Raw genomic sequence first — 110400 nt, 5'->3', positions numbered from 1 at the left:
TTCTTCTCGTCGGCGAACGGGAACTCCGCGAAGCCGCCGACGTTCTTCCACGCCTGCACGTTGCCGTCGCGCACCGTCATGATCTCGGCGCGGCCGTCGTTGTCGAGGTCGGCGAAGAACAGGTTGTTCTTGGCGAAACCGGTCGCGATCTTGTGCGACGCGTCCCACGGGCGCTCTTCGGCGAACCCGGTCGCGTTGCGCCACGCCAGCACGTCACCGTTGGGCTGCACCGCGATGATCTCGGCCTTGCGGTCACCGTTGAGGTCGGCGAAGAAGATGTTGTCGCGGGTGAAGCCGTCGGCGATCAGCTTGTCGCCGTCGTACATCTCGGCCGCCGGTGCCAGGCCCTTGGCGTTGCGCCAGGCCTTCACCGTGCCGTCGGGCAGCACCGAGATCGTGTCCTTGTCGCCGTCACCGTCGACGTCGGCGAACTGCAGGGCGTCGGCCTCGAAGCCCGTGCCGATCGTGGCGGACTCGCCCCACGGCCGATCGCCGCCCAGGCCGTTGACGTTGCGCCACGCCAGCACGTCACCGTTGGGCTGCACGGCCGCGATGTCGGTCTTGCCGTCACCGGTGAGCGACGACCCGGACTGGGCGGGCACTCCCGAGTTGAAGCGGTAGAGGTCGTTGTTGCGCATGACCTTGATGACCTTGGGACCGTAGGTGCCGTCGGTCGCGTAGACCTTGCCGATCTCCGTGACGAACCGGTCGGGGTCGTTGGTGAACTGGAACGCGGGCCGGTAGGCGGCGACCGTGGTGAGGATCCGGCCGTAGTCGCGGAACGAGTCCTCCATCGAGCGGTAGACGCGGAACCACCTCTTGACCGTCTGGCAGGTCGGCTCGCACTCGATGGTGCTGTACTCGTGGCAGCCGATGGCGATCGGGCCCTTGGCGTCCGGGCTGGTGCACTTGACGCCGAAGTAGTTCTTGTCGTTGCGGGCCGAGTTGCTGGTGCCCCACGCGGACTCGTGGATCGCCTGCCCCATCGCGACGCTCGTCGGGATCTGGTGCTGCGCCTGCTGTGCCTGGGCGTAGGGCAGGATCGTGTTGATGAAGTCGGGGTTCGCCTCGGCGGTGCCGGTGACGCTCGCGGCCAGGGCCAGGCCGAGCAGACCGGTGGTGATGAGCTTCTTCATGTCACTGTCCTTTCTGGATCGCCGGTCTGCTACAGGAAGAAGATGTTGTCGTTGCCGAAGCCGTCACCGATGACCTTGTGGTCGCCGAACGGGTTCTCGGCGAAGCCGCGGGTGTTCTGCCAGGCCCAGACCTGACCGTCAGGCTGCACCGTGATGATCTCGGCGCGGGCGTCGCCGTTGATGTCGCCGAAGTGCAGGTTCTCCTTGGTGAAGCCGACACCGATCTTCTTCTCGTCGGCGAACGGGAACTCCGCGAAGCCGCCGACGTTCTTCCACGCCTGCACGTTGCCGTCGCGCACCGTCATGATCTCGGCGCGGCCGTCACCGTCCAGGTCGGCGAAGGACAGGTTGTCCTTCGAGAAACCGGTCGCGATCTTGTGCGACGCGTCCCACGGGCGTTCCCCTGCGAACCCGCTCGCGTTGCGCCACGCCAGCACGTCACCGTTGGGCTGCACGGCCATGATCTCGGCCTTGCGGTCGCCGTTGAGGTCGGCGAAGAAGATGTTGTCGTTGCTGAAGCCGTCGGCGATCAGCTTGTCGCCGTCGTAGAGATCAGCGGTGGGAGCCCAGCCCTTGGCGTTGCGCCACGCCTGCACGGTCCCGTTGTCCTGCACCGCGATCGTGTCCTTGTCGCCGTCACCGTCGACGTCGGCGAACTGCAGCTTCTCCTTGGTGAACCCGGCGGCGATGACGACGCTGGCGTCCCACGGGCGCTCACCGGACAGGCCGTTGGCGTTGCGCCACGCCATGACCTCGCCGTTGGCCTGCACGACCGCGATCTCGGCCTTGGTGTCGCCGGTCAGCGACGAACCGACCTGCGTGGGCGAGTCGTCGACGATGTGGTCGTAGCGGATCGGCTGGTAGCTGCGGGTCTCGGTGGCGTTCCACGTGGTGCGGTGCGCGGGGCCGGGCCCGCCGTGGTTGAGCACGACCGCGCTGGTCTTGGCGGCGTCCGCCCAGCGCTCGAAGATCGCGACGTGCTGGCCGGGCCGGTTCAGCGCGTCACCCGGCTTGAGCTCGGCGAACGAGATGTTGTGCGAGATCAGGTGGATGTCGCTGGTGGTGTACGAGCGGCGGGCGTTCCACGACATCGAGGCATGCCCGGAGCAGTCCATCCGGTACTCGCCGAGCGAGTTGGTGTAGCAACGCCCCTGGTTGTAGCCGACCTTCTCGTTGATCCAGGTCTGCGCCCTGGCGAGCACCTGGCTGCGGGTCACCTGCTCGTTCTGGCCGTTGTCGGCGCAGGTCAGCATGATGTTGAAGTCGTCGGCCGCCGCGGTGGCGATGCCGGGAGCACCCAGCACTCCGGCACATGCGATGGCGATGGCGATTGCGCTGCGAATCTTCATCAGAGTTCCCCAGTCCCTCTTGGTCTTCCCCCAGTACGAGGCTTTCGGCCTCGATGGACAAAGACTCGCGGACCGGTCTGCAAGATCGCTCCAAGCCGCCTGCAGGTGACCTGCAGGCGGCCTGCAGAAGCGCCTACCTGGGCAGATACGCCCGGTGCTGCTTGGAGAACTCGTAGTTGTTGAACTTGTCCCAGTTGATCGACCAGGTCATCAGGCCGCGCAGGTTCGGGTAGACACCCTTCGGTTTGTAGCTGCCACAGCCCGAGCCCTTCGTCAGGCAGTTGAGCGCGGTGTGGACGTCGGCCACGGAGGTGAACCCGTTGCCGGCCGGGACCGCCGCGGGCAGGCCGATCGCGACCTGTTCCTGGCGCAACGGCGCGAACACCTTCGAGGTGTCACCACGCACCGGGAACCCGGCGAGGACCATGTCGGCCATCGCGATGTGGAAGTCCGAGCCGCCCATGAAGTGGTACTGGTTGTCCAGGCCCATCACAGGTCCCGAGTTGTAGTGCTGGACGTGCAGCAACGTCAGGTCGTTGCGCATCGCCTCGATCACCGGCAGGTACGCGCCGGTGCGCGCGTCGCCACCGCCCGCGCCACCATAGAACTGGTAGCCGACCTGCACGAAGAACGTCTCCGGCGCCATCGTGAGCACGAAGTTGGCTCCGTAGCGCGACTTCAGCGACCTGAGCGCCGAGATCAGGTTCACGACCACCGGCGTGGTCGGGTTCTTGAAGTCGACGTCACCCGAGTTGAGCGACAACGAGTGACCCTCGAAGTCGACGTCGAGTCCGTTCAGGCCGTACTTGTCGATGATCGCCGAAACGGACCGCACGAACGCGTCGCGCGCCCCCGTCGTCTCCAGCCGCACCTGGCCGTTCTGGCCGCCGATGGAGATCAGCACCTTCTTGCCCTTTTGCTGCTGGGCCCGGATGCCCGCGATGAACTGGGCCTCGGACTCGACGTTCGGGCACTCCGCCACCGGGCACTGGGCGAACCGCAGCTCACCTGAGGTCGCGCTGGTCGGCTCGGCGAACGAGAGGTTGATGACGTCCCACTCGTCCGGCACGTCGCTCATCCGGATGTAGCCGGAACCGTTGGCGAAGCTGGCGTGCAGGTAACCGACGAGCACCTTGCGCGGCAGGCTGCCCGTGGGCGGCGGACCGGTCGTGGTGGTCGTCGTTGTCGTGGTCGTCGTCGTTGTGGTGGTGGACGTGGACGTCGGCGGGTTGCCGCCGCCGGTGCAGGCCGCACCGTTGATCTTGCAGTTCGCCGGATCGGCGGTGCCGCTGGCGTTGTAGCCGAAGGTGACGCTGGCGCCGGGCGCGACCGAGCCGTTGTACTCGCGGTTGGCGAACGCGTAGTGGTTGCCGCTCTTGGTGAGCAGCGAGTCCCAGTAGGCACCGACGGTCGTCGACGCCGGGTAGTCGAACTCGACCTTCCAGGAGCTGATGGCCGCGCTGGTCTCGTTCTTGATCGTCACCGTGGCGGTGTAGCCGGTGTCCCAGGACTGCTTGGAGAACGTCGCCGTGACTCCGGCAGCGCTGGCAGGGGCGAGGCTGACGATGATGGTTCCGAGAACCAGTGCGGCCACCGCGGATATTCGGGCGAACAACATGGCTGCTCCATCCCACACGTTGGCGGCCGGCAGGGGGTCATCCGAATTGGACTAGACCATCTACCCCGAGTCAAGGGCCGTAGACTCCCCGGTCGTGCCCCACGCTCGTGCCGCCGACGGAACCGCGCTCTGCTATTCGGTGGAAGGCTCGGGCCCTCCCCTGTTGCTGATCGCGGGCCAGTCGAACTCCTCCCGCTGGTGGACGCAGGTGCGGCCGTCGTTCGCCGCGGCGTTCACGACGATCGTCACCGACCACCGCGGCACCGGTTCCAGCGACAAACCCGACTCGCCGTACAGCACCCAGCTCTTCGCCTCGGACTGCGTCGCGATCCTCGACGACGCCGGCATCGACAGGGCCCACGTCTACGGCACGTCGATGGGCGGGCGGATCGCGCAGTGGATCGCGGCCTCGTACCGCGACCGCGTCGACCGGCTGGTGCTGGGCTGCACCTCGCCGGGCGGGCCGCACGCGATCGAGCGCAGCGCCGAGGTGCGCAGGTCGCTGGCGCAGGTCGACCCGATGAAGGCGCGCAAGGCGTTGGAAGACCTGATGTACACACCGGCGTACCGCGGGCCGTACAACACGCTCGGCGACCCGCAGATGCCGCCGCACGCCCGCAAGCGGCACTTGTTCGCAAGCGCCGAGCACGACGCGTGGGACGTGCTGCCGTCGATCACCGCGCCGACCCTCGTGGTGCACGGGACCGACGACATCTTCAACCCGGCGGCCAACGCTCCCCTGATCACCGCACGGATTCCCGGCGCCAGGATGCACCTGATCGAAGGCGCCCGGCACGGCTACTTCGAGGAGTTCCGCGACGTGGCGACGCCACTGGTGACGGACTTCCTCAGCCCGTGACCCACCGCAGGCCGCGCATCAACGCGTGCCCCGCGAACCGCACACCGGTGGCCTCGGCGATCGGCAGGTAGGGCAGCCGCAACGGGATCCGCGCCCACACCGGCAACGACGATACGGCCGTGGCGGCGAGAATCGCGTACGGGCCCTTGACCAACAGCGGCAACGGCGCCTTGAGCAACAGGAACCGGGCCGCCTCGCGAGCCTCGCGGGTGCCTTTGAGCTCGCCGCGGTAGCCGTCAAGGCGCGCCTCGAGTTCGGCCGTGGTGCGCGGCGGATCCGGCACGCCCATGGCGTCCGCGATGACCGCCATGTCGGCGACGTACCCGTCGTAGTCGTCCAGGGGCTGCTCGCCGTAGCGCTGATGGCAGCGCAGGAAGCTGTCGACCTCGGCCACGTGCACCCAGGCGAGCAGGTGCGGGTCGTCGGCCCGGTAAGCACGCCCGTCCGGCGCGATGCCGTGGATGTGCTCGTGGACGCGCCCGAGGCGTTCAATGGCCTTGTGCGCGTCCACGACGGTGCCGTAAGTCGTGGTGCCGACGAACAGGCTGGTGCGCTGCAACCGCCCCCAGGGATCGGTGCGGTAGTCGGAGTGCTGCGCCACCGCGGCCATCGCCAACGGGTGCAACGACTGCAGCAGCAACGCCCGCAGGCCGCCGATGAACATCGCGTGGTCGGCGTGGACGTGCCGGATCGGGCGGTCGTCCGCGAACATGCGCGGGCCGGGAGTCTCGTGGATCCGCCGGGCGTGCTTCATCCGGTCCGGACCCGCGACCTTCTCGAAGAGCCCGTCGCTCAGCTGACGCCGCAGTGCCTCCAGCATCCGTCCATCATGCGTTCCAGTACTCGCGTTCGGGAAGACGCAGCCACAGATCAGGCGAGGTGAACGCCCGATCGTCCGCCAGCCGAAGCCCCGCGTACGCACAGCAGAACGCCGCCGCCTCACCCAGGTAGAGGTGAGCCCGCAGCACGTCCTCCCCGGTCTCCTCCTCGGCGACGCCACCGCCGGGATGCAGGTCCCATTCGACGGTGTCGCCGTCGCGGTGGATGCTGCCCTGGTTGCCGCTCTTGGGGTTGGCGTACATGCCGTACCCGACCGAGCCGGCGGTCAGCCGACGGAGCACACCCGGCATCGACGCGTCGAAGCCCCACGGCTGCACCAGCACACATCCGCCGGGCACGGTCGTGACGCCGATCGTGCCCTCGGCGTCACCCTCGAAGGGGTCCTCCCACCAGTCCTCCAGCTCATCCTCGGACACCTCGACCGATTCCGCCTCCAGCAACCGCAGGGCCGACTCCGCGTCAACGCCCGCGACGCACGCCAGGCTGTAACCGTCGTCCTCCGGCATGCCGCCGAGCGCCGCCACGAGCCGGTCGCGTTCCTCCACGGCGGCCAGTTCCTCCGGCGTGAGCACCTCGTCCGTCGGGAGCGGGTACGCGGTGGCGAGGCTGAGCCGGGCCGGTGACCAGCCGTACATCATGGGGCGCAACGGATCCGCCCCCACTGCCAGCAGCGCCGCGACGTTGTCGGGCCTGCTCGCGTGGACCGCGCGCCACAGCGCCGTGCGATCCTCGTCCATCTCGTCGATGTTCGTGGCTTGGCGGATCAGTGGCGCCAGGTCCTGCGCCGACTCGAACTCTGCCGCCCAGTGCAACTTCGAAAGCCAGTCATCCCCCATGGGAACGGCACCCTACCGAGGCGGGGTGCCGTTCCGCCGGGGATTCAGGCGATCGCGATCTGATCCAGATCAGGAGCCCCGGCCTGATCGTTGCCGAACCTGATCGTGTTCACCCCCGCGTTCAACGCCACCGAAATCTCGGCCACGTACGGAGTGCTGTTGCCGACCCCGTTGAGCTTCACCTCGACCGGCGCCCCACCGTTCACCGACACGAAGTACGACCGAGGCCCGTTCACCGTGAAGTGGATGAACAACCGATAGGTACCGGCAGCAGGCACAGACACGTTGGGGAAGATCACCGCCGCCTCCGGAGAACCACCGATGTTGCGCACCTTCTCCGCGCCCGAACACGCCCCGCACCCGGTCAAACCGGTGCTGCCGAAGGTGTTAGCCGAATCCTCGGCCTCACGCACGAACACGCGGTCCGCGGGCCTGGTGCGCACCGGCACCGTGCCCGACACCTTCCGGTCTGAGCTCAGCAGCTGGAACGACGCCGCCACCGGGATGCTCACCGAACCCACGTCGGCACCGGCGGGCGAGGTGACGGTCCAGGTGCCTTCGAGCAGACCGGCCAGGCGCATCGACGACCGGGTCGCGGGCGCGCCGGTCACCGTCCAGCCGGCGGGCAGGACCGGTGCCAGCGAGACGGCGTCGATCTGGTCGTCGGCGTCGAGGCGCAGCCGTGCGGTGATCTTCACGGACTGCTGCCCCGGCGCGACCCACTGGATGCCGTGGGGCAGCACGGTCAGCGTGGTCTTCGGCGTGTAGTTCGACGGCGGCAGGCCGCCGACCGAGATCCGGTCGAGGCCCACGGCCTTGCCCGTGCTGAAGACTCGGACCGTGTTGCTGCCCGCGTTCAGCGGCACCGCGACCGAGGTCGGATCGGGCACGTCGGCGCGGTCCGCGGGCACCGCGACGGACACCGGTGCGCCGCCGTTCACCGAGACCGACACCGAGGACGCGGAGCCAGCCGTGAGGTCGAGGCGCAGGTTGTAGGTTCCTGCCGTGGCAACGGAAACATCCCGGTAGGTCACGGCGTTGCGCTCGCCGCCGCCGAGTCCGGTCACCTGCCGTTGCCCGGAGCACGCCGCGCAGAACGTGCCGCGGACGGCACCCGACCGAGCGGCGTGCTCGGCCTCCAGCGCGCCAGCCCGGCTGGAGCGCGGGTAGCTGTGCCCGACCCGGATCTCGTCGATCTTCAGTGCCTTGAAGTACACCGGGGCCTGCGACCCGCCCCAAGTGTCGAGCACGGTCAGCCTCAGGAACCGCGCCTCCTGCGACCCGATGTCGATGAACTGCGTGCCCCGCGCCGATGGCAGCGAACCGGACCGCACGTGCCACCAGTTGCGGCCGTCATCGGACGCCGTCAGCTGGTAGTCCTTGATACGACTCGAATCCTCTGGCCGGCCGAACGACACGCGGGCGTGCGTGGGCGACGACTCGCGCTGGTTGATCGCGAGGAACGCGGCCTCCTTGCGGCGGCCGAGGTCCAGGGAGATCGAGACGGGCTGTGCGGCGTTGGCGTCCCAGAACTTCTCGTAGCTGCCGTCGGTCAGGTTGGCGGCGGGGAAACCGTCCTTCGAGGACGTCGCGGAGGCCTTGACGCCGGTGTAGAAGCCTTGCTGCCCGGCGGTTTCCACGGCGAACACCGTGTCGTACTCATCCCACTTCGTGATGCCTTCGATGCTCACGTGCCCGGCGGACTGCGAGAACCTCATCCGCTCGCCGGTCCGCAGATCCGTCACGCGCGTGACGCGGTATCCGTTGTCCCGCAACCGGACGAAGTCGGTACGAGGTCGGGTGACCACGTGCACGTACTGCTTGCCGCTGGCAGGGTTGATGGTGATCACGCCGTGCGCGCCGTCGTTCCAGAACCCTGGCTGCATGCCGCCGTACATGTACCCGGCACCCTCAACCCCTTGCAGCGACTCACGAATCGGCTGCACCCACGACGACATGAAGTTGTTGAACGTCTCCTGCTGCGTTGGCATGCGGCCGTTCACCATCGGCGTCTCGGCCATCAGCGACTTGATCGACGTGCCGGCGTTCGTGATGTAGCGGCCGGTGTTCAGGCGCGTGTCGACGGCGTGGTTGCCGCCGTCGTACCACCAGTCGCCGGTGTTGGGCAGCTTGTAGCAGGCCTCGGACAGGCGCGGCATCGGCGTGAACGTCGCCGCCGGGTAGTCGTAGGACGGGAACATGCCGGTCTTCTGCTCGTTCGAGACCGTGTCCATGATCGGCGTGTCCTCGTTGTTGTTGCTCAGCAACCAGGTCGGCTGCAGCTCGCGGATCTGCTCGTAGAGCCTGTTGCGCTCCCAGTACTCGTTGTCGTTGTCGATCCAGAAGCCGGCGAGGTCGTTGTAGTTCTTCATGACCTCGAAGAAGAGGTCGTAGCTGTACTTGCCGAAGCCCTCGCGGGTGGTGAGGTCGACCTGCTCGCCCTTGTGAGCGGAGTAGGCGGCCGAGTCGAGCATCTGCACGCCCTGCTCGCTGTGCCACTGCGGGTCGTCGGTCATGTAGAGGATGACCTTGACGCCCTTGGCCTTGCCCGCCTTGGCCAGTTCGCCGAGCAGGTCGCGCTGCGTCGCGCAGCTGCCGGGGATCTTGGACGGCCACGGCCGCGCGTAACCGAGCCGGCTGTGGAACGTCGCGAGCACGACGTAGGAGGCGCCGAGCTTGCGGGCCTCGTCGATCCAGTAGTCGGGGGTCCACCCGCCGCCGGTGACGTCGCGCTCCCACTCGGCGCAGTTCAGGTGCTTCGGGGCGGTGAACATGCCCCAGTGCAGGAACAGGCCGGCGGTCGACTTGCGCAGCCACTCCTGTCTCGGGTGCTGCACCTCGGCCTGGGCCCCGGCAGGCAGGGCGACCGTCACCAGGCCAGCGAGCAGCGCGGCCACCACGGCCACACACAAACGTCGTAGTGCCATGACCATCGCATTCTCGTCGGGGCGGCGGCGAGAGGTCCGATGATTACAACCGGGACAGGGCGGGTCAAGCCTACGACGGACCTGGATCGTGGGTACTCATCGGATCTGTCAGGACACCTGGACGGCCGGATCGGCCTTGAGCGTGCCGTCGCGCAGCCACCACCTGGTCAGCGAGGCGCCGGTCGGGCAGCAGTTCGCGTCGGCCGGCCGGTACCAGAGCTCCTTGACCGTGATCGCGCCCTTCTCGAACCTCGGCTCCGTCAGCATCGGCACGTGCGGCGCGTCGTCGCGCATCGTCGTCGTGCTGATCTCGCCGATGATTTCGGGGTTGCCGTTCGCCGCCCGCACCACGACGAACCCGAACGCCAGCTGGCTCGACTCGGTGCCACACCCCATCGACAGCGCGGCCTCGTCCCTGCCGTCCGCGTCGACATCGCCGTACGAAACGGGCTGGCGGGAGTCGAGCCACAGGTCGACCTCGCCCCAGGTCGTCGAGCGGGCCTGCGCCTTGCCTTCCTGGAGGGTCACCGGTCCTTCGACACCGCAGAAGTCCGCGGTCACCGTCGCCCGCTGCCAGTCCACGCCGTGCAGGTCGTCGGGTGACTTGCCCGGCGACGACGTACACGCGGCGAGAAGCACCACCAGCGGAAGAAGACGCTTCACCGCATTTCCCTTCACGCGCACGGCTGTCCGGGTGAACACCCTTACATCACCGCAGAACTCTCCACCGTCGGCGCCGAGACGTGGTAACACACGTTTGGCCTCTCACGATCAGCGGATGGCAGCAGAGGGAGATGAGCACCAGATGATCGACGCAGACCTGCCGGGTTTCTTCCACGACGCGGACGGGGCCGCCGCGCGGGGGCAGCGGCAGACGCTCGCGCTCGGCAGACTGCGCCTGCTCAGCGCCATCATCGCGGCGCTCGGCGGCGCGCTGACGTGGAAGGCGGGCAAGATCGACCTCTGGGCGGTCGTGTCGATGGCCGGGTTCCTCGCGGCGCTGTACGCCGAGGTCAGGCTGTGGAACCTCAAGCCGGAGGACGACTGGAAGTCCGGCCGCGCTGTGGCCGAGGCCATCAAGTCGCTGGCCTGGCGGTTCTCCGTGGCGGGCAACCCGTTCCCGCACGACCTGCCGAAGGCCCGCCAGGAGCTCGCGGCCCAGACCGCCGACGTCGTGCGCAAGAACGGCCAGAACCTCGCGATGGACAGCGCGAACCCGTCCGCCACGCCGCAGATGACCGAGCTGCGCGGCAGGCCGTTCGAGGAGCGCCGGCGCCAGTACATCGAGTGCCGCGTGCGCGACCAGAAGATCTGGTACTCGAAGAAGTCCCGCAGCAACAAGGACCGCGCGTCGCTGTGGCGCGGCGCGCTGATCCTCGGCGAGCTGCTCGCGATCCTGCTGGCGGGCGGCCGCGCGGTCGGGTTCTGGGACGTCGACATCTCCGGCGTGATGGCCGCGGCCGTCGCGGGTGGTGCGGCGTGGCTCGGCGTCAAGCAGCACGAGACGTTGCGGCTGAGCTACGGGGCCGCGGCCACGAACCTCGCCCTGCAGGAGGAGAGGCTGGCCGACGCGGACGAGCGCGAGTGGGCGGCGATGGTGGCGGACACCGAGGAAGCGATCAGCCGTGAGCACGCCGCGTGGCTCGCGTCCCGGCCGACCACGACCTGACCAGGCGGTGGGTGGTCGTGCTCGCCACCACCACCCACGACCGAGCTAAGCCAACGCCTCCACCACGCGGGACACCATCTCCTTCTCGGCCACAGCCACCTCTCCGTCCGCACCCGCCACCGACCGGCACATCTCCGTCACGGCGGCGCGGAAGATCGGGACGTCACGCGGTTCGTGCGCGGTGATGATCTGCACCGCCGAGCGCAGCGCAGCCAGGACGCCCGCCTCCACATCGGACGGCGAGCCGGCGGGCAGTGAGGGCGGGGCGGCGGCGATGACGGCACGCAGGTCGTCCGAGAGCAGGGTGGTGGCCCTGATGCCCGCCTGGCTCTCCTCGTCGACCGAGCCGGGGTCCGCCGTGGACACCAGCACCATGGCACCGAAAACGGCCGTGCGGAGGGTCTGCCCCTCCGCCTCCGTGTACGCAGTCATGGGCGCAAGCCTATGCAACGATCAGTGGCTATGAGTGCGGGTCAGGTCCTCGGCGCCAACATCAGGGCGTTCCGGGAGCAGCGCGGGTTGTCCCTGTCGGAGCTCGCGCGGCGGTCGTCCATCGCCAAGGGCACGCTGTCCCAGCTGGAGAGCGGTGCGGGTAACCCCACCATCGACACAGTGTTCAGTTTGTCGAACGCTTTGGACGTGCCGGTGTCGGAGCTGGTGACCGAGCGGCAGCCTCCCGACGTCGTGCTGGTCCGGGCGAAGGACGTCGAGGTGCTCAGCAGCAACGCCGTCGACCTGCGGCTGATGCGGCGGATGGACATCGCGGACACCGTCATCGAGATCTACGACCAGCGGGTGCGGCCCGGCGCGACGCAGACCAGCGAAGGTCATCCCGGCAAGGAGCACGTGCTGGTCACCAGCGGGCGGCTGCTGGTCGGGCCGACCGAGCGGCCGTTCGAGCTCGGGCCCGGCGACTACGTGTGCTTCCCCGGCACGGTCCCGCACTCGTACGAGACCGTCGAAGGTGAGGTCAGCTCGGTACTGGTGCTGGAGTATCCGAAGCACTAACGTTCATTCTAATGAACGGAGGTGGCGATGCACCCGGACGTCGTGGTCGTGGGGGCGGGCATCATCGGGGCCGCGTGTGCGCAGGCGCTGCACAGCCGCGGGCTCGACGTCCTCGTCGTTGATCGCCACGGACCCGCGTCGGGCACGAGCGCCGCCGGCGAGGGCAACGTCCTGGTCAGCGACAAGGAGCCCGGCCCCGAGCTCGACCTCGCCAGGGCGAGCCGGGAGCTGTGGCCGGCACTGGCCGAGGACGCCGAGTGGGAGGAGAAGGGCGGGCTGGTCGTCGCCACGACGAGGGACGCCGCCGAGCCGCTCAAAGCCTTCGCCGCCCGGCAACGGGCAGCGGGCATCGACGCGTGCGAACTGACTGCGGCGGAGGCGCTGAGCCACGAGCCGCACCTGAACCCGGAGATCACCGCCGCCGTCCACTACCTGCAGGACGCGCAGCTCAACCCGGTGAAAGCCACGAAGTCGCTGCTGCGCGGCATCAGGATCATCACCGTCGAGGTGTCCACAACGGACGGCCGCTCGGTCACCACCGGCCAGGGCGTGATCCACTGCGGGGCGGTCGTCAACGCCACCGGCCCGTGGGCGCGCGACTTCGGCGTCAACATCCTCCCCCGCCGCGGCGTCGTCCTGGTCACCACGCCGCTCCCCGGCGCGATCAGGCACAAGGTCTACGACGCGGACTACGTCGGCGCGGTCGCGAGCGGTGACGCGGACCTGCAGACGTCCGGTGTCGTCGAGTCGACGCAGGCGGGCACGGTGCTGATCGGGTCGAGCCGCCAGCGAAGGGGCTTCGACGACACGATCGAGACCAGGGTGCTGAAAGCATTGGCGCGCAAAGCAATCGCACTCTTCCCCATGCTGGCGGACGTTCCGGTGATGCGCGCCTACGGTGGTTTCCGCCCGTACGCGCCGGATCACCTGCCGGTCATCGGCGCCGACCCGCGCACGCCCGGCCTCTGGCACGCCACCGGCCACGAGGGCGCGGGCGTCGGCCTCGCCCCGGCGACCGGCCGGCTGCTCGCCGAGCTGCTGACCGGCGCCACCCCGCACGTCGATCCCCACCCGTTCCGCGTCGACCGGCAGGAGGTGATGGTGTGAAGGTCACGTTCAACGGCCTGCCGCGCGAGGTCGCGCACGTCGCGGAACTGTTGCCCGGCCGGTACTTCTGCGGCATCGGCGTGTGCTTCGGCTGCGTCGCGGAGATCAACGGCACCCCCGAGGTCCGCGCCTGCCGCCACCAGCTGCGCGACGGTGACGTGATCAGGACCCAGAAATGAAGCCAGCCATGAAGATCGTCGTGGTGGGAGCGGGACCGGCCGGGATGGCCGCCGCCAGAACCGCCGCCGACGCGGGCGCCGACGTCACGATGGTCGACGCGGAACCCGAGGCCGGTGGCCAGTTCCTGCGCGGCAGGGCCATGTTCGAGCACCCCGGGGTCACGCACCTCAAGAACACCGAGGCGTGGCTGGTCGAGGGCAACACACTGCACCTTCGGGGCCCGCGACAGCTGCACTTCGACGCGTTGATCATCGCGACCGGCGCCTACGACCGGCCGCTGCCTTTCCCCGGCTGGGACGGTCCCGGCGTGATCACCGCGGGCGCCGCGCAAGCGCTGGCGAAACAGGGCGTCACGCTGGCCGAACGCGTGATCGTCGCGGGGACCGGCCCGTTCCTGCTGCCGGTCGCCACCGCGTTGCAGGACCTCGGCGCCACGCTCGTCGGCGTCTACGAGGCGTCCTCACCGGCCCGGTGGCTGCGCGAGGCGAGGGCCGTCGCGGCGAACCGGCACAAGATCGCCGAGCTCGCCCGGTACCGGAAGGTGCTGGCACACCTGGAAACCCGCACCGCGGTGATCGCCAAGCACGGCCACCGCGTGACCGTCGCGAAGCTCGACCGGCACTGGCGCCCGGTCAGCCACCGCACCGTGCAGGCCGACCTGGTGTGCATCGGCTACGGCTTCCTCCCGCGCACCGACCTCGTGCCGAACGCCCGGCGCACCAACGACTTCCTCGTCGTCGACGAACGCCAGCAGACCTCGGTCGAGGGCATCTACGCCGCCGGCGAGGTCACCGGCATCGGCGGCGCGGACCTCGCCGAGGCGGAGGGCGTCGTCGCCGGAGCCGCTGCGGCACACCAGGAACCGCCCGCGAAAGCGCTCGACGCCGTGCGCAGGGGCCGCCTGTTCGCCGAGGCCCTGGCCAGGGCGCACGCCGTCCAGCCCGGCTGGCAGACGTGGCTGACCCCGGACACCACCGTGTGCCGCTGCGAGCAGGTCCGGCTCGAGGACCTCACCCAGGCGAGCAGCATGCGGGAGCTGAAGCTCACCAGCCGGGTCGCGATGGGCCGCTGCCAGGGCCGCATCTGCGCCCGCAACGCCGCCGAGCTCACCGGCATCCCGTTCGACGCCCAGCGCCGCGTGATCGCGGTCCCGATTCCGCTGGGCGAACTCGCCGCACTCCCGGACGAGGAACAGACATGACCGGACGCCGAGACCGCGCCGGCGTCGCCACCCGCACTCCCAGAGGAGCCAGCATGACCGAGCGCCTGGACGGCGTCATCGTCGCCACCGCACTCCCCTACGCCGAGGACGCGAAGGCCCCGGCGGGCCTCAAGCCCGACCTGGACAAGTTCGCCGAGCACTGCCGCTGGGTCGTCGAGAACGGCTGCCGCGGCGTCGGCCCCAACGGCTCACTGGGCGAGTACTCATCCCTGACCGACGCGGAACGCCGTGAGGTGGCCCAGACCGCCATCGCGGCCGTCCAAGGCATCGGCATCGCGGTCATCGGCGTCCACGGCGTGGGCGCCCACCAGGCCCGGCACTGGGCCGAGCTGGCCGCCGAGGACGGCGCGGACGGCGTGCTGTGCCTGCCGCCCACGATGTACCGGGCGAACCGGCACGAGGTCGTGCACCACTTCCGCGAGGTCGCGAAGGCCGGGCTGCCGATCATGGTCTACAACAACCCGATCGACACCAAGGTGGATCTCACGCCGGACCTGATCGCCGAGCTCGGCCAGATCGAGCAGGTGGTGGCGGTGAAGGAGTTCTCCGGCGACGTCCGGCGCGTGCTGGAGATCCGCGCCGCCGCCCCGCACCTCACCGTCGTGGCCGGCGCGGACGACGTGGTGCTGGAGAGCCTGCTGATGGGCGCCACGGGCTGGTTCGCCGGGTTCCCCAACGTGTTCCCCGCCGAGTGCGCGACCCTGTTCTCGCTGGCCCAGCAGGGCGAACTCACCGAGGCGAGGGAGCTGTACGAGCGGCTGGTGCCGTCGTTCCGCTGGGACTCGCGCACCGAGTTCGTGCAGGCCATCAAGCACGCCATGGACTTCGTCGGCCGCTTCGGCGGGCCCTGCCGTCCCCCTCGCGGCCCGCTCACCCCCGAGCACCTCGCCCAGCTCGACGCGGACATGAAGCTGGCGACCTCATGAAGTTCGCCAAGTACTTCAGCGCCGTCGACTCGCACACCGAGGGCATGCCGACGCGCGTGATCACCGGCGGCGTCGGCGTGATCCCCGGCGAGACCATGGCGGACAAGCGCCTGAACTTCATCAAGAACCACGACCACATCCGCAGGCTGCTGGTCAACGAACCGCGCGGCCACGCGGCGATGAGCGGCGCGATCCTGCAGCCTTCCACGAGACCGGACGCGGACTGGGGCGTGCTGTACATCGAGGTGTCCGGCTGCCTGCCCATGTGCGGGCACGGCACGATCGGCGTGGCGACGGTGCTGGTGGAGACCGGCATGGTCGAGGTGACCGAGCCGGTCACGACGGTCCGGCTGGACACCCCGGCCGGCCTGGTGCTGGCCGAGTACGACACCCGCACGAAGCTCGTGACGATCCGCAACGTCCCGGCCTACGCGCACGAGCTCGACGCCACCGTCGACGTCCCCGGGCTGGGCGAGGTGCGCTACGACATGGCGTACGGCGGCAACTTCTACGCGATCCTGCCGCTCGAGCGGCTCGGCATCCCGTTCGACCGGGCGGAGAAGGACAGGATCCTCGCCGCCGGACTGTCCATCATGGACCGGATCAACGCGGTGAACCGGCCGGTCCACCCGCTCGACCCCGCGATCGGCGGGTGCAAGCACGTCCAGTTCACCGCGCCCGGCCAGGACGGCGCCCACTCGCGCAACGCGATGGCGATCCACCCCGGCTGGTTCGACCGCTCCCCCTGCGGCACGGGCACCTGCGCGCGCATGGCCCAGCTGCACGCCCGCGGTGAGCTCGGAATCGGTGCAGAGTTCGTCAACGAGTCGTTCATCGGCACCAGATTCATCGGAAGGCTGTTGGAAGAAGTGCCGGTCGGAGGCCGCATCGGGGTAGTGCCCACAGTGGCCGGTCGGGCTTGGATCACGGGCATGGGCCAGTACCTCTTGGACGCCACGGATCCCTTTCCGGAAGGGTTCTCGCTCTAGTCACTACCCTCTGTCAGGTGATGACAACGCCCAGTCTGGAAGCGCTGCTGCGCATCGGACCTTTCCACTCGGCTCTGCGGGCGGCGATCCGCCGCCGCGGCCTCACGCTGGAGCGGCTTCGACTACGCCTGGCCCAGCAGGACGTGGCGGTGGCGTTGTCGACCCTGAGCGACTGGCAGCAGGGCCGGGTGCGGCCGGTCTCGCCGAAGTCCCTCAAGGCCGTGGCGGTGCTGGAAGAGCTGCTGGAGGTGCCGTCCCGCTCGCTGCTCGCCCTGCTGGAGCACGCCGGTCCGAACGGCTGGCCCGACGTCATCCCCGGGATGATGCCCGGCTTCAACACCAACGATCTGGAGATCATCTCCCGGCACGACCGGGTGTTCGTCAACGCCGAACGGCGCGCGTCGCGCGTCCACGTGCGGATGGTCGTCCGAGCGCGCCAGGACGGCGTGGACCGCTTCCACGCGCACTACTTCTGCGACGACTCCGTGCGGACGCAGCAGGTGCGGCACGAGCCCATCCGCAATTGCCGGGTCGGCCGCACGGCGCGAAATGAGACCGAACGCGTGACCGTCGACGAGTTGCTGTTCGACCGGCCGCTGGCGGCGGACGAGACCTGGGTGTTCGAGTTCGTCGTCCACGACCCGACCCGGCTGGACAGCATCGAATACGCGCACGGCGTGCGGTGCTTTCTCGCGCAGAGCCTGATCGAGGTGCACTTCAGCCCGGAGGCGCTGCCCGTGGATCCGCACGTCTACCTGCAGGACTGGCAGGAGGACGAACCGCACCGGACCATGGATCTGGCACTCGATCACACCAATTCGGTGCACCACTTCGAGACGAACGTGTCCGTGAACTGGGTCGGAGTCCGCTGGCGATGGGCGTGAACAGCCGAAAGCCTCCCCAAAATCACTAAGCGCCGGTTAACGTGCGCTGGTGCAGTTGCCGTGGAGAGCAGCGCCCAAAGCGGCGTTGTCGAGCCCGCTCACGTTGCTGGTGAGCATCGTGACGACCTTGCTGCTGGGTTTCGTGGTCGCCGCGGCCGTTCTGCACTCGTCGGCCGCGGGCGGCGCGGCTCTCTCGTACCAGCAGAGCCGGATGTGCCCGCACACCGTGCTGCCGTCGCTGGACGGTGACGGGATGGAGCTCTCGACCGCCGTCGAGATGGCCGCGCGCAGCGACCTGGGCGCGGTCTACACCTACATCGGGCGGCCCGATTTCAACGGGCTCGCGACCTACGGGCGGTTCGGGTACCGGCCGGGCGCGGTGGACCACCTGACCGTGTTGCAGGGCGGGGGCACCGGCCTCTGGGTGCCGCAGACGATCGCCATCGCGGCGAAGGTGAAGATCGGTGATCGGCCCGCCGGGTCGCCGCTGGCGGTGACCGCGATCTACGCCGACCTGGCTCATCCGGTGTCGGACTGGTGGTGTTCCGAGTCGAAGACCGTCGTGCCGAACCCGCTCGGCGGCGACGGCGCCAGCACCTCCGTGATCTGGGTGCCCCAGGCCGCCGATCTCGCCAAGCTGCCACCGGACTTCTCGTCGGGGGCATCGGTGTCGCTGCGGTGGCCCACCGAACCGCTGTCGACGCTCGCCGAGGCCGAACCCCTGCTGGCCGACGGGAACGCCCGGCTGTCCGCGCTCGGGCTGCCGTTGACGCGCATGGACGTGCTGTCGTCGGCCATCGTCGCCGCCCGCACCTCGCAGAACAACGTGTCGTCGGCGCTGCTGCCGTTGGTGATCATCAGCGTGCTGATCGGGCTCGCGGGCGTCGGCACGGTCACCGTGCAATGGGCGCAGCGCAGGCATTCCGAACTGCGGCTGCTGTGGGTGCGCGGGGCGAGTCCGCTCGCTCTGGGCTTCCGGGGCCTGCTGGAGCTGGGGCTGCCGCTGGTGCTCGGCGGGCTGCTGGGGCTGCTGGCGGCGCGGTTGTTGCTGCCGCTCTACGGACCCGGTGTCGTGCTGGAGGCGGGGGCGCTCTGGATCGCGGCGGCCGCCGTGCTGACCGTGGTCGTGCTGAGCCTCGCGGTGACCGTGCTGGTGGCCTGCTGGAAGACCCACCGCACGTTCCAGAAGCAGGCGCGCTCGTGGCGGCTCGCGGCGGTGCCGTGGGAGCTGGTGGTCGCCGCGCTGGCCGTGCTCGCGTGGATCCGGTTGTCCGCCAACGGGTTGGGCACTTCGCTGAGGTCGGGTCAGCTGCCGAAGATCGACGTGGCCGCGTTGACGTTCCCGCTGCTCGTGGTGCTGGCGGCGGCGTTGCTCGCGACCCGGCTGGCGCGCTGGACGCTGGCCTGGTCGCATCGCGTGCAGTGGTGGCAGGTGCCGGCCGCGCAGTTCGCGTTGCGCCGGCTGGCCGCCGCCGTGGGGCCGGTGACCGGCGTGCTGCTGGTGGGCGTGCTGGCGGTCGGCACCATCGCGGTCGGCAGTGCGGTGGCGGGCGCCCAGCAGTCCTCATTGGACTCGAAGTCCGGCATGTACGTCGGCGCGAACAGCTCGGTGCAGGTGCCGCAGGACATCGCGCTGGGCCGGGTGGCACTGCCGGACTCGTTGCGCGGCACCACCACGCTGGTCGGGGCCAGCACCGGCGCGCTGGTCGTGGACCCGGCGACGTTCACCGACGCGGCGGTGCTGAACGACCCGGCCGAGGTGCGCACGCTGCTCGCCGGGCTGAAGCGGACCGGTGACATCGCCCCGGCCGTGCGGATCGGACGCGCCCCGGACAAGGAGATCCAGATCCCGGGGTTGCCGCTGCTGAAACCGGTGGCCTCCCTGCCGTCGTTCCCGAAGCTCGGCACGCGCGGCTACGTCGTGGCGCGCGACTCGGTGCCCGCGGTCGAACAGGTGGGTTCGTGGCACCTGTGGTCGTCGCTGCCGTTGTCCACGCTGACGGCCGAGCTGCAGACCGCGGGCGTCCACTACACGAACGTCGCCGACCGGGCGAAGGTGCTCGACGGCCTGCCGTTCCTGACCGTGGAGTGGACCTTCGGCTTCGTGGCCGCGATCGGCGTGGTGCTCGCCGTGGTGGCCGCGGTGGCGTTGCTGCTGGCGATCGAGGTGCGGCGGCGCCAGAATGCGGTGTCGGGGGCGCTGTCGACGCGCATGGGCATGCGGACGGCCGTGCTGTGGTCGAGTCACCTGCTCGAGGTGGGCACGATCGCACTGCTGGCGCTGGCGATCGGCGCGCTGGCGTCGCTGGTGAGCGCCGGGTTCGCGGTGCCCCGGCTCGATCCCGCGCCGTGGCTGAACCCCGCCCCGATGCTGCCCGACCTCACGTCGCTGCTGGCGATCATGCTGCTGTGCGGCGGCGTCGTGGTCGTCGCGGCGGCCTGGCTTGCGTTGCGCGGTGTCCGCACCGCGCGGATGGGAGAGCTGCTCAGGTGATCCGCGCTTGTGGTGTCGGGGTGTCCTACGGCCAGGTGCGAGCGGTGTCGGACGTGTCGCTGAGCATCGCGCCCGGCCTCACCGTGCTGTCCGGCCCGTCCGGTTCGGGCAAGTCGACGCTGCTGCGGGTGCTGTCACTGGTCGAGCGGCCGTCGGAGGGCGAGGTGTTCGTCAACGACACCCCGACCTCGGCCATGTCGTGGTCGGAGCTGCGCACGTTGCGGCGCAAGGAGATCGCGGTCGTGTTCCAGAATCCCGCCGACAACCTCATCGCGCACCTGACCGTGGGCGAGAACCTGCGTGCGGCGGGCGCCACCGACCTGTCCCTGCTGGACCGCCTGGGCCTGGGCGGATCGGCCACCTGGAGGATCGGCGCTTTGTCCGGCGGACAACAACAACGGCTCGCGTTCGGCTGCGCGCTGGCACGGGGGGCCTCCGTGGTGGTGGCGGACGAGCCGACCTCACAACTCGACGTCCGCTCCGCCGACCTGGTGCTGGAAACGCTGGCGTCGTTGCCGGTGCCCGCGGTGGTGGCGTCGCACGATCCCCGGCTCGTCTCGTTGGCGGACCTGTGCATCCCGCTGGCCGCGTCGTGATCCGCGCGGCCGGGGTGCACCGGCGGTTCGGTGGCGTCTCCGTGCTGCGCGGCGTCGATCTGGCGGTGTCGGCCGGGGAGTTCGTGACGCTGAGCGGGCCGTCCGGATCGGGCAAGACGGCGTTGCTGTCCCTGTTGTGCGGCTTCGACTTCCCGGACAGCGGCTCGGTGCTGCCAGGGCCCGCCTCGTGGACGGACTGCGCGGTGCTGCCGCAGTCGCTGGGACTCGCGACGGAGCTGACGCTGGAGGAGAACGTCGCGCTGCCGCTGCGGCTGGCCGGGCGTGAGGTCTCCGGGGTGTCCGCGTTGCTGGCGGAACTGGGAATCGGGGAGCTCGGCTCGCGGTATCCGGGGCAGGTGTCGTTCGGGCAGCAGCAACGGGCCGCGCTGGCCCGTGCCGTGGTGGCGCGCCCGGCGGCGCTCCTGGCCGACGAACCGACCGCGCACCTCGACGCTGAGAGCGCCGAGGCCGCGATCAGGTTGTTGCGCAGACTGGCCGACGACGGCACCGCGGTGCTGATCGCCACGCACCACGACGCGGTGCACGCAGTGGCCGACCGGGTGCTGGTGCTCGCCGACGGCCAGGTCCAGGCCGCCTGATGGCGTGGATCAGCAGGGCTTGACGCCGTCAACACCGCGAGGGGTGGAGTAGTACAGGCGCGGAGTCACCTGCACGACGTCGACAGCCTGGGAGTAGCCGAGCACCTCCCATTCGGATCCGCTCCAGTCGTAGAAAGTCGCCGTGACATTGCCGGTCTGCAGGTTCTTGAAGGAACGAACCTTGTCAGAGCCCCATTCGGCGCCGACGTTGTAGATGACACCGCACTTCCACGCCCGGTATTTCGATCCCTGGAAGTAGAAGCCGTCGAACAGGCAGATCGATCCGACGGGGCAATAGGCGTCTGCGCTCGCCGGCGCGGGCGCGACCAGTCCGACGCCGAGCAACACAGACGTCGACAGCGCGAGAAATACCTTCTTCACTTTCAGCTCCCCCTCAGTACCAGTCCGTGCACCGGATCTCCCGGCCCGCTCCACCCATGATCTGCGCACAAGCACGCATGATCGGCCCGTTGTCGTTGTAGGCCAGGCTGTACCCGCTCTTCTCGCCTGGATTGAGCAGCGACCAGCCGAGCAGCCCTTCCCAGCGCCCTTTGTCCGCCTCGGCCCGGTTGACCGCCCGGTCGGTCCACACCGCGTCCCCGCAGTCGAACCCGCAAGCGACGTTGCGCACGCGACCCCACGCGCAGTGGTTGCTGCTGTAGCGCAGTTCCACGACCGAACCGACCGGGCCGGGTGCCGACCTCTTCGTGGTCGGCCCAGGCAACTGGGTCGGATCCACACCGTCGGCACAGGCGATCCGGGCCGACGGCTCCGGCATGGCCATCGATGCTGGAGCGGTGACCAGCAGTCCCGCCGTGAACAGGCCGACCGCCGCGGCGAGCGCGGCAATTCGTTTCAGCATCAGAATCTCATCCCCCATGCGACCTCACTCGTCGATGCGCACTCCGTGCCAGTGCCACAACTAGCGCAGGGAGGATGTTCGGCATCGACGACCGGGAGCTGAACGACAACTCCTGATCAATCGCTCCGCGGGACCTGGGGCAAGCGCGAACTGCGGTGCCTCCACGTGGAGGCACCGCAGATGCCCTGAAAGCGTCAGGGGGTGGCTAGACGGCCGGCGGCCGGTCCTCGTAAGGCGTGGACAGCACCACGGTCGTCCGCGTCGACACGTTCGCCGACTCCCGGATCTTCTGGAGCAGTTCCTCCAGCGCCACGGGCGAGGCGACGCGGACGCGCAGCACGTACGAGGCGTCGCCCGCCACCGAGTAGCACGCCTCGATCTCGGACAGGTGCTCCAGGCGCTTCGGGTAGTCGTCCGGCGCGGCCGGGTCGATCGGGAAGAGCGAGATGAACGCCGACATCGGCAGGCCGATCTCCGGGCCGTCCAGCCGCGCGGCGTAGCCCTTCACGATGCCGCGCTGCTCCAGGCGCTTCACGCGCTGGTGCACCGCCGACACGGACAGGCCGACGCGCTCGGCGAGGTCGGTGAAGCTGCACCGGCCGTCCGAGGCGAGTTCCTTCAGGATCGCTCTGTCGATCTGCTCGAGGGTCAAAGCACCACCAGCTCGTGAGGTCGGTTGTTGAAGGACTCGACGCCGTCGGCGGTGGCCACGACGATGTCCTCGATGCGCGCGCCCCACCGGCCGGGCAGGTAGATGCCGGGCTCGACGCTGAAGGCCATGCCGGCCTCGAGCGGCAGCGCGTTGCCGCTGACGATGTAAGGCTCCTCGTGCACGTCCAGGCCGATGCCGTGGCCGGTGCGGTGCACGAAGTACTCGCCGAAGCCCGCATCGGTGATGACCTTGCGGGCGACGTTGTCGATCTCCTCACAGGTCACGCCCGGCCGCACGGCCTCGACGGCGGCCTGCTGCGCCGCCTGCAGGACGGCGTAGGTGTCCCGGACGTCGTCGTAGGACGGCTCACCCATCACGTAGGTGCGGGTCGAGTCGGAGTTGTAGCCCTCGGCCACCGGGCCGCCGATGTCGATGACGACGACCTCGCCGGCCTCGATCACGCGGTCGGAGTCGCGGTGGTGCGGCGAGGCGCCGTTCGGGCCGGAGCCGACGATCACGAAGTCCGCGACGGTGTGGCCCTCTTCGACGATCGCCGCGGCGATGTCCTTCGCGACCTCGCGCTCGGTGCGGCCGACGCGCAGGAACTCGCCCATGCGCGCGTGCACGCGGTCGATCGCGGCACCGGCCTTGCGCAGGGCGGCGATCTCGGAGGCGTCCTTGCGCATCCGCAGCTCGCGGATGATCGGCCCTGCCAGGCTCTGCGGGCCGCCGACGGCGTTGCCGAGCTTGATGGTGTGCAGGGCGGGCATCATGTCCGCCACGGCCGTGCGGTTGCCCTTGATAGCGGCCTTGACCAGCGCGTACGGGTCTTCGCCGTCGACCCACGTGACGACCTGGACGCCCAGCTCGTCGGTCGGGATGCCCGCGTAACCGGGCTGCTCCAGCTTGGGCACGACCAGCGTCGGCGTGCCGTCGACCGGCAGCGCGAGGCAGGTGAGGCGCTCGAACGAGTCGCCGCCGGCACCGATCAGGTACCGCAGGTCCGAGCCGGGCGAGATGAGGAGGGCGTCGACGCCCGCCTGCTCGGCGGCGGCGGAAGCGCGGTCGAGCCGCGCGCGCAGCGCGGACACGTCGATGGGCCCGGTGATCGTTGCCATGGTCGAAAGCCTAGTGCGTTGACCTCGATGCTTGCCGGGCACCTTCGACACTCAACAGGTGCCGCCTGACCGATGAACGCGCCCAGCAAGCGTTAGCGGTCAATGCACCGGTAGCTTGTCCATTCGTGAGCTCTCCCCTGGTGCTGCTCGACTCCGCGAGCCTCTACTTCCGGTCGTACTACGCGCTGCCCGACTCGATGACGGCGCCCGACGGCACGCCCGTGAACGCCGTGCGCGGGTTCGTGGACACGATCGCCCGCGTGATCACCGAACGCGGTGCCGGGCGCCTGGTGGCCTGTCTGGACGCCGACTGGCGCCCTGAGTTCCGCGTGAAGCTGCTGCCCTCCTACAAGGCGCAACGCGTGGCCCAGGACGCGACCGACGGTTCCGAAGAGGTCCCGGACACCCTCACGCCCCAGATCCCGATCATCCTCGACGTGCTCGACGCGGCGGGCATCTGCACGGCCGAGGCGGCGGGCCACGAGGCGGACGACGTGATCGGCGCGCTCGCCCACCGCGAGCAGCGCTCCCCCGTCGAGGTGGTCACCGGCGACCGCGACATGTTCCAGGTCGTGCGCTTCGAACCCACGCCCGTGCACGTCGTCTACGTCGGCCGCGGCTGGAACAAGGCCGAGGTCATCGGCCCCGAGGAACTCGCGGCGAAGTACTCGTTGCCGGTCGAGAACGCCGGTTCCGCCTACGCCGACATGTCCGTGCTGCGCGGCGACCCGTCCGACGGCCTGCCCGGCGTCGCGGGCATCGGCGAGAAGACCGCGGCCAAGCTCATCACCGAGTTCGGCTCGCTGGACGCGGTGCTCGCGGCCGTCACCGACCCGATGGACCGCAAGCTCACCACCAAGGCCCGCAACTCCCTGCTCGCCGCCGAGGACTACCTCGCGGTGGCGCCGGTGGTCGTGCGGACCGCGCTGGACGCTCCCGTCGTGCTGGACCGGGCGGACGACGTGCCTCGGGTGCCTGCCGACCCCGAGCGGTTGCGTGAGCTCACGCAGCGCTGGGGGCTGGGCAGCTCGGTGCCGCGCCTGGTGAACGCGATGGAGCGGCGCGCGTAACGTCTTTTCTCCCCCAACGACTCCGCAAGCGTGACGGATGCGCTGCGGCCGGTGGAACAGTCGTTGATCGAGCACGTCGAACGTGGTGAGTTGCTGGACCTGGCAGGCGATTCGCCCGTCGACGTGGAGTCGATGAGGAGCTGGGACGAGTCGCGCACCATCCGCGCGTGGGTGATCAGAGACATCCTGCGCGGGCGCCTCGCCCCTGATCCCGATCCTCTCGGCCTGCGGCTGCGGGGCGCCCGCATCGAAGGCCGGCTGAGCCTCGGCAACGTCATCAGCACGGTGTGGCTGGAGCTGTACAGCTGCCTCCTCGACGAGGGCATGAGTGCCCGAGACGCGCGCCTCGCGGGCATCGCCCTGTCCGGCTGCAGGCTCGAGCACCCCACCGGTCACGTCCTGAGCGCCTGCAGGCTCACCGCCTCCATGCTCTGGATCGACCAAGGCACGACGGTGGAAGGGCACACCGCTGTCGCCGTTGACCTGTCTGGCGCACGTCTCGACGAACTGCACTGTGAGGGCGCACGGTTCAGTTCGGACGCAGGAACAGCGCTCGACCTGCACAGCGCCAAGATCGAGGAGAACGTCCGGTTGCACAACGGGTTCGAGGCGGTCGGCGTCGGAGCCGGAGGTGCGATCAGGCTGGTGGGGACGGAGATCGGCGGCACCCTGGACCTCGACGGGGCTCGGCTGCACAACGACTCCGGACCCGCGATGAACGCCGAAGGGCTCCAAACCGGCCGCAACGTGTTGTTGCGGCACGGGTTCTCCGCCACCGGCGCCGGAGAAGACGGCGCGGTGGACCTCTCGGCCGCCCGCATCACCGGGATGCTCAACTGCAACGGAGCGACCCTGCGAAACGACTCCGGGCCGGCTTTGCTGGCCAACGAGGCGAGAGTCGACCTGTACGTCTTCTGGAACGACGGGTTCGACGCTCACGGCGTGGGCCCGGATGGCTGCGTCAGCGTCCCCGGCTCACATTTCGGAGGGTGGGAGTGCCAGAACGCGATCATGCGGAACCCCACTGGTCCCGCGCTGAGCGCGGTCGGACTGCGGGTCGACAACCACGTGGGGATGGAGGACTTCCGGGCGTTCGGCGGCGGCGAAGACGCGGTGATCATCCTGAACATCGTCGAGATCCGCGGCGCCTTCTCCTTCCAGCCGTCACAGCTGGAGCACCTCACGGACCCGAGGTCGCGGATCAGCGTGGACGAGCTGGTGTACCGAGGCATCCCGTTCGGCATCCACGCATCCGAGTGGCTGACGTACCTGCGTGAGGGCACGCCCTATTACGCGGCGCAGCCCTACCAGCACCTCGCCGCGGCACACCGCGCTGCCGGGCACGACCGCGAAGCCCGGCGAATTCTGATGGAACAGCGGCGCGACCAGATCGACCGCGGCCTCACCGGCCGTGGCGAACGCGTCTGGGCCCGTTTCACCGGGCTGGTGCTCGGTTACGGCTACCAGCCGTGGCGCGCGCTGGTCGGTCTGCTGGCCGTCCTGATCACGGGTGCGGTACTCGCGGTGGCTCTGGGAGGCACCGGACTGGTCCAGACGCGCGCTGGAGCCGCACCCACGCCGTGCCCGATGATCGACCGGATCGCCGTCGGGCTCGAACTCGGCGCGCCGTTGCTCAGCACCCCGGCACGCATCCGGTGCGAGGCCACCAATACCGGCGCGGGTCAGGCCCTCACCATCACCGGCTGGGTGCTCCGGCTGATGGCGTGGGCCTTCGCCACGTTGTTCATCGCCGGATTCACCGGCGCGGTCCGCAAGACCTAGAAGAAGGTCGAGCACCGCGGTGCGACGGGGCTGGCGAACAACGCGTCAGCCGCGTCGAACCGCCCACCGGTGATCCGCTTGGCAGCCGCGAGCTGTGAGAACGAGGTGTCGCCGAAGTACGCGGCCCCGAGCAGGTCGACCGGGATCGTGATGTCCGCGGCCGCGTCCACCCGCTCGGCGCCGTCCGGGGAGATCCGGTAGGCACCGGAGTTCGCGGGCAGCAGTGCGTCCTGGACCTCCAGCACGACCGGCTCGGCGGTCCCGTAGGTGCGCGCCGCCAGCATGCGCGGGACGTCGGCCAGGCGCAGCCAGATCTCGTCGAAGACCTCCTTGGTGTGCACGACACGCGGGTCTTCGAAGAGCCAGTTCAGCGGGTCGTCCAGCGCCACGTCGACCTCGATCGTGTCGACCAGGTCCAGTCGCGTCGCGTAGATCCAGAGGTCGCGCCACGCGTCGGCGTTCGACGACACGAAGTCCACGATCTCCATCTTGTGCTTGAAGTCCTTGACCTCGGACACCTTGTAGCACAGGTAACCGTCGTCGCCATCGGGTCCACTGTGGACGATGGTCACCATGTTCTCGGCCTCGGTCTTGCGGTCGCGCGCCCTGGCCCACCAGCCCGCCCAGCGGGAGATCTGCCCCGGCCGGTCGAGGGCGAAGGCGTCGTGCAGCTCGGGCAGCAGCTTGTCCGCGGTGTCGGGGTCCACCATCCGCACCCGGCCGGTCGGCGATCCGGGGATCACGGCCTTGGTCGCGTCGATCTGCAGATACCGCACGCGTCCCGCCAGGCCGTAGCCGAAGCGGCCGTAGATGCGGCCCTCGGAGGCGCGCAGCGTCGCGACGGGGTCTGGGAGCGTCGAGAGTTGTTCGCGCATCAGGGCGGTCAGCACGCCGCGGCGCGTGTAGTCGGCGCGCACGCCCACGCGTGAGACGGCGGAGTGCGGCACTACGGCGCCGCCGGGCACCACCATGGAGCCGGCGTAGGACTGGGTGGTGCCGACCATCTCGTCGCCGTCGAACGCGGCGTGCACGCGGCCGGGCTCGTACGACGGGAGCACGACCGCCCATTGCTCGTCCGTCGGCGGGCCCCAGTGCATCGCACGGCGGAACAGGGTGCTGTGGGCGCGGTACTGCGCTTCGTCGGTGAGAACGCGGATGTCGGTCACGACCGCGATCGTGACTCACCACGACGGCGAGCGCACCTCAGTTTCCCGCGGTCACGAGAGACACGAAACCTCCCCCGGAACGGTCCGGGGGAGGCTCGGGTGCACAGAGAAGCGGATCAGCCGGTGGGCTGGCCCACCTCGTACTCGCCGTCCGCGGTCTTGACGACGATCTTGACCTTCTTGTCCTTGCCGCCGACCTGGACCTTGCACTCGAACGAGGTGTTGGGCTTGACCTCGTTCTCACCGGTGCAGGTGGCCGCGCCGACCTCGGAGATCTTGTACTCGTCCTTGAGGATCTGGACGATGCCGGTCTGCACGGCCGTGTTGTCGAAGATCTTCTTCTTGAAGAACGCCGGCGTCACGAACCCGGCGAACAACACGCCACCGACGAGCAGCACGACGACGACCGCGGCCACCCAGATGGCCGCGCTCGACTTCTTCTTCGGCGGCACCGGCGGGCCGTAGCCGGGCTGCTGCCCGTACGGGTTCGGCTGCTGACCGGGGTACTGCTGCTGCTGGCCGTACGGGTCCTGCACGGGCGTGCCGTACGGGTTCGACTGCGGCTGTGGCACGCCGTACTGCTGCGTCTGCTGCTGCGACGGATCGAAACCGGGGTACGGCTGTTGCGGCTGCTGGCCCGGCTGGGGCTGCTGCGGCTGGCCGTAGGGGTTCTGAGCCGGGAAGCCGCCGGACGGTGTGCCGGGAGGGAAACCGCCTCCGTAGGGCTGCTGCGGCTGCTGCGGCTGGCCCCAGGGCTGCTGCGGATCGTTCCCTCCGGACGGTCCGTACGGGCTGCTCATCTGTCGACCTCCGTGTGTACGACGTTGCGGCGCGATCCAATCACACTGCTGACGTCAGTCTTTACTCCGACTCGCAAAACCTTCGTCAGGCGCCTGTCACATTTTCGAGTCACATCATCGCCACGACACCGCGGCGAAGCGCGTCGACGGCCTTCGAGGCGGCGGCCCCGACCGGATCCTTGGCGCCGACGACGTCGCGGATCTGGTCCAGCAGGTCGATCACCTGCCGGCACCAGCGCACGAAGTCTCCCGCACCGAGCTCGTTGCCGCCCGCCTCGGCGGCGCTGAGCACCTTCTCCAGCGACTCGCCGCGCGCCCACCGGAACACCGGCCAGGCGAACCCGGGATCCGGCTGCCGCGTGATGCGTTCGAGCTTGAGGCGCCGCTCGTCGTCCTCGATCTCCGCCCACAACCGCACGGTCTTGAGCATCGCGTCCGCCACCGGCCCCTGCGGCAGGCGTGCCTCGACGGGACCGTCCCGGCGCGCCTCGTAGACCAGCGACGACACCACCGCCGCGAGCTCCTCCGGCTTGAGGCCCTTCCACACGCCGTGGCGGATGCACTCGGCGGCCAGCAGGTCGGACTCGCTGTACAGCCTGGTCAGGCGCTTGCCGTTCTCCGTGACCTCCTCGGCCTCGCTGAGGTAGCCGCGCTCGCGCAGCAACGCCCGGATGCGGTCGAACTGGCGGGCCAGCGAGTGCGTCGTCGCCGCGACCTTGCGCTCCAGCTGCTCGGTCTCGGCCAGCAGGCGGTGGTACCGCTCGCCCCACCGGGCGTGGTCCTCGCGCTGGTCACAGCCGTGGCACGGGTGCGCGCGCAGGGCCCGGCGCAGCGTCGCCAGCTCCGGGTCGTCGTCCGCGGTGATCTTGCTGCGGCGGTTCGACGGCACCGCGATGCCGGTGTTGCGGATCGTCGACGCGAGGTCGCGGCGCGACTTGGGCGACCGCACGTCCACCTGCTTGGGCAGCCGGATGTACCCGAGCACCTCGACCGGCGCCGGGAAGTCCGCGCTGGTCAGCCGGCCCGACCAGCGGTCCTCGGTGACGACCAGCGGCCGCGCCTCGCCCAGCGGCTCGAGGCCGGGGTCGACGACGACGGCGAGCCCGGACCGGCGGCCGGACGGCACCGCGATCACGTCGCCCTTGCGCAGCTTCTCGAGCGACTTGGCCGTCTCGATCCGGCGCGCGTTGGTGTTCTGCTTCGCGAGCTGCTTCTCGCGGTCCGCGACCCGGCGGCGCAGTGACGCGTACTCGGCGAAGTCGCCGAGGTGGCACGTCATCGACTCGGCGTAGCCCCCGAGCGCCTCCTTGTTGCGGTCGATCCGCCGCGCCAGCCCGACCACCGAGCGGTCGGCCTGGAACTGCGCGAACGACTGCTCCAGGATCTCGCGCGCGGCCGCGGCGCCGAGCTGGTGCACGAGGTTGACGGCCATGTTGTAGCCGGGCCGGAACGACGAGCGCAGCGGGTACGTGCGGGTGGACGCGAGCCCGCCGACCGCCTTGGGGTCGATCCCCGGCTGCCAGACGACGACCGCGTGCCCCTCCACGTCGATGCCGCGCCGCCCGGCACGGCCGGTGAGCTGCGTGTACTCGCCCGGCGTGAGGTCGACGTGCGCCTCGCCGTTGTACTTCACGAGCTTCTCGAGCACGACCGTCCGCGCGGGCATGTTGATGCCCAGCGCCAGCGTCTCGGTCGCGAACACGACCTTGACCAGGCCGCGGACGAACAGCTCCTCGACGGTCTCCTTGAACGCGGGCAGCAGCCCGGCGTGGTGCGACGCGATGCCGCGCTCCAGCGCCTCCCGCCACTCCCAGAACCCGAGCACCGTCAGGTCGGCCTCGGGCAGGTCGCGCGACTTCTCGTCGATGATCCGGCGGACCTGCTCGGTCTCCTCCACGGTGTTGAGCCGCAGCCCGGCCCGCGCGGTCTGCGCGACCGCCGCGTCACACCCCGCGCGGCTGAACACGAACACGATCGCCGGCAGCAGGCTGGCGGCGTCCATCCGCTGGATCATGTCGGTGCGCGACGGCGGCTTGAACCCGCTGTTGCGCGCCGGCCGCCCGGTGCCGCCGGAACGGTTGCGCCCGCGGCTGAACGGCACGTGGTAGCGCGCCAGCTCCTCGGTCTTGCGCAGCACCTGCGTGTTGATCCGCGCGTGCGTCTCGTCGCCCTCGAACAGGTCCAGCATCTGGTTGCCCACCAGCATGTGCTGCCACAGCGGCACGGGCCGGTGCTCGTCGACCACGACCGTCGTGTCGCCGCGCACCTCGACCAGCCACTCGCCGAACTCCTCGGCGTTGCTGACCGTCGCGGACAGACCGACCACCTGCACGTGCTCGGGCAGGTGCAGGATGACCTCTTCCCACACGGGACCGCGGAACCGGTCCGCGAGGTAGTGCACCTCGTCCATCACGACGTAGGCGAGTCCGTCCAGAGTGGACGAACCCGAGTAGAGCATGTTCCGCAGCACCTCGGTGGTCATCACCACGACCGGCGCGCCACCGTTGATGCTCGTGTCACCGGTCAGCAGGCCGATGTTCTTCGCGCCGTAGCGCGCGGTCAGGTCCGCGAACTTCTGGTTGGACAACGCCTTGATCGGTGTCGTGTAGAAACACTTGCGGCCCTCGCTCAGCGCGAGGTGCACGGCGAACTCGCCCACGACTGTCTTGCCGGCGCCCGTGGGGGCGCACACGAGCACTCCGTGACCGTCCTCCAGGGCCTCGCAGGCCTGGCGCTGGAACGGGTCCAGCTCGAACGAGATGACGGAGCCGAAATCGGTCAGCTTGGGCCGCTCAGCTCGACGCCGGGAAGCGGCGTAGGCCTCGGCCGGGGACCGCGAAGCACTTGACACCCCATCAGGCTTTCACATCGCACCGACAATCGCCGCCGACATTGATTAACTTCAGTCAGCACTGAAACGATAGAGGGCGATGTCACCAGGACATCGCCCTCCACCAGCACGTCTACCTGGGCCTACTCGCGGAGGTCGGGGCGGTCACGCAGGCTCTCGGGCAGCCGGGGGAACGGCGCGCGCCGGATGTAGAGCCAGTTCGAGATGGTCCCGATGACGATCACCGCGAGGCCCGGCGAGGCCGGGAGCAGCAACGACGTCCAGCCGTCCCGCAGCAGCACCCCCGCGACGATCGTGGCGACCACGAACGGGACACCGAACAGCAGCGTCCGCCCGGTCAACCACCTGAGGTCGCGCATCCGCTCGTGCTGCTCGTCGTCCCAGTCGCGCTTCCTCATGCCCCAGCCCCCATCAGAACGAGCGCTGCACCCGGTCCGCCACCAGCTTCACGAACCGCGACGGGTCGGCGAGTTCGCCGCCCTCCGCGAGCAGGGCCAGGCCGTAGATCAGCTCGCCCGTGTCGGCGAGACCATCGCGTTCGCCACCCGCGAACGCCTTGTGCAGGCCCTCGACCAGCGGGTGCGACGGGTTGAGCTCCAGGATCCGCTTGGTCTTCGGCACCTCCTGGCCCATCGCCTTGAACATCTTCTCCAGCGTCGGGGTCATGTCGTGGGCGTCGCCTACCACACACGCCGGGGACGTCGTCAGACGCGAGGAGAGCCGGACCTCCTTGACGTTCTCCTCCAGCAGCCCCTGCAGCCACGTCAGCAGGTCGCCGAACTCCTCGGCCTTGGCGGAGGCGGCGGACTTCTCCTCTTCCGTCTCCAGGTCGACCTGTCCCTTGGCGACGGACTGGAACGTCCTGCCGTCGAAGGCGGGCACCGAGTCGACCCACATCTCGTCGATGCCGTCGGTGAGGATGAGAACCTCGAAACCCTTGGCGCGCAACGCCTCCATGTGCGGCGAGTTCTCCACGGACAGGCGGGACTCACCGGTCATGAAGTAGATGTGCTCCTGCCCCTCCTTCATCCGCGAGACGTACCCGGCCAGCGTGGTCGGCTCGTCGGGCGAGTGGGTCGAGGCGAACGAGCAGATCTCCAGGATCGCGTCGCGGTTGTCGGGATCGGCGAGCAGCCCCTCCTTCAGGGCCGCACCGACCTCGCGCCACAGCTTCGCGTAGTCGTCCGGGCGCGAGGACTGCAGCGACTTGATCGACCCGAGGACCTTCTTCACCAACCGGCGGCGCATCAGCTGGATCTGGCGGTCCTGTTGGAGGATCTCGCGCGAGACGTTCAGCGAGAGGTCCGCGGCGTCGACGACGCCCTTCACGAAGCGCAGGTACTCCGGCATCAGCTCGGCGCAGTCGTCCATGATGAAGACGCGCTTGACGTAGAGCTGCACGCCGCGCCTGGCGTCGCGCATGAACAGGTCCATCGGCGCCTGCGCCGGCAGGAACAGCAGGGCCTGGTACTCGAACGTGCCCTCCGCCTGCATGCGGATCGTCTCGAGCGGCGCGTTCCAGTCGTGGCTGACGTGCCGGTAGAACTCCGCGTACTCCTCCTCCGTCACCTCGGAGGCGGGGCGAGCCCACAGGGCCTTGCGGGAGTTGACCTCCTCGCCGCCCAGGCGCACCGGCCAGGTGATGAAGTCCGAGTAGCGCTTGACGATCTCCTTGATCTTCGCGGGCTCGGTGTAGTCCGGCAGCTGGTCCTCGTCGTCGGACGGCTTGAGGTGCAGCGTCACCGAGGTGCCCTGCGGCGCGTCCTCGACCTCGTCGATCGTGTAGGTGCTCTCGCCGGTCGACTCCCAGCGCACGCCCTTCTCGGCGTGCGGGTACTTCGTCACCAGCGTGACCTTGTCCGCGACCATGAACGACGAGTAGAAGCCGATGCCGAACTGGCCGATCAGGTCCGACGTGCTCGACTGCTGTTCCTTGAGCTTGCGCAGGAACTCCGCGGTGCCGGACTTGGCGATCGTGCCGATGAGCGCCACGACGTCCTCACGCGTCATGCCGATGCCGTTGTCGCGCACGGTCAGCGTGCGCTCGGCCGGATCGGACTCGACGACGATGTGCAGGTCGTCGACGTCGACCTGCATGTCCTTGTCGCGGAACGACTCCAGCCGCAGCTTGTCCAGCGCGTCGGAGGCGTTCGAGACCAGCTCGCGCAGGAACGTGTCCTTGTTCGAGTAGATCGAGTGGATCATCAGCTGCAGCAGCTGGCGCGCCTCGGACTGAAACTCAAGCGTTTCCATGCTTCCCCACCGAAATCAACAACGAGAACGAACAGCACTAGTGCCGTGACCGCCAGCCTTCGCCGCGTCTTCGACGCTCAGCAGGGCGCCTCGCGGCACCGGCCCCACGCCCACAGCCAACCAGGATGAGGACGTGGAGCCGGCACCGCGATGCACCCGTCTGACCGCCGAACACGGGGCAAAGGCTGACGGCCACGGCACTAGAACTTAGCGGCCCACGACTGTGAGAGCGCCTGGGACCGTGCGAAGTGAGACGGGCAACGCCTCCTGGCGTTCGCCGTCGGCGTAAGCGATCCACCCGTTGCCACCGGCCAGCGTCACCTCACGGGCGCGGAAAGTCCGCACCCGCGGGTGCTCGGTGTGCTTGCCCGTGCGCAACGTCGGCAGCATCCGGATCAGCATCGAACGGCTGGCGTGCTCGACCACCGTCACGTCGAACAGGCCGTCGTTCGCGTCCGCCTCAGGGCACACCGGGATGCCACCGCCGTAGTTCGGGGTGTTGCCCACGGCCACGAGCGTCGCGTCCAGCGAGTAGGTCTCGGACTCGGTCGTGACGACCAGCGGCGCCGATCGCAGGGACGCCAGCTCGGCCAGGATCGCGAGGTCGTAGCGGCGTGGACCGGCGGGCCAGCGCATGGCGTTCGCCCGCTCGTTCACCGCGGAGTCGAAGCCCGCGCACAGCACCGTCGCGAACCACTGGCCGGTCGACAGCCGGCCCAGGTCGAGGGTCTTCTTCGTGCCGTGCACGACGTCCTCGACCGACTGCGATCCGATCGCGGCGGCCAGGTCGTTGCCTGTGCCCGCCGGGACGACGCCGAGTGTGGTCGAGGTGCCCGCGCACGCCTGAATGCCCAGGTGAGCGGCACCGTCACCGCCGAGCACGACCAGCAGGTCGACGCCGTCCGCCACGGCCTCGCGGGCCATCGCGAGGGTGCCCTCGGCGTCGTGCGCGACGAGTTGGGTCAACGAGGTGACGTGCTCACGCAACGCGGCGGCGGTCGACCCCGCCATCCGGGCCGCCCGCCCCTTGCCCGACGCCGGGCAGACCAGCAAAGCCGCCCGCGTCACGTGGCGTCGTCGTAGTTCACGCGCTTGGCAGGCTCCGAAGCGACCGGCTCGACCTTCTCGCCCGGCATGTTGCCGTCGTCGTCGGACGCCGTGTAGTCGAACGGCGCGGCCTCGTTGTCGTCGAGAGCGTCCCAGCCCTCGGCGGCGCGGAGCTTGGCCTTGCGCTTGTCGTGGATCCGGGCGAACTGGATCGCCATCTCGAACAGCAGCACCAGCGCGAGCGCCAGCACGACCATCGAGACCGGGTCGGTGCCCGGCGTCGCGATCGCGGCGAACACGAACAGGCCCATCATCAGGCCACGCCGCCACTTCGACAGCCGCTCGTACGACACCACGCCCGCGCGGTTGAGCATCACCACGACCAGCGGGAGCAGGAAGCTCACGCCGAAGATGAACAGCATGGTGATCACGAAGTTGATGTACTTGCTACCCGTGAGCGCCGTGGTCCAGTTGCCGCTGCCGAAGCCGAGCAGCACCTTCAAACCCTCAGGCACCACGAGGTAGGCGAGCACCGCACCGGCGACGAACAGCAACGCGCCGGCGCCGACGAACACGCGCGCGAAGTTGCGTTCCTTCGTGTACAGGCCGGGCGTGATGAACGCCCAGATCTGGTACAGCCACAGCGGACTGAGCAGCACCGCACCCGCTGCCGTACCGACCTGCAACTGCACCAGGAAGATCTCGAACGGCTCGGTCTGCAGCAGCGCGCAGCGGCCGTCCTTGGTGATGTCGGCCCGGTACGGCGCCAGGTCGTCCTGGCAGTACGGCCCCGTCAGGATGTCGCCCAGCGACGGGATGGGACCGAGCCGCACCTGGAACCAGACGAAGCCGAAGATGGCACCGATGGCGATGACCAGCATCGCCAGTCCGAGGCGGTACCTGAGCTCGTACAGGTGCTCTTTGAGCGACATCGTGCCGTCGGCGTTACCCCGACGGCGCCTGCCGCGTTCCCGGCGCTCGGCGAACCACCGGAACGGGTTTGCCACCGCGCTAACCGTCCTTACAAGTCAGAGACCGGCAGGTCAGTTGTTGGTGGCCTTGTTCTGGCTGGTCTGCTCGATGGGCGGCGCGACCTGCGGCTGCTGGACCTGCGGCTGGGCCGGCGGAAGCTGCTGCACCGGCTGCGTCGCGGGCGCGGGCTTCTCCTCGTCCACGGCGTCGGGGTCGCGCAGGCCCTTGGTCTCGGCCTTGAAGATCTTCGCCGACCGGCCGAGCGAACGCGCCATGTCAGGAAGCTTCTTCGCACCGAACAGCAAGATGATCACCACAGCGATGATGATCAGCTCGGTGGGTCCGAGGTTAGGCATTGCTGGTCCTCCCGTCTGCCCCGCGACGTCGATCGTACGCGGGGTTTGCCCTGGTGCGGGCCCGTTTCGAAGGCCGTCGGCGCGCGAAGGCCACCTTCAGCGCGGCGGACCGCGCCTTCAGCAGGCCAACGCCGTCCCCGACCCTGTCCCCCACCAGAGTGCGTGCACCGGCGAATCGGCGCAAGGATCGGAGGACCCGAACCGAGATCGTGACCAGCACGATCAGGCCGAGCGCGATCAGCGCCAGGGTCGGTGTGTACGGCACGAACAGAGGTTATACGTCTTGGGTGGACAGCAGGTGATCTGCCCGGCGCAAGGCCTCCCCCGCCCGGCGCACCACCTCGTCCGCGAGCTCGGCCGGCTGCTCGACGTGCACGTCACCGCCGAGCCCGAGGAGCAACCGGACCATCCACGAAGAGTCGTCGTAGCGCATGAGCACACGCGTGCGGCCGTCCGACAGCTCCGCGACATGATCGACCGGGTAGTACTCGGCGACCCAGTGCGCGTCCGGTTCGAGCAGCAGGACCGCGATCTTCTGATCGTCCCGCGGCTGGAACAACCCCTCCGACGTATCGGTCAGCTGGGCGTGGGGCGGGGGCGACGACGGCTCGTCGAGCGCCTCCACGGCGTCGATCCGGTCCAGCCGGAAGAGCCGCACGCCGAGCGCGGACCGGCACCAGGCCTCCAGGTAGCCGCGGCCCTCCAGGAGCAGCAGGCGCATCGGGTCGACCACCCGGTCGCTGATCTCGTCGTGCGACTGCGAGTAGTAGCGGATGCGCACGGCCCGTTCGCGCTTCACGGCGTCCTGCACCGCGTCGCGGATCTCGGTGATCTCCGCGCGGTCGAACGAGCCGAGCCCGACCACCATGCCCGCGGGCTGCGCCTTGCCGACCGCCGACTCGATCTTGGCCAGCGCCCGCTGCACCGCGTCCGCGTCGACCACCCCGGGGGTGTCCGCGAGCGCCCGCAGCGCCACCAGCAGCGACGCCGCCTCGGCCGCGGTCAGCCGCAGCGGCCGGTTCATGCCCGCGTCGAACGAGACGGTGATCGTCTCGCCCTCGAAGGACAGGTCGATCAGGTCACCGGGCCCGTAGCCGGGCAGGCCGCACATCCACAGCAGCTCCAGGTCCTTGCGCAGCTGCTTGGGCGTGATGCCGAAGTCGGCGGCGGCCTCCTTGATCGTGATGGCCGGCCGGTTGAGCAGGTACGGCACGAGTGCGAGCAGCCGCGGCAGCCGTTCGTTCGACGCGGTCACCGCGCTCCTTCCAGGGCACCCTGCAGCCGGTCGCGGACGCTCTTCGCGAGCACCTCGGGCTCCAGCACGACGACGTCGGGCCCGAACCCGGCCAGCCACTTCGCCGCCGAGTCGGGGAACTTCAGGTCGATCTCGACGACATCACCGCCGTCGCGTTCCTCCACGACCTTCGCGTGCCTGCGCAGCCCGTACGCGCGGTCCTTGGCGACCCAGATCTTCGCGGGCGCCGTGTGGTGCGGATCGACTTCGGTGCGCGCGATGAGGCTCATCAGGTCCGTGCCCTCCGGCACCTTCACGACACCGGGCTTGCCGACCGTCCTGACCTGGCCCACGACCCTGGACAGGCGGAAGCAGCGCGTGTCCTGCCGCACCCGGTCCCAGCCGACGAGGTACCACTTGCCGCGCCACGCGACGACACCCCACGGCTCGACCGTTCGTTCGCTCAGCCCGCCCGGCGGCGGCTTGCGGTAGTCGAACGTGACGACCTGCCCCGCCTGCACGGCCTGCAGCAGCGGCGGGAACGCGGGCTCGTTGGCCCGCACCTTGGGCTCCACGGCGGCCGGCGCGTCCTGGTCGACGTCCACCCCGGCGGCCCTGAGCTTGATCAACGCCCCGTGCACCGCGCCCGTGAGCTGCGGCGAGTCCCAGAGCCGGGCCGCCAGCGCCACCGCGGCCGCCTCGTCCGGTTCCAGGTCGATGTCACCGAGCTCGTAGTCCCGCCGCGCGATCCGGTACCCGTCCTCGGCGCCCTCCGCGTTCGACTGCCGGCCGACCTCGAGCGGCACGCCGAGATCGCGCAGCTCCGACTTGTCGCGTTCGAACATGCGGAAGAACGCCTCGTCCGACGGCGCCTCGTGATAGCCGGGGACGATGGCGCGGATGCGCTCCGCTGTCAGGTACTGACGGGTCGACAGCAGGCACAGCACCAGGTTGACGAGCCGTTCGGCGCGTGCGATGGCCACGGACAAACCCTAACGCGGCGTCGCCGGAAACCTTGACATCACCTGTTGTGAACGGTCCGTTCAGAGCAGCGTGCGCAACTCCCGCACCAGCTCCACGGGCGCTTCCTCGGCCATGTGGTGTCCGCAGTCGATGGAACGAACCCGCACGTCATCGGCCCATTCGGCCCAGATTCCCGGCAGGTCCTCGTACAGGTCGGAGAGGTCGTCCTTGGCCGCCCACAACGCAAGTACCGGACACGCGATTCGTCGCCCGGCCCGCAGATCCTCCTCGTCGTGCACCCGGTCGACCTCCAGGCCCGCCCGGTAGTCACCGCACATCGCGAGCACGGTCTCCGGGTCGTGGATCGCGCGCTGGAAGTCGGCCCAGTTCTCCACGCCCATCGCCAGCGGCGTGTCGTGGTAGCGCCCGCCGTACCACAGGTCCGGGTCCTGGTTGATCATCGCGGCGGCGAGCTCCTGCTGCGCCAGGAAGAACCAGTGATACCAGGACCGGGCGAAGCGGGCGTCGCAGCGCGCGAGGTGGGCGCCGATCGGCAGGCCGTCGAGCACGGCCAGTCGTGTGACCGCGCCGGGGTGGTCCAGTGCCAGCCTGATCGCCGCGGCGGCTCCCCGGTCGTGCCCGACGACCGCGAACCGCTCGTGGCCGAGCCCGCGCATCAGCTTCACCAAGTCGCGCGCCATCGCGCGTTTCGAGTAGTCGCCGGGTTTGCTGGACTGGCCGTAGCCGCGCATGTCCGGGCACACCACCGTGTGGTCGGTCGCGAGCAACGGGGCGACGCGGTGCCACGTGGTGTGTGTTCGAGGGTGGCCGTGCAAGAGGAGGACCGGCGGCCCTGCACCGCCGGTCCTCACTCTGAGCACGGCCTCGTCAACGTCCCTGCAACGCAACGAGAAACCCTCGAACATTCACATCGGCTACCCCTGTCAGGTGCGGCCGACACGTCCTTTTTCGCCGGAGGCCCAGCAGGTGTTACCAACGCAGTCGACCGTGTCGAAACTTCCCGTGTCCGCGACCTTCCAGGTCCTGCCGTCCCCGCTGGTGTCCGTGCCGGACGGACCGACAGCGACCAGTCCGTTGCCGCGATAGGCGATCCCGGACCGGTAGCCGATCGGGGCGGTGCTCCCCGCCTTCCAGCCGCGCCAGTCCTTGGTCGCGAACGCCGGCGTCGGATCGGTCGGCTTCAGGTAGTCGCCGCCGATCGCCACACCACGCCACGGCGTCTTGAACGCCACCGCGAACACCCCGGCCGCCGCGCCGGACGGCATCGGCACCTCGGACGCCTCCCAGGAACGACCGCCGTCGCGCGACTCCAGCACCCGTGCTTTCGCGCCGCCGCCGGTCGCGATCCACGCGTGGTTGCCCGACGTCGTCACGCACTGGCCCGAGGCCGCGAACGCGAACTCGCCCGGCAGCGCGTCCGGCATGCCCTTGGGATCGTTCACGTGCCACGAACGACCGCCGTCCCACGTCCGCAGCACCCGGAACCGGCCGTCGACCGGGTCGCTCAGCGCCAGCCCGCGGAACCGGTCGAAGAACGCCACGCAGTCGTAGAACGCCTTCGGATCGGTGTTGCGGAACGACTCCTGCCAGGTCTTCCCGCCGTCCGAGGTGCGGTAGATCCGCGACGCCTCGCCCTCGCCGATCGACAACGCCACCGCGTTGCGCGCGTCGAAGGCCTCGATGTCGCGGAACTCCAGCGCCTCGGTGCCGGGCGGGCCGACGGAGTCCCACGTCCGGCCGCCGTTCACGGTTCTGAGCACCGTGCCCTTGGAGCCGCTGACCCACGCGACCTGACCGGACACGGCGGACAGGCCGCGCAGGCGCGCGTCCGTGCCGGTCGGTTTCAGCTCCCAGTAGGAGTCGGCGGACGCGACCCCGGGAAGCATCAGGAAAGCGGCGAGTGCCACCGCGATGATCCTCATGCGGCCACTCTCGCCCAGCCACCGACCGCTTTCTAGTGCCGATCGTCGGTCGGGCTCGTCTAGGACGAGGACTTCCTCACGGCGCGATCCTGGCGAGGTCCACCCGGGACCCGATCGAGAGCTTGCGGTAGATCTGCCGCAGGTGGAACCCGACCGTGTGCGGCGAGATGAAGAGCTCCTTCGCCACCTGCCGGTTGGTCAGTCCGTCCGCGACGAGCCGGGCGACCTTGTGCTCGGTGCCGGTGAGGCTGTCCCATCCGGTTCGCGGCCTGGGTTCGAGCTCGTGGTCGTCCGGTCGCCTCACCGTGGTGCGGCGCCGCCGGACGCCGAGTCGCCGCAGGGCGCGGCGCACTCGGGCGGAGTCGAGTTCGGCCTCGATCTCGTCGTAGCCGCACAGCGCGCGGTTGAGTTCGACCACCGCCTGTTCGCGGTCGGTGTCGAGGTGGACAGATCCGATGTCCTCCGCGAGAGATGCCTTCGTCCACGAGTCGGTGCAGTTCGCCAGCAGAGCTGTCAGCGCGGCGACGTCCCGCTGCACCAGTGCCCGGCCGTGCCTGGCCGCCGCGACCACCGAATCGTGCCGCGGGTTGGCGGAAGCGAGTTCTTCGGCCGTGCTCGCGAACAGTTCGGCGAGGGCTTCGTCGCCCGCGGCCGTGGCGGTGCGCACGCACCACGCGGTCGCGGTGGGTGCTTCGAGCAGCAGCTGCGCGCACAGTGCGGGATCTTCCGCCATCGGGCGGATCTCCTCGATCGCCACCGCCGGGCCGTCGGTGGCCGCTGCCACCTGACCCGCGATCAGCCGCAGCGTCACCGCACACGGGTGGGGCTGGCCGGCGGGGATCGACTCCTCCAGGCGGCGCAACCCTTCGGCGGCCTCGACCAGATCGCCCCGCCGGAGCGTGCACTGCACCAGGACCGCGCCGAGCTGCGGCTGGAACAACGGCATCTCCGCCTGTTCGGAGGCCGCGAGACCGGTCGTCGCGGCCGCTTCGGCGGCGTTGAGGTCGCCCTGGCCCAGCAGGACGGCCGCCCGCAACGCGAGCGGAACCGAGGTCATCACGCCCGTTCCGTGGGCTTCCGCGGTGCGGCACGCCTCGTCCGCCGCGGTGAGCGCCTCGTCGAGCTCGCCGAGTCTGGTGAGGATCCACACCTTCGTCCACAGTGGATCGCTCTGCCAGATCCTGGTCAGCTCGTCCCGCACGACCGCGGCCTTGTCCGCCGCCTCGATCGCCAGGTCCAGCTTGCCCTCACGCCAGCTCGCCATCGCCCGCACGGTCAGCGCGGCGGCCAGGACGTCCGAGCCGTAGTGGCCGGACTGCGCCAGCACCTGGTCCGCCATTCCGATCGCCGCCGCGAGGTTGTGCAGCGAGAGGATGTTGAGCAGCAACAACTCCGGCGACAGATCGTGCCTGGCCGCGGCCGACTCGGTGACCTGCAGGCCGACGGTGCACACCGTCGTGGCGTCACCTCGCAACATCTGCGCGATGGTCTGCCAGGTGCGCAGCACGTACGACGACACCACCTGGCCGGGATCGTCGGGGTGCAGCAGTTCCCGCGCGAGCTCCACGGCCTGGCTCAGCCTGCCCATGCGGACCAGGGCCGCGGCCGCCGTGACGCCGAGTGCCATCCGGTTCGGCTGGCCCGGCTCCGTGATCCTCAGGCCGCTGATCGCGAGGGCCGCGGCCGCGTCCGGAGAGTCCGCCAGAAGGCTTTGTGCCGCTTCGTCCACCGCGTTGACGGCCTGTGGGTCCCCGGCTCGCGCGCAGTGCACCAGATGCACCGCGACCGACACGACGTCCTGACGATCACGGCCGAGCAGCATCGTCGCCGTCTGCCTGTGCAGCGCCGACCGCATCGGATCCGGCACGGACCCGAGCACCGCCCGCCACACCGGCTCGCGGTGGAAGACGAACTCGGCACCTCCGTCCCGCAGGAACCCGGCCGCCAGCGCCTCCCTGAGCGGCCGCAGGAGCACGGCCACGGGCTCGCCCAGCATCTCGGCCAGGTCCTCCGGCGTGAAGCCGCTGCCGAGCACCGCGCCGACCTGGAGCACGTCCTGTGCCTGGGGCGACAGTCCGAGCAGCCGCTCGCTCATCATCTGCCGGAACGGCCAGGGCAGCTGCTCGGCCGGCTCCGGCGACACGGCACAGGCGATACCGCGTTCCATCGGACCCGCGGTCAGCCGGGCGGCGGCGTCCACGACCTGAACGTGGTTCTCCCGCACCAGGCCCATGACAACGTCGACGACCCCCTGTGGGGTGCCGCCGACGCTGCTGACCAGCGCGGCGACGTCCGGGTCCGGCGTCGCGCCCAGCAGGTCGGCGGCCATGGCGAAGGCCGCCTCGTCCGACAGCGGCAGGAGTGGTTCGACCCAGTCACACGGAAGAACGCGGGTCATCTCGTGCAGCACCGCGCTCGCGGGCGTGGCGAAGTGCTGGGCGTGCGAGGTGAGCAGCCAGCACACGGGCAGGTGCTTGAGCTTGGCCATCACCGTGCTCACCGCTCCGAGCACCGCCGGCGGTGTCCGATGAGCGTCGTCGAGCGTGACCAGCACCGGTCCGTGGCGCAGACGCTGAACCAGCCGCGGCTCGATCTGGGCGGCCACCGAGCTGACGCTGACGACGTGGGGGTGGTCGGCCCGGGATCCCTCCGCCGCGAAGGCGTCCGGTGACAGGTCCACCACCGAGAAGCCGCGCATGGCCGCCAAGGTCGTGCTTTCGGCCACCAGCCTGGTGCTGCCGGTGCCCGCGGGCGACGCGATCACCAGCATGCGAGCCTGCTGGGATTCGGCGACCGCCAGGATGAGCTGCTTTATCCTCGCGGTTTCCTCCTCACGTCCGCGCAGCGGGAGCGAGACGGACAACTCGGATGACCGGTCCCACGCCGCAAGATTCTCGCCTAGAGGTGTGCACGACACTTAATTTCCTGTCCTGTGAGCACAGTCGGGAACGATGAAAGTGAAGTCTTCACGACCTGGAGAATGACTCACGGGATTGTCAGGTAGTGGTCGCGCGCGGACACCTCTGCGCGGCACGCCCACTGGAGCCGCGGTTCGAGCGGCGATCGCCCGGCCTGCGGCATTGCTCGCCGGGCGAGAGGCCAATCAAGACGCGGATTTCCCCTGACGGTATGACGTGCCGGCCTCATCCGCGAACCTCCCTCTCACCCCCTTCGAGACTCGCGCGACAACACCCACAATGTCAACTCTCTTGACAGAACCAGTGTACAAAAGGGCAATCAGCTCCTGACCTGGTATGCAACGACACGGCTCTGTGTTCGCGTGGAATGCCGTTCCACTGGTATGCCAGCATCGACAATCATGACCAGCGCAATCACGGCCGGATCACCGTCGCCACGCGACCGTCCACGATGGAAATCACCAGGCCAGTGCCCGAACCGGCAGCCGATTGAGACGGACAGATCCGGGCGAATTCCGGGCACGTTCCGGTAAAGCCCGGTCCGTACCGCGTCAATCCGGTCGTCTCATTTCGTCGCCCCGCGTAAATAGCACGATCCGGAGATAGGCGGCGGGGCTCATCCCGCCGCCATTCATCAACGCAAAGTCGCGGGCAGGACGCTCATCCGGCGGATCATCCACTCGGATTCCCACTCGAACGGCGTAGTCGTGCTGAGGTGTGCCTGCGGGAAGCGACGCAGGAACCCTTCCACCGCGATCTGGGCTTCCAGGCGCACCAGCGACGCGCCGATGCAGTAGTGCATGCCGAGTCCGAACGAGAGGTGCCCGTGGCCGCCTCGCGCGGAGTCGAAGCTGTCCGCCCCCTCCCCCGGTTCGCGGTTCGCCGCGGCGATGCTGACCTGCACGGGGGCGCCCTTGGGAATCAGGTAGCCACCGAGCTCGATGTCCTCCAGCGGAAAGCGCCAGGTCGGGTGCGGGAACGGCGGGTGCACCCGCAGTGCCTCCTCGATCCACGACTTGATCTCGTCGTCGGTCTTCGGCCGTTCTTCCACCGGGCGCCGCAGCGCTTCGAAGAGGGAGGCCGAGATCAGGCTGCCCGTGGTCTCGTAGCCCGTGATGATCATGCCGAGGGTCCACACGATCACCTCGCCCTCCGTCACGGCGGCGTCGATGCCGTTGGAGGAGGCCAGAAGTCCGGTGATGACCCCGTCCCGCAGCGGTGCGGGGTCGGCCACCCAGCTCTCGACCGCCTCGTACAGCGACCGGACCGCCAGGGTGCGGGCCTCGTAGTCCGACGAGTAGAGCATCACGTCGGTGATGCTGCGCAGCCGCCGTTCCGCCTCCTCCGGCAAGCCCAGCATCTCGGAGATGAACGCCAGCGGGATCTTGTGGGTGAAGTCGGTGACCACGTTGACCTCACCGTCACCGCGGGCGCTGAGCTCCTCGAGATCGTCGAGGAAACCCTCGACCTTCACGCTGACCCGTTCACCCCACCGCTCGGTGTTGCGCGGGCTCAGCACGGGCGCGTGCAGGCGCCTGATCCGCGCGTGGTTCTCGCCGTCGCTCATGATCATCGCCCGCGCGTACTCCGGCGGCGGCTGGGAGCCCACCATCAGGCCAGGCTGCTTCATGAACTCGGGAACGAGGGTGATGTCCTTGCCCATCTTCGGGTGCGCGAGCGCCTGCTTCACGAGCTCCCGGTCGCACACCACCCAGGCGTGCTGCCCGAGGTAGGGAATCCGCACGATCGGAGCCACCCGCGCTGCGGACAGCAGGTCGGGCATGCAGTCGAACGGGCCAGGATCAATGGGCATGGTCGTCTCGGGGGCCTGCAGCCCCGTCTTCGTCGTGCCGTTCACCTTGCGGTACCTCCAGTGGGAATCTGATCCTGGAAAACGACAGCGGACTCGATCAGGTCGGCAGCCCGCTTCGGCGCATCGCTGTTGTTGAGGTCCACCGCCAGCTCGGCAGCGCGGCGCCGATAGCTCTGGTCCGCCCGCACGGCGGTCACGGCGGCACGCAGGCTGGACTCGGTCACAGCCGCGGGTTTGACGACGACACCGACGCCGGCGTACTCGACTCTCGCGGCCACGTCGGGGTTCTCCTCCGTGGCGGGAACGACGACCAGCGGCACTCCATGCGCCAGAGCGGCGTTGACCCCGTTGTAGCCACCGTTGGTCATCATCACGTCGACGTGCGGAAGCAGGTGGTGGTACGGGACGAACCGCTCCATCCGAACGTTGCCCGGCAACGGGAGAAGCCGCTCCACGTCCAGTTTGCTGCCGGTGGTCAGCACAACCAGAACGTCTTCTTCGGCGAGAGCGCGCACTGCCGGCACCAACATGCGTTCGACGTCGTTGGCCGTCGTGCCCTGCGTGATCAGGACGACCGGCCGGTCACCGGTGAGTTCGTCCCACCACACGGGCGGGTCGAAGCGTGCGGGTGGAACACCGAACAGGCCGCCGATGAAATGCGTGCCCGGCAACAGGTCCCGGCGCGGGAACTCGAACGACGCCACGGATCCGACCAGGTACAGATCAGGGGAACGGGAGATGTTCTCCATCGCTCTCTTCCGCAACCTGGGCAGCCCGACCTCGGCGCGCACGCGGTCGGCCTCCGCACGCAGGTCCCGCATGGACACCTGGTCGCCGAGGAACCTCAGCGCCGCGTTGCGCAGGCGGTTGAGTGGCGTGGTGCTCGGCGGCAGTCCCATCCCCAGCGGCCCGGTGTCACGGCTGCCCAGGATGTAGATGGAGTTGGCCAGCCAGACCAGCGGAATTCCGGTGCGCTCACTGGCGAAACAGGCGCCGTAACACATGTCGTCGGAGAGGATCCGGTCCGCGGGAAACCGTTCCAGCAACGCCAAGATGTCGGCGAGCTGTCCTTTGGCGGTGCGGTAGAAGATGTCGCGGACGCCGACCTTGAAGCTCTTCAGCCCCGTCAGTCCGGAATGCTCGGGAAAAGCCTCCTCACGGCTCTTGCCACCGAAGTCGAGCCCCTCCGTCATCGGCTCGAAGCGCGCCCCGGTCCGTTCGACCTGTTCGCGGAACACCTCTCCGGTGTACCAGCGCACTTCGTGCCCTCGCCGCGTCAGCTCCGCGGCTATCTCGAACAGGCTGACGACGTGTCCTGGGGCCGGTGTGGTCGCGATCAGCACTCGGGTCAACGTCGCCTCCCGCAGCAACTATCTGGGGTAACCGCTGAGCGGCTCGCGTCAGCATTACCGGTCAAGGCGCGGCGGGCCGCGTGTCGAGACAAACCCCCCTCACTTGCGCAGGGCTGGTCGGATTCCACGCGTCCCGGCACGCGTCCCGGACCGCGGAAGACCGCTCGCGACCGGCTCTGTCGGGGGATACGGCGCACCGTGCCCACACGAACAATGGCCCTTAGATCAATTCCTTGCCCGTCGCTCCGCCGCTAGAGCAAGGGTTCCGCCTCGTCGAAACGCAAGCTCCTGGAGCACCACGCGCCGGAAGGAAGTCCACGGTGACAACCCTGCAAGAGGTGAACGGGCTCGATGCCGTCGGTGAGAGGAAGAAGGTCACCGTCATCGGCGCGGGTGTCGCCGGTCTGGTCACGGCTTATGAACTGGAGCGCCTCGGGCACGAGGTCGAGATCATCGAGGCCGCCGACCGGATCGGTGGGCGCATCCACACCCACCGCTTCACCGATGAAGGGCAGGCCGGACCGTTCGCCGAGCTCGGCGCCATGCGCATTCCTTCCGAGCACCGCCTGACCCTGCACTACATCGCCGAACTCGGCCTGCAGGACCAGGTGCGGCCGTTCCACACGATCTTCTCCGACGACGCGGCCTACCTGCCGAGCTCCTCCGGATATCTGCGGGTGCGCGACGCACATGACGTGCTGGTCAGCGACTTCGCCTCCGGGTTGCCCGCGGGCCGGTACCGCGACAGCACCCTGCTCTTCGGCGCCTGGCTGGACGCGACGATCAAGGCCATCGCGCCGCGCCAGTTCTACCACGGCATGCACGGCGAGATCGGCGTCGGTCTGCTCGACCTGGTCGACCAGGTCGATCTCACGCCGTATCGCCGCGGCAGCAACGGAAACAGGATCGACCTGCACGCCTTCTACGCGGGCAACCCGCGCATCCGCTCGCTGGTGCCGGCGCACCTGGAGCGTTTCCTCGACGACGTGCTCGACGAGACCAGCTCGAACATCGTGCGGCTGCGCGACGGCATGGACCTGATCCCCCGCAACCTCGCGGCACGCCTGCTCGGCCGGGTCACCGTCGGGCAGGAGGTGACCGGGATCGAGGTCCGCGACCGCGACATCGTCCTGCGGCTGGGGCAGGGCACGAGGTCCTTCACCAAGACCTGCGACTTCGTGGTGTGCACGGTTCCGTTCACGGTGCTGCGCGGGATGCGGCTGAGCGGTTTCGACGACGAGAAGCTCGACATCATCCACGAGACGAAGTACTGGCCGGGGACGAAGGTCGCCTTCCACTGCCGTGAGGCGTTCTGGCACGAGGACGGCATCAGCGGCGGGGCCTCGTTCACGGGTGGGCACGTCCGGCAGACCTACTACCCGCCCGTCGACGGCGACCCGGCACACGGCGCGGTGATGCTCGCCAGCTACTGCATCGGCCCCGACGCCGACGCGCTCAGCGAACTCAGCGAGGCGGAACGGATCGCGCTGATCACGCAGGAGCTCAGCGTGATGCATCCCGAACTGCGTGACCCCGGCATGGTCCTGGGCGTCGCCACGAAGGCCTGGGGCGAGCACCGCTGGTCGCTCGGCGCGGCGACGATCCGCTGGGACCAGGACTCCGCGCTGCGGGAAGCGCAGAGGCGGGAGGCGACGAGGCCGCAGAAGGGGCTCTTCTTCGCCGGCGAGCACTGCTCGTCCAAGCCCGCGTGGATCGAGGGCGCGATCGAGTCGGCCATCGACGCGGCGCACGAGATCGAGTGGTGCGAACGACGCACGGGTGCGACGTTCCCCGCCCGGCGGCTCACGCAGACGGAGAAGTCCGCATGAGCGTTTTCGACCTGCCCAGGCTGCACTTCGGCGGTGTCGCCTCCACGCGTCTGCCGACGGGACCGCGCAACGGCCTCGCCGACCTGGCGACCAACACCGCGCTCACCGCGCAGGGTGAGCCGTTCCCGGTGCACCGCCCGCCCGCCGAGTACCACGACCACCTCGACCAGGTGGGTCCGAAGTACGACAGCGCGGGCCGGGAAGCGCCCGACGGGCCGTTCAGCGGCGCCAAAGGCCGTGACTTCGCCGGCAACGGGCACTTCTCGATCAACGCGCGCATCGTCAGCACCGAGCGCGTGGCGGGTCAGGCCGACACCACGGACCCGGTGGTGGGCCGCGCCGTCGACTTCTGGGGCCACTACAACGAATACCTCGCCACCACGGTCAACCGGGCGCGGATCTTCGACGTGGACCCCGCTTCCGACTGGACGACGACCCTGATGGTCGGCCAGCTCGGCTTCGGCCGGGACGGACGGTCACACGACGTCGGGTACATGGCGACCGGAGCGGTCAACGGCTTCTCGCCACCGCGCTGGCACGCCACCGGACGCGGGGTCGGCCACTGGCAGCTCGGCCGGTCGGTGGTGCACCAGTTCGTCGTGACCGACGACGAACTGCGCTGGCTGGACGAGGCGGAGGTGTCGCCGGTCGTCGGGCTCCTGCGGGCGGCCAGGACCGGTGGCCTCGTCGTGCAGTTCGCCCTCGACGGCCAGTCCGCCCCCGAGGCGCCGGACCAGCCCTCCCACTGGCGGCTGCACGGCACGATCGCGCCGTGGCGGCCCGACGAACTGCGCACGCACCCGGCCGGACGGCTGCTCGTGCCGAGCCGCACCACCCGCAACCGCCTGGGCAACCTCACCGTCGCGGCCGCGCCCGGCCGGGTCACCCTGAACATGATCACGGCGCCCGCACCGGCGGCCGCGGCCAGGGACCTCGAACTGCGCACGGTCCGCGGAGACCGGCTCGTGGCCCGGATCCCCGTCCGCGCGTACACCGGCGAGGACGCGGCCCTCACCGCCGGCGTGGTCACGGTCCCCAGCGAACTGTCCGAAGAGGACATCGCGGGCGACGCGCTGCGGCTGGTCGCCTCGGACGGAGTCGATCTCCTGCAGGAACAGGAGATCAACCTCCAGGTCGACGACGCGAGCGTGTTCGTGGAGCATCCCCGGACCGCGGACGACGCCGGCCACGACGTCGAGGTCGAGGTGCGGTCGTTCGTCCGAGGCCGCCCCGGCGCGGTGCGGGACATCGCCGTCCGCCAGTACTTCAACCCGGCGGCGCGCCCTCGTGACCCGGCCGAAGTCGCCGTCGTCTCGCTGCGCGCGGAAGACACCCCGTGGTCGAAAACCTGCGTGCTGGACACGGACGACACCGGCCGCGGCCGGTTCACCCTGCGCGGCCGGACGGCGGGCACCGCACGGGTGCTGCTGACGACCGAGCCGGAATCCGCCGAGCTCACCTACGACAACGACGACAAGCTCGGTTTCTGGTCCGGCGCCGGGTACCTGAACGTGCGCGTGCTGCCGGACGACTGGCGGCTCGAGGACGTGGAGCAGGCCGAGGCCGACTACGACCTCGTGTACCGCGAAGTGTTCGCGTACTACGAACACCTCTTCTCCTTCATGGACAAGGAGGTCTTCAGCCTCGCGAACCGCAGCCGCACCGAGACCTACGCCAAGCTGATCTGGCAGATGTGCGATCCGCAGAACAAGACGAAGACCTACTACATGCCTCCGACGCGGGACCTCTCCGAACCGAAGGCGCGGCTGCTGCTGAAGTTCCTCAGGGCACAACAGGTTCCCGAGCACCTGCTGCTGCCGGCCGAGCCGGATGTGCTCCCCCGCACCCGGATCGCCACGCGCGACCAGTTGATCCGGGTGCTCCGGGAAGCGGCCGTGGTCGAGCTGGCCGTCATGCTCCAGTACCTCTACGCGGCTTACTCCGTGCCCACCTACGGCGCGGGCGCGGAGTACGTGCGGCTGGGTGTGTGGACCCCCGAACAGCTCCAGCTCGCCTGTGGTGACGGCGGGGAGACGCTCGACGAGGGCATCCGGAGCATGCTGCTCGGCATCGCGCGGGAAGAGATGATCCACTTCCTGCTCGTCAACAACATCATCATGGCGCTGGGCGAGCCGTTCCACGTGCCGCGGGTCGACTTCGGCACCATCAACCACGAGTTGCCGGTACCGCTGGACTTCGCACTCGAGCGGCTGGGTCTGGGCAGCGTGGAGCGCTTCACCCAGATCGAGAAGCCGGAGCATCAGGTCAGTGATCTCCAGCCGCGCAACGGTGATTCGACCGCGGGGCACGGACGTCAGGAACACGGCTACGCCTCGTTGAGCGAGCTGTACGCCGACATCCGCGAAGCCCTGCAACAGATCCCGGACCTGTTCCTGGTGAGCAAGGGCAGGGGCGGCGGCGAGCACCACCTGTTCCTGCGGGAGTCGATCAACCACCAGCACCCCGACTACCAGCTCGAGGTCGACGACCTCCCGAGCGCGCTGTACGCGATCGACGTGATCACCGAACAGGGCGAGGGCGGGGTGCTCGACGAGTCCGCCGTGGAGGACTCCCACTACACGTCGTTCCTGCTCATCGGTGAACTGCTGCGCAAGGCACCGGTGACAGGTCCGCACGGCGAACTGTGGAACCCCGCGTACCCGGTCGCCCGCAACCCGTCCCTGAACCCCGCGAGCCCGGCCGTCGAGACGGTGACGGACCCGGACGCCAGGACGGTCATGCAGATCTTCAACCAGGCGTACTTCATGGCCCTGCAGCTCATGGCCCAGCACTTCGGGGAACGTCCGGACGCGAGCCTGCGCCGGTCGGACCTCATGAACGGGGCCATCGACATCATGACGGGCCTCATGCGCCCGCTGGCCGAGCTGCTGGTGACGCTCCCCTCCGGGCGGCGCGGCACGACGGCGGGGCCCTCGTTCGAGCTGCCGGAGGTGCCCGCCGCGATCGCGCGGCCGGACGTGGCGAGGCGGGCCATCGCGTTGCGCCTGGACGACATCGCGGCGCAGTGCGCCAAGTGCCCCCTGGTGCCCGCGCGGGTCGGCGAGCTGAGCACGTACTGGGCAGACCACTTCCGCGCGCAGGCCGAGGGGAGGTGACATGCGCTCTCTGACGCTGCCCCGGTTCAGCCTCAAGGGCTGGGCACAGGAGGACATCGCCGACCCGTACCCGGTCTACCGCCGGTACCGGGAGATCCAGTCCGTGCACGAGGGGGCGGACGCCTTCTACGTCTTCGGTTACGACGACGTGGTGAAGGTGCTGTCCGACCGCAACTTCGGCCGAACCTCACACTCCACTGAGGACGGTGTGCCGCTGTCCTTGCCGGTTCCGCCGGAGTTCGAGACCCTTCGGTCCGTCGTGGAGAACTGGCTCGTCTTCCTCGACCCGCCTGAGCACACGCGGCTGCGTTCGTCGCTGCAGAAGGAGTTCTCCGCCGGCGTGGTCATCGCACTGCGCCCGCGCATCGCCCGCATCGCCCGGGACCTGCTGTCCCGGTTGGACGGACAGGTCGACCTCGTGGGCGGTTTCGCGGCGCCGTTCCCGATCATGGTGATCTGCGAGCTCCTCGGGGTTCGGGCACAGGACCACGACCGGTTGCGCGACCTGGCCGTGGCGTTGCAGGGGGCCAGCACCACCCGGACCGGCGAGTCGAGGTTCACCGACGCGGAGAGCGCCGCCCAGGAGCTCACTGGCTACTTCCGCGACCAGGCGGAGCGACGGCAGCCTGGCGCGGACGACCTGATCGCGTTGATGGCCGGCATCCCGCTGAGCACGGAACGCATCGTCGGCACCTGCGTCCACCTCCTGACCGCGGGACACGAGACCACGACCAACTCGCTGGCCAAGGCGGCGCTGATCCTGCGCGCGCACCCGGAGCTGATCGCCGACCTGCGCGACTACCCGGATCTGGTGCCCACCGCCGTCGAGGAGCTGCTGCGCTACGACCCACCGGTGCAGGCGGTGACGCGCTGGGCTCGCGAGGACACCACCGTCGGCGGCACCACCATCCCGGGCGGCAGCCGCGTGATCGCGTTGCTCGGCTCGGCGAACAGGGACGCCGACCACTTCGCCCGCCCGGACGTCGTCGACGTGCACCGGCCGGCCGACCGGCACCTCGGGTTCGGGATCGGCATCCACTACTGCCTCGGCGCGACCCTGGCCCGCGCCGAGCTGGAGATCGGCCTGCGCGCGCTGCTGGAGCGCCTTCCCGGCTCGCAGAAGGCGACCCACCACGTCGAGTACGCCGACGACATGGTCTTCCACGGCCCGGCCCGCCTCGTCCTCGACCTGCCCCGCACCAGCCAGGAAGGAACGCACCCGTGACATCGCAGACCGACGCAGTCGGCGGCAAGTACGACCAGTTCGCGCAGGCCGGCACCACGGAGGCCCTGGGCGGCAACATCCACGCGGGCTACTGGGACTCCGGCGCCGAGCACGTGCCGATGGCCGCCGCGACCGACCGGTTGACCGACCTGGTGGCCGAGCGCCTCGGCCTTCAGCCCGGTCAGCGGGTGCTGGACGTGGGCTGCGGCAACGGTTATCCGGCTGTGCGCATCGCCGAGACGCACGACGTGAACGTCACCGGCATCACCGTGTCGGCCGAGGAGATCACCAGGGCGACCGCGCTCGCGGCGGAGTCGGGGGTCGCGGACCGCGTCACGTTCCGGCTCGCCGACGCCGCCGACCTGCCGGAGGACCTCGGCACGTTCGACGCCGTCTTCGCGATCGAGTCGCTGCTGCACCTGTCCGACCAGGCGTCGGCATTGGCGCGGCTGCGGCGGTTCGTGCGTCCGGGCGGCCGGCTCGTCGTGGCGGACCTGTGCCAGCGCGAGCCGTTCACCGGCGCGGGCGAGGAGGTGCTGGCCGGGATGATCCGCACCCTCGAGATCGCCGGGATCAACAGCGAGCGGGAACACCGCGCGGGTCTGGAGAAGGCGGGCTGGGACCTGCTGGAACTCCTCGACATCGGCGAGAACGTACGCCCGAGCTACGAGCTGGCGGCCACCGCGTTCCGCGGGATCGCCGCCTCGGCACCGCCCTTCGCGGCCGCGGACGTCCTCGCGGCGGCGGAGCTCATGTCGGCGTTCGGGCAGAACCCGAGCAGCGGCTACGTCCTGATGACCGCACAACGGCCGTAGAAGGGGGTCACCACCATGTCGCCCTACCTGAGCCTGCCCACCGCTCTCCGCCCGCGCGGGAGCGCGAACCACACCGACCGCATCGCCCTGTCCGCCGCGACGCGCCAAGGCGCGCACATGCGCACCGAGGACGTCCGCGCCTGGCTCGCGGAACGGCGCCAGGCCAACGTCCTGACGGTCGAACGCGTTCCGTTCGCCGATCTGGACCAGTGGCACTTCGTGAAGTCCACCGGTGATCTCGTGCACGCGAGCGGCCGGTTCTTCGCGGTCGAGGGCCTGCACGTGGTGGAGCACGACGGCCCGCACGGCGACGGTCCCTACCGCGAGTGGCAGCAGCCGGTCATCAAACAGCCGGAGGTCGGGATCCTCGGCATCCTGTGCAAGGAGATCGACGGGGTCCTGCACTTCCTGATGCAGTCCAAGATGGAACCGGGAAACCCCAACCTGGTGCAGCTGTCCCCCACCGTGCAGGCGACCCGCAGCAACTACACCGGAGCCCACGGCGGTTCGAGCGTGAAGCTGCTGGAGCACTTCGCCGACCTCGACCGCGACCAGGTCGTCGTCGACGTCCTGCAGGCCGAGCAGGGATCCTGGTTCTTCCGCAAGTCCAACCGCAACATGATCGTCGAGACCGACGCGGAGATCGCCGAGGACGAGGACTTCCGCTGGCTCACCCTCGGTCAGATCGCGGAGCTGCTGCACGAGGACGAGACGGTGAACATGAACGCGCGCAGCGTTCTGTCCTGTCTTCCTTACTACGACACGACTCCAGGCGCGCTGCACTCCGATGTCCAGCTGCTGTCGTGGTTCACCGGCGAACGTTCGCGCCACGACGTGCGGACCACCCGCATCCCGCTGTCGTCCGTGGAGGGCTGGAAACGAGGTGCCGACGCCCTCGAGCACGAGGACGGCCGCTACTTCAAGGTCGTCGCGGTCGCCGTGCGGGGCAGCAACCGGGAGCGGGTCAGCTGGACCCAGCCACTGCTGGAGTCCGTCGACATGGGTGTCTCGGCGTTCCTGGTGCGCGACTTCGGCGGCGTGCAGCACGTCCTGGTGCACGCCCGTGCCGACGGCGGCTTCCTCGACACGGTCGAGCTGGCCCCCACCGTGCAGTGCACCCCGCGCAACTACGAGCACCTCCCGGCCCACGAACGTCCTCCGTTCCTCGACGTCGTGCTGCGCGCCGGTCCATCTCGGATCCGTTACGAGGCAGTGCATTCCGAGGAGGGCGGCCGGTTCCTGAACACCCGGTGCCGCTACGTCACCGTCGAGGCCGACTACGCGACGGTGCCCGCCGAGCCTCCGCGCGGCTACATCTGGGCCACGCCCGCGCAGCTGACCACGCTGGCACGACATGGGCACTACCTCAACGTGGAGGCGCGCACGCTGCTGGCGTGCATGAACGCCGCCTCCGCCTGGCCACGGGGACTGATGTGACATGACAGGCACGACGAGGATCACCGTGCTCGGCGCGACGGGCTTCATCGGCTCGGCGGTGCTGAAAGCACTGGCACGCCAGGAAGTTCAGTTGCGTGCGGTGGCGCGTAAACCCGCAGAGGTGCCGCCCGGCCCCGCAGAGGTCGAGGTGGTGACCGCCGACCTCACCGACCGCGACGCGCTCGCGGACGCGGTCAAGGGCTCGGACGCGGTGGTCTACCTGCTGCTCGGCGACGGCGGGTGGCGCGCGGCCGAGGAAGGTTCCGCCGAGCGCGTGAACGTGGGCGTCATGCAGGATCTGCTCGACGTGCTGGGCCGGTACGACGGCGTCCGCCCGGTGGTCGTCTACGGTGGCGCGGCTTCGCAGGTCGGTGTGCCGCAACGGGAACCGCTCGACGGCAGCGAGCAGGACAAGCCGGAGACCGCGTACGACCGGCAGAAGCTGCGCGCCGAACAGCTCCTCGAGCAGGCGACGGCCGCCGGGCGGGTGCGCGGCATCAGCCTGCGACTGCCCACGGTGTTCGGGGAGAGCACGCCGGGTGGCGGCCACGACCGCGGTGTCGTGTCCGCGATGGTGGGACGGGCGCTCGACGGGCAGCCGCTCACGATGTGGCACGACGGCACCGTTCGCCGCGACCTGGTCCACGTCGACGACATCGCCTCCGCGTTCGCCGCGGCACTCGCGCACCCCGACCGCCTGGCCGGCCGGCACTGGCTGCTCGGGGCGGGCCGCGGTGACGCGCTCGGCGACGTGTTCCGCCTGATCGCCGACATCACGTCCGCGCACACCGGTGCTCCGCCGGTCGAGGTGGCCTCGGTCCAGGCCCCCTCGCACGCCCCCGTGACCGACTTCCGCAGCGTGACCATCGACTCCTCGGCGTTCCGGGCCATCACCGGCTGGAGCCCGGAGATCCCGCTGGGGGAAGGGATCCACCGAACCGTAGAAGCACTGGCCCGCCAGCGCGCCGCCCTTCGCTGAGCCCACCCCGCTGGCGTCTGCAAGTACCACCACCAACTCAACATCAACAAGCACTTTTCCACCACCAACAAGGGACCACCGCACCGCACCAAGCGCCTGTTCGGCAGACGGCGAACAGGTTGGGTGTACCCAGCGGCGATTCGATCAAGAGTTGGCGGTACTTGCAGACGCCGGAACCACCGACGCCCGACCACCGAGTTCTCCGAAAGGCTCGCCCATGACCACGCGCGTTTGGGACTACCTCCCCGAATACCAGAACGAACGGCTCGACATCCTCGACGCCGTCGAGAAGGTGTTCAACTCCGGACAGCTCGTGCTCGGCGAGAGCGTGCGGGGCTTCGAGGAGGAGTTCGCGGCATACCACGGCGTCGGGCACTGCGTCGGTGTCGACAACGGCACGAACGCGATCACGCTCGGGCTGCAGGCGGTGGGCGTCCAGCCGGGCGACGAGGTGATCACGGTGTCGAACACCGCGGCACCGACCGTGATCGCGATCGACAACGCGGGCGCCACGCCGGTGTTCGTCGACGTCCGCGAGGAGGACTTCCTCATGGACACCTCGCAGATCGAAGCGAAGATCACCGACCGCACGCGCTGCCTGGTGCCGGTGCACCTCTACGGGCAGTGCGTCGACATGGCCGCCATGCGGGCGATCGCGGACAAGCACGGCCTGAGCGTCCTGGAGGACTGCGCCCAGGCGCACGGTGCCCGTCAGCGCGGCAGGGTGGCCGGCTCGACCGGTGACGCGGCGGCCTTCTCCTTCTACCCCACCAAGGTTCTCGGCGCGTACGGCGACGGTGGCGCGGTGGTGACCCGGCACGACAACGTCAACGCCCAGCTGCGGAGGCTGCGCTACTACGGGATGGACAAGATCTACTACACGGTCCAGACCCCGGCGCACAACAGCCGCCTCGACGAGATCCAGGCGGAGATCCTGCGGCGCAAGCTGACCCGGCTCGACACCTACGTCGCCGGGCGGCAGGCGGTGGCGCGACGGTACGAGGAAGGCCTTGGGGACACCGACCTCAAGCTGCCGACCACGAACGAGGGCAACAGCCACGTCTACTACGTCTACGTGGTCCGTCATCCCCGGCGTGACGACATCATCGAGCGTCTCAAGTCCTACGACATCCACCTGAACATCAGCTACCCGTGGCCCGTGCACACCATGAGCGGTTTCTCCCACCTCGCTGAGCGGACCGGCTCGTTGCCCGTCACCGAGGCACTGGCCTCCGAGATCTTCTCCCTGCCGATGTACCCCTCGCTGTCTCCCGATCTGCAGGACAAGGTCATCCACGCACTGCGTCAAGTGCTGGCCTCGCTGTGAATTCTCGTACGCACCGATCGCAGGAGCTCACATGAAAGTCCGCACGCTCGCAGTCGAGGGAGCGCTGGAGTTCAGCCCTCAGGTGTTCGCCGACGACCGGGGCCGGTTCCTCTCCCCGTTCCAGGAGACGGCGTTCGCCGAGGCGCACGGCGGTCCCCTGTTCCCGGTCAGGCAGACGAACCACAGCGTGTCGAGCCGTGGTGTGGTCCGGGGCATCCACTACACCGCCACACCGCCGGGCTGCGCGAAGTACGTCTACTGCGCGGCCGGAGCGGCCATCGACATCGTGGTGGACATCAGGGTCGGCTCGCCCACGTTCGGCAAGTGGGACTCCGTTCTGATGGACCAGAACCACCACCGCACCCTGTACTTCCCGGTCGGCGTGGGGCACGCGTTCGTCGCACTCGAGGACAACACCGTGATGTCGTACATGGTGTCGACCACCTACGTGGCGGAGAACGAGCTCGCCCTGGACGTCCTCGACCCGGCTCTCGGACTGCCGATCCCGCAGGACCCGATTCTGTCCGAAAGGGACGGTGTGGCGCTCACCCTCGCGCAGGCGCGGGAACAAGGCCTGCTGCCCGACTACGAACTCTGCCGCCAGATCGAGTGGGAGCTGACGCGGGCGGAAGCCGGCTCGTCCCTCTGACACCACCACAGACCGCCCACGACACGTTCACCCGACCAGGAGACGAGAAGCTCGCCATGACCCAGACTCTGCCCCAGCCGCAAGACGTCGGCGCGCTCTACGACAAGCTGACCCTGAGCGCGATGCGCGACGGCAGCTTCAACACCAACGTGCACATCGGCTACTGGGACTCGCCGGAGTCCACCGCCTCGATCGACGAGGCGATGGACCGGCTGACCGACGTGTTCATCGAGCGGCTCAACGTGACCGAGGCGTCCCACGTGCTCGACCTGGGCTGCGGTGTGGGCGGTCCCGGCCTGCGGCTGGCGGGCAAGACCGGCGCGCGGGTGACGGGCATCAGCATCAGCGCGGAGCAGATCAAGACCGCGAACAAGCTCGCGGCCGAGGCGGGCCTCGCCGCCAGGGCGGTCTTCGAGCACGCCGACGCGCTGAACCTGCCGTTCCAGGACGGGTCGTTCGACGCGGTGATGGCGCTGGAGTCGATGTGCCACATGCCTGACCGCGACCAGGTCTTCCGCGAGATCTTCCGGGTCCTCAAGCCCGGCGGCCGGGTCGTGCTGACCGACCTCTTCGACCGCTACCCGCGCAAGGAGGTCCGCAGCCCCGGTATCGACAAGTTCTGCCGCGACCTCATGTGCACCACGGCCGACATCGACGACTACGTCCCCATGCTGCACCGGGCGGGCCTGCGCCTGCACAGCATCGACGACATCACCGAGCACAGCACGCTGCGCCTGGCCGACGAGATCGAGAAGCTGGCCAGCCTCGGGGAACGGCCCGTGGCGATGGACGAGGGCAACTTCGAGTTCTCCGACGACGCCTTCAAGCCGTCCGACCTGTCCGGCGCGGACGACTTCGGCTGCCTGCTGGCCGTCGCGGTCCGGCCCTGATCGTCCCCTGACTCGCTCTGACGCGGCAGGGCGGTGCGCGCACCGTCCTGCCGGCGTCCCAACGAAAGGCGCGGACACGATGACGGGCAAGGTTGAGCGGACCGACGTGCTGATCGCGGGTGGCGGCCCGGTCGGGCTGGCGCTGGCGATCGACCTGACGTACCGCGGGATCAGCTGCCTGGTGGCCGAGGCCGGTGACGGCACCGTCCGCCACCCCAAGGTGAGCACGATCGGGCCGCGCTCGATGGAGCTCTTCCGGCGCTGGGGGCTCGCGGACGCGATCCGCGACGCCGGCTGGCCTGCCGACCACCCCCTGGACATCGCCTGGGTCACCAAGATCGGCGGCTACGAGCTGCACCGCTACCGGCGGGGCACCGCGGCCGACCGCCCGGTCTTCCACCACACCCCCGAACCCGACCAGATCTGCCCGGCGCACTGGCTCAACCCCGTGCTGTCCCAGGCGGTCGGCGTGCATCCGGAGGGACCGTTGCGGCTGCGGACGTCGATCAGCGACGTGACGCAGACCGACGACCACGTCCAGGCCGTGCTCACCGACCTGGAGACCGGCACGACCACCGAGGTGCACGCCCGGTACCTGGTCGCCTGCGACGGCGCGTCGTCCCCCATCCGCCAGGCCTGCGGCATCGACGCCCCCGCCCGGTTCCAGCCCCAGATCTTCCGCAACGTGCTGTTCCGCGCCCCCGAACTCAAGGCCCAGCTCGGCGGCAACACCGCCTTGGTCCACTTCCTCGTCCGCTCACCGGTGCTGCGCTTCCCGTTGCGGTCACTGGACGGCGTCGATCTCTTCAACATGGTCGTCGGCGTCGAGGACGAGGCGGCGGAGCGAGCCGACGCGGAGTCCCTGATCCGCGACGCGATCGCGTTCGACACCCCGGTGGAGGTGCTGAGCGACGGCGACTGGCACCTCACCCACCGCGTCGCCGACCGCTACCGGCACCGCCGCGTGTTCCTCGCGGGCGATTCCGCGCACACCCTGTCCCCCTCCGGTGGTTTCGGCCTCAACACCGGCATCGCCGACGCGGCCGACCTGGGCTGGAAGATCGCCGCCACGCTCGACGGCTGGGCCGGGCCAGGCCTGCTCGACAGCTACGAGGCCGAACGCCGGCCGATCGCCGAGGAAAGCCTGCGCGAGGCGAACGTGAACCTGCGCCGCACGATGGACCGGCAGGTGCCGCAGGAGATCGACCTGGACGGCCCGGACGGTGAGCAGGCCCGCAAGGACATGTCCGAACGGCTCGCCGCGAGCGGCGCGCACCGCGAGTTCGACGCTCCGGAAATCCACTTCGGACTCCGCTACCGGTCCGCGGTCGTCGTCGACGATCCCGGCCAGCCCACCGGCATCGCCGTGCCGGACGCGGCCTGGCGGCCCGGCGGCGAACCGGGCCGGCGCGCCGCGCACGCGTGGTGGGACGCCACCACGTCCACGCTCGACCTCTTCGGACTCAGCTTCGTCCTGCTCCAGTTCGGTGCCGACGAAGGACTTCCGCGCTTCGTGAAGGCGTTCGCCGACCGCGACGTGCCGCTGAGCGTCTGCCCGAGCGACAACGACGAACTGGCCAAGCTCTACGAACGGGCCTTCGTCCTGGTCCGCCCGGACGGCCACGTGGCGTGGCGGGGTGACGAACTCCCGGACGACCCGGCGGCGCTCGTCGACACCGTGCGCGGAGCCGCAGAATCCACCACCACGAACGGACACAGCCGGTGAAACAAGACGAGTACCTCGAGGCCCCCCAGGCCGAGATGCCCACCGAGCCCACACCCGTCGACACCATGCCGGCGGTGCTGGCCGCCGGCGCGGTGGCGCCGATCGTCAAGGTGGACTACTACGGCGGCGCCAACTGGGTGGTGTGCGACCCGGCCCTTGCCCGCGCCGCTCTCCTGGACGGACGGCTCAGCAAGGACATGGCGCTCGCGCCGGACTGGATGCGGGTTCCCGGCGCCATGCTCGGCGCCCAGCCCGACGCCGAGGTCGCCAAGGCCATGGTCATGAGCGAGGGCGACGAGCACACCAGGATCCGGCGGCTGCACGCGAAGTTCTTCTCGCCCCGCAAGCTCCCGGCGTGGGGTGAGCGGGTGGAGAAGCTCGCCGCCGGGCTGCTGGACGAGCTCGCCGCGGAGGGCGGCGAGGTGAACCTGGTCGACCGCTTCACCTTCCCGCTGCCGCTCGAGTTCTTCAGCGAGCTCATCGGGGTGCCGCCGCACCTGCGTCCCGCGCTGCGCGAGGTCACCGACGTCATCATCTTCTCGGAGGACCAGGACGTCAGGGCCGGCGGCGTGGGCGGGCTGGCCGGCACGGTCGCCCAGTGGGCCGCCGACAAGGGCGTGCTGGAGAAGGGCTTCGTCACCGATCTGCTGGACGCCGAGGCCGAGGACTCGGTCAGCCTGAACGAGGTCGTGACGTGGACGACCGGCCTGATCATGGCGGGCTACGAGTCCACAGCCAGTCTGATCGCCTCCTCGATCTTCGAGGCATTGCGCCGCCCGCCTGGCCAACGGCCACAGACCGAGGCGGAGGTCAGCGAGTGGGTGGAGGAGACCCTCAGGGTGCAGCCGCCGCTGCCGCACGCGACCTGGAGGTTCGCGACCGAGGACATCGAGCTCGGCGGTTACCTGATCCCTCAGGGCGCACCGGTGCAGGTCAACCTCGCGACGGCGAACCGGTGCCCGCACAGCAGTGCCGGGGACGAGTTCGCGCCGGGAACCGGTGGCGACAACATCAGCTTCGGCCTCGGCCGCCACTACTGCCTCGGCGCACCGCTGGCCCGCCTGGAGGCCAGGATCGCCCTCAGCGCGTTCCTGTCGCGTTTTCCGCACGCCCGCCTGAGTGAGACGAGCGAGGTGCGGTGGGAGTCCGACTGGATCATCCGGCGCATCAGCGCCCTGCCCGTCGTGCTGTCCCCCACCACCCCGTAGCCGAGAAGGAACGACATGACGCACACCCAAGATGGACCGCCGGCGGACGTGCCGTCCGATGACCCCGTGAGCCACATGCTGGTGCTGCTGCGCTCGGCGCACCTGCTGCGTGCGGCGGTGGTGCTCGACCTGGCCGACACGCTGGAGGACGAGGCCCTCTCGGTGGCGGACCTGGCCGTCCGCACCGGCACCGACCCCGGTGTTCTGGGCAGGCTGCTGGCGGCACTGGCGAGCACCGGCGTGTTCGCCCTGACCGACGACGGCCGGTACGCGCACACCCCGCTGTCACGGACGATGTGCTCCACCCACCCGGTGGGCCGCATCCTCGCGCAGGACCTGAAATCCGACGCCTCGTGGCAGGCGTGGAGCAACCTCGCCGCCGCCACCAAGCAGGGCCGCAGCCCGTTCGCGCTGGTGCACGGCACGGACTTCTACAGCTACATCAGCGAGCACGACCCGGAGCAGGCCGCGAACTTCCACCAGGCCATGAGCAACGCCACCGAGGAGGACAACGGCGACGTCGTCGCGGCGCTGGGCCTGCCCGCCACGGGCGTCGTGGTGGACGTCGGCGGCGGCCGCGGCGGGCTGTTGCGGGACGTTCTGCTGGCCGCTCCGGAGCTGCGCGGGGTGTTGTTCGACGTCGACTCGGTCGTCGCCGACGCCCTGCCCGAACTGGTCAGCGACCCGCTCGCGTCCCGGTGCGAGACCGTGGCCGGGGACGCGCTGGTCGCCGTTCCCGAGGGAGCAGACCTCTACCTGCTGCGTTTCATCCTGCACAACTGGGGCGACGAGGACTGCGTCCGCATCCTGAAGTCCTGTGCACGGGCCGCGCGGCCGGGTTCCCGGATCATCGTGGTCGAGGTGCTGCTGGAGAAGTCCGGCACGCCCGACCCCTACACCGCGATGGCCGACATGGGGATGTTCGTGCTGTTCGGCAGTCAGGAACGCACCGAGGCGGAGTACGCCGCCCTGTTCGAGCGGGCCGGTCTGGAGTACCGCGGATCGACGGCGACCGAGTCACTGCACCTGTTCGAAGCGGTGGCGCGGTAGCGGTGACATGACACGAGGGGCGTGCTCCGGGTCCGGAGCACGCCCCTCGTGGCTGTTTCTAGAGCGACGAGATGAGCCGTTCGACGCGCTCGTCCACCGCGCGGAACGGGTCCTTGCACAGCACCGTGCGCTGCGCCTGGTCGTTCAGCTTCAGGTGCACCCAGTCGACGGTGAAGTCACGCCCGGCCGCCTGCGCGGCCGCGATGAAGTCACCGCGCAGCTTGGCCCGCGTGGTCTGCGGCGGGGTGTCCTTGGCGGCCTCGATCTCGCCGTCGTCGGTGACCCGCTCGACCTGGCCCTTGCGCTGCAGCAGGTCGAACACGCCGCGACCACGGCGGATGTCGTGGTAGGCGAGGTCGAGCTGGGCGATGCGCGGGTTCGACAGGTCCATGTTGTGCTTGGCCATGTACCGCTCCATCAGGCGGTTCTTGATGGCCCAGTCGATCTCGCGGTCGATCTTCGACAGGTCCTGCGCCTCGACGGCGTCGAGCGTGCGGCCCCACAGTTCGAGAACGCGCTGCGCCATCGGGTCCGGCGAGCGCTTGGCCACGTGCTCGACGGCCTTCTCGAAGTACTCGCGCTGGATGTCGAGCGCGGACGCTTCCTTGCCGCCCGCGAGGCGCACCGTGCGGCGGCCCGTCAGGTCGTGGGAGATCTCGCGGATCGCGCGGATCGGGTTGTCCAGGGAGAAGTCCCGGAACTGGACGCCCTGCTCGATCATCTCCAGCACGAGGTTCGCGCTGCCCACCTTGAGCAGCGTCGTCACCTCGGACATGTTCGAGTCGCCCACGATGACGTGCAGGCGCCGGTAGCGCTCGGCGTCGGCGTGCGGCTCGTCGCGGGTGTTGATGATCGGGCGGGACCGCGTGGTCGCGGACGACACGCCCTCCCAGATGTGCTCGGCGCGCTGCGAGAGGCAGTACACCGCGCCGCGCGGGGTCTGCAGCACCTTGCCGGCGCCGCAGATCAGCTGACGGGTGACCAGGAACGGCAGCAGCACGTCCGCGATGCGGGAGAACTCGCCGGCCCGTGCGACCAGGTAGTTCTCGTGGCAGCCGTAGGAGTTGCCCGCCGAGTCGGTGTTGTTCTTGAACAGGAAGATGTCTCCGCCGATGCCCTCGTCGGCGAGCCTGCGCTCGGCGTCGACCAGGAGGTCCTCGAGGATCCGCTCGCCCGCCTTGTCGTGCGTGACGAGCTGGGCCAGGTCGTCGCACTCGGCCGTCGCGTACTCCGGGTGGGAGCCGACGTCCAGGTAGAGCCGAGAGCCGTTGCGCAAGAAGACGTTGGAAGAACGCCCCCAGGAGACGACGCGGCGGAACAAGTACCGCGCGACCTCGTCCGGGGACAGACGACGCTGCCCGTGGAAGGTGCAGGTCACCCCGAATTCTGTCTCAATGCCGAAGATCCGCCGCTGCATCCCTCAACAGTAGGCGACTCCCGGCCGCGCCAGGGTGATCCGTTCGGGCGGCACGCCGGTTGCGGTTTAGTGTCGGAAGGGTGTGGAAACGAGTCAGCGCGCTGGACAAGTCGCTCATGAGCTCCTCTGCCGGACTGCCTCCGAGCAGGCTGGACAGGGGTTTCAAGAGACTTTCCCGTGCCGCGAACCACAGCCTGTTGTGGTTCGTCATCGCGGCAATTCTGGCAACGGGGAAAGGTCCGTTCCGGCGTGGTGCGTTCCGGGGTCTTGCGGCCATCGCCGGGGCCTCTGCCAGCGCGAACCTGGTCGGGAAGTCCCTGTTTCCCCGCCGCCGGCCCGCCGCGGATCTGCTCGCGGTAGAACGCCGGTTGTCCAAGCGGCCGACATCGTCGTCATTCCCGTCCGGTCACTCCGCGTCAGCTGTCGCTTTCGCCACAGCGGTGGCCATGGAATCCCCCAAAGCGGGCGCGGTGGTGGCGCCGATCGCCGCCGCCGTCGCCTATTCACGCGTCCACACCGGCGTGCATTGGCCGACTGACGTGGCAGCCGGCGCGGCGGTGGGTGTCGGTGCCGCGATGCTCACGCGCCGTTGGTGGCCAAAGGGTCTGAACGACCGTGCGTCGGCCTATGAGCACGCCGACCTGACGTCGTTGGAGGAGGGCGAAGGCCTGGTCGTGGTCGTGAACCCGTACTCGGGGGTCGGCCCGGACCCGACGCCGCAGATCGCCGAGGAGTGGCCGAAGGCGCGGATCGTCCCGATCGAGGAGCTGGCAGACCTGCCGGACGCGAAGGCGCTGGGTGTGGCCGGTGGCGACGGCACCGTGGCCGCGGTGGCCGCGGTCGCTGCCGAACGCGACCTACCGCTGGTGCTCATCCCCTCCGGCACGTTGAACCACTTCGCGCGCGACGTGGGCATCACCGGTCTGCACGACACGGCGCAGGCCGTCGCGGACGGCGTGGGTGTGCGGGTAGACCTCGCGCAGGTCAACGACCAGTGGTTCGTCAACACGGCATCGCTGGGCGGCTACCCGGACATGGTCCGGATCCGCGAGAAGCTGGAGAGGCGCTGGGGCAAGTGGCCGGCCGCCGCGATCGCGCTGTTCAGCGTCCTGCGCAAGGCCCAGCCGCTGGAGATGACCATCGACGGCGACAAGCACCTCGTGTGGCTGCTGTTCGTGGGCAACGGCCCGTACCGGCCGAAGGGGTTCGCGCCGACGATGCGGCCGCGGCTGGACGACGGGCTGCTCGACGTGCGGTACGTCCGCGCGGACCGGCGGTACTCACGGCTGAGGTTCTTCCTCGGCGCCTTGCTGGGCGCCTTGGAGCACTCACGCACGTACACACACCTCGAGGTCGCCTCGTTGAACGTGGAGGTGCACGGCCGAGCCATCTCGATCGCGACCGACGGTGAGGTGCAGGAGCGCGGGACGCACTTCAGGTTCCGTTCGCGTGCGGCAGCGCTCGGCATCTATCGGCCGTAAGAACCGTTCGACATTGTCGAACGTTCGCAGCCGGGAGTCCGCGGGGACCACACGGCTCAGCGGACGAGGGAACCGAGATCAGCGGTCCGATCGAGGCGCTGGTCATGCTTGCTCGCGCGACTCCCCGGCATGAGCGCCTAGGAGATCACGCGGACCAGTCGGCGGCACACGTACACGCGCTCGAACCGTTGCCGCATCTCGGCTTCCCGCTCGATCCTGGCGTGCAGCAACGCCCCCACCGGCTCCAGCCCGTACCTCGCGGTCAGCGCGGTGCCCACCTCGTCCGCGGACGCGTGCACGTGCAAGTGCCGCTCCGTTTCGACGAACCCGTGACGCGCGAACCATCCCAGCGCCGGGGCGTCCTCTCGCACCCGCGCGTCGAGTTCGCGCACACCGCAGCGCTCCAGCCTTCGCACCGCCTCGTCGAGCAGCGTGGAGGCGACGCCGCCACGGCGGTGGCCCGGATGCACGACGACCATGTCGACGGTGGCTTGTGTGCCTGGTACCGACACGTCCAACAGCCCGATGACCACGTTGTCGTCGGCGGCGACCAGTTCCAGATCGTTGCGGCGCCTGGACTGCCAGACGTCGTCGTACCGGCTGGTCTCGAGCAAGCCCAGGACGCGGCACCGCAGCCAGGACGCCTCGTCCGCCGCCTCGTAGTCCCTGACCACGGCCCGCGGGCCGGCTCCGGCGGACGCGTCCAGCACGTTCGGCCTCCCGGAGGCGCCCAGCAAGCTCACTCCCCCGGTTCGACCCCGTGCGGCGTCGACCACGTCGTCCCCCAACCCGCTTCCAGCCGGACGTCTCCGGCACCACCAGCGTTCCCGATGTCCGGCTTGCTCGCACGCGGGTTCCGGCATCACCGTTTGCCAGGAACATACTCGGTATGCATACTCAGTAGGTATGTCGGTCAAACACGGTTTGCTCGCGCTCCTGGAGCGCGGGCCGATGTACGGCTACCAGCTGCGGGCGGCGTTCGACTCCGCCACGGGCGGCACGTGGCCGTTGAACATCGGGCAGGTCTACACGACGTTGTCGCGGCTGGAGCGGGACGATCTGGTCGTCGCGCTGCCCGAGAACGAGGGGCAGCGGCCCTACGAGATCACCGCGCAGGGCCGGGGTGAGCTCAGGAAGTGGTTCGCGACGCCGGTCAAGCGCGGCGATCGGCCGCGCGACGAGGTGGCGATCAAGCTCGCCCTCGCGATCACCACGCCCGGCGTCGACGTCGCCAAGGTCGTCATGACCCAGCGCACGGCCACGATGCGCACGCTGCAGGAGTACACGCGGCTCAAGACGCAGCCCGGCGACCTGCCGTGGCTGCTCGTGCTCGACGCGATGATCTTCCAGGCGGAGGCCGAGCTGCGCTGGCTCGACCACTGCGAGACGAGCCTCATCCGGCACAAGCCGCAGACGAACACGAGCCACCAGACCGACACGAGCCACGAGACCACCACAACCGGCCAGGCCACCACGAGCCACCAGACCAAAACGAGCGGCCAGACCACCACGGGCAACGGGACCACCACGAGCGACGAGAACGCCGAGGTACCGAGATGACCGTCCTCGAACTGCGCGACGTCCACCGCATCCACGGCACCGGCGAAACAGCGGTCAACGCCCTCAACGGCGTCTCGCTCACCGTCAACCCAGGCGAGCTCGTCGCGGTCATGGGCCCGTCCGGCTCCGGCAAGTCCACGCTGCTCAACCTCGCCGGCGGCCTCGACAGCCCGACCAGCGGCCAGGTCCTCGTCGACGGCACCAGCCTCCAGGAATGCTCACGCAAGCAGCTCGCCGCGTGGCGCCGCAAGCGGATCGGGTACGTCTTCCAGGACCTCAACCTCATCGCGAGCCTCACCGCCGCGGAGAACGTCGCCCTCCCCCTCGACCTCGACGGCGTGCGCAAGTCCCGCCGGCAGGCCGAGAAGGCACTGTCCGAAGTGGACCTGGACGGGTACGCGGACCGCTTCCCCGACGAGATGTCCGGTGGCCAGCAGCAACGGGTCGCGATCGCGCGGGCGTTGATCGGCGAACGCCGGCTCGTGCTCGCCGACGAACCGACCGGCGCCCTCGACTCCCGCACCGGCGAGGCCGTGCTGCGTCTGCTCAGGTCCAAAGTGGACGCCGGTGCGGCGGCGGTGCTCGTCACGCACGACGCCCGCCACGCCGCCTGGGCCGACCGCGTCGTGTTCCTGCGCGACGGGGTCGTCGTCGACGTCTCGCAGCTCGACCAGCCAGAAGAACTGCTGAGCACGCCGTGAACGGATGGCGCGCAGCACTGCGCATCGCCTGGCGCGAGACCCGCAGGTCCCGCGGCCGGACGGCCCTCGTCGTCGCCCTGATCCTCGTCCCCGTCGCCGCACTGTCGTTCGCGGCGGTCGTCTTCGACTCGACCGAACTGACGCCGTCCGAGAACGCCGCACGCACCATGGGCACCGCGGAAGCCCTGGTCACCTGGACCTATCGCAGCCCGGTCATCCAGGAACCGACCCGCGACTTCGCGATCCCGGTCGGCAACGCCGAGGGCGAGGCACCGTCGGAGGAACGTCTCCGCGCACTGCTGCCCGGCACGGACCTGGTGCCCGTCGAGCAAAGCGGCGCCAACATCCGCACGACCGCGGGCGTCGGCCGCGCCGGCGTGCGGATGCTCGACCTGAACAACCCGCTGACCGGCGGCATGATCACGGTGCTGGAGGGCAGGGCGGCGCGGACCCAGCAGGAGATCACGTTGTCCCGCAAGGCGATGACCCGCACCGGCGCGCAAGTCGGCGGCACCCTCACCACGGAGGACGGCCGCACGTTCACCGTCGTGGGCGTCATCGAGGAACCGAACCGGCTGGACAACACGACCCTGGTGGCGCTCCCCGGCACCTTCGACCACGCCGAACGCTCCTGGCTCGTGACCACGCCGCTCGACTGGGCCAGGGTCAAGGAACTCAACAAGCTCGGCATCGCTGTGCTGTCCCGCACCGTCCTGCACTCCCCGCCGGGCGCGGCCGACCGCTACCCGCAGATCGTCGACTCCAACGAGCTGACCGCCGACATCCTCGTACTCATCGCCGGCCTGGCCGTGCTGGAGATGTCGCTGCTCGCCGGCTCGGCGATGGCGGTGGGCGCCCGCCGCCGCAAACGCGACCTGGCGCTGGTCTCCGCGGTCGGCGGCGCCCCGGCGCACGTCCGCCGTATCGTGCTGGCCGACGGCGTCGTGGTCGGTGCCCTGGCCGCCGCCGGAGGGGTGCTGCTCGGCGTTCTCGCCGCGGTCGCCAGCCGGCCGCTGGTGGAGTGGATCATCGCCGAACGCTTTGGTGCGCAGCGCTTCTTCCCCTCCGCCCTGGCCGCCCTCGCGTTGCTGGCCGTCGTCACCGGTGTGCTGGCCGCGCTCGTCCCCGCCTGGATCTCGTCGCGCCAGGACGTCGTGACGGCGCTCGCGGGCCGCCGGGGGATCACCCGCTCCCGCCGCCGCTGGCTGGTGCTGGGGCTCGCACTGATCGCGGGCGGTGTGGCCGTCGGCGTCTTCAGCGCGATCAAGATGCAGATCGTCGGCATCCTCGTCGCCCTGATCCTCACCGAGATCGGCATGGTCCTCTGCACCCCGGCCCTGCTGGGCTTCCTGGCCCGAGCCGGACGCTGGCTCCCGGTGGCCCTGCGCATCGCCCTGCGCGACGCCTCCCGCAACCGCACCGCCGCGGCCCCCGCGATCTCCGCCGTGATGGCCGCCGTCATCGGTGCCGTGGCCGTCAGCGTCATGCTGACCTCCCAGGCCCAGCAGGAGGCCAGCCAGCTGGCGGGCAACATGGGCGACGTCACCGTCTACCGCCTGGACGACCTCCAGAAGGCCGGCACCACCGCCATCCCGGCCTCGGTCGCGACCGCCATGCGCAACACCATGCCCGTGGACGAGACCCACGAGATCAAACTCCTCTCGTGCGACGGCGGCCCCTGCTTCGCCCACATCCGCCCACCGGCCGACCGCGAATGCCCCTACTCCCTGGACGTCATCCACCGCGAACCCACCGAAGCCGAACAACAGTCCGCCCTGGCCGACCAGCGCTGCACCGGGGTGGGCCAGGCCCACCGCTACTTCGGCACCTTCACCACCCCGCACGGCTTCGTGGTGGTGGCCAGTCCGGACGCCGCGAAGTCCCTCCTACAGCTGCAACCCGAGGACGTCGCGCCCGTCCAGGCTGCCCTGCGCGAGGGCAAGACCGTCGTCAACGAACCCGACGTGCTGGCCGACGGCCAGGTCCTCCTCGCCACCGGCACCCAGGCCACCACCACACCGGCACCCGGCTACGCGACCCCGCGACGCCACAAGGCGCGGATGGCGATGATGACCGAGGAGACCGCCCGCGCCCTGGGCTTCGGTGTCTCGACCTTCACCATGTACGCCACCACGACCCGCATGCCCACCGAGGCCGAGCAGGACGCCCTGACCGCGGCCCTCGGCGGCGAGTACGAGGTGCACGTCGACCGCCCGACCCAGTCCGACGTCCAGCAGGCGCTGGGCGTTCTCGGCCTGGTCGCGGGCCTGATCACGCTCGCGGCCGCCGCACTGGCCACCGGTCTGGCCGCCGCCGACGGCCGGCGGGACCTCACCACCCTCGCCGCCGTGGGCGCCACCCCGACGTTGCGCAAACTCCTGTCGCTCAGCCAGGCAGGCGTCATCGCCGGGATCGGCGGCTTCCTGGGGACCGCGGCGGGCGTCGGCGCGGCCTTGGCCCTGCTGGCCTCCCTGAACGTCGGCTACGCCAGCATGTGGCCTCAGCCGGAACTGAACCCGCTGGCCGTTCCCTGGCCGAACATCGTGATCTCACTGCTGGTGATCCCCTGCGTGGCCATGCTCGGCGCCGCCCTGTTCACCCGTTCCCGCCTGCCGATCGAAAGACGCGAATAGGGTGCGAACGTGACCACCTTCGCGATAGTGCACGGGGCGGGCGACGTCGGCTGGTCGTGGCACCTGGTAGCGCAAGCGCTGCACACCAAGGGCCACACCGTCGTCGCGCCCGACCTCCCGACCGAGGACGAATCGAAGGACCTGACGGACTGGGCGACCACGGTGGTGGAAGCCCTCCCGTCCACAACGGACACAGACGATGTGGTCGTCGTCGGCCACTCGTTCGGCGGCCTCACCGCGCCTCTGGTCGCCGCCCGCGTGAACGCCAAGGCACTGGTCCTGGTGACCGCGATGCTCCCGCGGCCAGGCGAGGCGCCCGGCGACTGGTGGGCGAACACCGGCTACGCCGACAGCGGCCTGGAGGACCAGTTCTGGCACGACGTACCGCCGCACCTGGCAGAGGAGTTCAAGAAACTGGAGCGCGACACGTCCGAGAACTCCATGGCGAAGCCGTGGCCGTTGGACGCGATGCCTTCGGTACCAACGCATTTCGTGCTCTGCACCGAAGACCGCTTCTTCACGCCGGACTTCATGCGCAGGGTGGTCGCGGACCGTCTCGGAGTAGAGCCGCTGGAACTGGCCGCGGGCCACTGCGCCCAGCTGAGCCGGCCGGTGGAGCTGGCGGAGTTGCTGGAACGGTTCGCGTGAACCGGTTGCCGACGCTGTCCACCGTCGAGATCGCCGCGGACCGGGTCGTGCTGCGCAAGCTGCGCGCCGCTGATCGCGACGGGATCATCGAGCTGCAGACCGACGCGGAGGTCTGGGCCCACCTCGGGGGCCCGCAGCCCCGGGAGGCCATCGAGCGGCGTCTCGACGAGATCTCCCTGGACAACACGACCGCCTCCCCTGACTCCTTCGTCGTCGCCGACAGGGCCACCGACGACTTCCTCGGAACGGTGGAGCTCAAACGGCGTGCCGCCGAGCTGCCCGGTCACGTCACCGAAGACGGCGGAGAGCTGGAACTGGGTTACGTGATGCGGCGCGCGTCCTGGGGCACCGGCCTGGCGTTCGAAGCCGCCACCGCCGTGCTGCGCACCGCCGCGGCCGAGCTCCCCGACCAGCCGGTCCTCATCGTGACCCAGACGGCCAACGAACGTTCGCTGCGGCTCGCGGCCCGCCTGGGCTTCCGGCCGGTCAGCACCTTCGAGCAGTACGGCGCGGAACAGACCCTGGGCGTGGCCGCCCTGCACTCGTTCCGGACCTGAACACACCGATGGCCCCCGGCGGACCGGGGGCCATCGGCGAACGTGCTACTTGGACTCGTCGTCGGACGGCAGCTCGACGTCCTCGACCGGCTTGCCGTCCTTGGTGGGCGCGGGCATCAGCTCGTCCAGCGCCGCGCCGGCGATGCGGCGGAAGGCGCGGCGCGGCCGAGCCCTCTCCAGCACCGCGATCTCGAGCTTGGCCGCGGGAAGCAGCTCGGCCGACCCGGCCGCGGTGGACGGCGACCCCGCCGACAAGGCCTTGACCGCCACGGGAACGGCCTCGGCCAGCGTCAGCCCGTCGGCGAACGCTTCCTTCAACGCCGTGTTGGGGGCGTCGACGGCGCCACCCATCACGATGTACTGCGGCTCGTCCACGATGGATCCGTCGTAGGTCAACCGGTACAGCGTGTCCGAAGCGGACGACTCCCCGACCTCGGCCACGCAGATCTCCACCTCGAACGGCTTGATCTGCTCGGTGAAGTAGGTGCCCAGCGTGGTCGCGTAGACGTTCGCGAGCGAGCGGGAGGTGACGTCACGCGGGTCGTTCTGGTACCCGCGGACGTCCGCGAACCGGATCCCGGCCTGCCGCAGGTTCTCGAACTCGCTGTAGCGGCCCACGGCCGCGAAACCGATGCGGTCGTAGATCTCCGAGACCTTGTGCAGAGTGCTGGAAGGGTTCTCCGCGACGAACAGAATGCCGTCCGCGTACTTCAGCACGATGACGCTGCGACCCCTGGCGATGCCCTTGCGGGCGTACTCGGAGCGATCGCGCATCACCTGCTCTGCCGATGCGTACAGCGGCATCGTCATGGGTGGTGCTCCTGACGTCGAACCTGATGGGGACTCAGCCTGCGGGGCGGGACCGGCGGCCTTCGACGACCGCGTCCGCGATCGTGGCGACCTGGGATTCCGGTACCTCGACTGCGCCGTCGGCGCCGTTGATCGTGACGACGATCGGGTAGAGGCGGCGGACCGGGTCCGGGCCGCCCGTCGCCGAGTCGTCGTCCGCCGCGTCGTACAGCGCCTCGGTGACCGCGCGGATGGCGGACTCGACGTCCGCGTCCGGGTCGTAGAGCTTCTTCAGCGCCGACTTCGCGAACAGCGAGCCCGAGCCGACGGCCTGGTAGCCCTGCGACTCCTCGTAACGGCCACCGGTGACGTCGTAGGACACGATGCGGCCCGCCCGCTCGGGGTCGGCCGCGGACGTGTCGTACCCGGCGAACAGAGGCACCACGGCGAGACCGGCCATGGCCGCGTCGAGGTTGCCCCTGATCATCGCCGAGAGGCGGTTCGCCTTGCCGTCGAGCGACAGCGGAACGCCCTCGATCTTCTCGTAGTGCCGCAGTTCGACCGTGTACAAACGCACGATCTCGATCGCGATGCCCGCGGTACCGGCGATGCCGACGGCCGAGTGGTCGTCGGTGACGAAGACCTTCTTCATGTCGCGCTGGGCGATGACGTTGCCCATCGTCGCCCGCCGGTCTCCGGCGATCACGACGCCACCCTTGTACGTGGCCGCGACGATCGTCGTCCCGTGCGGGGCCTGGATGGTCCCCTCCGGGAGCTTCCGCGCCGTTGGCAACATGTCGGGTGCCTGCGCCCGCAAGAAGTCCGTGAACGACGACGAGCCCGGCGTCAGGTACGCCGAAGGCAACGCCGCGGCCGGGTAGCGCCCGGTCGAGCTGTGGTCCATGTGTTGGTTGTTCTCCCGTCCCCGAAAAATGGTCAACAGGCCCCCGAAGGCCTACTGACCACCCTTTTGCACGTAAGCGCGGACGAAGTCCTCCGCGTTCTCCTCGAGCACGTCGTCGATCTCGTCGAGGATCGCGTCCACGTCCTCGCCGAGCTTCTCGCGGCGTTCCTGACCTGCGCCGGCGGCACCGTCCTCGCCGTCGCCGTCGTCGCCACCGCCCTGGCGCTGCTTCTGTTCCTGGGACATCTCGGCCTCCCGCTAACTCGCCTGACAAGAACACTACCCAGCGGCACCGACAAAAATCCTGAGCCACTCGGGTAGACGATCACCCGCGGGTCAGCGCGTCCACCAGCTGCTCGGCGGTGTCAGAGGCCTCCAGAAGGGCTCCGACGTGCGCTTTTGTCCCCCGGAGCGGCTCCAGCGTCGGGATCCGCACGAGGGATTCTCGACCGAGATCAAAGATCACCGAGTCCCAGGATGCAGCGGCGACCGAGGTCGGGTAGCGCTCCAGGCACCGGCCGCGGAAGTACGCACGCGTGTCCTCCGGCGGTGAGGTGACGGCCGCGCGCACCTCCTCCTCGCTCACCAGGCGCTTCATCGAGCCGCGCGCGACCAGGCGGTTGTAGAGGCCCTTGTCCAGGCGCACGTCGGAGTACTGCAGGTCGACGAGGTTCAGCCGGGCCGCGCCCCACTCCAGGCCGTCGCGCTGCCGGTAGCCCTCGAGCAGCCGCAGCTTGGCGACCCAGTCGAGCCGGTCGGCGCACTCCGCGGGGTCGCGGGCCAGCGCGTCGAGGACCTCGCCCCAGATGCGCAGCACGTCGCGGTCGCCGACGCCCTCCTTGTCCACGAACGCGGTCGCGCGCTCGTGGTAGGCGAACTGGATGTCGAGGCCGGTGAACTTGCGCCCGCCGGTCATCTCGACCTTGGTCTTGAGGGTCGGGTCGTGGCTGATCTGGTGCACCGCGCGCACCGGGTCGACCATCCGCAGGTCGTCGAACCGCATGCCGGCCTCGATCATGTCGAGGACCAGGGAGGTGCTGCCGACCTTGATGAACGTCGAGTACTCGGACAGGTTCGCGTCGCCGATGATGACGTGCAGGCGGCGGTACTTGTCCGCGTCCGCGTGCGGCTCGTCGCGCGTGTTGATGATGCCGCGCTTCAACGTCGTCTCGAGGCCGACCTCGACCTCGATGTAGTCCGAGCGCTGGGAGAGCTGGTAGCCCGCCTCCTCGCCGGACGGGCCGATGCCCACGCGGCCGGAACCGGTCACGACCTGGCGCGACACGAAGAACGGCGTGAGGCCCGCGATGACGGCCGTGAACGGCGTCGAGCGCTGCATCAGGTAGTTCTCGTGCGTGCCGTACGACGCGCCCTTGCCGTCGACGTTGTTCTTGTACAGCTGCAGGCGGGGCTGGCCGGGCACGGTGGCGGCCTTCAGCGCGGCCTCCTCCATCACCCGCTCCCCCGCCTTGTCCCAGATCACCGCGTCACGCGCGTTGGTGACCTCGGGAGCCGAGTACTCGGGGTGCGCGTGGTCGACGTAGAGCCGCGCGCCGTTGGTGAGGATGACGTTGGCCGCGCCGAGGTCCTCGACGTCGGAGTCGGCGGGGTGACCACCCGGCGAACCCAGGTCGAACCCGCGCGCGTCGCGTAGCGGTGACTCCACCTCGTAGTCCCAGCGCGCCCGCCTGGCGCGCGGTATGTCCGCCGCCGCCGCGTACGCAAGAACCACCTGTGTCGAAGTGAGCACCGGGTTCGCGGTCGCGTCGCCCGGCACTGAGATGCCGTACTCGACCTCGGTTCCCATGATCCGCCGCATACGCAACACCTTATGACGTGACCCCGACAACAGCGTGAGGGGAGCTTCGCGGTGAAGCTCCCCTCACCCTATTCACCCGGATGCCGGTCCGGCGGCTCACCCAGACGCAAGTCCAGCAGCTGGACGGATGCGGGACGCACCCCGCGACGGCCCGAACGCGGCGACCACTGCCAGCAGGACCACCGCCGCCGCACCGATGACCAGCGGCAAGACCACGGACAGGCCCGGCAGCGTCATGTCGATGCCGGTCGACAGGATCGCGATCTGGGCGTAGCCGAACCCGAGCACGCCGCCGCCGATCACCCCGACCAGTGCCAACATGATCGCTTCAGCGATGACTCCGCCCTGCAGTCCGCCCCTAGTGACACCCAAGGCGCGCCTCAGTGCGAGCTCCTTGCGGCGTTCCTGCACCGAGATCGTCAGCGCGGTGCCGATACCGGTCACGGCGACGGCCACCGACAACCCCAGCAGCACCATCATCAGCACGGTGCCGAGATGCATGTACCGGTCCGCCTGGGCACGTTCGTCCGCGTCGGTCTGCACGATCACCGTGGGGTTGTTGGGCAGCGCGGCCTGCAGGTTGGCCCGGAACCGGGCGGGGTCGATGCCGGGCTTCAGCGCGACGAGCACCTTCTCCGGCACCCCGGACGTGAGGCCACCGATGATCGGCGTGTAGCCCGTGAGGCTGCCGGGCACGGTGCCGACGACCTTGTACTGCTTGCCACCGGCCTCGACGAACGGCCGGCCCTCCCAGTGCGGCGGCACGATCGCGGTACCGGCGGTGAACTGCTCCGCGCCGGTCATGTTCTGCGCCTTGAGCCACGTCTTGAACTCCTCCGGGTCGACACCGGCGCCGCCGTCGGAGTCGTGCAGCAGCACGCTCGCGGCCACCTCGGGCTGCGCGGGAATGGCCGGCAGCGGCCGCTCCCCCGCGTCCACCACGGTCGCGTCCGGGCGTTCCTCGTTGGCGTACTGGTAGGTCATCTCCTGCGCCCCGCCCAGCACCACCAGGAAGAACGTCACCATCGAGCTGGCCAGCAGCAACGGCAGCGCGACCGACGCCGACCGCTGCGGCATCCTGCGCACCTCGGCGCCGGCGAGCTTCCACTGCGTGCCGCCGAGCTTGCCGAACAGCCGCGCGATGAACGGCACCGTGACGGGGCCGAGGATCCAGAACAGGCCGGTCACCGCGGCGATCGCGGAGAACGTGACGGAGAGCGGCGCGGCGACGGTGCCCTTCGCGGCGATCGCCATCATCGCGAGCAGCGCGGCACCACCGGTGAACAGCACGCCGAACACCAGCCGCAGCCGGCGGACGGACTTGGTCGGCACTTCGCTGTCCGCGTCGCGCAACGCGGCGAGCGGCGACACGCGGGCGGCGTTGATCGCGGGCCGGACCGCGGCCATCACGCTCAACAGCGCGGCGACAACAACTCCGAGAATCACGTACCCGAGCGACGGCAGGAGGTCCGGGCTGAGCTCCACCGCGCCGAACAGCGCGGAGATGCCGGTGACGTCGAACGTCCTGGCGAGCAGCCAGGCCATCGGCCCGCCGAGCAACGCACCACCGATGCCCGCCAACGCACCCGTCAGCAGCGCCTCGAACAGGCTCCTGCGCACCAACGGCCCGCGCTGGGCGCCGATGCACCGCAGCAACGCCGTCTGGCGTTGACGCTGGGCGTAGACCGCGCGGAACGTGGCCGCCGCGACGAACACGGCCGTGGCGAGCGCCAGCACGCTGAACGGCAGCAGGATGAACGTCAGGTCGTTGCCGATCTTCTCGGCGTCCGGGGCCGGGTCCCACACGACGTAGGACGCCCCGGCGGCGCTCGCGACGGCGGCACGAGCGCCGCCGATCACCCAGATCTCCTTGGTGAACGGCTGCGGGTCGATCTTGCGGGCGAGCTCGGGGCCGGCGACCAGGATCGGCCGCGAGTCCATCCCGCCCTTCTTCATGACACCGCTGACCGTGACGTCGAACGGCTTGCCGTCCACGGCGGCGAGCTTGATCTTGTCGCCGGGCTTGATGCCGCGGTCGTAGGCGGTGATCTTGTCGATCGCGACCTCGCCGTCGGCGGCGGGCTGCTTGCCCTCGGCGAGCGGCCAGCGCGCCAGATCAGGCTGCTGGACCTGCACCTCGGCGCGGTGTTCTCCCGCGCGGCCGTTGCTGTCGAGCAGGTCCGCCTGCGCGATCTGCACCGGCACCGCCCTGCCGACACCGGAGAGCTTGGCGAGCAGCGCGTCGTCCAGCTTCGCGTCGCTGCCGCCCTCCGCGGGTTTGACGTCCACCACGTGGCCCACCGTGGACGGGGTGAGCGGCGCGCCCTCGTCGACCGACCTGGTGAGCGCGTCGCTCAGCACCAGGGCGGCGAGCAGGCAGGCCACGCCGACCACGAGCGCGACGCCGGGCAGCAGCGCGCGGCCCGGCCGGGCGCGGAACTCGGCGATGCCGAGCCGCAGGGAAGTGGACACGAATCCTCCTTGGTGACGTCTGACGTTCACGAAGGTAGGAAGGAAGGCGATCAGCGGGCGTCGGACTGCGGTAGCAAGCTCGCGTACGACCACAGGAGGACGGCCATGATCACCTGGTACGACGAGCACGCCACCGTGATCGGCGAGGTGACGCGCGAACGCATGCGCGCGGAGAACCTCTGGCACGGCTGTGTGCTGACCCTGGTGTTCTCGGCCGACGGCGAGCGGATCTACGTGCACCGGCGCACCGACACCAAGGACATCTTCCCCGGCCTCTACGACTACAGCGCCGGTGGCGTGATCGACGCGGGCGAGACGCCGGACGTGGCGGCGGCGCGCGAGCTGAAGGAGGAGCTCGGCGTCGAGTCGCCGTTGACCCCGCTCTTCCAGACCACCTACGTCGACGAGCTGACCCGCTACCACGCGTGGATCTACGAGACGCACCACGACGGGCCGTTCGTCCACCAGCCCGAGGAGGTCGCGTGGGGCGGGTGGATGGACCTCGCCGAGCTGCGCGGCAAGATCGAGGACCCCGGCTGGCCGCTCGTGCCGGACGGCCGGGCGATCGGCCGGGAGTGGTTGCGGCGGACTAGTTCCAGCTGAGTCCCGCGCGGGTCGACCAGTACTGCTCCGCGGGCTCGGCCAGGTCCGGCAGATCCACCTCGATGTTCAGAGCGTCCAGATTGGACCGAAGCTGCTCCGGGCTCGCCGCACCGGACAGCACAACGTCCACCCACGGCTGCTGGGCGATCGCCGCGAGCGCCACCGCATCCGGCCCGACGCCTTGCGCTTTCGCCTGTGCCGCAACCGCTTGCGGCGGCTCGACGGCGAGCCGACCGTTGGCGACGCCCTCCTTGATGATCACTCGCAGACCGGCCTCGTGCGCCTCGCGCAGCGCCGGGCCGGCGGAGGTCTCCAGAACGTTCCAAGTGGACTGGACGGACCGGAAGACGCCGAGGTCGAGCGCCCTGCGGATGGCGTCGGACTGACGCGGCCCGGACGTGGAGAAGCCGAGCGGGACGCCGATCGCGACCATCGCGTCCTGCAACGCCCGGTCCTCGAACAACGGGCTGTCGGCGGTCAGCGAGTGCACCTGGTAGAGGTCGACGTACGGCAGCAACGCGCTGGTTTCCTGCCACTGCTGGGTGAAGCGCGCGAGAGAGTGTTCCTTGACCTCGTGCACCTCGGCGTCGGGCCGCCAGTCCGCCGTGTACGCGTAGCCCCACTTGCTGGAGATGGTCACGTCGTGGCCGGGCAGCCACTCCGAGAGGAACTGCTCGGACAACCCGTACGAGCGGGCCGCGTCGACCCAGCGGATGCCGAGCTCGTAGGCCGTGTCGAGCACGCGGTGGCACTGGGCACGCATCGAGTCGACGTCACGGTCGGCGGGGAGCGCGTCCTCGCGGCCGAGGTTGATGTACGCGGGACGACCGAGCGACGCGAGACCGAGAGCGAGTTGTGCCATGCGCACAACGGTAAACGGCGGCCCCGAAGGACCGCCGTTCACGTGACCCGCCGGGGTCGGTATTGCGAGAAGATCAGAAGTCGTCGGCCGTGCGGATGTGGTTGCGCACCCACTTGCCGGCGTCCTTCAACGGGCCTTCACCGGCGAAGCTGCTGCCGGAGCACGTCCCGCTCTTGAACACCGCGCCCGTCCGGTGGTCGTCGGAGAAGTTCCAGTTCGTCCAGGAGATCTTCGCGTCCTTCATGAACTGGATGAACTTGTTCGACATGGTGAAGTCGTTGGGACCGTCACCGGACGCCTCCTGCGAACCGAACTCGGTGACGAAGACCGGCACCTGGCTCGAGACCGTCCGCAGCGCGTTGAGGTAGCTGTCCCGGTGGTCCTTCGCGTAGAAGTGGAACGTGTACATCAGGTTCGACGCGTTGACCTTGTTCTGGCTGACCTCGTTGATGTTCCTGCCGTCGGACAGGCCGAACGTCGACCAGCCGTGCGTGCCCACGAGCACGAGGCTGTCCGGGTCCTCCGCGCGGATGGTCGGGATGACCGCCTCCGCGTAGGTCTTGACCCGCGCCCACGACACGCCGTTCGGCTCGTTGGCGATGTCGTAGATGATGTTCGTCTTGTCCTTGTGCCGCTGCGCGATCTCCTTGAAGAAGGTCTTGGCGCGGGCGGTGTTGTGGTTCGGGTCGCCCGGCGAGAGCTGGTGCCAGTCGACCAGCGCGTACAGGCCGCGCTTGGTGGCCTCCTCGATGTAGCCGTGCACCATGTCGGTGAACTTACGAGGGTTGGTCTCGTAGCCACCTTCCTGGATGTACATCGAGATGCGGAGAACGTCGGCCTTCCAGTCGTTGGCGAGCGCGTCCAGGGACGCGGTCTTCACGCACTGGGAGTACCACTGAATGCCGTGCGTGCTCATGCCGCGCAACTGGATCTGCTTGCCGTTCTGGTTGCACAGCTTCACACCGCAGACCTTCAGCTGGCCGTTGACCGCCGCGGGCGAGCCCGGCGGCAGTGCGGCGGCGGAGACGTCGCCCTCCGGTGCGGCCGCGACGGAACTACCCGCCATCACACCGGTCAGCGGAAGCACCACTGCTGCGGCGAGCGCCACGACAGACTTCTGCCAAGCCATTCAGCGTCTCCTCTCAGGCAGCGGCGGCGGATTTAGATAGGTAAGTTTCCTTACCGATTAAAGGTATAGATGACCTTAAAGCCGGCCCAAGGGTGCGTCAAGCGTCTCGTCGCAGAAGAGTCACAGTTCCGGTACCCAGCGTCACCAGTACGTAAAAGATCAAACATGCAACGGCGGCCGATGGACTCAGCGGCGCGTTCTCCACGACCCCCGCCACCTCGAAGACGAGGTAGGGAACCATGACCCCCGAGGCGTCCATGTTCCACGGCTCCGGCAGCATCGGCGTGACCGCGGGCAGGCCCCACAGCAGCACGCCCACCACCACGATCGCGACGGCCGTCGACCGCAGGGCTAGGCCCAGCCCGAGGCCGATCAGACCGGCCACCACGATCGACAGCACCGCAGCGCCGCCCCACGGCAGCACGTCGGCGATGCTGTCCCAGGGCGCGACCGGTGGCGGGCGGTCCCCCATGATCAGCCGGCTGGAGCCGAGGCTCAGGGCGATTGCGGCGGTGCCGACCACCACCGCTGTGGTGGCGACGAGCACGCTTTTCGCCGCCAGCAAGCGTTTCCGGTTCGGCACGGCGGTCAGCGCGGTCAGCCTCGGGTCGGAGGTGGCCACGAGCGCGCCGAGCGCGGCGAGGCAGAACTGCAGGACCGGGTTGATCACCACGCTGGCGTCGGCGGAGACGAACCTGGCCTGTTCCGCGGCCGGCGACGTGTCGTAGTCCTGGACCAGGAAGTACGAGATCGTCGCGCCGAACACCACCATCAGCCCGATGGCCGCCAGGAGCCCGTACGGCGCCCGCACCGTCCGGAGCTTCAGCCACTCCGCGGCGAGTGCGTTCCTCACAGTCCCCTCCCCGAGGTGAGGCCGAGGTAGGCGTCCTCGAGAGATCCGTTGCGCGTCAGGGTCTCCATCGGTGTCTCCTGGACCAGTTGTCCTCTTGCGACGATCACGACGTGGTCGGCGGTCAGCGCCATCTCGCTCATCAGGTGGCTGGAGACGAAGACCGTGCGGCCCTCCCGCGCCAGACCGCGCATGAGGTCGCGGATCCACCGCACGCCTTCGGGGTCCAGGCCGTTGACCGGCTCGTCGAACATCAGGACCTGCGGGTCGCCGAGCAACGCCGCCGCGACGCCCAGCCGTTGCTTCATGCCCAGCGACAACGCCCTGATCCGCTTGTGCCGCACGCCTCCCAGGCCGACCTGCTCCAGCAGCTCGACCGCACGCTTCTGGCTGATCCCGTTGCTGGCCGCGAGCCAGCGCAGGTGGTCCAGCGCCCTGCGCCCGTGGTGCACGGCGGCCGGGTCGAGCAGCACGCCGACGTGCCGCAGCGGCTGGTCGAGGTCCTCGTACCGCTTGCCGCCGACCAGGGCCTGGCCGCGGGTGGGCCGGTCCAGCCCGACGATCATGCGCATGGTCGTGGACTTGCCGGCGCCGTTGGGCCCCAGGAAGCCCGTCACCAGTCCTGGTTGGACGGTGAACGACAGGTCGTCGACCGCCGTCGTGTCGCCGTATCTCTTCGTCAGATTCCGCACCTCGATCATGCGGAAGAGGGTCGGCCGTTTCGATGCGCGTGGGATCGGACCTCGGGCCGAACTCGTGAATCGGACCGTGGTCCGAGGCGTCCCTTGGAGATGCTCGTTACCGTCGACCCCGTGATCGCGAAACTGCACCTCTACCTGGTCGACCTGGCCGCCACCGTGGTGATCGGCGTGCTCGTCGGGTACGCGATGGTGGAGCACCAGGACAAGCCGTGGTGGCTGGTCGTGCCGGGCGCCGCGCTGGTCGCGCTGCCCGTCGCGGTGCGCCGGTGGTGGCCGGTGCCCGCACTGGTGGTCACCACCCTGGCCACGGTCGCGGTGGTCGTCGGCCAGGTGCTGCCGGTCGTGGCGCTCGGCGCTCCGGTCGGCGCGATCTGCTTCGCGCTCTACACCGTGGCCGTCGAACACACCCGAGCGTGGTCGCTGACCGGTCTTGTGGGCGCTGTCGTCGCGGTCTCCGGCGTCTCCGGAGGAGAGCCCGAGAACGTGCTGGTCGGCGTCGCCGTGCTCGGTGCGGTGTGGGTGATCGGCTACACCACGCGGTTGCGCCGGTCGATGCTCGCGAAGGAGACCTCGCAGCAGGCCGAGCAGGCGCTGGCCGACGAACGGCTGCGCATCGCCCGCGAGCTGCACGACGTGGTGGCGCACAACCTGTCCCTGATCGCGGTGCAGGCCGCGAACGCCGCACACGTGCGCTCACCCGACCACGCTTACGAGGCGCTGACCGTGATCTCCGAGACCAGCCGGGTGGCGCTGACCGAGATGCGCGGACTGCTAGGCGTGCTGCGCTCCGACGCCGATCTCGCGCCCTCCCCCGGACTCGCCGGCCTGCCCGGCCTGGCCGACCGGGCATCGCTCGCGGGCGTGACCGTGGCACTGGACGTGCGGGGTGACTCCGCGGTGCCGGACGGGGTCGGCGTGTCGGTCTATCGGATCGTGCAGGAGTCGCTGACGAACGTCGTGAAGCACGCGGCACCCGCGTCGTGCACGGTGCTGGTGGAGGTGACACCGGAGGCCGTCCGCATCGACGTGACGGACGACGGGCCGGGCGTGAAGGAGCTGGGTGTGGGCCACGGGTTGATCGGCATGCGGGAACGGGTGGCCGTGTACGACGGCACGTTCGGCGCGGGCCCTGGCCCGGACGGCGGCTTCCGGGTCGTGGCGGAGCTGCCGATCCGATGACCGGCACCCAGAAGATCGGCGTGCTGATCGTCGACGACCAGGCGTTGCTGCGCGCCAGCTTCCGCCTGCTGGTCGACAACGAACCGGACCTGACCGTGCTGGGCGAGGCGGGCACCGGCGCCGAGGCCGTGGCGCTGGCGTCGTCGTTGAATCCGGACGTCGTCCTCATGGACATCCGCATGCCGGAGATGGACGGCATCGAGGCAACGCGGCTGCTGGAGGGGCCGCGCGTGCTGGTGCTGACGACGTTCGACCTGGACGAGTACGTGTTCGGCGCGTTGCGGGCCGGGGCTTCCGGCTTCCTGCTCAAGGACACGCCGCCCGCCGAGTTGCTGGCCGCCGTCAGGGTCGTGGCCTCGGGCGAGTCGCTGCTGTCGCCGTCGGTCACGCGCCGGCTCATCTCCGAGTTCGTCCGCCGGCCGGCCTCGTTCGCGGTGTCGGGGCTGGACCGGCTGACCGAGCGGGAGAAGGAGGTGCTGACGCTGGTGGCGCGGGGCCTGTCCAACGCGGAGATCATGGCCGCGCTGCACGTCAGCGCCGGTACCGCGAAGACCCACATCGGCAACCTGCTGGCGAAGCTGCACGCCCGCGACCGGGCGCAGCTGGTGATCGCCGCCTACGAGTCCGGCCTGGTGTAAAGCGAAACCGCCCCAGCCGAAGCGACCGGGGCGGTTCCGTGGAGCGTTGTTACAGGTAGGTGCCGGTGTTCGTGGCCGTGTCGATCGCGCGGCCCGCTTCCTGGTTCTTCCCGGTGACGAGCGTGCGGATGTAGACGATCCGCTCGCCCTTCTTGCCCGAGATGCGTGCCCAGTCGTCGGGGTTCGTCGTGTTCGGCAGGTCCTCGTTCTCGGCGAACTCGTCGAGGATGGCGGCCTGCAGGTGCCGGACGGAGAGTCCGGGCTGCTTGGTCTCCAGCAGCGACTTGATCGCCGCCTTCTTGGCCCTGTCGACGATGTTCTGGATCATCGCCCCGGAGTTGAAGTCCCGGAAGTACAGGACCTCCTTGTCACCGTTGGCGTAGGTGACCTCCAGGAACCGGTTGTCCTCGGACTCCTCGTACATGCGCTCCACGGTGTGCTGCACCATGCCCTCGATGCAGGCCTTCGGGTCCCCGCCGAACTCGGCGAGGTCGTCGGCGTGCAGCGGGAGGTTCGGCGTCAGGTACTTGTTGAAGATGTCCTTCGCGCCCTCGGCGTCCGGCCGCTCGATCTTGATCTTCACGTCGAGGCGGCCAGGCCGCAGGATCGCCGGGTCGATCATGTCCTCGCGGTTGGACGCGCCGATGACGATGACGTTCTCCAGGCCCTCGACGCCGTCGATCTCCGAGAGCAGCTGGGGGACGATCGTCGTCTCGACGTCGGACGACACGCCGGAACCGCGGGTGCGGAAGATCGAGTCCATCTCGTCGAAGAACACGATCACCGGGGTGCCTTCGGAGGCCTTCTCGCGAGCGCGCTGGAAGATCAGGCGGATGTGCCGCTCGGTCTCACCGACGAACTTGTTGAGGAGCTCCGGGCCCTTGATGTTGAGGAAGTACGACTTCGCCTGCTTGTCGGTCTCGCCGCGGATCTCCCGCACCTTCTTGGCCAGCGAGTTCGCCACCGCCTTGGCGATGAGCGTCTTGCCGCAGCCGGGAGGGCCGTAGAGCAGGACGCCCTTGGGCGGGCGCAGCTCGTACTCGCGGAAGAGGTCCGCGTGCAGGAACGGCAGTTCCACGGCGTCGCGGATCTGCTCGATCTGCCGGGACAGACCACCGATGTCCGAGTAGTCGATGTCCGGGACCTCTTCCAGCACGAGGTCCTCGACCTCGGCCTTGGGGACCCGTTCGTAGGCGAAGCCCGCCTTGGAGTCGACGAGCAGCGAGTCACCCGGCTTCAGCGGCGAGTCGAGCAGCGGCTGGGCGAGCCAGACCACCCTCTCCTCGTCGGCGTGGCCGACGACCAGTGCCCGCGCGATCGTCTCGTCACCGTCATCGGTGAGGACTTCTCGCAACGCGACGACTTCACCCGACCGCTCGAACCCACCGGCTTCGACGACCGTCAGCGCCTCGTTGAGACGCACGGACTGACCGAAGGCCATCTTCTCCGGCTCGACCGCCGGGGACACGGCGACCCGCATCCGGCGGCCGGACGTGAAGACGTCCACCGTTCCATCGTCGAACCGCGCCATGAAGACGCCGTACCCGCTGGGTGGCTGGGCCAGCCGGTCGACCTCCTCACGCAGCGCGAGCAGTTGGCTTCGTGCTTCGCGGAGGGTGTCTATGAGCTTCGTGTTTCGCTCGGTCAGCTGGCTGACGCGCTCTGTCGCCTCAGCCAAGCGCTGCTCGAGCAACCGCACGTGGCGCGGTGACTCGGTCAGCTTGCGACGCAACGACGCGATCTCGTCCTCGAGGAACCTGATCTGCGCAGTCAGCTCAGCAGAATTGTTGCCCTGGTTCAGCTCGCCACCCTCGTCGGGTTGGCTGCCGGGATGACCGTGCTGCATGTCGGCACCCTCCTCCCGTGTTCGTACCGATTACGGTACCGGCGATCACCGACAAAATGGGGTACTCACAACATCATCTTCGCCCGTGTGACGCAACGGCCCGGCCTCGAACGGAGGTCAACTGCTCCATCTCGGTGTCCGGTGCGACCGCGTACCCGCTACGGTGCGTCCCAGAAACCCCGGCCCGCGTTTCGCCCCGCGACACGCCAGCCGACCTGCGAGAAGTCCGAGGAGAGGGTCATGGGAGCACCTGGGCGGCCGCCCAGTCCCTACGGTCCGCGACCACCCTCGGACGACCGCGAACACCCGTGGTACAGCTCGCGGCCCGGCGACGGGCGGCAACACGGCTGTGTCCCACCAGGTGGACGACTCGCTGCTCCGTTCGGTGGTCACGCACCGCAACCCGCCCCGTTCCGCTCGTCGGAGGACCCGCGCGACCGCGACTCCAGGCCGGCCGGACCGCTTGCGGCCAACCGGGTGGTTTCGCCGACGCGTCCGGCGCACCACCCCGACAGCGCAGTGCATCGCGCTCGATTCCCGGTGGAGTTGCCGCAATCGTTATCAGACACGACCTTCGTGCTGGCTCATGGCAACTGCACATGGTGTGCACAACCACACCCGCGTGTCGTTAGATCCCATTCCGCCGCGCGTTAGTCCGCGAGGGACCACAATGTCCAGCGAAAAGATCACTACGTCCGCATCGGGGGAGTTTCGATGACCTACCCGCCGCAGCAGCCCGGCCCGTACGGCCAGCAGCCGCAGGCAGGCGGTCCGTACGGGCAGCAGCCACCGCCGCCGCCCGGATACGGCCAGCCGCAGCAGCCGGGGTACGGCCAGCAGCCCGGACAGTACGGCCAGCCGCAGCACAACCCGTTCGGCCAGCAGGGCGGTGGTTTCCCGCAGCAGGGCTACGGCGGTTTCGGCGGTCCGCCGCCGAAGAAGAGCAACACCGGCCTGATCATCGGCGTCGTCATCGGCGTCCTGGTGCTCGTCGGTGGCGGCATCACCGCCGCCGTTCTGCTCACCGGCGGAAGTAAGGACGACAACGCCGCGGCGCCGAACCCAGGTACCAGCAGCTCAAGCCCCACTTCCGGCACCAGCAGCCCGAAGACCGCCACGACGAGCAGCAAGAACTCCGGCTCCAGCGCGGACGCGGACAAGGCGGCCAAGAAGTTCGGCGACGTCATGCTCGCCTCGCTGAAGGCCGGCTCCGTCGAACCGGGCAAGTTCACCGAGGTCGCCTGCCCCGGCTTCATCAAGGAGGGCGAGGCGAAGAAGCAGCCCCCTCAGACGGACGTGACGCTCACCGTCGGCAAAGTCGCGGTATCGGGTGAGACCGGTACGTTCGACCTGCGGTTCGAGAACCTCGTGAACAACGAGGGCAAGAAGGGCTTCATCCTGTACAGCATGACGCTGCAGAAGAACGAGTCCACCTGGCTCGTGTGCGGTAAGTCCACGGTGAAGGAAAGCCGCTCCACCGGCTGACGCTTCGCCCTCAGAACTTCAAGTTGACAAAAGATCACCTCAATCGGGGGAGTTTTCGATGACCTACCCGCCGCAGCAGCCCGGCCCCTACGGGCAGCAGCCGCCGCCTGGCGGTCCGTACGGACAGCAGCCGCCGCAGCAGCCGGGGTACGGCCAGCAGCCGCCGCAACAGCCGGGGTACGGCCAGCAGCCGCCGCCCGGCTACGGGCAGCAGCCCCCGCCTGGTCAGGGCCAGCCTCAGCAGCCGGGGTACGGGCAGCAGCCCGGCCCTTACGGCCAGCCGCAGCAGGACCCGTTCGGTCAGCAGGGCCCGCCCAGCGGCGGGTTCCAGCAGCAGGGCTACGGCCAGCAGCCCGGTCCGTACGGCCAGCAGCCCGGCTACGGCGGGCCCGGCGGGTTCGGCGGTCCCCCGCCCAAGAAGAGCAGCACCGGCCTGATCATCGGCATCGTCATCGGCGTCCTGGTGCTCGTCGGTGGCGGCGTCACGGCGGCGGTCATGCTCTCCGGCAACTCGAGCACCAGCGACAGCGGTTCGTCGTCGGACTCGGGCAGCAACAGCGGCAACAGCGGTGGTGGTGACGAGTCCGCGAAGGTCAAGAAGGTCGCGGAGGACTACTACGCGGCGGCCGCCGCCAAGAACGAGAGCAAGGGCAAGTCGATGACCTGCAAGGCAGCTCTCGACGAAGCCGCGGCGGCGGAGAAGAACCTCACCCCCGAGCAGCGCAAGCTGGTCGAGGAGATGAAGAAGCTGCCCGTGCCCAAGGTGACGATCAAGAGCGCGACCGCGACCGGCACCGAGGCGACCGTCCAGGTCACCATCGCCGTGTCCTACGGCGGCGAGACCAAGAACGTCGACACCTCCGTGAAGTTCAAGAAGGAGTCGGGCGACTGGAAGTTCTGCACGCTGGGAAGCGACCTCAAGATCCCGGACCTGCAGCCCACCGGCTGAGCTGACACGCGAAAGGGCCCGCACTCCGAGTGCGGGCCCTTTCGCGTTCTTTCAGCCCTTGCTGGGACGGCGCTGCGGCCTCGGCGCGGTCACGCCGTCCGCGAGCTTCCGCGTGGTCAGCAGGAACGCGGTGTGCGCGATCATCCGGTGCTCCGGGCGCACGGCGAGGCCGACGACGTGCCACGGGCGGACGAGCGTCTCCCAGGCGTGCGGCTCGGTCCAGCACGTCTGCTCGCGCAACGCCTCCGTGACGACGGACAGCTGCGTGGTCGTCGCGACGTAGACGACCAGGACGCCGCCGGGGATGAGGTTCTTCGCGATCGTGGGCAGCACCTCCCACGGCGAGAGCATGTCGAGGATGACCCGGTCGACCTCGCCCTCGTGGTTCTTCACGTCGTCGACGGTGATCGACCAGTTGCCGGGGCGCTCGCCGAAGAACGTCTCCACGTTGCGGATCGCGTGGACCGCGTGGTCGTCGCGCACCTCGTAGGACTGGACGCTGCCCTTCTCCCCCACCGCGCGCAGCAGCGAGCACGACAACGCACCGGAGCCGGCGCCCGCCTCCAGCACGCGCGCACCGGGGAAGATGTCGCCGTACATGCAGATCTGCGCGGCGTCCTTCGGGTAGATCACCTGCGCGCCACGCGGCATCGACAGCACGTAGTCCGGCAGCAGCGGGCGCAGCGCGAGGAAGTTCGTGCCGCCCACGGACGCCACCACGGACCCCTCCGGCTGCCCGATGAGCAGGTCGTGCGGAATGGCGCCGCGGTGGGTGTGGTACTCCTTGCCGGGTTCGAGGACAACGGTGTAGTGCCGCCCCTTGGGGTCGGTCAGCTGAACCCGGTCGCCCGGACGGAACGGTCCACTTGCGCTAATCACCGCGCAATGGTGTCAAACGCCCTTCTCAATGGCCGCACGCAGGTCCTCCCTGCGCAGCACGCCGGCCGGACGCCCCTCCATGTCGACGACCAGGAACTGCCACGCGGCGGTGTGCTGGACGCGTTCCACGATCTCCTCGCCGGGCTCGTCGACGAGCAGCACGGTCTCCGGCAGGATCGGCTCGGCGGCCTGCTCCGCGGGCGCGTGCGGGCTCGCCGCGGCCAGTCGCTGGGCGGCCTCGGTGTCGAGCAGCCCTGCCGCCACGCCGTCTGCCCTGACCAGCACCACGCCCCGCCCGGCCGAGGTGCTCAGCGCGTGGGCCACGGGGCTTTCCGCGGGCAGTTGCAGCACCGGGCGGATGAGGTCGCTGAGGGTGAGGCCGGCAGGCCAGGTGCGGCGTCGTTCATTGGCCAGTTCGCCGCGGGCGCCGGCGACGACGACCCACGCCGTCAGCACGCACACGCCGAAGCGCAGCCATCGGTCGTCCACACCCGCGGCGACGCCGTAGAGCGCCCACGCGACCAACGCGATCGCGACGAGGAACCCGCCGACGACCGCGACCCGCGTGCCCGTCGCACGGTGCCCGGTGACGGCCCAGACGCCCGCACGGACGATCCGGCCGCCGTCGAGCGGAAGTCCTGGCAGGAGGTTGAAGACGGCGACGACGAGGTTCGCCCCGGCGATCTGGAAGACCAGCAGCCAGACCAGGCCTCCGGGTTCCATCGCGAAGCCGGCGACGCCGAAGACGACGGCCAGCACGACGGACACGACGGGGCCCGCACCGGCGACAACGCCTTCGTGGCTGGGTTTGCCGGGTGTGCGCATGATCTCGGACAGCCCGCCCAGCAGGTACAGCCGCAGTCTCCTGACCGGCAGGCCGAGCCGCAGGGCCGCGACGCAGTGGCCGAGCTCGTGCGCGAGCACCGACAGCCCCAGGAACACCGCGAAGAGCGCCGCGACCAGCAGCCCGAGGCCGGGGGACGTGCCGGGGGCGAGTTCGTCGACCAGCGGTGCGTAGAACGCGACCACGATCGCGGAGCCGATCCACCACGACGGCGCGAGCAGCACCGGGATGCCCGCCACCCGGAAAAGCAGCAGGCCGCCCTCCTTCTCGCTGATCCGCGCGGCCACGGGTGCACTGTAGAGCGACCGGTGTGATCTCGCGGTGTACCGCCTCGGCGGTGGCGATCACGGAATTGTCAGACCCCTGTCCTATGGTGCGAACCATGAGCACCACGTTGCGCAGGCCCGCGCTGTCGCCGTCCCGGGCGGGAGACTTCAAGCAGTGCCCGCTGCTCTACCGGTTCCGCGCGGTCGACCGGCTGCCGGAGAGGCCGACGAAGGCGCAGGTGCGCGGCACGGTGGTGCACGCGGTGCTCGAGGACCTCTTCGCCCTGCCGGCCGTGGAGCGGGTGCCCGACCGGGCCAAGACGATGATCGCGCCGGCGTGGGAGCGCGTGAAGTCAGAGCGCCCGGAGTTCGCGTCTCTCTTCGACGAGCCGGGCGGTGCCGAAGAAGCCGAGTGGCTGGCGTCGGCCACGAAGCTGCTGGACGGCTACTTCGGCCTGGAGGACCCGCGGCGGCTGGAACCGGAGTCCCGCGAGCTGCTGGTCGAGTCGGAACTGCCCTCGGGCGTGCTGCTGCGCGGCTACATCGACCGCGTCGACGTGGCCCCAACGGGTGAAATCCGCGTCGTGGACTACAAGACCGGCGCCGCGCCCCGCGAGGTGGGCGAGGCGAAGGCGTTGTTCCAGATGAAGTTCTACGCCCTGGTCCTGTGGCGGCTGCGCGGCGTGGTCCCCCGCCAGCTGCGCCTGATGTACCTGGCAGACCGCCAGGCCCTCGCCTACACCCCGGACGAGGCCGAGCTGTCCCGCTTCGAACGCACCCTCGACGCGATCTGGCAGGCCATCATGCGAGCCGCGCCGACCGGCGACTTCCGCCCGTCCCCCAGCCGCCTGTGCGACTACTGCGACCACAAGGCCTTCTGCCCGGCGTTCGACGGCACCCCGCCGCCCTACCCCGGCTGGCCGGAGCCGGACGACACCGAACCCCTCCAGGACCGCGACTGATTGCCAGGACCGCGACATGACAGCCTTCTACCTACCGCTGGGCAACGACACGTTCCGCTCCACCGAACACACCGTCGGCCCGTGGGGCCCGGACAGCCAGCACCTGGGCCCGCCGTCCGCTCTGCTGGTGCGCGCGCTGCTGGCGCTCGGCCGCCCCACGTTGTCGCGGGTGACGTTCGAGGTGCTCGGCCCGGTGCCGATCGCCGACCTGACGGTGTCCACTTCGGTCGACCGCCCCGGCCGCTCGGTGGAACTGCTCTCGGCCTCGCTGTCCTTCGAGGGCCGCGCCGTGCTGACCGCGCGTGCGTGGCACATCGTCGGCTCGGACACGACCGCCGTGGCCGGCGGCACCGGTGGTGCACTCGCCCCGCCTTCGTCGGCCGTGCCGATGGAGATCCCGGAGTTCTGGGGCGGCGGCTACCTCGCCGCCGTCGAGTGGCTTTCGGTGTCGGGCGGAATCTTCACGCCGGGCGACGCCCAGGTGTGGGCCCGCCCGCGGGTGGCCGTGGTCGAAGGCTCCGTCGCGACGCCGCTGGAGCGCCTGTTCGCCGTGGTGGACTCGGCGAGCGGCGTTTCGTCCCGTGTGGACATTCGCAAGTGGTTCGCCATCAACACCGATCTGACCGTTCATCTGCATCGGCAGCCCGTCGGGGAGTGGGTCGGGATGGACGCGCGGACGACGATCGGGCCGGACGGGTCCGGGCTGGCTTCCAGCACTGTTCACGACGTTGAGGGGCCGGTGGGGAGTTCGGCGCAGGCGCTGTTCGTGCGCGAGCGCTGATACCTCACAGGACACAACGGGTGTCGCAGCTTCATCAGCAATCCCACTGATCGCGACGCACCGCGATCCTCTTCCCCCTCCTGGGCTCTACCGCCGCACGCGTGCGGGCAGCCAGGGTGGAAGGGGGAGCGGAGGGGGACGCGATGCCGAGGAAGACCCGCAGGCAAAGAGCGAACTTCTACATCGCACTCGTCGCGGTCCTCATGATCTTCTGTGTCATCGCGTTCCACTACGAGAACTACTGGCGCGCCGCCTGGACCGGTTCATTCGCCGTCGTAGTGACTTGCTGGATCATCGCGGTGCGCTTCCCGGTCAGGTGCGCGGTGACGACCAGACAGGGCTCATCGTGCCGGAACCCGGCGAACGGCGTCCTGTTCGGCTGCAGCCGCCACACCTGGATCAAGTTCCGGGCGCACGTCGGCCGGCACGAGCGCGTCCAGATCCGCAGCACCACAACGACATCGAGAGCCGAGCCCCCACCCCGATCCGCGGACGCCGCCGAGCGCAGACGATCCACGGCCCTGTTCTGGCTCGCCATCATCGCCACCGGTGCCGGCTTCATCTCGATGACCACCGATGTCATCGGCCTGTTCGGCTGATCTCCACGGCCCTGAACCGGCATTTCCTTCCGGGCGAAACGAATTGCCGACAACCTCCGATCCACTGTCTGTCCGGTGATGAAGTGGAGCGAGGTGCTGTGCCGTACTTCTTCTTCAGCTATGCGCGAAACGACTCCAAGGTCGACTCCCACCTGCGCGACTTCTACGACGACCTGTGCAAGGAGCTGTTCGCTCGCGGGAGCATCAAGCTGGAGGAGACCGGCTTCTTCGACATCAACCAGCAGACCGGCACAAACTGGCCGACGGTGGCCGGCGAGGCGGTCGGCAACGCCAAGGTCTTCGTGCCCGTCTACTCGTCCTGGTACTTCGGCAGCGAGACCTGCGGCCGCGAGTGGAACGGGTTTGCCCGGCGCTTGGAGCAGCACCGGATCCAGACCGGCGAGACCCTGGCATCGATCCTGCCCGTGTGGTGGGTGCCACCCACCTACAGACCTGACGCGACGAAAGACATGCACGACACCCGCGATCAATTCGGCTCGACGTACCGCGAGAACGGACTGCGCTCGCTGATGACACGGGGCATGGAGCCCGAATACCGGGCGTTCGTCGAGAAGTTCGCCCTCCAGGTCCTCGAAGCCGGCAGGATGCCGCCACGCCCGCTGTCCGGCATCAACCTCCGCACCGAGCCCAACGCGTTCGCCCGCCAGGCCCCCACCACCACGGCGCCCGCAGCCCAGTTCAGCGGGCCGAAAAAGGTGAACTTCGTCGTCGCGGCGGGCACCAGCGCCGAGATGCGGGCCGTGCGGGAGTCGCTCGAGGCCTACGGCGAGACTTGGGACGACTGGAAGCCTTATCTACCCCGATGCAGTGACCCCGTCGTACTGCAAGCCCAGACCGTGGCCGTGGAACGACGACTGATCTCCGAACCGGCCGCCGTCGACCACGACCTCATCCCGATGCTCGACAAAGCGAGCAAACGCAGCGAACTGGTCGTGCTCATCATCGATCCCTGGGTCGTCGGCATCGAGCACTACCGTGCCCGGCTGGAAGAGCTGGAGAACAAGCGCTACAAGAACGTGGCGATTCTGCTGCCGGGCGACGAGAACGAGCCCAGGCTGCTGCCGGACGGCGTCGACGCCGGTGACGTCCTGCGCATGTGCATCGGCGACTGGCTCGACGACCAGCCGCGCCGGGCACGTCAGGACCTGGGCACCGCCGAGAAGTTCGAGGAAGCGCTCAAACACACGCTCATCGACATCGGCGCACGGATCGTGAACCACGGCCAGGTCGCACGTCGCGTCCAGCAGGGTGGAGCGAGTTCCCGCCCCGTCCTCGTCGGCCCGGAGGGATGATCGTGGGCGCAGGCAGCATCGTCACCTTCTACTCGTACAAGGGTGGCACCGGCAGGTCGATGAGCCTCGCCAACGTCGCGTGGATCCTCGCCAGCAACGGCCGCCGGGTACTCGTCGTCGACTGGGACCTCGAGGCACCCGGCCTGCACCGGTACTTCCACCCGTTCCTGCCGGACGACACCCTGCGCCGCTCCCCCGGCGTGATCGACATGATGTGGGAGTTCGCGCACGCCGCGATGGATCCGCTGGCGGCCGACACCCCGGACTGGCACATCGAGTTCGCCCGCACCGGCCCGTATGCCGTGCCGATCGAGCACAAGTTCCGCACCGGCGGCACCATCGACCTGATGCCGGCGGGCCGCCGGGACAGCACGTACTCGGCGCTGGTCAGCACGTTCGACTGGGACAACTTCTACGACCGGCTCGGCGGCGGCGGTTTCCTCGAAGCGCTCAGGTCCGACATGCGCGAACGCTACGACTACATCCTCGTGGACAGCCGCACCGGCCTGAGCGACACCTCCGGTGTGTGCACTGTCGCCCTGCCCGACGTCGTCGTCACATGCTTCTCCATGAGCACGCAGTCGATCGACGGCGCAGCCGCGGTGGCCGCGTCGATCGCCCACCAGCGCACCGATGAACTGCGCATCCTGCCGGTGCCGATGCGCGTGGAGAACGGCGAGCACGACAAGCTGGAGACCAGCCGCGACTACGCACGCCACGCTTTCGACGGGTTCCTCTGGCACGTGGACGACGTGGACCGGTACTGGGGGCAGGTCGAGGTGCCGTACCGCAGCTACTACGCCTACGAGGAGATCCTCGCGACCATCGGCGATCGCCCGCAGCAGGAAAACACCATCCTGGCAGCGACCGAACGCCTCGTCGACCAGCTCACCGGTGGCGAGATCACCTCGCTGGTGGCCGCCGAGTCAGAGCGGAAACGCCGGGAGCTCCTCACGCTCTTCTTGCGCACCAAGGCATCCGAGCCCGTTGGGCACCGGCGGGAACGACCTGACCACAAGGTCTTCCTGACCTACGCCGAGGAGTCGGAGCGCACCGCGGCACGTGCCGCAGAGCTGCTCTCCCTGCTCGGAAACCAGGAGTTCGACGCCGAACTTGACCCGGATCTGCGGTTGTGGACCTCGGCGACCGAACCGGCGAAGCTCGTTGTCGTCGAAGCGGTGGAGCCCGGCGTGAGCGGTCACGACACCGGGGTCGAATGGGACCCCGACACCGTGATCCAGGTCCGTGCCAACGAGAAGGGCGACGCCGGCATCTCCCACCTCCTCGACCAGCTCGCCAGACCCCCGGCCGTACGGGTGCCGCCGCTCTCCATCGGCGAGTGGGTGTGGGGGCTCGACGCCGTCACCTCTCTGCGCGCGATGGTGAACGAACTCATCCTGCGCGCCAGTGACATCAGCGCTCACGAGACGTCGCGACTGCCGGTCAGATGGATCGCCGGCGGACTGACCGGTTCCGTCGAATCACTTCCCGACGTCTTCCTGAGCACGCCGTCGCGAAAGTTGATCGTTCTCGGCGAACCGGGCAGTGGCAAGTCCGTCGCCGCGGTCCTCCTCACTCGCGGACTGCTCGCGCACAAGGACCGTCCCACCCCGATTCTCTTGTCGCCGTCGACCTGGCGGCCCAGCGTCGAGTACTTCGACGACTGGGTCGTGCGCACCATCGTGGAGAACTACCCCTCGTTCCTCTCGTCCAGGAACCTGGAGGGCGACGTGACCCGGCTGTTGCAGCTGGGCACCATCGCCCCCGTGATCGACGGGCTCGACCAGCTCCCGGAACATGAGTACGAACAGGCGTTGCAGCAGATAACCGACACCACGGTCCCCGTCGTCGCGACGACCAGAACCGATGAATACCGTTCGGCGGTGAGCGGCCCCAGGCCGAGCAGGACCTCTGTCGTTGAACTCCTGCCGGTAGCGCTCGGCGAAGCGCTGAAGTACCTCTCCAGCAACACCACGAGGCGCGACCAGCAGACCACGAACGCGCTCAGCGAGCTTGCCCAACGCTCCGATGGCGTGCTGACCATGGTGCTCGCCACCCCGGCGAAGATCTCTCTGGTGCGCAGCTACCTCGACAGCCCCGGTGGCGACATCGTGAAGCTGGCCGCGATGACGTCGCCGAGGGAGGCAGAGGAAGTCCTGATCGGCAGCTACCTGGAAGAGGCGTTCGGCAGGCGATCCCGGCGGCCAGGAGAACCGGACTACCGCGCCGACCGGACCCGGCGCTGGCTCGCGTTCATCGCGACCCGCCCCGGCGCCGCCTTCCGGTGGTGGGAGCTGCACAAGTCGGTGTCGTCGCGCGTGTATCGCCTGGTTCTGGGATACCTCGGGTTTCTCTGCACCGCGCCTGCGTTGTTCATAGCCCTGGTGTGGCCGCTGAACGCCGTCACGGTGCCGGTGCTGGTCTCGGCGTCGCTCGTACTTCTGGCGCCCCTGATGCCCACGCCGAGATTCCCGGCTTCGACCTTCGCCGCGTATCTGGGTCTGAGCTCCCGGCGCCGTGGCCGGCAATCGGACGACAGAACCGTCCAAGCTCCAGACTCCGAGCGAAATCGCGCGCTCGGGACCGTGGTGGCCGGAGCTGCCATCGGAGCGTTCGCCTTCGTCGTGGCCCTGTCGCTCCCCGGCGTCAGGGACAACGCCTTCACCTCCGGCTATCTCGCGGCCGCCGCCACCGCGGCGACGTTGTCCGGCGGCTACCTCGGCGTCGCCCTCGCCATGACGACAGCGTGGTCGCGGTACGCGGTGAGCAGGCTTCTGCTCGCCGGGACGCACCGGTTGCCGTGGCGGCTCGACCGCCTCCTCAACGATGCCAACCGGCGAGGGGTTCTGCGGCGGATCGGCAGCGTCTACGAGTTCCGCGACAGGCGTCTGGCCGAGGTGCTGGCGGACCGCTACCGGCAGCGCTGAACAGGGGTAACGTCAACGGGATTGTGAAGAGGTTCGCGAACCGGCAGGACGCGGGCCGCGCACTGGCCGCGCGACTCGCGGCACACACCTGGCACGACCCGCTGGTGCTGGGCCTCCCGCGCGGCGGCGTGCCGGTGGCGAAGGAAGTGGCCGACGAGCTCAACGCCGAACTCGACGTCGTGGTGGCGCGCAAGATCGGGGCGCCGGGCCATCCCGAGTACGGGGTCGGGGCGGTCACGGCGGACGGCGAGCCCATCTACGACGCGAGGGTGCTCAGGGCCCTGAACCTCACCGAGGAACAACTCAGCCGCACCTGCGATCAGGAACGCGCCGAAGCCGCCAGGCGCACCGCCCTCTACCGCGGCGACAAGCCGCTCGAGATCAAAGGCCGTGACGTGATCCTCGTCGACGACGGGCTGGCCACCGGTGTCACGGCCAAGGCCGCCCTGCGGTGGATCGCGCAGCACGAACCGAACACGATCACCTTGGCCGTGCCGGTAGCCGCGAAAGAGTCGATCAGAACGTTCATGACACCGGTCGTGGCGATCCTCGTGCCCAAGCACTTCGGGGCGGTCAGCCGGTGGTACGACCGCTTCGATCAGACCACGGACGCCGAGGTGCTGAGCGCACTCGAGTAGTGCTCGACCGTCGGGAACGGCGAGTAGAACTCGTGCAGCAACGAGGACCACTGCTCGTACGAGGGTCCCTGCCGGAAGCCCACGGTGTGCGCCTCGACGGACTCCCACCGCACCAGCAGCAGGTATCGCGACGGCGTCTCCAGGCACCGCAGCAGTTCGAGGCCGAGGAAGCCCGGCGAGGCGGAGATCAGCTCCCGCGCCTCGCCGAACGCCCACTCGAAGTCCGTCTCGCGCCCCGGCAGGACGTCGAGGACGGCGTGTTCCAGGATCACAGCCGGCAGAACCTGATGTCCGAGGCCAGCACGGCCTTGGCGCCGATCGCGGCCAGCTCGTCCATCACCCGGTTCGCGTCCTTGCGCGACACCATCGCCCGCACGGCCGCCCAATCCGGGTTGGCCAGCGGCGCAACGGTCGGTGACTCCAGGCCCGGCGTCAGGGCGATGGCGTCGTCCAGGATCGTGCGCGGGCAGTCGTAGTCGAGCATCAGGTACTGCTGCGCGAACACGACGCCCTGGATGCGGGCCGCCAGCTGCTTTTTGGCCGCGGACAGGTCCGAGCCCGCGCGGTGGATCAGGACCGCCTCGGACTCGCAGATCGGCTCGCCGAACGGCACCAGGTCGTGCTGGCGCAGGGTCCGCCCGGATCCCACGACGTCGGCGATCAGGTCGGCCACGCCCAGCTGGATCGAGATCTCCACGGCACCGTCGAGGCGGATCACCTGCGCGGTGATGCCGCGGGCCTTGAGGTCGCGGCCCACCAGCTTCGGGTACGCGGTGGCGAGGCGCTTGCCCTCGAGGTCGGAGACCTTCCAGTCGGTGCCCTTGGGCCCGGCGTAGCGGAAGGTCGACCCGCCGAAGCCCAGCGCGAGGAGCTCCTCGACCGAGGAGCCGTTGTCGTCGGCGCCCGAGTCTGCGGCCAGGTCGCGCCCGGTGATGCCGAGATCGAGGTCACCGGACGCCACGTAGATCGCGATGTCCTTGGGGCGCAGGAAGAAGAACTCGACGTCGTTGTTCGGGTCGAGCACGGTCAGGTCGCGCGGCTCGTGCCGCTGCCGGTACCCCGCCTCGGTCAGCATGGCGGAGGCGCGTTCGGCGAGCGCGCCCTTGTTCGGGACTGCTACGCGCAGCATGTGGAGGGCCTCCGTCAGAGGTACTTGTAGACGTCGTCGAGGGTCAGGCCGCGGCCCAGCATCAGCACCTGGAGGCGGTACAGCAGTTGCGAGATCTCTTCGGCGAGCTTCTCGTCGGACTCGTACTCGGCGGCGATCCAGACCTCGCCCGCCTCCTCCAGGACCTTCTTGCCCTGCGCATGGACGCCGGCCTCGAGCGCTGCGACGGTGCCGGAACCCGCCGGCTTGGTGGCGGCTCGTTCGGTCAGTTCGGCGAACAGGGAATCGAAGGTCTTCACGGCACGACATCCTCCCATCCTCCGAACCCCGGTCCACACCGCGGTCACATCTGTCCCAGGCACTGGACGTGATCTGTCCTGCATGGACACCCAGTACGGTGAATTCTTGTGTCGGAGTTCGCAGAGGTCCTCGAAGCATTGCGCAGGGTGCGCGGCATCAACCCGTTCTTCGCGCTGGACGTGGGCCGTCCGGACGAGACCTGGCTGCCGGGAACGGCACTTCTCGAAGGCCCCGCGCTCAAGAACACGATCGACGCCATCGCGACGAGGTACAAAGCGGAGGAACCGCGCGTAGCCGCGAGCCTGTTCTTCCTCAGCTACACCGCGCGGCTGCTCAGCCCGCTCACCGCGGCGAACCTCCCGATCGACGTGCGCCCGGAAAACCTGTCGTGGCAACACCACCCGGCGAACGGTCTGAGCGTCCGCATCGACCAGCCCCAGCTGGGCCCGACGGCCGCCGAGGCGCTCGAACCGGTGGTGGAAGCGATCCAGGCCGTCACCCCGGTGGCGCGCGGATTGTTGTGGGGCAACGCGATGTCGAACATCGCAGGTGCGCTGAAAATGGTGGTCCGCGCACGCATGCTCACCGCCGAGGAAGCGGAAGAACGCGGCGAACGGCTGATGACGGCACCGCCGTTCGAACAGGCGGGAGAATTCCTGAGCTTCCCCGGCGAGGTCACGTTTCGGAGACGGAGCTGTTGTCTTTACTACCGGGTAGCCGCAGGTGGGAAGTGTGGCGACTGTCCACTCGTGAAGTGAGGAACGCAACAACTCTTATGGCCGGTTGTGCTTAACCGGTGACTCAACTTACGGTGCACGCGCCGCAGTGACGGGAAGCCGGTGAAAATCCGGCGCGGTCCTCGCCACTGTGACCGGGAAGCGATCCCCGCCGAGCACGTCACTGGCACCCGTGAGGGCGCTGGGAAGACGCGGGGGCAGCGTTGATCCGGGAGTCAGGAGACCGGCTGCGGCGCCGCAAGGAGTGTTGACCTTCCACGAGGTATGGAGGAGCCCGTCATGACGAGCCCCGCAGCTGATCTGTCCGCCGTCCAGGTGCCCAAATGGGCCTTCGCTGTCGCATTGCTAGGCCTCATCGTCACCTACCTGGTCCTGCAGGAGAACGGCCTCGCGCTCGGTGCGAGCTCGGAGCTGCTGCACGAGTTCTTCCACGACGGCCGGCACGCGCTCGGCGTCCCCTGCCACTGACCGGATCCCCCGATCCAGGCAGGGAAAATCATGACTACGACGTACAAGTCTCTTGCGCTGCGCGGAATCGCGGCCGGCGGTATCGCCGGTCTCGCCTCCGCTCTCGTGCAACTGCTGGTGACCGAGATCCCGATTCGTGCCGCGCTCGCGGTCGAGGAGGCACGGGCACCGGCCGGCGATTCGGCAGGCCACTCCCACGAGGAGGCGCTGGTCAGCCGGGGTGCCCAGGTCGTGGGCGGCATGCTCGGCGTGGTGATCGTCGGCATCGCCGTCGGGCTCGTGTTCGCCACGGCCTACGCGCTGTCGAAGCGCTGGTTCGTCGACCGGCCGCCGTTCAGCCGCAGCGTCGCGTTCGGTGTGGCGGTGTTCGGCGCGGTGGCGCTGCTCCCGTGGATCAAGTACCCGGCCAACCCGCCCGCCGTGGGCGACCCGGAGACGGTGAACTACCGCACCGCGCTCTACCTCGGTGTGGTGGTGGCCGGTCTGGCGATCGTGTGGGGCGCCAGCTGGCTCGCCGAGCGGTTGCACGCGCAGTCGCAGCCGGTTCAGGTCACCGCGGTGCTGCTGGCCGTGGCCGCGGCCGCCGCGGTGGTGCTGGTGGCGTTCCCCGCGCCGCCGGACACGATTCCCGCGGACATGCCGGTGAACGTGCTGTGGCAGTTCCGCCTCAGCTCGCTCGCGCAGCTCGCCACGCTCTACGTCGGCATCGGCGTGGTGTTCGGCCTGCTGATCGACCCGGCGACGCGCAAGAACAAGATCGCGCAGAAGGCGACTGTCGCCTGATGGTGTGGGGTGGTCGCCTGCCCGGCCACCCCGCCCAACGCTCATTGGTACGTTCGGTGCATGCCTGACAGCGCTGAGTTGCTCGAACAGATGCGTCAGAAGCTCGAGTTCTTCGAGCAAGCCAACCGCGCGGCCGACGCACGTGCCGCCGGTTACGACGCGATGGGCACCGAGCTCAGAAGCGTCGAGGCGAGCGCCCAATCCCCTGACCGCTCCGTCACGGTCGTCGCGGGTCTGTCCGGTTCCATCAAGGAAATCCGGTTCACCGAGGACGCCAAGCGCCTGAGCACCACCCAGCTCTCGCAGGCCGTGATGGCGACGTTGCAGCAGGCCGTCGCGGCCGCCGCGCGCCAGCAGGCCGAGATCGTGCAGGGCCACGTCGGCACGGACATCCCGATCGCCGAACGCGTGCTGAAGACCCAGGAAGCGATCTTCGGCCAGCCCGCCGAACCGCCCGCCCGGCCACGTCCTCCGGCGGACGACGACGGCGACACCGGCAGCATCTTCCGCAAGGATGATCGCTGGTGACCGGCTTCGTCGTGCACCCGGACGAGCTCGCGCGGTGCGCGAAGTCCGTCGGCGGGCTCTCCTCCACCTCCACGAAGCTCAACGACGCGGCCACCACCGCGTCCGTCCCGGCCCTCAGCTGGGGCGCGCTCGGCCACCTGGTGGGCCTCTACCAGCAGTACGACGACCTGCTCGGCGACTTGCACGGACACTTCGGCAAGATGACCGAGGGTTTCGGCAAGATCGACGCCGCGCTCACCGCCACCGCGCAGACTTACGCGGGCCACGAGCAGACGACCACCGACGCGTTCGGCAAGACCCTCCAATCAGGACTCGACAGCGCCACCGCGCCACCGATGGTCTCGGGCGGCAACGCGACGGGGAACTTCGGCGCGCTGGGCAAGAGCTACGGCGAGCAGTTCTCGGGCGGCAGCGTCGGCAAGCAGGCGGCGAAGTCGGTCCCGTTCGGCGGCAGCAGCTACTCGCTCATGAAGGACAGCGCGAAGCTCGCCGACGACATCAAGTCCGGCGATGGCGCGGCGATCGCGAAGGACGTCGTCAGCGTCCTCTCCGACATGAACAACTTCATGCAGGAGGGGATGAAGCTCGCCGGGGCGATCTCCGACCCGCTGAACTTCCTGATCTCGAAGGGGCTCGGCTGGCTGCTCGACGTCGTAGCACCGCTGAAGCAGGCCGTGGACCTGGTCACCGGCGATCCGGCGGCGACGAGCAAGGCCGCCGGCGCGTTCAACGACATCGCCAAGCAGACCGAGGACCTGGCGCGCACCTTCGACGATCAGTTGAAGGAAGGGCTGCGGAGCTGGAAGTCCGACGCGGGCGACAAGGCGGCGGAGAAGCTCGGTGGGTTCCACCACGGCATCGAGGGCACGGCGGCAACCGCGGGCAACGTGGCAGCGGTGCTGCAGGGCAGCTCCATCCTCATGCAGGTGGCCGAAGACATCATCAAGGGCATTCTGAGCGACCTGATCGAGTGGCTGGTCGTCACCTGGATCGCCGCGCAGCTGGCCGCGGTTCCCACGCTGGGCGCCTCCGAGGTCGCGGCGGCCGCCGCCACCCCGGTCGAGGCCGGCATCTCGACGGCCAAGGCAGGCAAGGAGGTCAACAAGGTCCGTTCGGTGATCCAGAAGATCATGGACGTGCTGAAGCGCATCCGCGAGGTGCTCAGGAACTCGAAGATCGGCAACGCCTTCCGCGAGGGTGTGGCGGACAAGCCGGCCACGTTCGGCAAGGCGTTGAGCAAGGCCGCGCAGGACCAGGTGAAGAAGGCCGCCGGTCTCGACAAGAGCGGCCCAGAGGGCTCGAAGTACACCGACCCGATCAAGATCGCGAACAAGGTGGCAGGGATCGCGGACGGCCTCTACAAGACCGTCTCGTACGGCTCGAAGGGCGACGAGTCGTCGAAGACCGATCAGGAGCTCGACATCTGATGCGGTGGTGGCGGAAGCGGTTCTGGCCGGAGGAGTCGGTGGCGTCCACGCTGTCCGTGGGCGGCCGCACGTTCGCAACCCGCTCGGAGACGAAGATCGTCGGCCTCGAGTCCGCTCCTGGCGACGACATGAACGCACGGACAGAGACCATCGTGTCCGTGAGCACCGACTTCGGCCCGTGCCCGCCGTTGCGGGTCGCTGCCCGTGCAACGGAGGACTGGCGCCGGATCACGCACGATGAGAACGCCGGCGCGGTCGCACTTGGGGTTCCGGCATTCGACGACAGGTTCCTGGTGTTCTGCGACGACCTGGCGTTCGTGCGCTACCTGACCCCGGCGCTGACCGCCGCTCCGTGCGAGTCGACCGGTGGGCTGGAACTCGGTGGCGGCAGGATCACGGTGCACCGCAAGGGTGTCGGCCACGACGTCACCGCCGCGAACTACCTCAACGCCCTGATTCCCTTGCTGCCACCGGAGTTGCGCCGATGAACGACGCGCCGATCGTCGTACCGCTGTCCGACGAGGCCGCCGTGGTGATCGAACAGGACAGGGTCCTGTTCACGAAGATGATCGGTGGAGCCAGGGTGGCCACCGACATGATCGGGGTACCGCTGGCGGCCGTGATGAAGGTCGAGCCCGGTGTGCTGCGGGACCGCGTGAAGTACCGGACGCCGGAGCACACGGCCAGCCATCCGATGAGGTTCGAGGTGCCGGCCGGGCCCGTGGTGTGGTTGCGCGCGGCCTACGACATCCTCATCCCCACCTCGGATCCACGCGGGCTGGCGGCGGAGATCGACCGGCGCCGGCACCGGGTCGCGCGTTACGGCGGGGTGGCTTCCTCGGTGGTGTGGGAGAAGAACCCGGCGCTGCGGGTGGCCGGGCCGGACGGGTTCGAACCCGCCGTGCCGGACTGGGTGCCGACGGTGCCCGACATCGGGAAGAAGTGGGAGGCCTCCGCTCCCGCGCCGTTCGGGCCGTTGTCACCCGGCCGGCCGTCCAGCGAGCCGGTCGTGCCCGCCTCGCTGCCGTACCCCGAGTCGCTGCCGGTGGTGTCCGAGACGCTGTCCAACGGCGTGCGGTTCTCGGTGTCGGTGCGGTGGACGTTCCTCGGGCGCGATCCCGTGCCGGCGGGAGTCGTGAGCGAGACGGTGCCCACGTCGTCGCTGAGCGAACCGCTGGCGGTCTGGCACGTGGTGCGGGCAGGCACGCTGCGCGGCACGCACGGGCCGATCCGCTGGTGCGCGGTGGACGGGCGGACCGAGATCAGGACCGAGCTGGTGGACGGGCCCGCGCTGTGGCTGTGGGGGCCGGTGCAGGAGTGGCTCGTGTGCACGCCTCGGGCGGCCGAGCTGGCCGAGGAGGTGCGGCTGCGGCAGGGCGTGGGGATGCGGTTCCCGCTGTCCAGCGATCTCGGGGCGGAGCGGCGGACGTGGCGGAACCTGTCGTCGACGCGGCCGGTGGACACCCCGGCGGGACGGGCGTTGCCGCCGGTGCCGGAGTGGGCACCCACGGCGCCGACGCTCGTGCCTCGGGAAGCTTGGAGCTAAAGGGCTTTCAGCACGTCGAGGTCCACGCCCACGAGCGAGTCGCGGAAGATCCGCCGCTCCCCCGCCGCCACCTCGACATCACACGGCACCACCAGCACGGTGCACCCGGCCGCAACCGCAGCCGCCACCCCGGTAGGCGAGTCCTCGATCGCCACACACCGCACCGGATCCACATCCAACAACCGAGCCGCCTTCAAATAGGGCTCAGGCAAAGGCTTGTTCAGCCCGTCGACCTCGTCCCCGCACACCGTGACGTCGAACAGGTCCCGCCCGATCGTGTCCAGCGCGACCTCGGTCAGCGACCGCTCGGTCGACGTCACCAACGCCATCGGCACCCCGGAAGCACGCACCGCCCGCAACGCCTCGGCAGCCCCGGGACGCCACGGCAGGCCGGCGCGGAAGACCTCCTCGGTGCGGCGCGAGATCCACGCGCCGCCGTCGACGAGATCGGCGTCCGTGGGCTCGATGCCGACATCGGCGAACAGCAGGCGCATCGTGGTGGGCACGTTGGTGCCCACCATCCGTTCGCGGGTCTCCAAGGACAGCACCCCGCCGAGCTTCTCCGCGTACTCGTAGAGCGGGATGTCCCAGAGCTTCTCGGAGTCCAGCAACGTGCCGTCCATGTCCCACAGAACGGCAGAAAGGTCAGACATTGAAGTACTTCGCCTCCGGGTGGTGCGCCACGAAGGCGTCGGTGGACTGTTCCGGGTGCAGCTGCAGCTCGTCCGACAGCTGCACGCCGATGCGGGAAGGGTCGAGCAGGTCGACGATGCGCTTGCGGTCTTCCATCTCCGGGCAGGCGCCGTAACCGAACGAGTAACGCGCGCCGCGGTAGCCGAGTTTGAAGAACTCCTCGACGTCGTCAGGGTCTTCCGCGGCGACGGTGCCGCCCGAAGGCCACACCAGTTCTTCGCGGACGCGCTTGTGCCAGTACTCGGCCAGTGCCTCCGTGAGCTGGACACCCAGGCCGTGGACCTCCAGGTACTCGCGGTAGGCGTTCTTGCCGAACAACTCGTTGGCGTAGTCGGCGATCGGCTGGCCCATCGTCACGAGGTGGAACGCGATGACGTCGACCTCACCGGACTCGCGCGAACGCCAGAAGTCCGACAAGCACAACCTGCGATCCCGCTTCTGGCGCGGGAACGTGAACCGGAAGCGTTCAGCGGAACCCGCAACGGGCTCTTCCAGGATCACCAGGTCGTCGCCGTCGGAGACGCACGGGAAGTAGCCGTAGACGACCGCGGCGTGGGCCAGAACTCCTTCGGTGGCAAGGCGTTCCATCCAGTAGCGCAGGCGTGGGCGACCCTCGGTCTCGACCAGGTCCTCATAGGACGGTCCACCGCCTCGGGTGCCCTTGAGGCCCCACTGGCCCATGAACGTCGCCCGCTCGTCCAGCAGAGCCGAGTAGTCGCCGAGCGGGATGCCCTTCACGACCCTGCTGCCCCAGAACGGCGGCGTCGGGATCGGGTTGTCGGTGGCCACGTCCGAGCGCCCGGTGAGCTCTTCCTCGTCCGCCGCCGCAGCGGCTTTGCGAGCGGCGGCGATGCGCAGCGACCGTTCGCGGCGCGCCTTGCGTTCGGCCGCCTTTGCCTCGGCCTCGGGGTCCACCAGAGGTGTCTCGCCGCGCTTGGCCGCCATGATCGCGTCCATCAGCCGCAGGCCCTCGAAGGCGTCACGCGCATAGCGAACGTCGCCGAGGTACATCTCGGTCAGGTCGTTCTCGACGTACGCCCGCGTCAAGGCCGCGCCGCCAAGCAGCACCGGCCAGCGCGCGGCGACACCCCGGGAGTTCATCTCCTCGAGGTTCTCCTTCATGATCACGGTCGACTTGACCAGCAGGCCGGACATGCCGATCGCGTCGGCGCGGTGTCCCTCCGCCGCCTCCAGGATCGCGTTGATCGGCTGCTTGATGCCGATGTTCACGACCTCGTAGCCGTTGTTGGACAGGATGATGTCGACGAGGTTCTTGCCGATGTCGTGGACGTCACCCTTGACGGTGGCGAGCACGATGCGGCCCTTGCCGCCGTCGTCGGACCGTTCCATGTGCGGTTCGAGGTGGGCGACGGCGGTCTTCATGACCTCGGCGGACTGCAGCACGAACGGCAGCTGCATCTGGCCGGAACCGAAGAGCTCGCCGACGGTCTTCATGCCCGCCAGCAACGTGTCGTTGATGATCTGCAACGCCGGGCGCTCGTCCAGCGCCGCGTCCAGATCCTCCTCCAGGCCGTTGCGCTCACCGTCGACGATGCGGCGCTGGAGGCGTTCGAACAACGGCAGCGCGGCGAGCTCCTGTGCGCGGGTGGCGCTGTTCGACTTGGTCGTGACGCCCTCGAACAGCTCCATGAGCTTCTGCAACGGGTCGTAACCCTCGCGGCGGCGGTCGTAGACCAGGTCCAGGGCGACGGCGCGCTGCTCGTCGGGGATGCGGGCCATCGGCACGATCTTCGAGGCGTGCACGATCGCGGTGTCGAGGCCCGCCTGGACGCACTCGTGCAGGAACACCGAGTTCAGCACCTGGCGCGCGGCCGGGTTGAGTCCGAAGGAGACGTTCGACAGGCCCAGAGTCGTTTGCACGTCCGGGTAGAGGCGCTTGAGCTCGCGGATCGCCTCGATCGTCTCGACGGCATCGCGGCGGACCTCCTCCTGGCCGGTGGAGATCGGGAACGTCAGGCAGTCGACGATGATGTCGTTGACCCGCATGCCCCAGTTCGTCGTGAGGTCCTCGATCAGCCGGGTGGCGACGCGGACCTTCCACTCCTTGGTGCGAGCCTGGCCCTCCTCGTCGATGCACAGCGCCACAACGGCCGCGCCGTGCTCGGAGACGAGCCGCATGATCTTCTGGAACCGGGAGTCCGGGCCGTCGCCGTCCTCGTAGTTGACCGAGTTGACCGCGCTGCGGCCCCCGAGACACTCCAGGCCGGCCTGGAGGACGTTCGGCTCGGTCGAGTCCAGCATGATCGGCAACGTGGACGCGGTGGCCAGCCGGGAGGCCAGGGCGCGCATGTCCGCTTCGCCGTCGCGGCCGACGTAGTCGATGCAGAGGTCGATCAGGTGGGCACCCTCGCGCGTCTGGTCGCGCGCGATCTCGATGCAGTTCTCCCACTTCTCTTCCAGCATCGCCTCGCGGAACGCCTTGGAGCCGTTGGCGTTCGTGCGCTCGCCGATCATCAGCACGCTGGCGTCCTGTTTGAACGGGACGGCCTGGTACAGCGACGACACACCGGGTTCCGGCCGCGGCCGCCGCGCCGACGGCCCGAGATCGCGCACGGCGTCGGCGACCTGGCGCAGGTGCTCTGCCGTCGTGCCGCAGCAGCCGCCGACGAGCCGCGTGCCGAACTCCTGCACGAAACCGGCCAGCGCCTGGGCGAGTTCCTCCGGGCCGAGCGGGTAGACCGCGCCGTTCGGGCCGAGCTCGGGCAGACCGGCGTTCGGCATCACCGACAGCGGGATGCGGGCGTGCTTGGACAACGTGCGCAGGTGCTCGCTCATCTCGGCGGGGCCGGTGGCGCAGTTGAGGCCGATGAGGTCGATGCCGAGCGGTTCCAGCGCGGTCAGCGCGGCGCCGATCTCCGACCCCAGCAGCATCGTGCCGGTCGTCTCGACGGTGACCTGGGCGATGATCGGGACGACGCGGCCTTCCGCGGTCATCGCGCGCTTGGCGCCGATGATCGACGCCTTCGTCTGCAGCAGGTCCTGCGAAGTCTCGACGATGATCGCGTCCACCCCGCCGACCAGCAGGCCCTTGCACTGCTCCTGGTAGGCGTCACGCAACGTGGCATAAGGCGCGTGGCCGAGCGTCGGCAGCTTCGTACCGGGACCGACACTGCCCAGCACGAACCGCGGCTTTTCGGGCGTGCTGAACTCGTCCGCCACCTCGCGGGCCAGCGCGGCGCCGCGTTCGGACAGGTGGAAGATCTGGTCCGGGATGTCGTACTCGGCGAGGTTCGCGAGGTTCGCGCCGAACGTGTTCGTCTCCACGGCGTCCACGCCGACCTCGAGATAGCCGCGGTGCACGTCCATCACGACGTCCGGCCGCGTCACGTTCAGGATCTCGTTGCAGCCCTCTAGACCGTCGAAGTCGTCAAGAGAGAGGTCTACGGCCTGAAGCATGGTGCCCATGGCGCCGTCAGCGACGACAACCCGGTTCACCAGCGCTTCCAGGAACGGCGACTCTCCGCGATCACGCATGGGCCAAGCCTACGATGCGTTAGATAGGTAAGGCCGTAGTCTGGCGCCGTGAACGATCCGTCCCAGGAGTCCCCGACCCCCTCGAACCCGCGCAAACCGCTCACGAGTCCGATCATGGTCTGTGCTTTCGAAGGGTGGAACGACGCGGGCGACGCCGCCAGCACCGCCATCGAGCACCTGCAACTCACCTGGGACGCCACCCCGCTCGCCGAGATCGACCCGGACGACTACTACGACTTCCAGGTGACGCGACCCACAGTCCGAATGGTGGACGGTGTCACCCGAAGGGTCGACTGGCCGACGACGCGGCTCTCGGTGTGCAGGCCTCCCGGTTCCCCGGTGGACGTGATCCTCGTGCACGGCATCGAGCCGAACATGAGGTGGCGCAAGTTCGCCGCCGAGCTGCTGGGCCACATCGACGCCCTCGGGGTGACGACCGTGGTGACGCTGGGTGCGCTGCTCATGGACACCCCCCACACCCGTCCCGTGCCTGTCACCGGCACCGCCTACGACCCGGACGCCGCCGCGAAGTTCGGGCTGGAGCACTCGAAGTACGAGGGTCCCACCGGGATCGTCGGCGTGTTCCAGGACGCGTGCGTGCAGGCCGGCATCCCGGCGATCTCGTTCTGGGCCGCGGTGCCGCACTACGTGTCGCAACCGCCCTCCCCCAAGGCCACGCTGGCCCTGCTGCACCGGGTGGAGGAGGTGCTCGACATCGAGGTTCCGCTCGGGGCGCTGCCCGAGCAGGCCGAGGAGTGGGAGCGCACCGTCACCGAGATGGCCGACGAGGACGAGGACGTGCGCAACTACGTGCGTGCCCTCGAGGAGCGCGGCGACGCGGCCATCCAGATCACCGAGGCCTCCGGGGACGACATCGCCGCGGAGTTCGAGCGGTACCTGCGCCGCCGCGGCCGCGGGCCGGGCTGGCCGTCGACCGGTCCACGCTGACCGTCGGTTCCGCTGAGGTTTTCGCAGGGTTTTCGCTGATAGGAGCCGTCCTGGTTGTTTGGACCAGGACGGCTTTTTCATGCTTCCGAGCTATCGAGGCGGGGTTTCCAGACGCCGAGGAATAGGCAACAAGATCCACCTCCAGACAGGAACCACCGTGTCTCTCGTGAGCAAGATCGTCGTTGCCGGTCTCGCTGCGGGCGGCGGCGTGCTGTTGGCCGTGTCGCCCGCCAGTGCAGCCCCCATCACCTCTGTCGACTCCATCGGGGAGAACGGCCCGCACACGGCCGTGAACGACGCCAGGGCGCAGTTCCAGGGCAACTTCTTCGGAGTGCAGGAGCAGGCGCAGAAGTTCGCCGCGGGACTCGGCGGCTGAAGAACTTAGCTAAGACAACGATCACAGCTCACTTTCGCCGCTCACCCCTCTAGGGTGGGCGGCGGAGGTGGCTGTGGGGCGGTTGGCACGCGCCGGGTTGTACGCCGGGGCTTTGATCGGGCCGTTCGGCGGCGCCGTCACCACGTCGATCCTGCCCGAGATCGGGGCGAGCTTCGGCCGCTCGGCGGGCGCGGCGGCCTCGACGCTGACGTTCTACCTCGTGCCGTTCGCGGTGCTGATGCTGGCATCGGGGACGTTCGCGCAACGCTGGGGTCCACAACGGACTGTCCGGATCGCGTACATCGCCTACGCGGTGGCTTCCTTGCTGGCCGCCTCCTCCTGGACGTTCGAGGTGCTGCTGGCCTCCCGCGTGCTGCAGGGTGCGGCGAACTCGTTCACCACACCGGTGCTGCTGGCCGTGGTCGCCGCCTCGACGCCGAAGGAGAAGCTCGGCCGCGCGCTGGGGCTGTTCGGGTCGATGCAGGCGGCCGGGCAGACGTCCGCCCCGCTCGTCGGCGGCCTCACCGCCGAGATCGACTGGCGGCTGGCGTTCGTGGTGATCGCGGTGGTGGCCACCGCGCTCGCGATCCTGGGCGTGCCGGAGACCGATGCCGAGCCGGAACGGGGTGCGAGCCTGCGCAGCGCGTTCGTGCCGAGCACGTTGCGGCCCGCGCTCGTGGGGTTCATCGGCTGGGGATGTCTCGGCGGGTTGTCGTTCCTGGTGGCGTTCCGGCTCGACGACGTCTTCGGGCTCGGCGCGGGCGAACGCGGTGTGCTGCTGACCGGGTTCGGCATCGTCGGCTTCGTGACCGCCCGGCAGGTCGGCAAGGCCATCGACCGGTTCGGTGCCACGACCACCGTGGTCATCGGCGCGACGCTGGGCGCCGGTCTCGTCGCGGCGGTGGGCACGACACCGA

At 69.4% G+C, this 110400-nt stretch carries 99 protein-coding genes, 1 pseudogene and 1 riboswitch (1 of these 101 cut by a window edge); of the genes and pseudogenes, 53 read left to right on the top strand and 47 right to left on the bottom strand.

Annotation, left to right across the window (positions count from 1 at the left end):
• The 3 genes from ACIA8G_RS01835 to ACIA8G_RS01825 all read right to left on the bottom strand — a co-directional run.
• Positions 1 to 1136 (bottom strand): glucosaminidase domain-containing protein (locus ACIA8G_RS01835; protein WP_396416344.1); only part of this gene is annotated, 1136 nt, incomplete at its 3' end.
• 29 nt (positions 1137 to 1165) lie between these two features.
• A complete protein-coding gene (locus tag ACIA8G_RS01830; RefSeq protein ID WP_396416343.1) occupies positions 1166 to 2485 on the bottom strand; it encodes an FG-GAP repeat domain-containing protein in 1320 nt (439 codons plus the stop codon).
• Positions 2486 to 2618: 133 nt separating this feature from the next.
• Complete coding sequence (locus ACIA8G_RS01825) at positions 2619 to 4103, bottom strand: chitinase (RefSeq protein WP_396416342.1); 1485 nt, start codon at positions 4101 to 4103, stop codon at positions 2619 to 2621.
• Between the two features lie 94 nt (positions 4104 to 4197).
• On the opposite strand from ACIA8G_RS01825, the gene ACIA8G_RS01820 reads away from it, so the two are divergent.
• Positions 4198 to 4962, top strand: coding sequence for an alpha/beta fold hydrolase (locus tag ACIA8G_RS01820; protein WP_396416341.1), 765 nt, complete (start codon positions 4198 to 4200; stop codon positions 4960 to 4962).
• On the opposite strand, the gene ACIA8G_RS01815 is transcribed toward ACIA8G_RS01820, so the two are convergent.
• The 4 genes from ACIA8G_RS01815 to ACIA8G_RS01800 form a co-directional block, all read right to left on the bottom strand.
• Positions 4952 to 5782 (bottom strand): oxygenase MpaB family protein, encoded by an 831-nt coding sequence (locus ACIA8G_RS01815; protein ID WP_396416340.1) that lies wholly within the window; start codon positions 5780 to 5782, stop codon positions 4952 to 4954. The two genes, ACIA8G_RS01820 and ACIA8G_RS01815, sit on opposite strands and share 11 nt — an antisense overlap.
• Before the next feature lie 7 nt (positions 5783 to 5789).
• Positions 5790 to 6638 carry a hypothetical protein gene (locus tag ACIA8G_RS01810; RefSeq protein ID WP_396416339.1) on the bottom strand — a complete coding sequence of 283 codons (849 nt, stop codon included), beginning with the start codon at positions 6636 to 6638 and terminating at the stop codon, positions 5790 to 5792.
• 44 nt (positions 6639 to 6682) lie between these two features.
• Complete coding sequence (locus ACIA8G_RS01805; RefSeq protein WP_396416338.1) at positions 6683 to 9565, bottom strand: alpha-L-fucosidase; 2883 nt, start codon at positions 9563 to 9565, stop codon at positions 6683 to 6685.
• A gap of 108 nt (positions 9566 to 9673) precedes the next feature.
• Positions 9674 to 10228, bottom strand: coding sequence for a hypothetical protein (locus ACIA8G_RS01800; RefSeq protein WP_396416337.1), 555 nt, complete (start codon positions 10226 to 10228; stop codon positions 9674 to 9676).
• 115 nt (positions 10229 to 10343) lie between these two features.
• Here ACIA8G_RS01800 and ACIA8G_RS01795 point away from each other — a divergent pair, with 115 nt between their 5' ends.
• Positions 10344 to 11234: a DUF4231 domain-containing protein gene (locus tag ACIA8G_RS01795; protein WP_396416336.1), complete on the top strand. Its 891-nt coding sequence runs from the start codon at positions 10344 to 10346 to the stop codon at positions 11232 to 11234.
• 45 nt (positions 11235 to 11279) lie between these two features.
• Here the strand turns inward: ACIA8G_RS01795 and ACIA8G_RS01790 are convergent, their stop codons facing one another.
• Positions 11280 to 11666 (bottom strand): hypothetical protein, encoded by a 387-nt coding sequence (locus tag ACIA8G_RS01790; RefSeq protein WP_396416335.1) that lies wholly within the window; start codon positions 11664 to 11666, stop codon positions 11280 to 11282.
• A 30-nt stretch (positions 11667 to 11696) separates the two neighbouring features.
• Here ACIA8G_RS01790 and ACIA8G_RS01785 point away from each other — a divergent pair, with 30 nt between their 5' ends.
• The 10 genes from ACIA8G_RS01785 to ACIA8G_RS01740 are packed head-to-tail and all read left to right on the top strand — an operon-like array spanning position 11697 to position 21239.
• Positions 11697 to 12242, top strand: a complete 546-nt coding sequence (locus tag ACIA8G_RS01785; RefSeq protein ID WP_396416334.1) for a helix-turn-helix domain-containing protein — start codon at positions 11697 to 11699, stop codon at positions 12240 to 12242.
• Between the two features lie 27 nt (positions 12243 to 12269).
• Entirely contained in the window at positions 12270 to 13349 is a 1080-nt protein-coding gene (locus ACIA8G_RS01780; protein WP_396416333.1) for an NAD(P)/FAD-dependent oxidoreductase, read from the top strand.
• Positions 13346 to 13528: a 2Fe-2S iron-sulfur cluster-binding protein gene (locus ACIA8G_RS01775; RefSeq protein WP_396416332.1), complete on the top strand. Its 183-nt coding sequence runs from the start codon at positions 13346 to 13348 to the stop codon at positions 13526 to 13528. The genes ACIA8G_RS01780 and ACIA8G_RS01775 overlap by 4 nt, the downstream gene beginning before the upstream one ends.
• Positions 13529 to 13536: 8 nt before the next feature.
• Positions 13537 to 14730: an FAD-dependent oxidoreductase gene (locus ACIA8G_RS01770; RefSeq protein ID WP_396416331.1), complete on the top strand. Its 1194-nt coding sequence runs from the start codon at positions 13537 to 13539 to the stop codon at positions 14728 to 14730.
• 53 nt (positions 14731 to 14783) lie between these two features.
• Complete coding sequence (locus tag ACIA8G_RS01765; RefSeq protein WP_396416330.1) at positions 14784 to 15677, top strand: dihydrodipicolinate synthase family protein; 894 nt, start codon at positions 14784 to 14786, stop codon at positions 15675 to 15677.
• Positions 15674 to 16666 (top strand): proline racemase family protein, encoded by a 993-nt coding sequence (locus ACIA8G_RS01760; protein WP_396416329.1) that lies wholly within the window; start codon positions 15674 to 15676, stop codon positions 16664 to 16666. Before ACIA8G_RS01765 ends, ACIA8G_RS01760 begins: the two co-directional genes overlap by 4 nt.
• 20 nt (positions 16667 to 16686) lie before the next feature.
• Positions 16687 to 17550, top strand: coding sequence for a hypothetical protein (locus tag ACIA8G_RS01755; protein ID WP_396416328.1), 864 nt, complete (start codon positions 16687 to 16689; stop codon positions 17548 to 17550).
• Positions 17551 to 17599: 49 nt separating this feature from the next.
• Positions 17600 to 20044, top strand: a complete 2445-nt coding sequence (locus tag ACIA8G_RS01750; RefSeq protein WP_396416327.1) for an ABC transporter permease — start codon at positions 17600 to 17602, stop codon at positions 20042 to 20044.
• Positions 20041 to 20640: an ABC transporter ATP-binding protein gene (locus tag ACIA8G_RS01745; protein ID WP_396416326.1), complete on the top strand. Its 600-nt coding sequence runs from the start codon at positions 20041 to 20043 to the stop codon at positions 20638 to 20640. The genes ACIA8G_RS01750 and ACIA8G_RS01745 overlap by 4 nt, the downstream gene beginning before the upstream one ends.
• A complete protein-coding gene (locus ACIA8G_RS01740; RefSeq protein ID WP_396416325.1) occupies positions 20616 to 21239 on the top strand; it encodes an ATP-binding cassette domain-containing protein in 624 nt (207 codons plus the stop codon). Before ACIA8G_RS01745 ends, ACIA8G_RS01740 begins: the two co-directional genes overlap by 25 nt.
• Before the next feature lie 9 nt (positions 21240 to 21248).
• Here ACIA8G_RS01740 and ACIA8G_RS01735 read toward each other — a convergent pair whose 3' ends face one another.
• From ACIA8G_RS01735 to ACIA8G_RS01720, 4 genes are all read right to left on the bottom strand, one after another.
• Positions 21249 to 21620, bottom strand: coding sequence for a hypothetical protein (locus ACIA8G_RS01735; RefSeq protein WP_396416324.1), 372 nt, complete (start codon positions 21618 to 21620; stop codon positions 21249 to 21251).
• Positions 21621 to 21633: 13 nt separating this feature from the next.
• Positions 21634 to 22101 carry a hypothetical protein gene (locus ACIA8G_RS01730; RefSeq protein WP_396416323.1) on the bottom strand — a complete coding sequence of 156 codons (468 nt, stop codon included), beginning with the start codon at positions 22099 to 22101 and terminating at the stop codon, positions 21634 to 21636.
• Between the two features lie 205 nt (positions 22102 to 22306).
• Entirely contained in the window at positions 22307 to 22753 is a 447-nt protein-coding gene (locus ACIA8G_RS01725; protein WP_396416322.1) for an Lrp/AsnC family transcriptional regulator, read from the bottom strand.
• Positions 22750 to 23871 carry a M24 family metallopeptidase gene (locus ACIA8G_RS01720; RefSeq protein ID WP_396416321.1) on the bottom strand — a complete coding sequence of 374 codons (1122 nt, stop codon included), beginning with the start codon at positions 23869 to 23871 and terminating at the stop codon, positions 22750 to 22752. The genes ACIA8G_RS01725 and ACIA8G_RS01720 overlap by 4 nt, the downstream gene beginning before the upstream one ends.
• A 125-nt stretch (positions 23872 to 23996) precedes the next feature.
• Here ACIA8G_RS01720 and ACIA8G_RS01715 point away from each other — a divergent pair, with 125 nt between their 5' ends.
• A complete protein-coding gene (locus tag ACIA8G_RS01715) occupies positions 23997 to 24941 on the top strand; it encodes a 5'-3' exonuclease H3TH domain-containing protein (RefSeq protein WP_396416320.1) in 945 nt (314 codons plus the stop codon).
• A 30-nt stretch (positions 24942 to 24971) separates the two neighbouring features.
• Entirely contained in the window at positions 24972 to 26723 is a 1752-nt protein-coding gene (locus tag ACIA8G_RS01710) for a hypothetical protein (RefSeq protein ID WP_396416319.1), read from the top strand.
• Here ACIA8G_RS01710 and ACIA8G_RS01705 read toward each other — a convergent pair.
• From ACIA8G_RS01705 to ACIA8G_RS01630, 16 genes are all read right to left on the bottom strand, one after another.
• Positions 26720 to 27889 (bottom strand): GNAT family N-acetyltransferase, encoded by a 1170-nt coding sequence (locus tag ACIA8G_RS01705; protein ID WP_396416318.1) that lies wholly within the window; start codon positions 27887 to 27889, stop codon positions 26720 to 26722. The two genes, ACIA8G_RS01710 and ACIA8G_RS01705, sit on opposite strands and share 4 nt — an antisense overlap.
• Positions 27890 to 28005: 116 nt before the next feature.
• The gene (locus ACIA8G_RS01700; RefSeq protein WP_396416317.1) at positions 28006 to 28689 is read right to left on the bottom strand and encodes a DUF4333 domain-containing protein; all 684 of its coding nucleotides are present in this window, start codon (positions 28687 to 28689) and stop codon (positions 28006 to 28008) included.
• Positions 28690 to 28798: 109 nt separating this feature from the next.
• Positions 28799 to 31540: a DEAD/DEAH box helicase gene (locus tag ACIA8G_RS01695; RefSeq protein ID WP_396416316.1), complete on the bottom strand. Its 2742-nt coding sequence runs from the start codon at positions 31538 to 31540 to the stop codon at positions 28799 to 28801.
• A gap of 122 nt (positions 31541 to 31662) precedes the next feature.
• Positions 31663 to 31938 (bottom strand): hypothetical protein, encoded by a 276-nt coding sequence (locus ACIA8G_RS01690; RefSeq protein WP_396416315.1) that lies wholly within the window; start codon positions 31936 to 31938, stop codon positions 31663 to 31665.
• 13 nt (positions 31939 to 31951) lie between these two features.
• Entirely contained in the window at positions 31952 to 33793 is a 1842-nt protein-coding gene (gene htpG, locus ACIA8G_RS01685) for a molecular chaperone HtpG (RefSeq protein ID WP_396416314.1), read from the bottom strand.
• A gap of 207 nt (positions 33794 to 34000) precedes the next feature.
• Positions 34001 to 34861 (bottom strand): diacylglycerol/lipid kinase family protein, encoded by an 861-nt coding sequence (locus ACIA8G_RS01680; protein WP_396416313.1) that lies wholly within the window; start codon positions 34859 to 34861, stop codon positions 34001 to 34003.
• Positions 34858 to 35772: a twin-arginine translocase subunit TatC gene (gene tatC, locus ACIA8G_RS01675; protein WP_396417296.1), complete on the bottom strand. Its 915-nt coding sequence runs from the start codon at positions 35770 to 35772 to the stop codon at positions 34858 to 34860. Before tatC ends, ACIA8G_RS01680 begins: the two co-directional genes overlap by 4 nt.
• Before the next feature lie 111 nt (positions 35773 to 35883).
• Complete coding sequence (gene tatA, locus ACIA8G_RS01670) at positions 35884 to 36168, bottom strand: Sec-independent protein translocase subunit TatA (RefSeq protein WP_396416312.1); 285 nt, start codon at positions 36166 to 36168, stop codon at positions 35884 to 35886.
• Positions 36161 to 36433, bottom strand: coding sequence for a bacteriophage holin (locus ACIA8G_RS01665; protein WP_396416311.1), 273 nt, complete (start codon positions 36431 to 36433; stop codon positions 36161 to 36163). The genes tatA and ACIA8G_RS01665 overlap by 8 nt, the downstream gene beginning before the upstream one ends.
• Before the next feature lie 9 nt (positions 36434 to 36442).
• Positions 36443 to 37423 (bottom strand): helix-turn-helix transcriptional regulator, encoded by a 981-nt coding sequence (locus ACIA8G_RS01660; RefSeq protein ID WP_396416310.1) that lies wholly within the window; start codon positions 37421 to 37423, stop codon positions 36443 to 36445.
• Positions 37420 to 38385, bottom strand: coding sequence for a helix-turn-helix transcriptional regulator (locus tag ACIA8G_RS01655; RefSeq protein ID WP_396416309.1), 966 nt, complete (start codon positions 38383 to 38385; stop codon positions 37420 to 37422). Before ACIA8G_RS01655 ends, ACIA8G_RS01660 begins: the two co-directional genes overlap by 4 nt.
• Positions 38386 to 38445: 60 nt before the next feature.
• Positions 38446 to 39291 (bottom strand): alpha/beta fold hydrolase, encoded by an 846-nt coding sequence (locus ACIA8G_RS01650; protein WP_396416308.1) that lies wholly within the window; start codon positions 39289 to 39291, stop codon positions 38446 to 38448.
• Positions 39292 to 39309: 18 nt separating this feature from the next.
• Positions 39310 to 40308: a WD40/YVTN/BNR-like repeat-containing protein gene (locus ACIA8G_RS01645; RefSeq protein ID WP_396416307.1), complete on the bottom strand. Its 999-nt coding sequence runs from the start codon at positions 40306 to 40308 to the stop codon at positions 39310 to 39312.
• Positions 40309 to 40384: 76 nt separating this feature from the next.
• Complete coding sequence (locus tag ACIA8G_RS01640) at positions 40385 to 43171, bottom strand: LuxR C-terminal-related transcriptional regulator (RefSeq protein WP_396416306.1); 2787 nt, start codon at positions 43169 to 43171, stop codon at positions 40385 to 40387.
• 689 nt (positions 43172 to 43860) lie between these two features.
• Complete coding sequence (locus ACIA8G_RS01635; RefSeq protein ID WP_396416305.1) at positions 43861 to 45084, bottom strand: cytochrome P450; 1224 nt, start codon at positions 45082 to 45084, stop codon at positions 43861 to 43863.
• Entirely contained in the window at positions 45081 to 46382 is a 1302-nt protein-coding gene (locus tag ACIA8G_RS01630) for a glycosyltransferase (RefSeq protein WP_396417295.1), read from the bottom strand. The genes ACIA8G_RS01635 and ACIA8G_RS01630 overlap by 4 nt, the downstream gene beginning before the upstream one ends.
• 242 nt (positions 46383 to 46624) lie before the next feature.
• On the opposite strand from ACIA8G_RS01630, the gene ACIA8G_RS01625 reads away from it, so the two are divergent.
• The 12 genes from ACIA8G_RS01625 to ACIA8G_RS01570 all read left to right on the top strand — a co-directional run bounded on the left by ACIA8G_RS01625 (position 46625) and on the right by ACIA8G_RS01570 (position 62642).
• Positions 46625 to 48220 carry a flavin monoamine oxidase family protein gene (locus tag ACIA8G_RS01625; RefSeq protein ID WP_396416304.1) on the top strand — a complete coding sequence of 532 codons (1596 nt, stop codon included), beginning with the start codon at positions 46625 to 46627 and terminating at the stop codon, positions 48218 to 48220.
• Complete coding sequence (locus tag ACIA8G_RS01620) at positions 48217 to 51336, top strand: ferritin-like domain-containing protein (protein ID WP_396416303.1); 3120 nt, start codon at positions 48217 to 48219, stop codon at positions 51334 to 51336. Before ACIA8G_RS01625 ends, ACIA8G_RS01620 begins: the two co-directional genes overlap by 4 nt.
• Before the next feature lies 1 nt (position 51337).
• A complete protein-coding gene (locus ACIA8G_RS01615) occupies positions 51338 to 52561 on the top strand; it encodes a cytochrome P450 (RefSeq protein ID WP_396416302.1) in 1224 nt (407 codons plus the stop codon).
• The gene (locus tag ACIA8G_RS01610; protein ID WP_396416301.1) at positions 52558 to 53376 is read left to right on the top strand and encodes an SAM-dependent methyltransferase; all 819 of its coding nucleotides are present in this window, start codon (positions 52558 to 52560) and stop codon (positions 53374 to 53376) included. The genes ACIA8G_RS01615 and ACIA8G_RS01610 overlap by 4 nt, the downstream gene beginning before the upstream one ends.
• Before the next feature lie 15 nt (positions 53377 to 53391).
• The gene (locus ACIA8G_RS01605; RefSeq protein WP_396416300.1) at positions 53392 to 54813 is read left to right on the top strand and encodes an NDP-hexose 2,3-dehydratase family protein; all 1422 of its coding nucleotides are present in this window, start codon (positions 53392 to 53394) and stop codon (positions 54811 to 54813) included.
• Position 54814: 1 nt separating this feature from the next.
• On the top strand, positions 54815 to 55792 hold the full coding sequence (locus ACIA8G_RS01600) for an NAD-dependent epimerase/dehydratase family protein (protein ID WP_396416299.1): 978 nt from the start codon (positions 54815 to 54817) through the stop codon (positions 55790 to 55792).
• Between the two features lie 217 nt (positions 55793 to 56009).
• The gene (locus ACIA8G_RS01595) at positions 56010 to 57119 is read left to right on the top strand and encodes a DegT/DnrJ/EryC1/StrS family aminotransferase (RefSeq protein ID WP_396416298.1); all 1110 of its coding nucleotides are present in this window, start codon (positions 56010 to 56012) and stop codon (positions 57117 to 57119) included.
• Positions 57120 to 57150: 31 nt separating this feature from the next.
• The gene (locus tag ACIA8G_RS01590) at positions 57151 to 57768 is read left to right on the top strand and encodes a dTDP-4-dehydrorhamnose 3,5-epimerase family protein (RefSeq protein WP_396416297.1); all 618 of its coding nucleotides are present in this window, start codon (positions 57151 to 57153) and stop codon (positions 57766 to 57768) included.
• A gap of 56 nt (positions 57769 to 57824) precedes the next feature.
• Entirely contained in the window at positions 57825 to 58658 is an 834-nt protein-coding gene (locus ACIA8G_RS01585; protein ID WP_396416296.1) for an SAM-dependent methyltransferase, read from the top strand.
• A gap of 79 nt (positions 58659 to 58737) precedes the next feature.
• A complete protein-coding gene (locus tag ACIA8G_RS01580) occupies positions 58738 to 60384 on the top strand; it encodes an FAD-dependent monooxygenase (RefSeq protein WP_396416295.1) in 1647 nt (548 codons plus the stop codon).
• Positions 60381 to 61592 carry a cytochrome P450 gene (locus ACIA8G_RS01575; RefSeq protein WP_396416294.1) on the top strand — a complete coding sequence of 404 codons (1212 nt, stop codon included), beginning with the start codon at positions 60381 to 60383 and terminating at the stop codon, positions 61590 to 61592. Before ACIA8G_RS01580 ends, ACIA8G_RS01575 begins: the two co-directional genes overlap by 4 nt.
• 15 nt (positions 61593 to 61607) lie before the next feature.
• Positions 61608 to 62642, top strand: a complete 1035-nt coding sequence (locus ACIA8G_RS01570; RefSeq protein ID WP_396416293.1) for a methyltransferase — start codon at positions 61608 to 61610, stop codon at positions 62640 to 62642.
• Between the two features lie 58 nt (positions 62643 to 62700).
• On the opposite strand, the gene pafA is transcribed toward ACIA8G_RS01570, so the two are convergent.
• Positions 62701 to 64059 carry a Pup--protein ligase gene (gene pafA / locus ACIA8G_RS01565; protein ID WP_363781394.1) on the bottom strand — a complete coding sequence of 453 codons (1359 nt, stop codon included), beginning with the start codon at positions 64057 to 64059 and terminating at the stop codon, positions 62701 to 62703.
• A 116-nt stretch (positions 64060 to 64175) separates the two neighbouring features.
• Between pafA and ACIA8G_RS01560 the strand changes: the two genes are divergently transcribed.
• On the top strand, positions 64176 to 65540 hold the full coding sequence (locus ACIA8G_RS01560; RefSeq protein WP_396417294.1) for a bifunctional phosphatase PAP2/diacylglycerol kinase family protein: 1365 nt from the start codon (positions 64176 to 64178) through the stop codon (positions 65538 to 65540).
• A 137-nt stretch (positions 65541 to 65677) separates the two neighbouring features.
• Here the strand turns inward: ACIA8G_RS01560 and ACIA8G_RS01555 are convergent, their stop codons facing one another.
• Positions 65678 to 66277, bottom strand: coding sequence for a GNAT family N-acetyltransferase (locus tag ACIA8G_RS01555; RefSeq protein ID WP_396416292.1), 600 nt, complete (start codon positions 66275 to 66277; stop codon positions 65678 to 65680).
• A gap of 169 nt (positions 66278 to 66446) precedes the next feature.
• Here ACIA8G_RS01555 and ACIA8G_RS01550 point away from each other — a divergent pair, with 169 nt between their 5' ends.
• Genes ACIA8G_RS01550 through ACIA8G_RS01530 form a run of 5 tightly spaced genes read left to right on the top strand, consistent with a single transcriptional unit; the run spans position 66447 to position 71639 of the window.
• Positions 66447 to 67100: a PadR family transcriptional regulator gene (locus tag ACIA8G_RS01550; protein ID WP_396416291.1), complete on the top strand. Its 654-nt coding sequence runs from the start codon at positions 66447 to 66449 to the stop codon at positions 67098 to 67100.
• Positions 67097 to 67801, top strand: coding sequence for an ABC transporter ATP-binding protein (locus ACIA8G_RS01545; protein ID WP_396416290.1), 705 nt, complete (start codon positions 67097 to 67099; stop codon positions 67799 to 67801). The genes ACIA8G_RS01550 and ACIA8G_RS01545 overlap by 4 nt, the downstream gene beginning before the upstream one ends.
• On the top strand, positions 67798 to 70434 hold the full coding sequence (locus tag ACIA8G_RS01540) for an ABC transporter permease (RefSeq protein WP_396416289.1): 2637 nt from the start codon (positions 67798 to 67800) through the stop codon (positions 70432 to 70434). The genes ACIA8G_RS01545 and ACIA8G_RS01540 overlap by 4 nt, the downstream gene beginning before the upstream one ends.
• 9 nt (positions 70435 to 70443) lie before the next feature.
• Positions 70444 to 71082, top strand: a complete 639-nt coding sequence (locus ACIA8G_RS01535) for an alpha/beta fold hydrolase (RefSeq protein WP_396416288.1) — start codon at positions 70444 to 70446, stop codon at positions 71080 to 71082.
• On the top strand, positions 71079 to 71639 hold the full coding sequence (locus tag ACIA8G_RS01530; RefSeq protein WP_396416287.1) for a GNAT family N-acetyltransferase: 561 nt from the start codon (positions 71079 to 71081) through the stop codon (positions 71637 to 71639). Before ACIA8G_RS01535 ends, ACIA8G_RS01530 begins: the two co-directional genes overlap by 4 nt.
• Positions 71640 to 71684: 45 nt before the next feature.
• Here the strand turns inward: ACIA8G_RS01530 and prcA are convergent, their stop codons facing one another.
• From prcA to ACIA8G_RS01505, 5 genes are all read right to left on the bottom strand, one after another.
• Positions 71685 to 72449 (bottom strand): proteasome subunit alpha, encoded by a 765-nt coding sequence (gene prcA, locus ACIA8G_RS01525; RefSeq protein ID WP_396416286.1) that lies wholly within the window; start codon positions 72447 to 72449, stop codon positions 71685 to 71687.
• Positions 72450 to 72483: 34 nt separating this feature from the next.
• Positions 72484 to 73332 carry a proteasome subunit beta gene (gene prcB, locus ACIA8G_RS01520; protein ID WP_396416285.1) on the bottom strand — a complete coding sequence of 283 codons (849 nt, stop codon included), beginning with the start codon at positions 73330 to 73332 and terminating at the stop codon, positions 72484 to 72486.
• Positions 73333 to 73383: 51 nt separating this feature from the next.
• Positions 73384 to 73578: a ubiquitin-like protein Pup gene (locus tag ACIA8G_RS01515; RefSeq protein ID WP_396416284.1), complete on the bottom strand. Its 195-nt coding sequence runs from the start codon at positions 73576 to 73578 to the stop codon at positions 73384 to 73386.
• A 79-nt stretch (positions 73579 to 73657) separates the two neighbouring features.
• The gene (dop, locus tag ACIA8G_RS01510; protein ID WP_396416283.1) at positions 73658 to 75151 is read right to left on the bottom strand and encodes a depupylase/deamidase Dop; all 1494 of its coding nucleotides are present in this window, start codon (positions 75149 to 75151) and stop codon (positions 73658 to 73660) included.
• A 96-nt stretch (positions 75152 to 75247) separates the two neighbouring features.
• Positions 75248 to 77623, bottom strand: coding sequence for an FtsX-like permease family protein (locus tag ACIA8G_RS01505; protein WP_396416282.1), 2376 nt, complete (start codon positions 77621 to 77623; stop codon positions 75248 to 75250).
• Between the two features lie 105 nt (positions 77624 to 77728).
• Between ACIA8G_RS01505 and ACIA8G_RS01500 the strand changes: the two genes are divergently transcribed.
• Positions 77729 to 78226 (top strand): NUDIX hydrolase, encoded by a 498-nt coding sequence (locus ACIA8G_RS01500; protein ID WP_396416281.1) that lies wholly within the window; start codon positions 77729 to 77731, stop codon positions 78224 to 78226.
• Here the strand turns inward: ACIA8G_RS01500 and ACIA8G_RS01495 are convergent.
• The 4 genes and pseudogenes from ACIA8G_RS01495 to ACIA8G_RS01480 form a co-directional block, all read right to left on the bottom strand.
• On the bottom strand, positions 78213 to 79088 hold the full coding sequence (locus ACIA8G_RS01495; protein ID WP_396416280.1) for an aldo/keto reductase: 876 nt from the start codon (positions 79086 to 79088) through the stop codon (positions 78213 to 78215). The two genes, ACIA8G_RS01500 and ACIA8G_RS01495, sit on opposite strands and share 14 nt — an antisense overlap.
• Before the next feature lie 73 nt (positions 79089 to 79161).
• Positions 79162 to 80217 (bottom strand): glycoside hydrolase family 5 protein, encoded by a 1056-nt coding sequence (locus ACIA8G_RS01490; RefSeq protein ID WP_396416279.1) that lies wholly within the window; start codon positions 80215 to 80217, stop codon positions 79162 to 79164.
• Between the two features lie 97 nt (positions 80218 to 80314).
• Positions 80315 to 81070 carry an ABC transporter permease gene (locus tag ACIA8G_RS01485; protein ID WP_396416278.1) on the bottom strand — a complete coding sequence of 252 codons (756 nt, stop codon included), beginning with the start codon at positions 81068 to 81070 and terminating at the stop codon, positions 80315 to 80317.
• 50 nt (positions 81071 to 81120) lie between these two features.
• Positions 81121 to 81768 (bottom strand): annotated as a pseudogene (locus tag ACIA8G_RS01480) (ABC transporter ATP-binding protein); the annotation flags it as partial.
• A 111-nt stretch (positions 81769 to 81879) separates the two neighbouring features.
• Between ACIA8G_RS01480 and ACIA8G_RS01475 the strand changes: the two are divergent.
• Positions 81880 to 82947: a sensor histidine kinase gene (locus tag ACIA8G_RS01475; RefSeq protein WP_396416277.1), complete on the top strand. Its 1068-nt coding sequence runs from the start codon at positions 81880 to 81882 to the stop codon at positions 82945 to 82947.
• Complete coding sequence (locus ACIA8G_RS01470; RefSeq protein WP_396416276.1) at positions 82944 to 83585, top strand: response regulator; 642 nt, start codon at positions 82944 to 82946, stop codon at positions 83583 to 83585. Before ACIA8G_RS01475 ends, ACIA8G_RS01470 begins: the two co-directional genes overlap by 4 nt.
• A 49-nt stretch (positions 83586 to 83634) precedes the next feature.
• On the opposite strand, the gene arc is transcribed toward ACIA8G_RS01470, so the two are convergent.
• A complete protein-coding gene (gene arc / locus ACIA8G_RS01465; RefSeq protein WP_396416275.1) occupies positions 83635 to 85431 on the bottom strand; it encodes a proteasome ATPase in 1797 nt (598 codons plus the stop codon).
• A 714-nt stretch (positions 85432 to 86145) separates the two neighbouring features.
• Between arc and ACIA8G_RS01460 the strand changes: the two genes are divergently transcribed.
• The gene (locus ACIA8G_RS01460; protein ID WP_396416274.1) at positions 86146 to 86916 is read left to right on the top strand and encodes a hypothetical protein; all 771 of its coding nucleotides are present in this window, start codon (positions 86146 to 86148) and stop codon (positions 86914 to 86916) included.
• Between the two features lie 58 nt (positions 86917 to 86974).
• Positions 86975 to 87865 (top strand): hypothetical protein, encoded by an 891-nt coding sequence (locus ACIA8G_RS01455; RefSeq protein ID WP_396416273.1) that lies wholly within the window; start codon positions 86975 to 86977, stop codon positions 87863 to 87865.
• A gap of 51 nt (positions 87866 to 87916) precedes the next feature.
• On the opposite strand, the gene ACIA8G_RS01450 is transcribed toward ACIA8G_RS01455, so the two are convergent.
• Positions 87917 to 88741 (bottom strand): tRNA (adenine-N1)-methyltransferase, encoded by an 825-nt coding sequence (locus ACIA8G_RS01450; protein ID WP_396417293.1) that lies wholly within the window; start codon positions 88739 to 88741, stop codon positions 87917 to 87919.
• A gap of 15 nt (positions 88742 to 88756) precedes the next feature.
• Entirely contained in the window at positions 88757 to 89875 is a 1119-nt protein-coding gene (locus tag ACIA8G_RS01445; RefSeq protein ID WP_396416272.1) for a site-2 protease family protein, read from the bottom strand.
• Positions 89876 to 89958: 83 nt separating this feature from the next.
• On the opposite strand from ACIA8G_RS01445, the gene ACIA8G_RS01440 reads away from it, so the two are divergent.
• The 6 genes from ACIA8G_RS01440 (at position 89959) to ACIA8G_RS01415 (ending at position 97074) form a co-directional block, all read left to right on the top strand.
• A complete protein-coding gene (locus ACIA8G_RS01440) occupies positions 89959 to 90816 on the top strand; it encodes a RecB family exonuclease (protein ID WP_396416271.1) in 858 nt (285 codons plus the stop codon).
• Between the two features lie 16 nt (positions 90817 to 90832).
• Positions 90833 to 91597 (top strand): thioesterase family protein, encoded by a 765-nt coding sequence (locus tag ACIA8G_RS01435; protein ID WP_396416270.1) that lies wholly within the window; start codon positions 90833 to 90835, stop codon positions 91595 to 91597.
• 143 nt (positions 91598 to 91740) lie between these two features.
• Positions 91741 to 92196, top strand: coding sequence for a hypothetical protein (locus tag ACIA8G_RS01430; RefSeq protein ID WP_396416269.1), 456 nt, complete (start codon positions 91741 to 91743; stop codon positions 92194 to 92196).
• Positions 92197 to 92279: 83 nt separating this feature from the next.
• Positions 92280 to 93509 carry a TIR-like protein FxsC gene (locus ACIA8G_RS01425; protein WP_396416268.1) on the top strand — a complete coding sequence of 410 codons (1230 nt, stop codon included), beginning with the start codon at positions 92280 to 92282 and terminating at the stop codon, positions 93507 to 93509.
• Between the two features lie 2 nt (positions 93510 to 93511).
• Positions 93512 to 96436: a KGGVGR-motif variant AAA ATPase gene (locus ACIA8G_RS01420; RefSeq protein ID WP_396416267.1), complete on the top strand. Its 2925-nt coding sequence runs from the start codon at positions 93512 to 93514 to the stop codon at positions 96434 to 96436.
• Positions 96437 to 96459: 23 nt separating this feature from the next.
• On the top strand, positions 96460 to 97074 hold the full coding sequence (locus tag ACIA8G_RS01415) for a phosphoribosyltransferase (RefSeq protein WP_396416266.1): 615 nt from the start codon (positions 96460 to 96462) through the stop codon (positions 97072 to 97074).
• Here ACIA8G_RS01415 and ACIA8G_RS01410 read toward each other — a convergent pair.
• The 3 genes from ACIA8G_RS01410 to ACIA8G_RS01400 are packed head-to-tail and all read right to left on the bottom strand — an operon-like array spanning position 97035 to position 98481.
• Positions 97035 to 97346 carry an antibiotic biosynthesis monooxygenase family protein gene (locus tag ACIA8G_RS01410; protein WP_396416265.1) on the bottom strand — a complete coding sequence of 104 codons (312 nt, stop codon included), beginning with the start codon at positions 97344 to 97346 and terminating at the stop codon, positions 97035 to 97037. The genes ACIA8G_RS01415 and ACIA8G_RS01410 overlap by 40 nt on opposite strands.
• Positions 97343 to 98203, bottom strand: coding sequence for an ATP phosphoribosyltransferase (gene hisG, locus ACIA8G_RS01405; RefSeq protein ID WP_396416264.1), 861 nt, complete (start codon positions 98201 to 98203; stop codon positions 97343 to 97345). Before hisG ends, ACIA8G_RS01410 begins: the two co-directional genes overlap by 4 nt.
• Before the next feature lie 14 nt (positions 98204 to 98217).
• On the bottom strand, positions 98218 to 98481 hold the full coding sequence (locus tag ACIA8G_RS01400; RefSeq protein ID WP_112261573.1) for a phosphoribosyl-ATP diphosphatase: 264 nt from the start codon (positions 98479 to 98481) through the stop codon (positions 98218 to 98220).
• A gap of 108 nt (positions 98482 to 98589) precedes the next feature.
• Between ACIA8G_RS01400 and ACIA8G_RS01395 the strand changes: the two genes are divergently transcribed.
• From ACIA8G_RS01395 to ACIA8G_RS01365, 7 genes are all read left to right on the top strand, one after another.
• Positions 98590 to 99240: a (2Fe-2S)-binding protein gene (locus ACIA8G_RS01395; protein WP_396416263.1), complete on the top strand. Its 651-nt coding sequence runs from the start codon at positions 98590 to 98592 to the stop codon at positions 99238 to 99240.
• 34 nt (positions 99241 to 99274) lie between these two features.
• A riboswitch (cobalamin riboswitch) is annotated at positions 99275 to 99466 on the top strand.
• A gap of 32 nt (positions 99467 to 99498) precedes the next feature.
• On the top strand, positions 99499 to 99687 hold the full coding sequence (locus tag ACIA8G_RS01390) for a CbtB-domain containing protein (RefSeq protein ID WP_396416262.1): 189 nt from the start codon (positions 99499 to 99501) through the stop codon (positions 99685 to 99687).
• Between the two features lie 30 nt (positions 99688 to 99717).
• A complete protein-coding gene (locus ACIA8G_RS01385; protein ID WP_396416261.1) occupies positions 99718 to 100470 on the top strand; it encodes a CbtA family protein in 753 nt (250 codons plus the stop codon).
• A 60-nt stretch (positions 100471 to 100530) separates the two neighbouring features.
• Complete coding sequence (locus ACIA8G_RS01380; RefSeq protein WP_396416260.1) at positions 100531 to 100998, top strand: YbaB/EbfC family nucleoid-associated protein; 468 nt, start codon at positions 100531 to 100533, stop codon at positions 100996 to 100998.
• The gene (locus ACIA8G_RS01375) at positions 100995 to 102425 is read left to right on the top strand and encodes a WXG100 family type VII secretion target (protein WP_396416259.1); all 1431 of its coding nucleotides are present in this window, start codon (positions 100995 to 100997) and stop codon (positions 102423 to 102425) included. The genes ACIA8G_RS01380 and ACIA8G_RS01375 overlap by 4 nt, the downstream gene beginning before the upstream one ends.
• Complete coding sequence (locus ACIA8G_RS01370) at positions 102425 to 102913, top strand: hypothetical protein (protein WP_396416258.1); 489 nt, start codon at positions 102425 to 102427, stop codon at positions 102911 to 102913. The genes ACIA8G_RS01375 and ACIA8G_RS01370 overlap by 1 nt, the downstream gene beginning before the upstream one ends.
• Positions 102910 to 103971 carry a hypothetical protein gene (locus ACIA8G_RS01365; RefSeq protein ID WP_396416257.1) on the top strand — a complete coding sequence of 354 codons (1062 nt, stop codon included), beginning with the start codon at positions 102910 to 102912 and terminating at the stop codon, positions 103969 to 103971. The genes ACIA8G_RS01370 and ACIA8G_RS01365 overlap by 4 nt, the downstream gene beginning before the upstream one ends.
• Here ACIA8G_RS01365 and ACIA8G_RS01360 read toward each other — a convergent pair.
• Together ACIA8G_RS01360 and metH are read right to left on the bottom strand one after the other, a co-directional pair.
• Entirely contained in the window at positions 103968 to 104624 is a 657-nt protein-coding gene (locus ACIA8G_RS01360; RefSeq protein WP_396416256.1) for an HAD family hydrolase, read from the bottom strand. The genes ACIA8G_RS01365 and ACIA8G_RS01360 overlap by 4 nt on opposite strands.
• The gene (metH, locus tag ACIA8G_RS01355; RefSeq protein ID WP_396416255.1) at positions 104617 to 108159 is read right to left on the bottom strand and encodes a methionine synthase; all 3543 of its coding nucleotides are present in this window, start codon (positions 108157 to 108159) and stop codon (positions 104617 to 104619) included. The genes ACIA8G_RS01360 and metH overlap by 8 nt, the downstream gene beginning before the upstream one ends.
• A gap of 48 nt (positions 108160 to 108207) precedes the next feature.
• Here metH and ACIA8G_RS01350 point away from each other — a divergent pair, with 48 nt between their 5' ends.
• The 3 genes from ACIA8G_RS01350 to ACIA8G_RS01340 all read left to right on the top strand — a co-directional run.
• Complete coding sequence (locus ACIA8G_RS01350) at positions 108208 to 109107, top strand: PAC2 family protein (RefSeq protein ID WP_396416254.1); 900 nt, start codon at positions 108208 to 108210, stop codon at positions 109105 to 109107.
• A gap of 166 nt (positions 109108 to 109273) precedes the next feature.
• Entirely contained in the window at positions 109274 to 109483 is a 210-nt protein-coding gene (locus ACIA8G_RS01345) for a hypothetical protein (RefSeq protein ID WP_396416253.1), read from the top strand.
• Between the two features lie 73 nt (positions 109484 to 109556).
• Positions 109557 to 110400, top strand: the 5' portion of a protein-coding gene (locus tag ACIA8G_RS01340) for an MFS transporter (RefSeq protein WP_396416252.1). 317 nt of this gene lie beyond the right edge of the window; only the first 844 of its 1161 coding nucleotides appear in the window; its start codon is at positions 109557 to 109559; its stop codon lies off the right edge, out of view.

This window comes from Lentzea sp. NPDC051213 (genome assembly GCF_044455585.1).
Lineage (GTDB): Bacteria > Actinomycetota > Actinomycetes > Mycobacteriales > Pseudonocardiaceae > Lentzea.
This window is presented reverse-complemented; position numbering and strand designations above follow the sequence as displayed.

Bases quoted from the DNA above. Each gene is read 5' to 3' on its own strand.
- ACIA8G_RS01830 (WP_396416343.1), bottom strand. From the start codon at position 2,485: ATGAAGATTCGCAGCGCAATCGCCATCGCCATCGCATGTGCCGGAGTG.
- ACIA8G_RS01825 (WP_396416342.1), bottom strand. From the start codon at position 4,103: ATGTTGTTCGCCCGAATATCCGCGGTGGCCGCACTGGTTCTCGGAACC.
- ACIA8G_RS01815 (WP_396416340.1), bottom strand. From the start codon at position 5,782: ATGCTGGAGGCACTGCGGCGTCAGCTGAGCGACGGGCTCTTCGAGAAG.
- ACIA8G_RS01810 (WP_396416339.1), bottom strand. From the start codon at position 6,638: ATGGGGGATGACTGGCTTTCGAAGTTGCACTGGGCGGCAGAGTTCGAG.
- ACIA8G_RS01805 (WP_396416338.1), bottom strand. From the start codon at position 9,565: ATGGCACTACGACGTTTGTGTGTGGCCGTGGTGGCCGCGCTGCTCGCT.
- ACIA8G_RS01795 (WP_396416336.1), top strand. From the start codon at position 10,344: ATGGCAGCAGAGGGAGATGAGCACCAGATGATCGACGCAGACCTGCCG.
- ACIA8G_RS01790 (WP_396416335.1), bottom strand. From the start codon at position 11,666: ATGACTGCGTACACGGAGGCGGAGGGGCAGACCCTCCGCACGGCCGTT.
- ACIA8G_RS01785 (WP_396416334.1), top strand. From the start codon at position 11,697: ATGAGTGCGGGTCAGGTCCTCGGCGCCAACATCAGGGCGTTCCGGGAG.
- ACIA8G_RS01780 (WP_396416333.1), top strand. From the start codon at position 12,270: ATGCACCCGGACGTCGTGGTCGTGGGGGCGGGCATCATCGGGGCCGCG.
- ACIA8G_RS01770 (WP_396416331.1), top strand. From the start codon at position 13,537: ATGAAGATCGTCGTGGTGGGAGCGGGACCGGCCGGGATGGCCGCCGCC.
- ACIA8G_RS01765 (WP_396416330.1), top strand. From the start codon at position 14,784: ATGACCGAGCGCCTGGACGGCGTCATCGTCGCCACCGCACTCCCCTAC.
- ACIA8G_RS01760 (WP_396416329.1), top strand. From the start codon at position 15,674: ATGAAGTTCGCCAAGTACTTCAGCGCCGTCGACTCGCACACCGAGGGC.
- ACIA8G_RS01755 (WP_396416328.1), top strand. From the start codon at position 16,687: ATGACAACGCCCAGTCTGGAAGCGCTGCTGCGCATCGGACCTTTCCAC.
- ACIA8G_RS01730 (WP_396416323.1), bottom strand. From the start codon at position 22,101: ATGCTGAAACGAATTGCCGCGCTCGCCGCGGCGGTCGGCCTGTTCACG.
- ACIA8G_RS01720 (WP_396416321.1), bottom strand. From the start codon at position 23,871: ATGGCAACGATCACCGGGCCCATCGACGTGTCCGCGCTGCGCGCGCGG.
- ACIA8G_RS01700 (WP_396416317.1), bottom strand. From the start codon at position 28,689: ATGAGCAGCCCGTACGGACCGTCCGGAGGGAACGATCCGCAGCAGCCC.
- ACIA8G_RS01690 (WP_396416315.1), bottom strand. From the start codon at position 31,938: ATGAGGAAGCGCGACTGGGACGACGAGCAGCACGAGCGGATGCGCGAC.
- htpG (WP_396416314.1), bottom strand. From the start codon at position 33,793: ATGGAAACGCTTGAGTTTCAGTCCGAGGCGCGCCAGCTGCTGCAGCTG.
- tatC (WP_396417296.1), bottom strand. From the start codon at position 35,772: ATGTCGCTCAAAGAGCACCTGTACGAGCTCAGGTACCGCCTCGGACTG.
- tatA (WP_396416312.1), bottom strand. From the start codon at position 36,168: ATGCCTAACCTCGGACCCACCGAGCTGATCATCATCGCTGTGGTGATC.
- ACIA8G_RS01650 (WP_396416308.1), bottom strand. From the start codon at position 39,291: ATGTTCGAGGGTTTCTCGTTGCGTTGCAGGGACGTTGACGAGGCCGTG.
- ACIA8G_RS01645 (WP_396416307.1), bottom strand. From the start codon at position 40,308: ATGAGGATCATCGCGGTGGCACTCGCCGCTTTCCTGATGCTTCCCGGG.
- ACIA8G_RS01620 (WP_396416303.1), top strand. From the start codon at position 48,217: ATGAGCGTTTTCGACCTGCCCAGGCTGCACTTCGGCGGTGTCGCCTCC.
- ACIA8G_RS01615 (WP_396416302.1), top strand. From the start codon at position 51,338: ATGCGCTCTCTGACGCTGCCCCGGTTCAGCCTCAAGGGCTGGGCACAG.
- ACIA8G_RS01605 (WP_396416300.1), top strand. From the start codon at position 53,392: ATGTCGCCCTACCTGAGCCTGCCCACCGCTCTCCGCCCGCGCGGGAGC.
- ACIA8G_RS01600 (WP_396416299.1), top strand. From the start codon at position 54,815: ATGACAGGCACGACGAGGATCACCGTGCTCGGCGCGACGGGCTTCATC.
- ACIA8G_RS01595 (WP_396416298.1), top strand. From the start codon at position 56,010: ATGACCACGCGCGTTTGGGACTACCTCCCCGAATACCAGAACGAACGG.
- ACIA8G_RS01590 (WP_396416297.1), top strand. From the start codon at position 57,151: ATGAAAGTCCGCACGCTCGCAGTCGAGGGAGCGCTGGAGTTCAGCCCT.
- ACIA8G_RS01585 (WP_396416296.1), top strand. From the start codon at position 57,825: ATGACCCAGACTCTGCCCCAGCCGCAAGACGTCGGCGCGCTCTACGAC.
- ACIA8G_RS01580 (WP_396416295.1), top strand. From the start codon at position 58,738: ATGACGGGCAAGGTTGAGCGGACCGACGTGCTGATCGCGGGTGGCGGC.
- ACIA8G_RS01570 (WP_396416293.1), top strand. From the start codon at position 61,608: ATGACGCACACCCAAGATGGACCGCCGGCGGACGTGCCGTCCGATGAC.
- pafA (WP_363781394.1), bottom strand. From the start codon at position 64,059: ATGCAGCGGCGGATCTTCGGCATTGAGACAGAATTCGGGGTGACCTGC.
- ACIA8G_RS01560 (WP_396417294.1), top strand. From the start codon at position 64,176: ATGAGCTCCTCTGCCGGACTGCCTCCGAGCAGGCTGGACAGGGGTTTC.
- ACIA8G_RS01550 (WP_396416291.1), top strand. From the start codon at position 66,447: ATGTCGGTCAAACACGGTTTGCTCGCGCTCCTGGAGCGCGGGCCGATG.
- ACIA8G_RS01545 (WP_396416290.1), top strand. From the start codon at position 67,097: ATGACCGTCCTCGAACTGCGCGACGTCCACCGCATCCACGGCACCGGC.
- prcA (WP_396416286.1), bottom strand. From the start codon at position 72,449: ATGACGATGCCGCTGTACGCATCGGCAGAGCAGGTGATGCGCGATCGC.
- prcB (WP_396416285.1), bottom strand. From the start codon at position 73,332: ATGGACCACAGCTCGACCGGGCGCTACCCGGCCGCGGCGTTGCCTTCG.
- ACIA8G_RS01515 (WP_396416284.1), bottom strand. From the start codon at position 73,578: ATGTCCCAGGAACAGAAGCAGCGCCAGGGCGGTGGCGACGACGGCGAC.
- dop (WP_396416283.1), bottom strand. From the start codon at position 75,151: ATGCGGCGGATCATGGGAACCGAGGTCGAGTACGGCATCTCAGTGCCG.
- ACIA8G_RS01500 (WP_396416281.1), top strand. From the start codon at position 77,729: ATGATCACCTGGTACGACGAGCACGCCACCGTGATCGGCGAGGTGACG.
- ACIA8G_RS01495 (WP_396416280.1), bottom strand. From the start codon at position 79,088: ATGGCACAACTCGCTCTCGGTCTCGCGTCGCTCGGTCGTCCCGCGTAC.
- ACIA8G_RS01490 (WP_396416279.1), bottom strand. From the start codon at position 80,217: ATGGCTTGGCAGAAGTCTGTCGTGGCGCTCGCCGCAGCAGTGGTGCTT.
- ACIA8G_RS01470 (WP_396416276.1), top strand. From the start codon at position 82,944: ATGACCGGCACCCAGAAGATCGGCGTGCTGATCGTCGACGACCAGGCG.
- arc (WP_396416275.1), bottom strand. From the start codon at position 85,431: ATGCAGCACGGTCATCCCGGCAGCCAACCCGACGAGGGTGGCGAGCTG.
- ACIA8G_RS01460 (WP_396416274.1), top strand. From the start codon at position 86,146: ATGACCTACCCGCCGCAGCAGCCCGGCCCGTACGGCCAGCAGCCGCAG.
- ACIA8G_RS01455 (WP_396416273.1), top strand. From the start codon at position 86,975: ATGACCTACCCGCCGCAGCAGCCCGGCCCCTACGGGCAGCAGCCGCCG.
- ACIA8G_RS01440 (WP_396416271.1), top strand. From the start codon at position 89,959: ATGGTGCGAACCATGAGCACCACGTTGCGCAGGCCCGCGCTGTCGCCG.
- ACIA8G_RS01435 (WP_396416270.1), top strand. From the start codon at position 90,833: ATGACAGCCTTCTACCTACCGCTGGGCAACGACACGTTCCGCTCCACC.
- ACIA8G_RS01430 (WP_396416269.1), top strand. From the start codon at position 91,741: ATGCCGAGGAAGACCCGCAGGCAAAGAGCGAACTTCTACATCGCACTC.
- hisG (WP_396416264.1), bottom strand. From the start codon at position 98,203: ATGCTGCGCGTAGCAGTCCCGAACAAGGGCGCGCTCGCCGAACGCGCC.
- ACIA8G_RS01390 (WP_396416262.1), top strand. From the start codon at position 99,499: ATGACGAGCCCCGCAGCTGATCTGTCCGCCGTCCAGGTGCCCAAATGG.
- ACIA8G_RS01385 (WP_396416261.1), top strand. From the start codon at position 99,718: ATGACTACGACGTACAAGTCTCTTGCGCTGCGCGGAATCGCGGCCGGC.
- ACIA8G_RS01380 (WP_396416260.1), top strand. From the start codon at position 100,531: ATGCCTGACAGCGCTGAGTTGCTCGAACAGATGCGTCAGAAGCTCGAG.
- ACIA8G_RS01370 (WP_396416258.1), top strand. From the start codon at position 102,425: ATGCGGTGGTGGCGGAAGCGGTTCTGGCCGGAGGAGTCGGTGGCGTCC.
- ACIA8G_RS01365 (WP_396416257.1), top strand. From the start codon at position 102,910: ATGAACGACGCGCCGATCGTCGTACCGCTGTCCGACGAGGCCGCCGTG.
- ACIA8G_RS01360 (WP_396416256.1), bottom strand. From the start codon at position 104,624: ATGTCTGACCTTTCTGCCGTTCTGTGGGACATGGACGGCACGTTGCTG.
- metH (WP_396416255.1), bottom strand. From the start codon at position 108,159: ATGCGTGATCGCGGAGAGTCGCCGTTCCTGGAAGCGCTGGTGAACCGG.